The organism is Candidatus Zixiibacteriota bacterium (genome assembly GCA_036397555.1).
Taxonomy (GTDB): domain Bacteria; phylum Zixibacteria; class MSB-5A5; order WJJR01; family WJJR01; genus DATKYL01.
The window spans coordinates 1-115,343 of the sequence record DASWIS010000031.1 but is presented as its reverse complement, the minus strand read 5'-3'; the positions used below and the strand labels follow the sequence as shown (position 1 = coordinate 115,343).

Below are 115,343 nucleotides of genomic sequence, written 5' to 3'. Positions count from 1 at the left end.
TGAAGAGGGGCACATGATGCCGGTGGCGTACCAGGGTGTCACGCCGGGGAACTTCGATCAGGCCAAAGATGTCGTCTGTCGCGGCCGATTTGAGCACGGGACTTTTGTCGCCGAACAGCTCCTTGTCAAATGCCCGTCCAAATACCAGGGCTTAGAAGAGGCCGAGGAGGAGAATCCGCACGCCTCACCCGCCGTCTCAGACTCTGTGTAGCCGCCTTCCTGCTGTTGTACCGCTCCGTCTTAGCGCGTCCTGACGGCGCGTCCCGGTGTCGGGTCCCGACCGTAATCAGCCGATAAAGATCAGGGGTGTCCTCCGCGTGGGACACCGTTATCGGCATGCCACAACCGCTACAGCCAGTCGCCCCGGTCCCTTTCACGGGCACAGACATGCAATCGGCGCGCAGCCGTGTTCTGTTCGTCTGCGGCGACTCGCCGGCGGGCGTGCGGATGTCCGAGATACTGCAGGCCGACGGGCACACGCTCTTGCGATCCGGGAATCCGGCCGCCGCATTGCAAACCGTCCAACAAGCTGATTGTCCCATCGATGTCGTGCTGATCGATTCGGAGTCCGCCCGCTCCCGGCTGGAGGGATTGATTGAGAACCTGCGCAATCTCGACGCCTGGCTGCCGCTGATCGTCGTTTCATCGGCGGATGACACCGAGGCAGTCATGAATACGGTCGGGCTGCACATCTACGATTGTCTCCTCAAACCGATCAATGCAAACAATCTGCGCTCGGTAATCCGGCGCGCGACGCAGCAGCGACGTCTATATGCGACCCAGCTCGAACTGACGGTACAGTTGACGAGTGCCAACGACGGGCTCCGTCGCCGCGTCGCCGAGCTCAATGCCATCCACGAAGTATCACAGACCTTGTCGAGCACGGCCGAGCTTCCGGAACTGCTCGAGTCGATTCTCAGACGGGCAACGGCCGTTGTCGGGGCCGGGTACGGGTCGATTTTGTTGCTGGACCGCGAACGCGACGTGCTGACGGTCGAGGCGGCAACCGGCGCCTATGCAACGCGCTTCCCGCAGGTCGAGATACCGCTGGGATCGTCGGTGGCCGGGCTGGTGGCCGCCAGCGGCGAGCCGATCCTTGTCGAAGACGTCGAAACGGACGAACGATTCGGGCACAAGAACCGGCCGCAATTCGAGACCAAGTCGCTCATCGCGGCGCCGTTGAAGACGCCCAACTCAACGCTCGGCGTCATCTGTCTTTCCGATCGGCTGAATCGAACCGCATTCTGCCCCGATGATTTGCGATTGCTGGCAACGCTGGCGTCGCAAGTCGCTATCGCCATCGACGACGCCCGTCATTATCAGGAGTTGCGACAGCGACTCAACGAAGTCTCGGCGATCCACTTGCTCGCCGAACGGCTGTCGCGTGTCGAACGCACCGGACAGATGGTGATGGCCGTCTTCGCCGCATTCGATGACCTCTTGTTGTCGGATTGCCTGCAGTGGTGGCGTTGGGATCAGGCCGAGCAGATCCTGCGGCTGGATACCGACACGTTGCATCCGGCGGGAGAGTATGCGTCGGTCCCGATGTCCGAGGCGCTGGAGCCGAATACCGTAAACGATCACGAAACTTGCGAGGGCGCAGTGGCGCGGGCACTCGCACAGGCCGAATGGAAGCCGGAGGCCGGGGCATTGCTGACCGTCCCCGTGCGATCGGCCGACCAGCCGTTGGGCGTCTTTGCGATCATCCGCCATAATGACCGGCCCTTCACGGAAGAAGAACGTCGCCTGGCCGAGCTGGTCGGCGCACAGGCCGAGCGCATATTCGAGCGGCAGCGTGCGCTCCTGAACGCGTCGCGCCTGGTCACGATGGGCAACATGATCTCGGAGATCTCACACGATTTGCGCCGGCCGCTGACCAGCATCCGCGGCAGTCTGCAGGTGCTCATGCAGCAGTTTCCGACCAACCCGAAGGCGCGCGAAATACTCGCCGACACCGAGCGCGAGATCGTGCGGCTGGCGGGACTGGTCACGGAATTGGTCGACTTCTCCAATCCGCGTCGCTACCGCACGCATCGTCGTGATCCGCGCCCCATCATCCTGCGCGCGATCGATCTGGCGGAGTCGTCGGCACGGCGCAACCGGATCGAGATTCGACCTGACATCCCCTCCACGCTGCCCTCGATATTCTGCGACGACAATAAACTGACCGAAGCGCTCCTCAACGTGCTGATGAACGCGGTCGATGCGATGTCCGACGGCGGCACGCTCACGGTTCTCGCCTATACGGAACCGGGATACAACGGCGGCACCGACCAGGTCGTCATCGCCATCGCCGACACGGGGCCGGGACTCTCGCAACGCGAGCTCGATCGCATCTTCGAACGTTACTATTCCACCAAAGAGAGCGGGACCGGGCTGGGGCTGCCGATCGTGCAACGGATCGTCAATGCCTTCGACGGACAGATCAGTGTCGCCAGCACGCCGGGGCAGGGAACGACGTTTACGATTCGCTTCCCGGTTCGCTGACGATCCCCAGAATCGCGGGCGGCTGCGGCCGATTGCAGAATCTGGTACAGATCGTACACGCGGCAGCCGATAATCCAAATGATGCAGAAGAATTCAACCCTCCCAAGAGGACCTTCGGCCATGCCCGGCGGACCCGCCGAGGGTGCGGTGGACGAGAATCGCCGCAAGATTCTGGTCATCGACGATGACCCGAAGGTCCGTTGGATTCTCTCCGAGCAGTTGTCCGACCGTTACGAGATTCTCGAAGCGAACGACGGCTACGAGGGCATCCAGATGGCCTCGCAGCGGCATCCCGACCTGATCCTGCTGGATGTCCGGATGCCCGGTCTGTCGGGGCTGGATGTTCTCGAACGGCTGCGTTCGGCCAAGGAATCTCTGCCCGTCATCATGCTCTCCGGGCACGGGGAATCGGATACGGTCGCCGCGGCGATCCAGCTTGGGGCCATGGAGTTTATCAGCAAGCCGTTCGACTCGCAGGAAGTGGCCATCCATCTGGAGAAGGCATTCGAGCGCGTCGCAATCATCGATGAAAACGCGCGTCTGAAGCTACGGCTGCAAAACCGATTCGAGAATCTCGTCGGCGACTCACCGGTGATTCAAAGAGTCAAAGAAACGCTCGACGAGATCGCCGACAGCGATCTGACGGTGCTCATTCGCGGCGAGAGCGGCACCGGCAAGGAAGTCGTCGCCCGCATGATCCATACTGCGTCCGCGCGATCCGACCGCGAGTTCACCAAGGTCAACTGTGCAGCGATTCCTCGTGATTTGCTCGAAGCCGAGTTGTTCGGCTACGAGCGCGGCGCCTTCACCGGCGCGCACAAGACCAAACCGGGGCGCTTTGAGACCGCCGACAAAAGCACGATGTTTCTCGATGAGATCGGCGACATGCCGTTAGAATTGCAGCCGAAGCTTTTGCAGGTGCTTGAGCAGCAGGAATTCGTCCGCGTCGGCGGACTGACCACGATCAAAGTCGATGTTCGCATCGTCTGCGCCACCAACCGCGACCTGGAAGACGCCATCGCCGAGCGCGCCATGCGCGAGGATTTGTACTACCGCCTCAACGAGGTCACGGTTACGCTGCCGCCGCTGCGGGAGCGTGTCGAAGACATTCCGCTGCTGATGCAGTTCTTTCTCGATAAGTACAACGGTGTTTACAATCGGTCGCTGCCGGGTCTGTCGGCGACAACGATGCGCAAGCTGATGGAATACGCGTGGCCCGGAAACGTCCGCCAATTGGAAAACTTGATCAAACAGGTTGTCGTCCGCAGCGACGAGTCGATCATCGAAGAACTGCTGACCAGCGCGGCGCGCGGGCCGCGGACTCAGGCGGCGGCGCGAAACTTCAATCCCACCGGGCCGCAGGAGGACTTCGGGTACTCGTTGAAAAAGCGCGTCTCCGCCGCCGTGGAACGAGAGGAACGCGGGCTGATTGCCGAGGTGCTGAGGAAGGTGAACTGGAATCGCCGTAAAGCGGCGGAGATACTGGAAATCAGCTACCGTTCACTGCTGTACAAGATTAAAGACTACGATCTGTCCCACACCGAACTGTGATTCGTCTTCCGGCGTTTCCTGCCGAAGGGCATCAGCGAATGATCTGCCCGAAGCGGTTCCATCGCACTCTCTCGATGAAGTGAACGCTGTTGTACAGCAGCGCACCCGCCAGCGATGCCGGGTTGCTCCACGTCCACTCCGGCGCGTCCTCGTCCTGGGACCAGGACCAGTGGATGACCATCGCCTGTCCCTGAATCAGATCGCGCGGCACCGCCAGCCAGAAGCGTGAGTCAAATGAGTTGTCGCGGTTGTCCCCCATCATGAAGAAGCTGTTTTCGGGAACCGTATAGGGGCCGAAGTTGTCGCGCGGGCTGCGCCCCGCCGGTTCGATCTGTTCGCCGCTGGTGTACTTTCCCTCCGGGGGCAAGGGCACATAGTCGCCGTCGACATAGAGACGTTTGTTGCGAACTTCGACGGTTTGTCCCCCGGTCGCGATGCAGCGCTTGATATAGTTGACCGAGGGGTCGCGCGGAAACTTGAAGATCACAACGTCGCCGGGCTTCGGATCACGCAACGCCGGGAGTCGGATGTCCAGGAGGGGTATCCGGGATCCATACACGAATTTGTTGGCGAGCAGAAAGTCGCCGACCAGAAGCGTGTCTTCCATCGAACCGGACGGGATCTTGTACGCCTCCACGATCGATGTCTTGATCACAATCGCCAGAACCAGGGCGATACCCAACGATTTGGTGTACTCCCAGACCGTACGACCGAAGCCGTGGCGTTCGGGGGTTTTGGGGCGGGGCGGATTCTGACTCGTCGTCGATGTCATGGTCGGCAATCTCCGATTGTTCACTCAGCATCTGTGTACGGCGGAAGACCTTATAGGTTCCGGCCGGGGACTTCGTTTCCGCTACCCCGTGAGCAGCCGCAGAATATCGTGATACGTCACTGTGACAATCAGCAGTAGCAACAGCGCGAATCCGACCTGTTGCGCGATCGCCCGCTGCCGGATGGTCAGCGGTCGTCCGCGCAGCTTCTCCATCGCCAGAAACACCAAATGGCCACCGTCGAGGATCGGGATCGGCAGCACATTGAGTATCGCCAGATTGACCGAGAGAATCGCCATGAAATTCAGCAGCATGTCGAATCCCTCGCGCGCGGCGGTGCCGGCGAAGCGCACGATGCCCACGGGCCCCGACACCATCTTGATCGAGACATCGCCGGAAAACAGTCCGCCCAGAAATCCGAACATGGTCGCGGTGACCGTAATCGATTGTTTGGTCCCCTCGACAATCGACGCCAAGACACCGACCGGTTCGTAGGTGTACCCCAGCCCGACACCGATTCGTCCCACAATGACGCTGTCGGCACCGGCGGAATCGCGCAACGTATCGGTCTTGGGCGTGATCATGGCCGAATACAGTTCTCCGTCGCGTCGCCAGAGCAACTCAAGACTCTGCCCGGCTCTCGTTTGCACCCGAGACGCCATCTCTTCAAACGTCGCGACGGTCTCATGATCCACGGCGAGGATCACATCGCCGTTGCGCAAACCGATGCTGTCGGCCGGGCTGCCTTCCAGCACCGGGCCGATGAGAACGTGTTCGGTGTCCAGCGTGGGACGTCCCCAAAACATTAACACCAGCGAAAACGCCAGGATGGCAGCGATGAAGTTCATCAGCGGTCCGGCGACAATGACGGCCGCGCGCGCGCCGATGCTCTTGGACATGAACTCGCGCGGATCGCCGGTCGACTCGCCATCCTCCGGATTCTCACCGGCCATCTTGACGTACCCGCCCAATGGCAACCACGAGATGCAGTACTCGGTTTCGCCGATGGTAATCCCAACCATCTTCGGCGGAAATCCCAGCGAGAAGCGCTCGACCTTGATACCCGCCCACTTGGCCACAAGAAAGTGACCCAGTTCGTGGACGAAGACGAGGACTCCGAGCACAAAGATGGCGGCCAATGCCGTGGTCAAGTATGCGCTCCCATGCCAGTCATTAACGAAGTTCGGTGATCCGGGTTTCACGCGATGCGCGTGGCTTCGGCTGTTCAATTCGTGACGTCACATATTGCCGTGCCCAGCGATCGGCATTTTCCAAAGCATCAATGTCGATCGTGCCGGGGACTCGATGCGCATCCAAGGCATCCGAGACGAACTCCGTGATTTGTGGAAACCGAACCGTCCCATTCAGGAACGCCCCGACCGCGACCTCGTCGGCGGCATTGAGCACGGCGCCTCCGGTCCCCCCCATGGCGTGCGCCCGCCGTGCCAGTGCGAGAGCAGGAAAACGCTCCGCATCGGGTTGCTCAAAGTCCAGCCGCGCCGTCGTCAGCGGATCGAAAATCGGAGGCCGCGCCGTCGGCTCCGGTCGCTCCGGATAGAACAGTGCGTAGGCGATGGGAACGGTCATGTCGGGTGCGCCAAGCTGCGCCATGGTGGAGCCGTCATGAAACTCCACCAGAGAATGTACAATCGACTGCGGATGAATGACAACATCGATGCGATCCGGATCGATGCCGAAGAGCCAGGCCGCCTCGATGATCTCAAATCCCTTGTTCATCAGCGTCGCCGAATCGATGGTGATGCGCGGACCCATGCGCCATGTGGGATGCGCCAACGCCTCCTGTGGCGTGATTGTGTCGAAGGCGCCTGCGGGACGTTGTCGAAACGGCCCGCCGGACGCGGTCAGGATAATGCGTGCGACCTCGTCGGTTCTGCCCACCCGCAGGCACTGATGGATCGCGGAATGTTCTGAGTCGATGGGAATGATCGGCACCCGATGCTCTTGAGCCAGCGGCATCACGACCGGACCCGCTGCAACAACCGATTCCTTATTGGCGAGAGCAACGGTCTTACCGGCAGTAATCGCAGCGAGCGTCGGACGGACACCGGCGAAACCGACGACGCTGATGACAGTCGTTCGGGCAGAGACGTGGGCAGCGACCGAGCAGACTCCCTCATCTCCGCTGAGGACGACGATGTCCGTGTGCGCGAGTGCATCGCGCAGCCGCCGGCAGCCGGCCTCGTCGCGGATGGCCACGATCTCGGGTCGAAACGCCAGCGCCTGCTCGATGAGCTTCTCGACATTCGTTCCGGCTGTCAGACCGACGACCCGCAGGCGGCCACGGTATCGCCGGACAACCTCCAGCGTGCTTCGGCCGATGGATCCGGTCGACCCGACAATGCAGATGTTCAATGGATCACTCATCTGATCCGTACAACGGCGATCGCGAGACGCTCCCCAATGATAAGACACAACGGGCGGGCTGTTTTGGCAACCAGCCCGCCCGCATAAACCGTCGGTGCAGCAATACTCACTCTGATGGAGCCGCCGCTGCGACCACTTCCACTTTGGTCATGACGACCGGGGTCACCGGGCGCTCGTTGTTGACGGGGACCTTTTCGATCTTGTGCACCACGTCCAACCCCTCAACCACTTTGCCGAAGACCGTGTATTGGTTATCCAGCGACGTCAGCCGTCCCAGGCAAATGAAGAATTGCGAACCGGCGGAATTCGGATCGGGAGCGCGCGCCATCGAGAGGACCCCGTCCTCATGGAGATTGCTGTTGAACTCGGCGGGCACATTGTAGCCCGGACCGCCAGTGCCATTGCCGACCGGGTCGCCGCCCTGAATCACGTAATTCGGCACGATGCGGTGGAAGGTCAGCGAGTCGTAGAAGCCCTTGTTGGTCAGGTAGACGAAGCTCTGGCAATGCTTTGGGGCGACATCGGGCCACAATTCCAGCACGACCGTGCCCATTGAGGTCTCCATGCGGATGCGCGGCTTTTCGCCGCTGGCAAACTTGACATCGGCGTACGGCGCGCTGGGATCGGCGGCCTCGGTCATTGGCGTCTCCTCTGTCATGGTCGTGTCCGGAGACTCAGCGGCCCCCTGGTCAGTTGCGCCTTCCATCTCGGCTTCTTTGGCTTCCTGCACCGCCTCAGACACCGTCGTGTCCTGCGCCTCGTCTTGGGCGGAAGCCGCCGCCGTATCAGCCGTCTTCGGCGTCGTATCCGTTATCTTCGCCGCCGTGTCTGAGATTCTCCCGGCGGTGTCGCTCATCTGTGCTGACGTCGCGGCCGTTGTCGGTGCTTCGGACGGGGCCGACTTCATCGTGGTGTCCTTTGCGGTGTCGGATTGCGATGCGGCCGTCGTCGTAAACCCAACGATCAGACCCAACACCAAGAAGACTCTCAACCTACGCATCTTTTGCCTCCATTTAATCTGTCCAGAGTTCTGCGGAATAAACCCGGCGCCCTACCGGCAGGCAAGGTCTAAAGTCCCGGTCCGCCCCCCAAAAGGGGACCTACGACCGATCTGTGTGTGATACACCGACTAAGCCCGAACGTGCCACGCATTTGGCAGATGATTTGGACAGGTTTCAGCGTGCAAAAGGCCCAATTTGACAGCGCCGGACCAACGGAATCGTAGATTGTGTGGCGACTGCCCCGATGGGGTGCTAAATTGGCCCCCCGCTGGGCGGTCGGTGCCCGTTCCTCAAGCGGGAGTTTCAGACAGCCGAGCAAATAATCTTGGGGGGAGACAGAACCCGCATTTCACCCGGAAAGGGAGCGTTGTGCCATGTCAGTCGATGGGTCCGGAGTCTTGATGGAGCCCGGCGTCGCCAAGAGTATGCCGACAACGGGCGGAGCAGGCAAACCAACGCAGGGTCAGGCCGGTCGGAGGGATACCAGCGTGTCCAACTACGTCAACGAGCTGATGCAGCAGGTCAAAGCCAAGAATCCCGCCGAACCGGAATTCCATCAGGCCGTTCACGAAGTCGCCGAGTCGCTGGCGCTGGTTTTTGAGAAACACCCGGAATACCGCAGAAAAAAGGTCCTCGAGCGCATCATCGAGCCGGAACGGGTTTTGCTGTTCCGCGTGCCGTGGATGGATGACAAAGGTGAAGTGCATGTCAACCGCGGTTTTCGCATCGAGATGAACAGCGCCATCGGGCCGTATAAGGGCGGCTTGCGTTTCCATCCGACCGTCAATCTGGGAATCCTGAAGTTTCTCGCCTTCGAGCAGGTCTTCAAGAACAGTCTGACCACGCTGCCGATGGGCGGCGGCAAGGGCGGCTCGGACTTCGATCCCAAAGGGAAAAGCGACAACGAAGTCATGCGCTTCTGTCAGGCGTTCATGGCCGAGCTGTTCCGTCACATCGGGCCGAATACCGACGTGCCCGCGGGCGACATCGGCGTCGGCGGACGCGAGATCGGCTTTCTGTTCGGGCAGTACAAGAAGCTCCGCAACGAATTCACCGGCGTTTTGACCGGCAAGGGGCTGGCCTGGGGCGGTTCATTGATCCGTCCGGAGGCGACCGGGTACGGCTGCACTTACTTCGCGGCCAACATGCTGGCGACCCGCAACCAGACCCTCGACGGCAAGACCTGCCTCGTGTCGGGATCGGGAAATGTCGCGCAGTATGCGGTCGAGAAAATCGCGCAGTTGGGCGGTACAATCGTGACGATGTCGGATTCCAGCGGGCACATCTACGATCCTGAGGGGATCGATGCCGAAAAGCTGCGGTTTGTCGAGGAGCTCAAGAATGTCCGTCGCGGACGAATCCAGGAGTATACCCAGAAGTACCGTTCGGCGACCTACACGCCGGTCGATCCGAAGCTCGATCACAATCCGCTGTGGGCGCACAAGGCCGACTGCGCATTCCCGTGCGCGACGCAAAACGAAATCAACGGTGCCGATGCCGACCATCTGCTGAAGAACAAGGTCTTCGTCGTCTCCGAGGGCGCGAACATGCCGAGCACGCCGGAGGCGATCACCAAGTTCGTCGAGGCCGGCATCCTCTTCGGGCCGGGCAAGGCGGCCAACGCCGGCGGCGTGGCGGTCTCCGGGCTGGAGATGAGCCAGAACTCGCTGCGATACAACTGGACACGCGAGGAAGTCGACCAGCGGCTGTTGGGCATCATGAAGAGCATCCACGACGCCTGTGTCGCCGCCTCGAATCGGTATGGCACGACGGGGAACTATGTCAACGGCGCCAACATCGCCGGATTCCTCAAAGTCGCCGACGCGATGCTGGACCAGGGTATCGTCTAACCCGCCTTGGGCGGACAAGCCTGCAACAATATCTCGCCGTAACGAAGGGGGAGGCCGAAGGGCCTCCCCTTTTTTTGATGTGCAAAAACACCGATGAGTTCCTGCCTCTGATCGAGTATGATTCGGGGCAGGTCCATATCGGACATCGGGAGTCGAGAGGCACGGATATTCCGCCACAAATGTGGCGGGCACACAACAACTCGTACACGGGCAGCCGGCCGATGGGGCAGCGGAAAGAACTCAGAAGGAACTGGGGGAGACATTGGCAAGACCGTCTGAGGAGGTAGCTGAATGGTCGCGCGAAAGCCATCGTCTCTTGGAGGTGGCACTTGTAGCTTTCGAAATCGCGCTGATGCCGCTGAAAGAGCAGCCTCCCAAGCAATACACTTTCTGGTTCGGACATGTGTGCTTCGAGTCGGACTCAGACTTCGAACGAGTAGAGCGAGAGGTGTGCGACGCTTTCTTCCTTCGGTTGAAGGGTCTTGTGGAAGCGCAAGCAAAACGTATCCCGGGAGCGGAAAAGCCGAATTGGAAATCCGCGGACGATCTATTACATAGCGTCGGCGTACAGCCCCAGGTTCTCTCCGACGAGGACAGGGATGCATTGAGTAACTTCTGTGCACTGCGCAACTGCATTGCGCATAATGACGGTCGCGTCGACGACGATCTGGCCAAAAGGATACCGGATCTGTGCGTCGGAACTGATATCTGGATGAATCAGGAGATAGTGCGGGATTGGTTCAAGCTGGTCGGTCGAATGATTGAGGCTATCGGAGAAGCGCTGACGAATCGGTGATTTGCGTGAACGCATGACAAATGAGGCTGGTCCTAGCGTACATTATGTAAACCTCCTCGTCAAGTAGACAGTTCAACTGTAGTGATTTGGGCGGCTTCGGTTTCACGCGGCAGACCAAAGAAGACGGAGAGCCTGTAGTCATCTACCGACTATTAGTGGCAAGAGCGGTTGCTAAGTGGCTGCCATGAGTGGCATACTAATTAGAAAGTAGAACCCTCAGGAAGGACCCACCCCATGAAGTACAAATTACTCATCCCGCTGGTCATTAGCTGTTTGGCAAGTTTACCGATCCGGGCATCCGCCGATGAGAGCGTAAAGGAGCTTTTACGACGGGGCGATTCTCTTTCATGCGAGAATTGGTGTCTCATCGTCACCACGGATCTGCAAATGGTAGACATCATCCAATCAACGGTCTTATCGGGGTATCTCTACATTTGGTCAGAATACGGCCCTTCGTGGTTTTCTCAAGACTATAGAAAACTCACACCCGATTCGGTATTGAACGCGATCGGGGGTATACTTGATACAATCCCAATCCATATAGGAAAATTCAGAGATGGCAGAAGATGCTCTAAGACCGTCACAAGCGAACTAGAGGGGGCGTACCTCGATCAGAAGGAAATGTTCAATCTGATTCAACGACCAAGAGGTAATCTGATTACCTTCAGTCAGGAAGTATCGCGGCTGAGATCTTCCTATGATCGCCATGTCACAGCAGTAGAGATGTATAACAAGACTGATTGAGACGTAACAGTCACAAATCAAGATCGCTCGCACCGGTGCCCCACAGTTCTGCTCTGGGAGAGATTCAATTCGCGAGTCCGGCCATCCCGCAGTAAGCTGTGGACCACCGAGCGAATCGTTCTTGTGTGCCACTGATTTTAGTCATTGGTGTCTTTCAAGGCCACTGACCATACCCCTTCGGGGCACAGGGGTCAGTGGCACATGCGTTGCTGCACTTGCGGCAGAATGGTGGGCAGAGCCCACCCTACCGTTCGACTTCGGCGAGCGACGCATCCGCAACACGAACGCGGTTTTCGGCGCGGTGGAGTGCGCCGAGCGCGCGGTCCAAATCCCAGTCGCCGTTGCCGGTGCGGGCTTCGTGGACACGATTGCGCGCGCGCTCGAGCGATTGCAGGGCGCGTTCGCGGTCGATCTGAGTCGCTTGTTCGGCAGTGTCGGCAAGGATTGTGGCGCGGTTGTCGGCGACTTCGAGGAATCCGCCGGAAATTGCCAGCAGCAGCTCGACACCTGAATCGTGACCTTCGGCACGAGTTGAAAGAGTGATCGTGATCTTGCCCGGCTGCAATGTGGTGATGAGCGGGGCATGATGCGCCATGACGCCGAGGTATCCCTCGGCGGCAGGCACGATCAGCGAGACGACGTTCTGATCGAAGATCGTCTTTTCGGGTGTCACGATGGAGAGTTGGAACTCGGTCATGTGCTAAACTCGGCGGTTACCTGTCATTCTGAGTCCCGAGCAACGCGAGGGCCGAAGAATCTGCTTTGTGTCTCAGGAGTGGGTTCCATATCGCCGGCAATTCGAAGAGCAGATGCTTCGCCTGTATCCCGCCCGAGGCGAGATACGGCTCAGCATGACACACACTGGTAGGTGTGAAACCCGGACCAACTCTTGAGGTGAATAAGGTCCGGGCCACACACTGACTTCGTCACGCCTGCGCCCGTTTCCGCGCATCCTCGAGCACCTCTTCCATCGTGCCCTTCATGTAGAACGCCTGCTCGGGGATGTCGTCGTATTTGCCGCCGATGATTTCGCCGAATGCCTTCACCGTGTCCTCGAGTTTGACATAGCGTCCTTCCTTGCCGGTAAACGCCTCGGCGACGAAGAACGGTTGCGAGAGGAATCGCTGAATTTTGCGGGCACGCGAAACAGTCAGCTTGTCCTCTTCGGACAGCTCTTCGATTCCCAGAATGGCGATGATGTCCTGCAGGTCCTTGTAGCGTTGCAGGATCAGTTGCACGCCGCGCGCGACACGATAGTGCTCGGCGCCGACGATGTTCGGGTCGAGAATGCGCGATGTCGAGTCGAGCGGATCGACCGCCGGGTACAATCCGAGTTCGGCGATTTGACGGGACAGCACGGTCGTGGCATCAAGGTGCGAAAACGTGGTCGCCGGAGCGGGGTCGGTCAGGTCGTCGGCGGGAACATAGATCGCCTGCACCGAAGTGATCGAGCCGGCCTTGGTGGATGTGATCCGTTCCTGCAACGCGCCCATCTCGGTACCGAGCGTCGGCTGGTATCCGACCGCCGAGGGCATGCGCCCCAACAACGCCGAAACCTCCGAACCCGCCTGCACGAAACGGAAGATGTTGTCGATGAAGATCAGCACGTCCTGGTGCTCTTCATCACGGAAGTATTCGGCCATCGTCAATCCGGTGAGACCGACCCGCAGACGCGCGCCGGGGGGCTCGTTCATCTGGCCAAACACCATCACGGTTTTCTTGATGACACCCGACTCGGTCATTTCCAAATAGAGGTCGTTGCCCTCGCGAGTGCGTTCGCCGACACCGCAAAAGACCGAATACCCGCCGTGCTCGGTGGCGATGTTGCGGATCAATTCCTGAATGATGACGGTCTTGCCGACACCGGCGCCGCCGAATAGTCCGACTTTGCCGCCCTTGGGATATGGCTCGAGCAAGTCGATGACTTTGATTCCGGTTTCGAAGATCTCGGTCTCAGTCGCCTGATCGGCGAAGGTCGGCGAGGGACGATGGATCGGATGGCGCTGGACGCCATTGTCCATGTCGCCCTTGCCGTCAATCGGATGGCCCAGCAGATTGAAGACCCGTCCCAGGCAGATGGTCCCCACCGGAACGGTAATCGGGCCGCCGGTGTCGAGCGCGGGCATGCCGCGCACGAGACCATCGGTGGAAGCGAGCGCGATGCAACGGACGACATTGTCGCCGATGTGCGCGGCCACCTCGACAGTCAGCTTGGTCCCGGATTCTTTCTTTTCGATCGTGATCGCGTTGAGAATGTTCGGCAGACGGTCGGAGTCGAACTCACAGTCGACCGTCGGCCCGATCACCTGAACGACTTTGCCCCAGTTTTGGTCGGCCATTGCCTGTCCTTAGCGCGATGAGATAGTTTAACGGACGATTCGATTATCTGAGCGCCTCGGCGCCGCCGACGATGTCGAGCAGTTCCTTGGTAATGGCGGCCTGCCGGGCTTTGTTGTACTGCAACGTCAACGTATCGATCATATCCCCTGCCGCACTGGTCGCGGCGCCCATGGCCATCATGCGCGCCGCGTGTTCGGACGCGAATGATTCGGCCAGCGCTGATTGCAGGAGAGTCGTCGCATAACGCGGCATCAGGTCGGCAAAGATCGCCGCGGGCGCGGGCTCGAAGATGTAGTCGCTGCTTTTGTCTGCGCGGCCCTCGTGCGGCTTGATCGGAAGATACTGCGACTGTGTGACAGAGCTGCGCGCCGTCGTGATGAAACGTGTATAGATCAGATGGACTTCGTCGGTCTCGCCGGAGCGGAACCGTGCGGTCAGGTCAGCGGCGATGGCGCGTACGCGCGCGAACCCGATGGTGCCGCCGAAATCGAGATGTTTCGCGGCAATCGGCCATTGGCGCTTGCGAAACCAGTCATAGCCGCGTTTGCCGATGCAAATCAGTTCGACATTCGCAGGATTGTAATCCTTCAGAAACACGAGCGCGCGACGGATCAAATATGCGTTGAACGATCCGCAGAGGCCGCGGTCCGCGGTGACCAGGATCAGAGTCGACTTCTTCACCGGCGTGCGCGCCTGAAAGAACGGATGCGGCGGCGGCTGGTCGGGCCGCACGACGGCGGCGGAGATGTTCGAGAGTATCAATTCGAGTTTGCCGCGATAGGGACGCGCCTGCTCGGCGCGCATCTGCGCCTTGCGCAGTTTCGCCGCCGAGACCATCTCCATCGCCTTGGTGATCTGCTGGGTCGATTTGACCGAGCGAATACGGCGTTTGATGTCGCGTGAAGAGGGCATGTGTCCGTTTGGTCGTCGCGATTACTCGGGCTTGAACACACCCGCGAAGCGGTCGCACGCTTTCTTCATCTCGGAGTTGATGTCGTCGGTCATCTGGCCCTTGGTCTTGATGGCGTGGCAGGTGTCGGGGTAGTCGTTGTGCATGAACGCCAAGAATTCCGTCTCGTATTTGCGTACGGAGCCGACAGGGACTTTGTCGAGGTAGCCGTTGGTTCCGGCCCAGATCGCCATCACCTGATCCTCGACCGCCATCGGGACATACTGTCCCTGCTTGAGCAGCTCGACCATGCGCGTGCCGCGCGTCAATTGCTGCTGCGTGGCGGTGTCGAGATCGGAACCGAACTGTGCGAACGCGGCCAGTTCGCGATACTGCGCCAGATCGAGCCGCAGCGAACCGGCGATCTTTTTCATGGCCTTGGTCTGCGCGTTGCCGCCGACACGGGACACGGAAATTCCGACGTTGATCGCGGGGCGAATACCGGCGTAGAATAAGTCGCCCTCGAGGAAAATCTGCCCATCGGTGATCGAGATCACGTTGGTCGGGATATACGCGGTCACGTCACCGGCCTGCGTTTCGATGATCGGCAACGCGGTCAACGAACCGCCGCCGAGTTTGTCGGAGAGCTTGGCGGCGCGTTCCAACAGGCGCGAGTGCAGATAGAAGACATCGCCGGGAAACGCCTCGCGCCCCGGCGGACGCCGCAGCAGCAATGCGAGTTGGCGGTATGCGGTGGCGTGCTTGGATAAGTCATCGTATATGCAGACCACATGGCGTCCGGAGTGCAAGAACTCCTCACCCATCGTCACACCGGCATACGGCGCGATGAATTGCAGCGGCGCCGGATCGGTCGCGGAGGCGACGACCACGGTCGTGTATTCCATGGCGCCGTGTTTCTTGAGCACTTCGACCACCTGTGCGACAGTCGAGGCCTTCTGGCCGATCGCCACGTAGATGCAGTGCAAGTCGGTGCCTTTTTGATTGATGATCGTGTCGATGGCGATGGCGGTCTTGCCGGTCTGTCGGTCGCCGATGATCAGTTCGCGCTGGCCGCGTCCGATCGGAATCATCGAATCGATCGCCTTCAGCCCGGTCTGCACCGGCTCTTTGACCGGCTGGCGGTCGATCACCGAAGGGGCATTGCCCTCGAGCGGGCGGAACTTGTCGGTGACAACGGGCCCGGCACCGTCGAGCGGCTGTCCCAGCGGATTGACCACGCGGCCGATGAGTGCATCGCCGACCGGGACCTGTGCGACTTTGCCGGTGCGACGGACGGTGTCGCCCTCTTTGATCATGCGGTCGGTGCCGAAGATGGCGCAGCCGACGTTGTCTTCCTCGAGGTTGAGGATCATCCCCATGATGTCGCCGGGGAAGACAACCAGCTCGGACATCATCGCGTCTTCGAGTCCCCAGACGCGGGCGATGCCGTCGCCGACCTGCAGCACGGTGCCAACCGACTCCATGTCGAGCTTGCTTTCGTATTTGTCGATCTCCTGCGCGATGACCGAGGAGACTTCTTCAGGTTTCAGTGCCATGAGTGACTACTCTCCAATATGTCTTTTCGATACTCGGACATTCTATGCGGCATGATGCACTTTGACGGCCGACAGTGTTTCGCGCAATCGCTCCAAATCATGACGTACCGTATGATCGATCATCTCGCCGCCCATGAGAACAACCACGCCGCCCAACAACGCGGGGTCGACGAGCGTGTGGGATTGCACGGACTTGCCCGATAACTTCTCCAGCCGTGTGATGATCTGATCGCGTTCGGCATCCGGCAGCGGAACCGCCGTGGTGATCGTCGCGCGCACGATCCCTTCGATTTCGTCGAGGAGCTCGCGATAGATTTGGATCATACGCAACAACGCCGAAGTGCGGCCTTTGTCGATTAAGAAATTCAGGAAGTTCCTCACCAACGCGTGCGCCGATGCACCCAGGGCGCGGGCGAGCAACTCTTTCTTCTGCTCCGGCGACAACTGGGGCGAGGAGAGTACCGGCAGCAGCCGTCTCTCCTGTTCGATGGCCGCCGCCAGCGCAGAGAGGTCACCCCAAACGGGACGCAACTGTCCCTGACGATTTGCCAGATCAAAAAGCGCGGTGGCGTACTTTCGAGCGACGCGGGTATCATCCGTCATGATCCGTCAACTACCCCTGTCAGCGTGTCTGTGACTGCTCCAATTCATCGATGAAACCCGCAATCAGGCGCCGGTGTCCCTCCTGATCGAGCGTCTGACGGAGGATGCGCTCGGTCGCCGACAACGTCATGCCGACCATGCGCTCCTTGAGCGCGACCTGGGCCTTGGCGAGATCGCGATCGAGATCGGCGCGCGCCTTATCGATGATGCGTTTGGCCTCGCCGCGGGCTTCCTCGCGCAGTTCCGAGGCGACCTGGCGACCCTCGTTGACCGCCTCCTGAATCTTCTGACGGGCCTCGGCCTCGATGGCATCGAGCCGTTGTTGGTATTGTGCGGCGAGATTCTCTGACTGCCTGCGTTTGGCCTCGGCGGCATCGAAGTCGGCCCTGATCTTCGCGCGCCGTTCTTCGAGCAGATTCAGCAACGGTTTCCATGCGAACCGTCTGAGAATCCACAATGCGATCAGAAACCCGACAACATGTGTGGCGATTTGCTGCAACTGTGGGTTCATGCCAAGTCCGGTCCTCCATTACGATGAAACGCAATGCACGCCGCGGCCCCTCCCATTCGGCAGGGGATTGCGCTCCGAGTTCGCGGCGTCCGCGGTGTCGTTACTGGATGCGTCCCTGCAAGATGAAAAACGCCACCAGCGCGTAGATCGTCAGCGCCTCGATGAGCGCTGCGCCGATGATCATGCCGGTCTGGATTTTGCCGGCCGCTTCGGGCTGGCGTCCCATCGCCTCCATCGCCGCGGCTACGGCCTTGCCCAGGCCGATGCCGGAACCGATGGCCGCCAGCGCCAGTCCGAACGGCAGCGCCAGCGAGAGTGCGGTACGAAAGTCCATGACTCCTGCTCCTTTACGAAATGTTCCTTTGTCCCACTGCGTTTATGTCGCGATCAATGGCCCTCGTGTTCGGATAGCATCATCGAAAAATAAACGGTCGACAACAACGTGAAGACCAGCGCCTGGATCGTGCCGGTCAATAGCGCCAGGAAGATGAACGGCAAATGCAACGGCAGTCCAACCGGGACGTGCAGGAAGGCGGTCGCCGAGATCCCGAGCATGACGAATGCCGCCAGCAGCACGTCCTCGCCGGTGATGTTGCCGAACAGACGTAACGACAGCGACATGGGCTTGGCCAACTCGCCGATCAGGTGGATTGGCAGGTTCAGCGGCACCAGAACCCACTGGATGACGCTGCGCGGTGTTCCCATCATGTGGTCGATGTATCCCCAGACACCCATGTGGCGGATTCCGGCATACTGCACATAAAAGAACACGCACACCGCCAGCGCGATGGTGGTGTTGATTCCATTCTTTCCGCCGGTCGGCGACATCATGCCGGGGATCAACCCGAACAGGTTCATGCACCAGATGTAGAGAAATAATGTGCCGAGAAACGGGGTGAAACGTCGCCCGTGCGGGCCAAGAATCCCGCCGATGAAGTTGTCCAGCCCCTCCACCGCCATCTCCAGCAGGTTTTGCAGACGGCCCGGCATCATTGTCGCGCGACGGGTCGCAAAATACGACACCAGCGACAGTCCGATGGCCACGATAAACGCGTAGATCACGTTCTCCCAGTGGTGAAGAAACTCCGCCCACGTTTGACCTGGAAAGTACCCCGAAAGGATCGTGATGATGTTCGGGAGTTCCGGGGCGCCGGATGATGCCGCCGGCTCATGGCCATCGCCAGACGAAGCCACCGTTGCCAGAGGGACCCAGATGGAATGAAACAGTTGTGTCATTGAGTCCGCGAGCAAACGGAAGAGGATTCAGACGCTTGATCATCAAGATGAAGGAATGCACGCCCGAGAGCTTTGAGCAGCACCACAAGAAAAAGCGTTGCAAATCCCGAAAGCAGCGCCACGGGAGAGAACCATTCGGACCGGAGCAGAAGGTAGCCGCCCACATACAGAACTGGGAATTTGACCGCAGCGAATGCGGCGGTGAGGCGGGGTGCGACCTCCTGCGGTGTCAACACGGAACGAATCAGGCGTCCCAGCATCCAGAAATTGGCCACGCTCCACGTCGCACCGATCAAGTATCCGAGCGCAAACATCGTCTCGTGGTAGACGGCGACAAAGACGAAGACGATCGCGCTGAGAATCAGCGTCGTTCGTTGCACGCGTGAGAGGAAGTCAAGTCCCATGAGATGGGGCTGTCAGTTGCCGTTTGTATCGCGCGCGGCACTTTTGATCAACTTGTAAACCTCACGCCCGGAAGCTGTAAATCCCAACACGATGAAGATCACCATCAGCCACGGCTCAGTGCCGTATCGGCGGTCGAGCCAGTCGCCGAGGTAGTAGCCGATCAGCGGTCCGACCAGTAATACAAACGGGATCGCGGTCAACAGCCCGATCGGCCGCAGCCACCGACCCGTCTCCGAACTGTTCGGTCGGCCCATGAATCACACCGATCCGGTACGCCCCAAGCCATGCAACTCTTTGTCGCAGAACCTGCAAGCGGCTCGAAGCGGACCGCCAATATCAAAATCTCAGAAAGGTGAAGTCAAGCCGATTCTCCCCGTGCTGACAGGGACACACGATGCCCTACTCCCATTCGATGGTCGCCGGGGGTTTGGAGGAAATGTCGTAACAGACGCGATTGATGCCGGGAACCTCGTTGATGATCCGATTCGAGACACGCTTGAGCAGCTCGTACGGCAGCTCGGCCCAGTCAGCGGTCATACCATCGGCGGATGTGACCGCGCGCAGCGCCAGCGACTTCTCATAGGTGCGGTGGTCGCCCATGACACCCACGGAGTGCACCGGGAGCAGGACACAAAACGCCTGCCAGACCTTGTCGTACCATCCCGAGTTCCGCAGTTCGGCAATGAAGATGCGGTCGGCGGCGCGCAATAGCGCCAGATCGGGAGAGGTGATCGACCCAGGGATGCGGACCGCCAAACCGGGTCCGGGAAAGGGGTGCCGTCCGAGGACGGGCGCCGGAAGACCGAGGGTACGTCCGACAGCGCGGACCTCGTCCTTGAAGAGCCATTTGAGCGGTTCGACCAGTTTCAAGTGCATGCGATCCGGCAAGCCGCCGACGTTGTGGTGCGACTTGATGACCGCCGATGGCCCCGCAACTGAAACGCTCTCGATCCAATCGGGATAAAGCGTTCCCTGCGCCAGAAAGTCGATTGGGCCGATGCGTTTGGCTTCTTCTTCGAAGACTTCAATGAAGACGCGACCGATGGCCTTGCGCTTCAGCTCGGGATCGGTAACGCCCGCGAGAGCCGACAGGAAGCGTTGCCCGGCATCAACAGGTCGAATCTCGACGCCCGCCGAACGCAGCGCATCGGTGACCTCAGTCGCCTCGTCGTCGCGCAGCAGTCCGGTGTCGACGAAGACCGGATGGGAGCGCGTGCCGATGGCGCGCTTGAGCAGGACGGCCAGGACAGCGGAATCGACCCCGCCGGAGACACCAAGCAGTACGTGGCCGTCGCCGACCTGCTGTCGGACTTCGGTGATTGCCTGCTCGGTAAACACGCCGGCATCCCATCCGCCCTGGCAATGGCAGATATCGTAGACGAAGGCCCGGAGAATCTCGCGGCCATGCTCAGTGTGCTCGACTTCGGGATGGAATTGAATCCCCCAGAAGCGGCGCGACGCATCCGACATCGCCGCCAACGGCACCGCATCGGTCTGTCCGATGGCTTTCATGCCCGGAGGTAGTGTCGCGACCGAATCACCGTGGCTCATCCAAACGTTGAACTGTCGCGGCAGTCCATCCCAGAGGGCGTCGTCGCCCTGACGCGTCATGACCGCACGCCCGTACTCACGTCGCGTCGACTCGGCCAATCGGCCCCCATGGCTGATGGCATACAGTTGTAGTCCGTAGCAGATGCCGAGCTTGGGACAGTCTTTCCCGAATAACGACGGATCGCATGTCGGCGCTCCGGGATCGTTGGCCGATGCCGGGCCGCCGGAGAAGATCAACCCCCGGGCCTCGTTCCAATCGATGGCCTCGGGCCTGATGTCGGGCCCGACGACGCGCGAGAAGACCCCCAGCTCACGGATGCGCCGTGCGATCAACTGCGTGTACTGCGACCCGAAGTCGAGAATCCAGATGGCCTCTGATCGGCTTGCTGACATCAAATGCGCGGTCCCTTCAGGATCGTGTCGTGTCGCCAATTATCGTCATCGGTTTGCGGGAAGTCGAGCCGTTCGTGCAGCCCGCGCGATTCGCGCCGTTTCAGGGCGCTGGCGGCGATGAGCATGCTGACAAGCATGGCATTACGCAGTTCCAGCGCGTCGGCGTTGAACCCCTCTCGTCGAATCTGAGAGTCCAGTCGGCTCCGGAGTTGTCGCAATGTCGCAACCGCCGACGTGAGCCCTTGCCCGTCGCGCAGAATGCCGACCCGATCCCACATCAACAGACGCAGTGCCGTCCAGGCGCGGCTTGATCCAGACCGGTGACCGATGCGCATCCCTGATACATCCCGGGGTGCGCGGGGCAGAGTCTTTCTGAGTCGCTTGATTATTCCGATGGCCGACAGCGACGCCGCCTGTGCGAACACCATCGCTTCCAGGAGTGAATTGGAGGCCAAGCGATTGGCGCCGTGCAGTCCGGTGCATGCGACTTCGCCGGCGGCCCAGAGTCCGGCAATATCGGTCTGGCCCCGCAAGTCGGTGATGATGCCGCCGCACATGTAATGCGCCGCCGGCAGCACCGGAATCGGTTCCCTGGTCATGTCCAGTCCGAGCTGTTTGCAGCGGCGGTGGATATTGGGGAACCGCTCCCGGATGAAGCCCGCCTTCAAGTGGGTCATGTCCAGATAGGCGCACCGCGAACGGGTGCGTCGGCATTCGGCCATGATGGCGCGGGCGACAATGTCGCGCGGCGCCAGATCGCCCAACGGATGCACATGCTCCATGAATGCCTCGCCGCGACGGTTGCGCAGAATCCCCCCTGCCCCGCGCAGCGCTTCGGAGATGAGGAAACGTCCCGAGCCGGGAACGTGCAGCCGCGTGGGGTGGAATTGGACAAACTCCATATTGGCGACCCGGCAGCCGGCGCGGAAGGCCATCGCCACCCCATCGCCGGTCGCGATGCGCGGATTGGTCGTGAACCGATAGACCTGCCCGGCGCCACCGGTGGCCAGCACGGTCGCCGGCGATGAGGCGCGCATGAGTACACGGCGTTGACGGTCGAAGATCATCGCGCCGACACAACGACGCGCCGAACCGCGATTGTGAGTCAGCAGGTCGATCGCAATGTGATGCTCGAGAAGAATCACCGATTTCTGGCTCCGCAGCGCGCGCAAGAGCGCGGCTTCGATCTCGCGGCCGGTCAGATCGGAAGCGTGCACAACCCGCGCCGCCGAGTGTCCGCCCTCCAGCCCGACGTCGAGATTGTTCAGAGAGCGGCGGGCGCGTCGAAAGGAAAACTGCACGCCCACATCGATCAGCGCCCGAATCATGGCGGGTGCTTCGGTAACGACATGACGAACGACGCGCGGCTTGCACAACCCCGCCCCGGCGGTCAACGTGTCCTCGACGTGCTGTGCGATCGAATCCAGACTCGAGACCACCGCCGCGATGCCGCCCTGCGCGTAATTGGTATTCGATTCAACTTCGTCCTTCTTCGTGACGATCAGGACATTTCCGTGCGGCGCCAGGCACAGCGCGGTCCACAGTCCGGCAATCCCCGAGCCGATCACCAGGAAGTCGCAGTCGTGCTCTTCGATGTGTGACAGTCGAAAGCGACGCTGACTCATGACGGCAGTTGCCAGGCTTCGAAAAAGTCGTCCCCGGCAATGAACTCAAGTCGCGTAGCGAGGACATAGAGCGGCAGTCCCCGCAGCCGGGAGCCGGCGATCTTAACGGCATCCTTGTGCGTGGTCAACAGATAATCCGCGCCGATGTTTCCCGCCCGGTGAAACAATCTCTCGATGCCGCGTCCGGTGTAACGATGGTGATCGGGGAAGGAGACGGTGCCTGCGGGTATCACACCCCAGGCGCACACCTGCTCGAAGAAGCGTTGTGGGACGGCAATCCCGCAGAAGACCAGCGGCCTGCCGTGCGGCGGAACGGACTTCGCCCCGACTGTGGCCCCGTCAACGGCGACGATTCCGTCAGTGACACGCCGAAACCACGCGATCGGACCACGATACCCCCATGTGCCCAGCCGTTCCCGATGGATTTTTTGCACATTGTGCGAAATGTCGCCATCGGTGGTCACGATCACCGCTGTGGCGTGCCGGATCGAGTGCGGCGATACTCGCCAGCGGCCATCGGGAAGATACCGGACCGGATGTTCGCAGTCGGCGGCGGCAAGACAGACGATGCGGAATTCGTTCTGCCATTGCGTTGAGACGCCGTCGTCAAGGACGATCGCGCCAAACCGGCCGGACCGATCCAGCTCGTCAATGACTTGCGCCGGGTCCTTGCCGACGACGACGACGGCCCCGGTTTGCTGTCGCAACATTAACGCTTCATCACCGATCTGATCGGCAGTGGCGTCGTGCTCGTCATCGAGACTAAAAGTGCCGTGCGCGCGGCGTCCGTATCCCCTGGTGACAATCGCGGTGTCGATGCCCTGACTTCTCAGTTTTGAGACAATGTGAGCGGTCAGGGGCGTTTTGCCGGCGCCCCCAACTGTCGGGGAGGAAACGACGATCAAGCTTGCGTTGGCCAGCGGCGGGAGCACGCGCGCCCGTCGTCGCTGTTCCAACGAGTTCGCCGCTTGATATACCCACGCGGCGGGTTTGGCGAGTGCCCCATAACAAAACAGGCCGGGCGAACGCCGGCCAAGGGACCAATCCTGATACGCTTGTTTGAGCAACCGTATCAATGTTTGGCTGGCTCCGCATGCGGCACAGCCGCCTGAGGACCATCGGCGCGCGATTCCAGCGACAGCAGCATCGCACACAGATCGTCGGCAATCTCCTCCCGGATGCCGACGAGACGATCGCGCAACTCGGCCGACCGTGTCTGGCGCGTCGCCGCGTCGGGCGGATTGCGCAGTATCGTTGCGATGGCGGAACGCAACAGAGACGGATCGTCTACCCGTCGCGCCATGCCCATTTCCAGCAGGAGTTGGGCCTCTTCTGACTGCTTCTCCATGAACGGACCGAACACGACCGGGACTCCAGCGGCGGCGGCTTCCAGTGGATTGTGCCCGCCAAACGGACGCAAGCTCCCACCGACGAAGGCCACATCGGCATGTTGGTACAGCCCCGCAAGGGCACCTATCTGATCGATCAGGAGAACGTCGGAACTGACCGATGCCGACTCGCGCAACCGCGACCAGCGCGACGGCTCCCAGCCCCCCCGACGGATCTGCCGTTCGACTTTGTCGAATCGTTCGGGGTGACGCGGCGCCAGCCAGAGCCGCAACCCGGCATACTCCCGGCGCAATTGTCGGAAAGCCGACAGGATTATTTTCTCCTCGCCGGGACGAGTGCATCCGGCGATCCAGACAGGTCCAGTGGCCCGCACCGGCGTGCCCGATGGCATTTTCCGATCGACCTCGGGCGGCAGCTTCAGCGATCCGGCCGCGCGCACCCGCCACGGCTCGACACCGAGCGCCAACACTCGGTGCGCGTCGTCCTCGGCTCGCATAAAGAAGAATCGCACGCAACGCAACAGCGATCGCCAATACGCAGCGCCGATCCGATAGCGGGCGAATGCGCCGGAGGAGACGCGTCCGTTGACAACGAATACCGGGACATCATGGTCGGCCGCAGCGGTCAGAAAGTTCGGCCACCACTCGGTCTCGACCAGCACGACGGCGCGCGGATCGAAGTGCGAGAAGACTTTCTCCATCGCCTGCGGCAGATCGAAGGGAACGCGGAAGCAAACGGTGTCCTGGGGATAGACATCCGCGCACAAACGCAGCCCGGTCTCGGTCATCGCCGAGGCGATGACCGTGTGACCCCGCGCGCGCAGCGCCCCGGCGAAGTATCCGCCGATGCGGACCTCGCCGACGGAGGCGGCATGAATCCAAATCGGACGTCCGGGGGGAGGGGCAGGCAATTGTTCGCCGCGACGCTGGGCGATGCCCTCGTCATTCCAGCGATTGGCACGCTTCTGCCACCAACTTCCGGCGCGTGCCACGCCGGATGCGCCGACCGAGTACAAATCGGTGAGACGCCGTGCCCAAAAAGACGGGCGATGCCCGCGCCGATTACTGCGGCCATGATCTGACTCCGGCCCGTGCATGGTGTCCCGTTCGCTGGTCACATTCCGAATATATATCGGCTGACAGACGATCCCCAACGACGCTTCAGGATCGACAAACTCACCCGAGGGACCCTCGCAGTTCCCCAATCCATTCATCGACGATCCCGGCGGCACGCGCCACCGCTCCCTGTGACCCGAGCGCGTCGCGAACCTCGGATAGGGCGGCCAACTGCCGCGACCGCGCGGCTTTGTCGTTGAGCAGTTGACGGGCCGACGCCGCAATGCCTTCGGGGGTCGCATCGTTCTGGAGAAACTCGGGCACGACCGTGCGCTTCAGGAGAATATTCGGCATCGCCATCTGATCGATCCGGACCAGACGGCGGGCGATGGCGTAGTTGAGCGAACCGGTGCGATATACCGAGATCATCGGCGTATTCAACAGCGCGCATTCGACCGTGGCAGTGCCCGGTTTGGTGATGACCAGATCCGCCGCAGCGATCAAATCGTACACATCGGACGAGACGATTATCCCGTCTTCAAAGTCTCCGACCGTGTTCCGATCCGCAATGGTCGGCGCCAGTCCCAGCGCGATGCGGGCGCGTGGCACAGACGCGGCAATGAGCTGGGCCGCCGTTCGGAACAAATCCCAGTGTGATCGAAATTCGGCGTGCCGCGCCCCCGGTAGCAGTGTAACGAGTGGTTCGTCTGCGCCTACCCTCAGCCGTTGACGCACAATCTCACGCGGGGCCGAGGCCGCCACAACGTCGGTCAACGGATGTCCGACCCAATCGGCCGTAACATGGTGCGTCCGAAAGTATTCCTGCTCAAACCCGAATGCCACGATCGCGCGGTCGATGCAGTCCTGAAAGACCTTGATCCGATTCGGCCCCCAAGCCCACAATTGCGGCACGATGTAATAGAGTACCCGCGCCCCGTGCGCGTGGATGCGTTTGGCCAGGCGCAGATTGAATCCGGGATAGTCGATCAGGACAACGCCGGTCGGTTTGCGTTCGACGATGGCATCGGTCAATCGACTCAACCGTCGCAGAACGCGCGGGAGCGACAGGACGACATCGACGATCCCCGAGAGCCCCCAGTCGCGGGCGTCCTGCCACAGTTCACATCCGGCGGCCGCCATCTGCGCGGAGCCGACTCCCCAGATGCGCCAATCGGGATGACGCTGCTTGATTGTGGTGATCAGACGCGCGCCGTGCAGATCGCCGGATGGTTCTCCGGCCACGACACACAATGAGGTGTCAGGCATCAGCGGACAAGACCGCGCTCGGATTGCAGGATGAATGCCCGCATCTGTTGTGCTACGGCACTGTCGGGCATGGCGCGTTGCAGCTCGTCGGCGGCCTGTGAAAAATTAAGTTTGGAACGAAAGACAATACGAAACGCGCGCGACAGCTCGGCGATCTTGTCCGGAGCGAATCCGCGACGTTGGAGTCCGACACGGTTCAGCGACAGGGTTTTCAACGGGTATCCGCCGACAACGACATACGGCATGATATCCTGAGTTACGCGAAAACCGCCGCCGACCATGGCATGGGGGCCGATCAGCGTGAATTGATGGACGACCGTGCCGCCGCCGATCACCACCCAATCGCCGAGCGTGACATGCCCGCCCAACTGGACCGTGTTGGCGAGGATGACATGATGGCCGAGCGTGTTGTCGTGCGCGACATGGGCATACGCCATAATCATGCAGTCGGCGCCGACAATGGTCCGGCCGGTCTTGGCCGTGCCCCGGTGCACCGTGGCGCATTCGCGGATGATGGTGCGGTCGCCAATGTGTGTCGCGGTCGGCTCGCCGGCGTATTTCAAGTCCTGCGGCTCAGTTCCGACGACGGCGCCGTGCGAGATGCGGACATCGTGCCCGATGTGCGTTCCGGGGCCGATGCGGGAGTGCGAACCGATGACAGTCCCGGAGGCAATGCTCACATCCCCTTCGATGATCGCATAGGGCTCGACCGTTACGCCGATGTCGAGGCGCGCGCGCGGATCGACGATCGCAGTCGGGTGGACTACGGTCTGGGTCCGCCGAACGCCGGGATCGGTCATGGTCGTGGCCTGCGTGTTCACGTCGTCGGCCCCTTATCGTTCCATCAGCATCGCCATCATCGTCGCCTCGGTGACCAGCGCGTCATCGACATATGCCTTGCCGGCGATCTTGCACATGCCGCGTCGGAACGACAGCATTTCGACCTCGAAGCGCAATTGGTCACCGGGACGCACCGGTTTGCGGAAACGGGCATCGTCGATGGCCATGAAGTATACAACCTGCTTTTCCGGCTCCGGGATCATGTTCAGCAGCATCAATCCCCCCGCCTGTGCCATGGCCTCGACAATCAGCACGCCGGGCATGATCGGATGATCGGGAAAGTGGCCGCTGAAGAACGGTTCGTTTAAGGATACATTCTTGATCGCGGTGACATGCTTGCCGGGTTCCAGCGAGAGGATACGGTCGATCAGCAGCATCGGGTAACGGTGTGGGAGGATGCGCGCGATCGCCTCGGCATCGAGCTGGAGCGTGCCGCCCGTTGTCGGCGCTTTGTATTTCTCGCCTAACTTCTTCTTGTCGATTTCGGCCTTGATGCGTTTGGCCAGGGCGACGTTGGCAGCATGCCCCGAGCGTGCGGCCAGGATGTGTGCCTTCAGCGGACGGCCGATCAACGCCAAGTCGCCGATCAGATCGACCACTTTGTGACGCACCGGCTCGTTGGGAAAACGCAGATCGCCGTTGTTGAGGATGCCGTTGGTGCCGATCGGCAACGGTTTGTCGATTCCGACAATCCGTCCAAGACGTTCGGCATCGGCCTGCGTGTAGCCGTCATCGCAAATGACGATGGCGTTGTCAAGCGAGCCACCTTTGATCAGTCCTTGCTGGTGGAGCTGCTCGACTTCCGAAAGAAAACAGAAGGTCCGCGCCGGGGCGAATTCCTGGGCGTATTCCTCGTCCAGCGATGTCAACGTCGTGTATTGCGTGCCGAGCGCCGGATTGCGGTAATCGACCATGTAGGTGACGCGGAAATCGTCGGAGGGCAGACAGATCAGATCGACGCCGCGTCCCGGTTCGGAGTAGTTGATCGGCGCATCCGGCTCGAAGTAGACCTTCGGCTCGTCCTGTCCCTGAATTCCTGCCTTCAGCAGCACGTCGACATACGGCTTGCTGGAACCATCGCCGATCGGCGGCTCGACATTGTCGAGCGTGCAGACGCAGTTGTCGATTTCCAACCCGGCGAGCGCCGAGAGCACATGCTCGACCGTGTGCACCTTGGCTTCGCCCTGGGCAATGGTCGTACCGCGATGAACATCGATCACCGAACCGATGTCCGCCTTCAGATCGACGGTGCCGCCGTTGGACGGGACACGAAACACAATCCCGGTCCCGACCGGGGCCGGATGAAAGCTGATGGTCGACGGCTTGCCGGTGTGCAAGCCGATGCCGGCGAATTCGGCGGACTGCTTTATGGTGCGCTGATGTTTGTTCATGCTCAATGGTATAGGAACATCCGCAGAGGATTCGTCAGGTGGTCTCAGCCCACCGATGTCCCATTCTGCGAAACACCGCTCGCGTTTATCACTCCGATCCGACCTCGACAGTCAACTCGAGTTCTTCGGACCAATCGTACTCATAATACCCTTGGTCAACATACCGCCGAAAGCTGGAATATGACAACTCCGGGGGATTCGTCACAAGCCCATGTTTGACAGGGTTGTAATGAGCGTAATCCACGTGCTGACTCAGGTCCTCATCGTCACGGATCGCGTTTTCCCAGAATCTCTTTGCAAAACTGCACAGTAGCCACAGCTGACTCGAGATCTGGCTTGCATTCCTGAACGGTTCATAACGATTGAAAAGTCTTTGATGTGCTCGATGAGCCCAAGTTGGATGAGCGCCCAGATACGGGAAAGGTCGGAGTATTCGGAGGGCATCTTCCATATGCAATGGAGGTGTTCGGGAAGGATGCCGGGCGCAAGCATGTCGAATTCCGCCCGATCCCGTGCTTCTCGAAACTCCCAAGCAAGATTTCCGGAATTCTGTCGAGCGTCAGGATCGGCCCATGTTGATGGGTCGCCACAGTGAAGAAATCCGTCACACCTGCAATGCGGAGGCGTCGATCTGTTGACATGGCCGTCAAGGATTGGTGGGCTGAGCCCACCCTACGAATCCCTGAGCGGGCATTACACCCGCCCCAGCCACGCACGGACCGCGGTCTGCACGAGCAGGACATAGTCGCCGACGAGGTCGGGGACGACATGCGCGACGCGGGTCTTCAATGCGGCGAGTTTGTTGATCGGGGTGGTGAAGTCGCGTGTCTCGCCCATCTGGAACATCGCCATCAGCACCATCAATTGGTTGGTCAGTTCGTCGCGGGCATCGGGGTCGGAGGTTTCCGCCATCTCCAATTCGGCGAAGAACGACGCCATCTCGTCGGCGAAGTTTTGCTCGGCTTCCATTTGCATCGCCGAACGCTTGTCGACGGTGCCCGGCACGGAGACGTTGACACGATCCGAACGATCATCCGGCGGCGGTTGCTTCGACAGCGCGGGCTGATCGCCGCCAAAACCGACACTGACACGCGACGCCTGCTCGACGGCTCTGTCCGCGGACTTTTTCGGTTCATCGGCGGGCGGCTTCTGCTCCGGCGGCGGCGGCCCGGAGCCCGGCCCGAAGCCGACGCTGCCGGAGGCGATGCGCGGCCCGCGAGTCGGCGGCGCATCGGGACGGTCCCCGACGTCGCGCACATGGATGTGATAGGCCGTGGCGTTTCCATGCGCGTCGATCGTGGCGGCCTTGACCGTAACCTTTCCATCCTCGACCAACTCGCCGATGGCGTTGATGAGTTCGATTTCATTCACCTGCGGGAACTTGCGGATGATATAGTCGGAGTGCACCGTGCCGCCGCTTTCCTGATGACGGGCGGCCTGCTCAAGCACCTGCCAGACAGCGTCTTTGAGTTCGGGATTGCTCATCAGTTCATCCAGATGTTGCGGTCAAGATTGCGGTATTGGATCGCTTCGGCAATGTGCTGCGGGTGAATGTCCCCGGTCCCTTCGAGGTCGGCGATCGTACGCGAGACTTTGAGAATGCGATCATAGGCGCGCGCCGAGAGCCCCAGTTTGTTGATCGCGCGGCGCATCAAATCAAGCGATTCATTGGAAATCGGGCAATACTCGCGCAGGTGTTTGGACTCCATGTGCGCATTGCAATGGATGCCCGGTTCTTTGGTGAAGCGTTCGATTTGCCGCTTGCGGGCGGTGTTGACACGCTGGCGCACGACGGCCGAGGGCTCGCCCGCCTCCTCCGACGAGAGTTCCTTAAACTTCACGGCGGGCACTTCGATGTGGATGTCGATGCGGTCCATCAGCGGACCAGAAATCTTCGACATGTAGCGCGTGATCTGCTGCTGCGAGCAGGTGCAGTCGTGAAGGGACGAGCCGTAGTACCCGCAGGGGCACGGGTTCATCGCGCCGACCAGCATGAAGCGGGCCGGGAACGTCAAAGTCAGCGCCGCGCGGGCGATGGTGACATGCCCGTCTTCGATGGGCTGACGCAACACTTCAAGGACGTCCTTGTTAAACTCCGGCAGCTCATCGAGGAACAGCACGCCATTGTGCGCAAGTGAGACCTCGCCGGGACGCGGCGTCGTGCCGCCGCCAACCAGGCCCGCATTGGAAATCGTGTGATGCGGCGAGCGATAGGGACGATTTGCGATCAGAGCGCGTCCGGCCTGGAGCGTCCCGGATACGGAGTGAATCTTGGTCGTTTCGAGCGCTTCATCGAGCGTCATGTCGGGCAGGATGGTGGGGAAACGTCGCGCCAGCATCGTCTTGCCCGATCCCGGCGGCCCGACCATGATGACATTGTGCCCGCCCGCGGCCGCGACTTCGAGCGCGCGCTTGGCCAGTTGCTGTCCCTTGACGTCGGTGAAATCGACCGGGTAGACACGCGCCTCGGCAAAGACCTCGTCGATGTCGAGATCGTACGGGACCGCTGAGTCGCCGTTTTCCAGAAAAGTGACCGTGTCGCGCAACGAGCGCACCGGATAGACCTTCAGTCCCTTGGCGATGGCGGCTTCGCGCGCGTTTTCATCGGGGACCAGAAATCCCTTCTTACCATCGGCCAGCGCTTTGAGCGCCATGGGCAGGACACCGTGAATCGGCTTGAGCGATCCATCGAGAGAAAGCTCCCCGACGAGCACGTATTCGGAATAATCCTCGCGCAGAATCTGCCCGGTCGCCGCCATGATCCCGACCGCCATCGGCAGATCAAAGGCCGAGCCCTCCTTGCGGATGTCTGCCGGGGCGAGGTTGATCGTAATCTTTTTGTTGGGATACATGAACTCGGAGTTTTTAATCGCCGCCTGGACCCGTTCACGCGCCTCGCGCACCGCGCCCTCCGGGAGCCCGACCGTTACGAAAGCGGGCAGTGACGGCGAGATATCGGCCTCGACCTCGACCAAATAGGCGTCGATGCCCAGGACCGCCGATGAGGTGATTTTGGCGAGCATACGGGATACTCCGTTCGACGGCGCACGTCGCCGCCCGAAACGGCTCGACCCTCAATCCACGGCGACCCGGCAATCTACGCCGTGACCCGATGGGGTTCAATCACTTTTGGGGGGGGAAAGAAAGAGTACCGATTACGATGGCTCTGGTTTCCGACACTCAAAAAGCCTCTCGTTTATGAGAAGTCTGAATTGGTCAACTTCGTCGTCGCGGAACATCTCGGTGACCGGATGAGCTTTCACGGCAAAACCCGCCCGCCCAAGGCGCTGGGGATAGTCGGGGCCATAGATTCGCACATGGTCACGCTGTCCGAAGGCCGCCAGACGAGCTTCGGAATCCACAATCGTGAAATCCTCGTAGGTGGAATCGATCGCATAGGAGATCGGTACTTGCAGAATTGCCAGTCCTCCGGGTTTGAGAACCCGGAACAGTTCACGCATCGCCTGGGCATCGTCGGGGATGTGCTCCAACACATGATTACAGATGATCAGTTCAAAGCTGTTGTCGGCGAAGGTGATGTCGGTGATGTCCATCTGCATTTGCGCCAACGGCGAGTCCAGATCCACCGACACGTAGTCGATATTCGGATGAGACCTCAGCCATGTACAGAGTCTCTTCTCGGGCGCAACATGGAGCAGCCTAATTCCCCGGGCGAGCAAATCGCCCGCGCGCCGAGTGAGAAAAAGATATACAAGCCGTTCCCGGTCGTCGCAACGACAGCGGGGGCATTTGGCATTCTGACGGTACCCGGCGCCAACGACCTGCCTATCGGCCAGGACCGTGGCCCGTTGCCCAGTCGAACGAAAAGTCGAAAACCGCCCCTTGCAAAGTGGACATTCGTATCGTCCCCCCGCATAACGAAACGATCGCAGATACCGTAATCCATCCCGGATCGGGGCGTAGACGTTGTAAGGGACGATTCGTTTCCTGGACTTGGTGATCATCAGAACCGCTTAGGCGACCGTGCGGTGCTCGCTCGTCCGTACCAGCAGATCCAACTGTTGCACAATCGACTCCAATGTCTCCTGAATGGTCTCGATCTGGGCGCGCAGTTCGGCGGTTTCGCGCGAATGAGATGCTGATTGTAATGCCAGTTGGGTCAAGCGGGATTCAATCTCTTCGAAGCTGCCGGCAAGTTGATCCAGGCCGGTGTCAATGGTTGCGGCCAGATCAGGAGTGGGGTCGGGCGGCGGCTTCGTCAACGCTCAGCCCTCGGAGCGGGAGTTGGCTCTTCGATGTGTGGGCAATGCGAATGCCCAATTGATCGCGTTGCGCAGAGACCCAAAGCGGAATCCGTCGCTGGGCGCCCCGAGGACGACGGTGGTGACATCGTTGCCTTGCGGCGATGTCGCGCGCGCGGCGATGCACCACCCGGCCTCGAGGATATAGCCGGTCTTGGCGCAGGCGAAATGGTAATCAGCATACAGGAGCCGGTTGGTGTTGGCGAGACGGTGCGTACGGTGACGGCGATCGCGCCCCTGAATCGTGAACTCGCGCTGCTGGGTGATGTGGCGGATCAGGTGATTCTGCACGGCGGCGTTGACGAGCCGCGCGCAATCGAACGCGGTTGATACATTCAGTTCTGAGAGGCCGGTCGGCTCGACCACGAAGGTCGAGTCCAATCCCAGTTCGCGCACCTTCTCATTCATGCGTTCAACGAACTGCTCCTGCGTGATTCCCGCCGAGCGCGACAACACCCGCGCGGCACGGTTGTCGGATGTCATCAGTGCGGCATAGAGGAATTCGCGCAACGTGAGGATTTCGCCGTTTCGAAGGTATGAGCGGCTGGAATTGGCGGCGTCTTCGTCCGTGATCTGGGCGGTCGAGTCGAGATCGACACGCGACTCGAGGAAGACCATGGCGGTCAACAGCTTGGTCAGCGAGGCGATCGGACGGCGCGTGTGGGCATCGCGTTCGTAGAGGATTTCCCCGGCCACATTGTCGACAACCAGCGCCGAGGCACAGCGCACACGCGGCCCCTTGGCCAGACGCGGGTCGGGAAACTCGCTGCGGATCGTCCACGCGGCCTCCTGGACCGGCGGGATCAGATCCGGAGAAAAGTCCCCCTCGGAAATCAGAGGCAGAGGGAGCGCGAACACGAAAATGGCCGAGAAGACGAACCCGGCCAGCAGGCTGAATAGCGCGCGACGAATCATCACTGTGTATTGATCGGCAAAGCCCCCCCTACAGGAAACTTATACGTGATCTGACGGATCGGCAATTGCGAAGATTGCCGACGCAGATGGCGTGGGGACCGTCAGCGGCGCGGCCGAGTGGGCGGCGGGGTTAGCCCCTTCTTAACCTGTTGAAAGCGGGCACGTTTGCAGCGTGGGCACAACCACTTGCGTTGGCCATGGAAGACCCGTTTCTGCTCGACCATGGCAATCTTGCAGCGCGGGCAGGTCATTGTCGTCTCCCGATCGGCTACCCGAGCAAGCCGAGCCAGTCACCCAACAGGAATTCCAGTCGGCCGATGAGCAGGGTCATGCGCGACATCACGGTGTAGGCAAATGTCGCGCCGAAGAAGACCATCATGAAAACCCGGCCGATGCGCGATGTGAAGCCGGCAGCTCCGCTGTCGCGTCGCGTGAAGATGAAATACACCAAGGTCGTCGCCACGCCGATCAGGATGAGAATACCATCGACGGAACCCACGCCTTCAATGGTCGCGCCCAGTTGCTGCACGACCCGCGCCTTGAGCATCGCGGGGAGCGCCAGTCCGGCGCCGCAACCGATGATGATCGCCATCGGTATCTGCGACCAGCCACGCGCGCGCGGCACCAGACGAAGGAACATCATGGACCCCAGCAACAGGGGAAAGGCCGCCTGCCATTCTCCTGTTGCCAGCGGCGATATCACCTCGGGCATGATGATCGAGCTGACGGTAATGACCAGCGAGTATCCCAATGTCAGCCCGACAAGGAGATGCTCGGCAAAGCGATAGATCGGATTGTCTCCGGCCAGAAACGAGTAGATCGCCAGCGTTAACAGGGCTGTTATGGAGGTCTCCAGATTCATGCCGATCACGGGTTCTTTCGACGGCGTCGCGATCGCCACAGTTGGATATTGCCGGCGACGACCAACAGGGCGAGCAGCACATGCGCGCCGGAAATCGCATCCATGCCGCGCGATCCCGCGCCGGGCGAGTTCAACAACTGTTCGTATGCGGCGGCGCCGCGCAATCCCGGCAGAATCCCGGCCAATTGTCCGGCTTCGAGATATGGAGTAAATGATGTCACCATCACCGCCGACAGCGCGGCAACGATCTTTTGCCCGTACCGCGCCTGTGCGTACTCGACCCAGTATGTCGGCATCGAACCGTCGGCGACCGAAACGACCAAATCAATGTCATTGTAGTCCAGGACTCTTCTGCCCAGAGGCAGGGTTCCGATCTCGGTCCCCCGGTAATCAGCGGCGAACACATCGGGGATCGATTCACCCATTCCGAGGATGGCGGCAGTGTATTGGGGACGGAATCCGAGATATATCCAGTCGTCGCCATAGCGCGCTCCGGCACCGCCGGCGCGTTCGGTGAGCAGTTCATATCCGGCGGCGGTCCCCTCAGCGAAGAGCGCCAACCCGACGACGTTGATACGCTTTCTGAAGCAGTGGTCGGCGATCGCGGCGCCCAACGGTCCGACCTCGGGCAAACTGGAGGCCTCATGGTCAAACGAGATCATGACCACATCGCCGGAATCCAGCGATTCAATCAGTTCGAAGACCTCATGTGCGGAATCGGTGACACCGATGGGGAGCCCGGGACGCAACAGGAGCGCCGCCGACACAATGACGGCGAGTGCGAGGAAGATGAGCGACCGCTCGTTCATCCGGTCAACGTCCCCCCAGGTAAGTGCGTTCGATCCCGGCGATGACTCGTAATGACGTGGCCGCCATTCCCAATCCGATACCGATCAGGATCGCACGTTTGGCGGCGAGCGCCGGTGTGTTGAGGATCCAATCCGCTCCACCCGGCAGCACGGGAGTGAGCCACTCGCCGATGGGGACACGTCCGAGCAACACGATCAGCGCCGCAACGACGAGCACGCCCGACTCGATGGTGCGCGCCCGGAATCCGCGATACGCCGCCGTGGCGACATAAAACGCCAGCAGCGAGAACACAGTCGTCTGCATCGGCGCCTGCAGATGGACAAAGGCCCACTGAAAGGGCGACTCACGGCCGGTCCCCCCGACAAACCCGAGCAGCGATATCACCAGTGCGGCGCCGGCCATCACCACCGCATTGACGCGCTCTTCAGTCGTGCGTCCCGCGCGCGCGATTCGGTCCCGGATGACGGCGAGGACCCCGACGACGAGTGCGAAGGCGAAGATCGCCTGCATCCACGACAGCAGCAGCCGGTACGACGCTTGCAGCCAATCGGCGTTGACGAAGTATTGGACGACCAGCAACACGCCGCACGCGGAAGCCGCCATGACGGCCAGACGATCACGCATGGCGACCACACGGGCCGAAGGCGCTACAAGTGATCGTTGAGATTGAAACCGAAGCCGACAAGAATGCCCCCAATCAGCAGAAGCAGCAGAATCAGATACTTGATCATGTCCTGCGCCAGCACCGCCGCGGCAGCGTGTTCATCGCCCGATACCATCGCGGCAGCGGCAAACAACTCCTCACCGATGAGCGTGTAGTCGCAGGCGACCAGAAAGAACGACAGTTGAATTGTCGAGTCTGTGCCGGCAATCGTCACCGCACCGGCATCATGCGCGGCTTCGGCGAGGATCAGCGCCTCACCCTCGAACGTGCCGATCAGGAAAACCGATCCGGGGTGATGTCGTGCCACCAATCCGGCAAACGCCGAGGCATATCCGAACTGGCTCTGCGTGACAAATGTGACATCCGATGACGCAAACCAGTCGGGGCGTCCGGCGACGGTCGCCGATTGGCTGATCGTATCCTGTGCGACGCCGACGATGACCGGGTCGTGCGAGGGTACGAGCAATCGGCAGCCATTCCGCGCCGCGCGCGAGGCGACCGATCCGAGAATCTCCATCGACGCCATGATGGTCGGGCGCGACATGTCGCCGCCCCAGCCGGTCGTGTAGATGACCGCTGTCCCCTGCTCTGTGGCACGCCCGATGGCATCGTCAACTGCTGCGATCGGCGGCAGGGGCCGCAACTGTGGACGGCCCCGGCGTCGGACATGGATAACGCCGATCACCATGACCAATGACAGCAGGAGAACGGCAATGAACTCCGGAATCTTTCCCGTGCCCCAGAGACCGGCATCGGCAACCGGCGAGCCATTGTCGCCCAGGACAGCAACGCTTGAGCTGAGGAGAATCAGCAGGGCCAACGCGAACGGGCGCTGCCCACGACTCGCAAACGAGAACACACGCGTTATAAACCGGCGACCGCATCGGTCGTCAACGCCAAACTGATCCGGTGTGATGAGGAGAGCGTCTACGGACGGACGGTGATGCCGAAGCGGTGGGTCGTGCCGAGGTCGTCGGTATACGGTGCGTACGCATAATCGACCCCGAGGCGGCCATCGGGAAGCTTCGCGCCGAAACCGGCCGCCAGCCATTGCGTGTCGTAGCCGACCTTGACGCCGGCGCGAATGGCGATCCGTGGATCGACGGCGTACTCGCCGCCCAGATGCCATTTCACGTTGTCGTTGTCGGCGACCACCATCTCCGCGCGCGCCGTGGCATCGGCGAGCGTCACCACAGTGCCCGCCCGCATGAGATTCGGGAGTTTGAACTCGCGTTCGATGAATTTCGTCGGCGGACCGACATTGGTAAACGCGACTCCCAGCATGACGCGTTGCTGGAGTTTGTAGAGAATACCGGCCCCCAGAGCGACCGCTTCGGCGCTTTCGACATCGATGTGTTCGACCACCCAGGCGGCCGAGACGCCGACGGAAAGCCGTTCATCGATCGGTCCGGCGATCGCGCCCTGAAAGATCCCGTCGGATGCGCCGTACAGCCCCAGGGGCTGCTCCGACGGTCCATCGCGCAACGGTATGTCATCGGTCCCGACATATCCCACGCGCACACCGGCGGCCCATCGTCCCAGCGGCACGGCGGCGGCGAGGTACTCTCCTCGCGTATCCAGAAAGTATTTGTTGTGCGCAAACGATACCGTGAAGCGATCGACTTTTGTCAATCCGGCAGGATTGTACTCGATCACGAATGGGTCGTCGCCGTCCGCCGCCATCGTCTCCGCGAGCCCGATGGCGCGTGCGCCTCCGCCGATTGTCAGGACACTGAACCCGGTCGGTTTGTCGCTCTGTGCCTGCGCCGCGGTCGCAAGGATGACCGACGATAGCATCAGCCCCAGCGGGAGCGCGAGGTTGCCGCATCGATGATGATCTGCAGATCTGTGCATACTATTCACGCAGCTTCAGGCGATGAGACGACCCTTGGGCGGCCGCCCCTGCTCAGAAACGCGCGCCGACTGAGAAGATGTGCTCGGCGTCGATGGCATCGGGTTGGATCGCAAAGGCATAGTCGAAGATCAGTTCCCAGCGCTTGTTGATTTTGGGCCGCAGGCCGCCGCCGAAGGTCGGATCGCCGTTGTCGAGACCGGCGCGAATGGCCACCAGCGGGTGCGGTTGGCCCTCGGCGCCGACATGCCACTCGGCGCCCTGCTTTTCGTCGACCGAAAGATCGAATGCCACCAGCCCGCGTCCCTGCATAAACCGTGCCGCAGTGCCGCCGCGCACCAGGAAGGGAAAGCTTTCCTCGAAACTCGCGCCCCCCTCGCCGCGCGGCACCCAGTAGTCGCTGGTGGTCCACGGAAACTTCTGATTGATGCGCTGAACCGACAGGCCGAACATCACCTCCGGCGGATTGTCCCCCTCGACATCGACATATCGGCCCCGCAGGCGGTAACGGACATGCGTGCCGAGGTCAAACCCGACGGAGAACGCATCGATACCGGCGATGTTGTGTTGGACATAGCGCACATTCAGACCGAGCGAGAGCGCCAGCGGATTGTGCTCGTCGGTGAAACGGCGCGCGAAGGAAAAGGCGACTGCGTTGGCGTAATCGGAAATCTGATCGCCCCGTACACCATCAAGATTATATTCGAAGAGATCGCCGACCCCGGCATAAATCCACGACAACGCCAACGCCGCTTCTTCGCGGCTGAAAGGATATGCGAGGACACCGTACCCGGCCTGCCGGTCGAAGCTCATTGTGCGCATCGCCGCCTCGATGGTCGGCTGACGGACTTGCGACAGACCGCCGGGATTCCACCAGAACCCGGTGGGGCCATCGGCCACTGCGGAGTACGCGCCCCCCATCGCGACCGGACGCGCACCGACACCCCATTCCAGATAGGCGCTCGCCTGGCCGCCGGATTCATCGGCGCGAACCGATGAGGCCATCGCACAGATCACCCCCATGGTGAGCAGGAATCTACGGGATGATGGCAATCTTCCCCCAGTGCGTGGCGCCGTTGGCATACTCGATGATATAGAAGTAAGTGCCGGTTGCGACGAAATCACCGTCGCCGTTGCGGCCGTCCCAGATGTCGGTCTCATCGTACTGACGCCCGCCCTCACGATGCTCGTCATCCAGCAGTGTCCTGACGAGATTATTCGAGAAGTCGTAGATCTTGATCGTCACGTTGCCGTCAACCGGGGGCAGATAGTGCAGTCGCAGACCGCCGGTTGAGCGTGAGAAGGTCGGCGAGAAAGGAACCGGCGTGGCATAGGTGCCCCCCTCCGCACCGGGAGCGCCGGGCTCGACCGGTCGAAACGTGCGCCGGACGGCGAGAACGTTGCCCGACTTGTCGAGGATCGCCTGGCCGTTCTCCGTCCCCACCCAGACTTCATCGCCGATGACCTCGACGGCGAGCACTTCGACGGTCGAGTCGATGACCGACCCTGTTTGTGGATCGACTAAGACATTCATCGTATCCCAGGGTGTACCACCCGTTCCATCCCAGTGTAGCAATCCCTGTGTGGTGGCCGCCCAGACATGCGCGCCGTCGAAGGCGAAGTTCCAGACCTGATGTCCGCGAACGGGCGTGGTCCATGTCAGCCCGCCGTCGCGCGAGTAGGTAATGCCGTCGATTTCGCGGCTCCCGGTATTAAAGTCGCTGGTGGACCGCCCCTGTCTGGTTGCGCGCACACCCGCCCAGACGACGCTTTTGCCGCCGGTCGGCTGCAGGGCGAGCGTCGGGACGAAATTCCCCGGGAGCCAATTGAAGTTTTCCAGCGTGTCGACTCCGAGATAGACCGGATTGAGGAACTGATCGAACTCATACGGATCGGCATTCGCGAACACGACGCCCCAAGTCGCATTCAGATCATAGGAGCGTGCCAGACCCGAATCGGCCCCGACCCACAGCGCGACCAAGCTGTCATTACCGACATCGTCCAAACCGACTTCGAGTGCGATCGACTGCGCGCGACGACTGACACGTCCCGCCGTGATGACCGCTTCATAACTGGGCGTGAACAGCAGGCTGTCGTATCGTGTATAGTTCCCTTCGGCCAGCCCGCTGTCGGAGGCAAGAAAATACCGGCATCCCAGGAATGTGACGTCATTGGGCGCGATGCGACGCGACGCGACCGTCCATGCCACGCCGCCGTCGACGGAAATGGCATGGCCGTCACGTGGACCCGCCTCGTCATCGGAATCCCGTGTGAGCGCCCACAGCGCCGACTCCGCTGTGTCGGAGCAGGGAAGCTGTTGACTTGCGATTCGCACCACGCGCTGGCTGATGTTGTCGGCGGGAGTGCCGACTGCGAGGGTGTCGAGTATCGTTGGGTCGCCGTCGAGATCGAACGTGACGATGCCGATGTCGGTGCCGACGTAGAGATCGGCTGGCCCGCCATTCTGCTGGAGAAAGACCGCCAGCCCCTCGCGATCGGTCAGGTATCCTTCGCCGATGATCTCCGCGGGATCGGCGGTCGTGATGGCGCGCAGAATACCGACGTCGGAACACGCGTACCAGGCCTCACCCGTCGTGGCCGCAATCTGACGCGGGACACGGCCGGGCCCGACGACTGCTGCGGGCTGCTCATCGGGAACATTCCATGTCTCCCCATTATCGGGCGACCACGCCAGCCCCATTCCGATCGTGCCGTCTTCGTTGGAAAATCCCGCCCAGATCGTGTCGCCATTGACATCGACGGCGCTGACAAAATTGCTCGGCAGACCGTCGGTGTCGTAGTAAGTCACCCACGATCCGGCGCGATCTTCGGATACGGAGAGTCCGCTTTCGGAGGCGACGACCAGTCGGGAACCCGAGAGTGACAAATCCGTAATGTCGAATCCGGTCACCTTCAGTGACGGATCCAGAAAGGTGAACTTGTTGATGCCGTATGCCGTTCCGGCATAGATCGCAATCGAGTCGGACACCGAGGAGTCGACGACAACCGAGAAGTAGCGGTTGCCCAAGTCATTGAATCTGTGATTCTCCAGGTCCGACCGGGCGGCCGCATCGCGATAGATGTTCCACCATGTCATCCCCTCGTCGGGAGAGATCACCAGCCCGCCGGCAAAACACGCCCCGAGGATGGCGCCGCGAAACTCAGCCAGATCAAAGCACAACATAAAGGCATCCGAGGCCTGATCGATGCTGCCGTCGGGGAGTTCACTGTGCGGTGAGCGATCGATCCACATATCCGTCGCTTCGTTGAACAAATACAGGCCATCTCCCCACTGTACGAGCTGCCCCTCGCGTTCCTCACCATGCGCTGCCGCCGCCCAGACGCCGCTGCCGAAAACGCCGATGGCCGGGATCTCGAGATTCCCGAGTCCGTCCTCGTCGGTGTATGTGGTCCAATCGTTGCCGGGAGGAGTGAGCATGCTGACGCCGCCCGATGTCGCCATCCAGATAGCCGGCGGGGAATAGATGATATCAGAGATTGTGTTGGAGCCGAAGACGGTATCGCTGGTGCTTGATTGTCCAAGGGAATGGGCCAATCCATCGAACTCAAACGACCAGTGGCGCGGGACCTGCCTCCCGAGTTGCGCGGCCGTCACCGATGAAGCGCAGCCCGCCAGCACGGCCAGTATCAGGGTGCCGATCGCGCGTCGATTGAGGGATTTCATCTGGCGAGGAATTGGCGTGATCAGTCGCTCTGCATCGGGTGAAGGTGCGAATCTGCCGCCTGTTGCTGTCGGGGTCAAGTCCTTTGTACCGCGTCCAAGCGCAAGCCCGGCAGATGGATGCCTCTGCAGATCTGGTCGGCGGCTCCCCACCTGAGTCCGCGCACAGAGACGCGCACCCCTGGAGCGTTCAGGGCGTTTAACACCCCGGCCCATATGTGAGTTCCAGCGGTCAGCACCCGGGCACGCCTGGGATCGAATGGAATGAGTGCTGCAAGCTGCTGCCGGGTCATTAGCGAGAACTCGTCCGCCCGACGTGTGATCTCATCGAGAGTCAAAACACGGCCGTGGATTGCGTCGGCATCGAACGATTTCAGTCGCATGGAAATCGCTGCCAACGTCGTGATGGTGCCGCCCACGCCAACGACAGTCGTTGATTGTCCGGCACAATCGATGGGGATGCCTGCGATGTCCTGTTCACAACATTTCCGATGGTGGCGTGAGCGCTCGTGACGATTCCGCGGCAGTTTTCTTCCCCAGGTATCCGTGGCGCGAGCCGCACCAATTGGAATCCCGACAAACCGGTTTGTGGCGGTGTTGATGATCTCCGTGGAGCCGCCGCCGACGTCGATGACGGTCGAAGGACGGCTGCCGCGCGTCAATCCGGATAATGCCCCGATCGCGGTCAGCCGCGCCTCCGTCCGCGCGCTGAGAACAATGACGCGATGCCGGATCGAATGACGCAGCGCGGCCACTACGGCACGACGATTGGGGGCCGATCGGATCGCCGCCGTGCAGACGACGACTGACCGCGCGCAGGCGTGACCTCGACACAACGTGCTGAATGCGGCCACTGCTCGCATCGCCCGCGACTGCGCCGTGTGAGTAATCCAACAATCGGCAGCCATGCCGGCGAGCAAATCGATCGTGTGTCTGCTCTCCTCCAGCGGCACCAGCCCGTGCCGGCTGACCCGTGCCATGAGGAACAAACAGGAGAAAGTGCCGAGGTCGCAAACGCCGACGGTCGCGCCCACTGGAAGCGCCCGGCGCGCGGCCGTTGCAATGTGCCGCCTTGCCATCGGTCGTCTCGCCTGAGCGTTCGTCAGCCGCCCAGCTTTTCCCTGAACACCTGCGTGATGGCCGGAAGGTATTCGAAAACATCGCCGACGATGCCATAGCTGGCGACTTTGAAGATCGGTGCGTCGGGGTCTTTGTTGATCGCGACGATGACGCGCGACGATTGCATGCCGACTAAGTGCTGGATCGCACCGGAGATGCCGCAGGCGATGTAGAGCTTGGGATTGACAGTTTTGCCGGTCTGCCCGACCTGCCGTGCATACGGCACCCAGCCGGCATCGACGATCGCGCGTGAGGCGCCGGTCGCGGCGCCGAGCACGGCGGCCAAGTCCTCGACCAGCTTGTAGTTATCCGGCCCGCGCAGTCCGCGTCCCCCGGAAACAATGATGTCCGCCTCGGTCAGTGTCACTTTGCCGGAATCGGACGCTTCGGATGCGGTGACGGCAATCTGCGGCTGCGGCAGATCGTCGGCGGGACGCGACGTCGGCGTCGCGCCGGAGCCGCCATCTTTGCATTCTTCGTAAGACTTGGGGCGCAGGGTCACCAGCCATGGAGGATTGCCGGTGAACTCGTGGGCGGTGAACGCTTTGCCGCCGTAGGTCGCCTTGACCACGCTGAGATTCCCGTCGTTGAGCGACAACGAGCCGGCATCGGCCACCAGGCCGCACTTCAGGAGCGCCGCCAAACGTGGGAACAAGGCGCGTCCGTAGAAACTGGAGACACCCAACACGAGTTGCGGGCCGTCGGTGCGAATCCAGCGCGCCAGCAGTTCGGCGTAAAGATCGTCGACAAAGTGCTCCAGCGACGGATCGTCGGCGATCAAGGCAAGATCGGCGCCGCGCGCGGTCAGTTGTGCGGCGGCTTCGCTGATTGCGTGGCCGAAGCAGACAGCGGTCACTGTGCCGCCGCCCTGCGGCGCCAATTGGCGTGCGGCTTTCAACGCTTCATAGGCGTGTCCGGCGATGACACCGTTTTTCTGCTGCGCAAATACCCAGATCGATTGCAAACCCATCCTCTATCCTTCCGCGTGGTGGTTGGCGGCGGCACGACTCTCGGCAAACCGGCGCGAGACCTCTTCCATGATCGCGATCAAGGGCACGCCGCTGGCGGCAGCCGCCAGACGGCAGTCGTCGTATTCGGGGATTCCCCGTGGGCCAAGTGTTGTGTGCGCAACCTTGACACGGATCGGTCCCCATGGCGTGCCCACCGTCTCGACCGTGCGCGGGAGCTTGGAACGGACCACGCTGTGCCAGCGCACACCGAGTGTCCCCGTCTCCGACAACAGAATATCGGTAATGGCGGCGCGCGTCGACGAATCGCAGAGCGCTTCGACACGCACGCCGTGACGCCCCTTTTTCATGCCGACGTCGACGAGTGTGACATCTACAGCGCCGGCGTCGCGCATTTTCTGCTCGACCCATTCGAAAACCTCCGGGCGGGTGTTGTCGATATCGGAGGCGCACAACCACAAGGTGTCGGATTGGGTCCATGCGGGAACTGCGCCCAGTGTGGCGCGAAGCAGATTGGGACGATCCGGCAGCTCTCGTGTCCCGGCGCCATAACCGATGCGTTCGGGAACGATTAAGACGCTGTCAGTAAACTCGGCGATTTCGGCCAGGATGGCAGCTCCGGTCGGCGTTGTCGTCTCCCCCAGTCCGGACACCATGCGCGTCGGCTTATCCTTCAGCAGTTGCAGTGTGGCCGGCGCGGGATAGTGGATCGGCCCGTGTGCCGATGTGCCGACGCCACTGCCCAAGACAAGGGGCTCGCAATAAACCGAATTGACACCCAGCCATTCGATTCCGCACAGGACACCGACGATATCGATGACGGCGTCGTCGGCGCCGACCTCGTGAAAGTGCACGTTCTCCGGCGTGGAATTGTGGACGTGTGCCTCCGCCTCTGCCAGGCGCCGATAGACATTCTCGGCGCGCTGTCGCACATTGGCACTTAACGATCCCTTATCAAGCCCGGCAACAACCTGCGACAGGTGACGATGTTCGGTGTTGCCGGAAACCTCGACATGCACGCGCCTGGCATTGATGCCGCAGCGACTGACTGTCTCCACATGAATGTCGAAATGGTCGGAAACGATCGGCCGCAATGTCCCGATGATACGATTCGGATCGACCCCCAAATCGATCAGAGCGCCGAGCAGCATGTCCCCGGCCGCGCCCGCCTGCCCATCAATGTAAAGAGACTTCATCTGGCGGCCGCCCCGACACGGCGAACCGGCATCCAGCCGCGATCGAAAGGCAGATACTCGCTGAGCCAGTCATCGTCGTCCGTCCAGTCATCGCGGCGCCGGTTCATATAGTCGGCGAAGAGTGCGCGCACGGACTGAAATGATTCGGCGGTCATGAGCGCCGAGCGGAGCCGTCCACCGCCGGGCAGCCCCTTGATGTAAGCCGCCATCTGTCGGCGCATATGGAACACCGCGCCGCGCTCGTGTCCCGACTCGGCAATCTTCTCCCGCAGATTGTGTAATGCCACGCCCAGCCGGTCGTGTATCGACGGCTCCGGCAAATGCTCGCCGGTTTCGAGGTACTTGTTGATCTGGGCAAATATCCACGGCGCGCCGATCGCCGCGCGCGCTACCATGACGGCATCGCAACCGGTTTCGTCAAGCATGCGCGCGGCCGATTCCGGCGAATCGACGTCGCCGTTGCCGATGACGGGGACAGTTGTGACATTTCTCTTCAAGTCCGCAATCCATTCCCAGCATGCGCCGCGGTGATAGGTGGGTCCCCAGTTGCCGTCCGCGCGTGTGCGCGCGTGGAGCGTGACGGCCATTGCCCCCGCCGAAATGGCGCGTTCTGCCGCTTCCTGATAAACAAGTGAATCCGCATCCCATCCGGCTCTCATCTTGATGGTGACCGGCACGGGCACTGATTCGACGACCGCTCGCACGATCGCCTCCAGGCGGTTCAGGTCGCGCAGGACAGCCGCTCCAGCGTTTCCTTTGACCACTTTCTTGACCGGACAGCCGAAGTTCAGATCGATCAGGTCGGGGCCGTTTTCCATGATGACGGCAGCCGCCCGAGCAAACAGTTCGGTGTTGGCTCCAAACAATTGGTAGGCAACGGGATGCTCATCATCGGCCAGCAAGAGTTTGTGTGCCTGATTCGCCTGTCGTAAGACCAAGCCATCGCTTGACAGAAACTCAGTGTACACCAACGCCGCCCCAAACCGGCGACAAATGCGCCGAAACGGCGTATCGGTTACCCCAGCCATCGGCCCCAACAACACCCGTCCCTCCAGCGTCAAGTTTCCGATCCGCATGACGAAGAATATAGGTGTCCCCTGCGACCGCCGCAACGTGGCCGCAGGCGGGTGTTGGGGGTCGCATACCTACAATGTGGAATCGGGTCGGGAGGACGGAATGACCGAGATCATCGTCCGCTATGAGGACAAAGTCATCGAACGCGTGATCACCGAAAAGCGCCGCATCACCATCGGGCGCACGTCGGACAACGACATCGTGCTGGATAACCGTGGCGTCTCGCGCAAGCACGCGCTGATTGAAATCGGACCTCAGAATGCGGTCCTGATCGACAACGAATCGCTCAACGGTACGTTCGTCAACAATCGTCGCGTCGAAGAGGAAATCCTGCACGAAGGCGATGTGGTCACCATCGGCAAGTACACGCTGACATTACAGCCGCAATCGGCATCCGAGACGAAAGTCTCCGACCTCGACGGTACGATGGTACTGAACACCAAACGACAACGCGATCGCATCGAGCAGGACAAGCGCTATCGCGAGGTCGTGTCACGCTCCGGCGGCGTCGCAGTGCTCTTGGGCGAGGGCGACACCGATATCGAAGAAGTCCAACTCGGAACCTCGACCGTGACATTCGGCAAGGCGCCGTTCTGCAATGTCCGGGTGCGCGGCTGGTTTGTACCCGACATTCAGGCCAAGATCACGCCGCAGGACGGGCGTTATCGGCTGTCCAACGTCGGTCACCACAACAAGACCCGGGTCAACGGCGAGCCGGTGGATGAAGTCTTTTTGAAGAATGCGGATTTGGTCCAAATCGGCCGCTCTGTCTTCCGCTTCGTCTCCGGGGGAACCGCGTAGCCAGCGCGCCGCGTCGGCGACATGCCATGGAAAAGCGCAAGCGATCGGGACCGAAGCTGCGGATGCACGAGAGTCCCCTGGCACGCCGCTATGGGCCGTACCTGCTCTGCGGGCTGATCACCCTCCTGGTGACGGTCCTCTACCTCGACAATCATCGACTGTTTGCGACGGTGGAACTGGCCATCCAGGACGTAATGGTCGGCGCCAGCCGCAACGACGTCGCCACCAACGGCGTCGTGATCGTCAATATCGACGACGAGGCGGTCAACAAACTGGGACCCTGGCCATGGGATGCCGAACGGGTGGGATACATCGTCGGCATGTTGAACGAGTACCGGCCGAAAGCCATCGGTCTGGATCTGGAACTGCCGACCGAGTTTGCCTCCGACCCTGCCGGGAATCTGTTCCTGGCAGAGATGGTGCGCCAATCGGGGCGCGTTGTAGTGCCGATGAGTTTTACGCTGGCCCGCCGCGACACCGAAGACGACCGCTCCTGGACCGGCACTGTGCCGCCCGGGAATGTGGCCCGCTCCAGTCTGGTGGCGTTCGATGACGCACGCCGTCTGCTGGATATGCCGTATCTCGAGGGCGTGCGCGTTACATTCCCCTATTCGGAGCTTTGTGACGCCGCCTGGAGCATGGGGCATGTCAACTCGTGGCAGGATGTCGATGGAATCGTCCGGCGCGACCCGATTGTCGTGCGGTATGCCGGGGACTATTACCCGTCGATGCCATTGCAACTGGCTCGGGCCGCCATGAGCGTCGACCGCACGCAGGTGAAGATTGTGCCGGGTCAGGGGATCACTCTTTCCAGCAAGACGATACCGACCGACGACGCCGGGCTGTCGCTCATCGATTTTCGCGGACCGTCGGGCAATGTCCCGTCGATCTCAGCCGCGCGCGTACTGGAAGGCGAGGCCCCGGTCGACCTGATCGCCGAGAAGATCGTGATCGTGGGTGTCACGGCGACCGGTTACGGCACGGGGCTGGAGACCGGGATCGATGTTGGCATGGCGCGCACTGAGAAAATCGCCCAAGTAACGGCGAACATCGTCTCGGGACGCTTCGTCGACACGCTCTCGCTGTCGACGATTCTGGATATCCTGGTCATGATTCTCATCGGTGTCTTCTGCGCGGCCGTCTTGCCGCGCGTAACGCTCATGTATCGCGTCATCACCCTGGTGCTGATGGCGTTCGTCTTCCTGAACTTGAATTTCGTGCTGTACAGTTCTTTTAAGTTGCTGACGCAGACTGTGTTTCCGACGCTGGAGATCGTGTTGTTCCTGGCGTTTGCGGCCTTCATTCGGCCGGTGGCAACAGATGCCGTGCCGGTCGGCAAGGCCGCGCGCACGGCGGGACCGCAATTTTCGGTATCGTCAGACGATCTCCCGCACGCCATCGCCAAACCTGTGACGCACACTCCGAATTCAGCTCGGTCCAGTTCGGGCAGCGTGCCGGTCCGCAATCTCGACCGTGAGGTCTCACCGCAGATTATCAGCGGATTGGAGAAAACGTCAACGCAACTGCCGGCAACGCCGACACCGCCGCGCGCCGCGTCACAGTCGTCTCCGTCCATTCCGCCGGTTTCGGTACCGCCGAAAACCGGTGAAGACGTGCCGGAGATCGTTTCGCCGGTTGCGATGGACGACAGCGCCGTGTTTGGCACGCATCAGCCGCTGGCGGACATTCCCGATTCGTCCGATCCGCAACCGCGCGATCTGATGGAAGTGACGCCGCAGCCGATGGGCCTCTCCGACAGCGACCCGCGCACAGCCGAGATCCGCACGCGTCCCTCGCGCGAAGTTCTGATCAAACAACTGGGCCGATATGAGATTCTGGGAATCCTCGGCGAGGGCGCGATGGGCACGGTCTACAAAGGCAAAGACCCCGCGATCGACCGCCTCGTCGCGCTGAAGACCATTCGCGCCGGTATCGGCGCCGATCCGGAGCACGCCGCCGAGTTACGCGAGCGTCTGGTGCGCGAGGCCAAGGCCGCCGGCAAGCTGTCGCACCCGAATATCGTGACGATCTACGACGTCGGCGCCGAGGGTGAACTCAACTATATCGCGATGGAGTATCTGGAGGGGTATACGCTCGAACAGGTCGTGCGCAAGAAGGTCCAACTCAATTATCGTATCGCCGCGCGCATACTGGTCCAGGTCTGCGAGGCGCTCGAGTACGCGCACACGTCGGGGATCGTCCATCGCGACATCAAACCGGCCAACATCATGGTCCTGGACAACTTCAAGATCAAAGTGACCGACTTCGGGATCGCCCGGTTCGATTCACCGCACATGTCGATGACCCAGACCGGGATCGCGGTCGGTACGCCGCAATACATCGCCCCGGAGCTGCTGCGCGGCGAAGAGATCGACCGCCGCTGCGACATCTTCAGCCTGGGCGTTGTCGCCTATGAATTGCTGACACATCGTCGCCCGTTTATCGGCGAGAACATCTCGCAATTGATCTATGCCATCACGCAGACCAACCCCGATCCGCCCACCAAGGTCGATCCGAACATCCCCGGCCTCTTCGACGTGATCGTCAACAAGGCGCTCGCCAAGGACCGTCACACGCGATACCAGACCGCCAAGGAGTTCGGCAACGCCCTCCGTGCCTTCGTCGACGAGATCGCCGGCTCCAAGTCGTTCCGGATTTAGCTGGTTGCCGACATCAGGCACGAAGAGACGGCCCGCTGGCTCGGAGTGTCGGCGTCAATAGCCTCTGATTGGGATGGCTTAGTGCGTCAAACAGAATGACTGAGGCGCCACTCACGCGCTTGAAGGCAGGCTCGGCGGAAGCCTCGCCCTCCCAAGCCGTTTCAATTGATCGGGGAGGGCGAGGCTTCCGCCGAGCCTGCACACATCCGCGCGATTCGCGCCTCAGTTATTTTGTCAGAGGGTCTTAGGAGCCCTTCTCGTCTTTGAGAAGGCCCTCGGTGAGCGAGAGCGCCACGCCGGAGAGCATGACTTCGACTCCGAGCTTGGTGAAATCGCCGGAGATCAGGTCGCGGGTGACATTCGCGTAGAGTGAGCAGGCCGCTTCACGTTCGACCACCAGCCCGGAAAGCCGTCCTTCCGACTCGCCGACGAAGGTGACCTCGCCCAGTTCATCGGAGCAGACAAACCCGGTGCAGTTGTGAAGCTGGAGGTGGCCGCCGGAGGTGTAGACGACGATCATCGAGCCGACATTGCGTCCGAGCCGGACTTCGGGATACAACTCGACGACGAGCATGCGCCGGTCGTTCTGGTTGACCAGCCGCATGCGATGATGGTCGGTCAGGAAGGCGCGTTCGGCCGGCTGCAGGCAGTCGGCGATCTTGTCGATGTCGCTATCGGAAAACATGGCGCCAGAGCCGCGCACGCGGCACACTCATGCAGACGGAGTCGTCCCGTTTTTGTTTCGGTCGCTCGGAGGCGGTTTGGTCTCGTCTAAGGAGCGCTCCAGTTCGGTTTTGGTGTCGCTCATCGCTTTTTTGAACTCCCGGACTCCCTTGCCCAGCCCCTGGGCGATGTCGGGAATGCGCCGCGCGCCGAACAACAGCAACACGACCAGGAAGATCAGAAGCAATTCTTGTGCGCCGATGCCACCGAGCATGATCGTTACCGCCTGACGCGCTGTCTACAAGTACCACCAACGGAAGTAAATGAATAACAACAGGACGAACAAAACACTGACCAAATTGATCCGAAAGGTCAGCCCGAACAGAAACGAAACCGCATAGAGATTGATGCTCAGCGGTTCAACCGTGTCGAGTCCCACAGTGCGCCCGATCCCGATTTTGATGTGAGTTTGAAACAGCGTCTTCATGGTGCCGTCGGGCAGGAACGATCCCGCGACGTCGCCGATCAGCCCTCCGGCAATGGCGGCGAGAATCATGCCGACGATCAAAAACGTCAGTTCGCGAGATTTCACACCCGTGCCTGATCGAGCGATTGGCCGACAACAGCGGATTCCGATCGCCGGTCGGGTCCGTCGGCCGACATCAGCGATTCAAAGAGCGCCAAACCATCGGCACTGCCCAGGATTTTTTCGACCGCGCGCTCGGGGTGCGGCATCATGCCGAGCACGTTGCCGCCGGGATTGATGATGCCCGCGATGGACCGCGCCGAGCCATTGGGGTTGGATGCGTCGTCGACCGTGCCTCTCGGATCGACATAGCGGAACACGACACGGCCGGACGATTCCAAATCGTCTAAGAGCACGTCATCGGCGTAATAGTTTCCCTCGGCGTGCGCAACCGGGATGCGCAGAATCTGCTGCGGACGGCACCGTTGCGTGTAGGCCGTTCGGGTCGTTTCGACCCGGAGATGAATCCAGCGGCAGGAAAAGCGCAACGAAGCATTGCGCAGCATCGCGCCGGGCAGCAATCCGGCCTCCAGCAGCATCTGAAATCCATTGCAGATTCCCCAGACATACCCTTCGGATTCAGCGAATCGGATCACCGACTTCATCACCGGGGCGAATCGTGCGATGGCGCCTGCCCGCAGATAGTCGCCGTAGGAGAATCCCCCCGGGAGGATGACGCAATCGACATCGTGCAAATCGGTGTCGGCGTGCCACAGGAATTCGACAGGCGCGCCGATGACGTGCCGGAGAGCGGCGTACGCATCGTAGTCGCAATTGGAGCCGGGGAATGTGACGACACCGAATCTCATGCGTGCACCGTCACCTCGAACGCTTCAATCACCGGATTGGCCAGGAGCTTCTCCGACATGGCGCGCAGTCGCGCCTCGGCATCCCGGCGGTCTTTCGCGTTCAACCGGATGTCGAACGTTCGTCCGGTTCGCACATGCGACACCTCGGGGAATCCCACCTGCCCCAGGGAACGCAGGATGGTCCGCCCCTGAGGATCCAGGACTCCGTCTTTAAGTCTAACCGTGACGGTCGCGTCGATGACCATCTGACTCCTCATCATATCGTCCGGTACATGAATTCCCAACTGCTTTTCGGCGGCTGACGTCGTCACTCGAATGGGGTCTTCTCCTTTTTGCCACGTCCAATGAATACGTTGGAGAGTTCGCGGTCGGACCGACCCGTCCCGGCGAGGATGAGTTCATAAATCTCACGGGCGACGCCCGCCACGACATAGAGCAGGACCGCCGGGAAAAATGTGCGGTGCAGATCGATCATCGCCGCGATGGCCGCCACGAACAGAAACAGGAACTTCAGACGGTCTTTCGCTGTCCGCAGACTCGTCGGACGATCTTCGTACATGATGCTGGAGACCATCAGGCCCGATGTCACGATGATCATGATAATCTGAAATTTCACGAAGTGCAGGTCGCCCCAGATGTCGTAGCTGAACATGACATAGGAAACCAACAGACTGGCCGCGGCAGGGATCGGCAGGCCTTCAAATCCATTGCGACGGGCCTGCGAGCTGGCCCCCAGGTTGTAACGCGCCAGGCGAAACGCCCCGCACATCACGAAAACAAACCCGAGCACCCAGCCCCAGCGTCCCAACGCCTTCAATTGGAACGAGTAAACGAGAATCGCGGGCGCCAGTCCGAATGTGACGATATCGGCAAGCGAATCGAGTTCAACTCCGAAACGAGTCGCGCCGCGCGAGACCCGCGCCACAATGCCATCGAGGCCGTCAAGAAAGAAACCCAGGAGGATAAACCGGCAGGCGGGCAGCGCCTCACCGTCCATTGAAGCCAAAATCGACAAGAACCCGCAAAACAGATTGCCGACGGTGAACATGCCGGGGAAAATACCGCGTATGTTTCTCACGAGTTCACCTCCGCGGCACGCGGATGGCCCATGCATCGCGCGAGGATCGTTTCCCCGGCGCGCACCTTGTCGCCCAGACTCACGGTCGTCTCAAAACCCGGCGGTGTCAACACCTGTGCGCGGGATCCGAACTTGATGATCCCGATGCGTTGTCCGGCCACGACTCGTTCGTTCCTCCGCAGGCGACAAACGATCCTTCGGGCCAGCACCCCTGCGATTTGCGCCGAACGCACTGTGCCATACTCGCTTTCGATGGTCAAGTCATGCCGCTCGTTGTCGGCGCCGGCATCTTGATGGAACGCGGCACGAAAACGGCCCTGACGATGAATGCTTTGGGTCACGATGCCGCCGACCGGTGCGCGATTGACATGGACATCCATCACCGACAGGAACGTATCAATACGATACCCGCCATTGTCCGTTTGTTCGACCGTGACGATTCGCCCGTCGGCGGTCGCGAGGATCACATCGCGATCGGCGGGGATAGTTCTCTCCGGGTCGCGAAAGAAAAAACCGAATGAGACGGCGGCCAAAGTGCCCAGGGCGAAAACCGCCCATCCCCACGAGCCCCCGGCAAAGCCGATTGACATCCCGGCGAGGACGACGGCCGCAGACGGCCCGACAAACCACCAACCGTCACGTGCCATGGATTTCCATCCGGAATGCGCGTGCCGACCTGAGTATCACGGCGCCGCCAGCGCGCGCTTGAGGATTGCGCGGGCACGTCGCAGGTAGGGGCGAAAGTCGAACACGGTATCCAAATCATCACGGTTCAGGTATCGGCGGATCGGCGCATTCTTCCGGACTCGATCTTCGAATCCCTGCTCTGAGTCCCTCGCCAGCGCCAGTCTCTGGACCAGCGCATAGGCGCGATCGCGCGAGCCCATCTGTTCGGAGAGCTTCAGCAGCAGCCGCTGGGAAAACATCTCTCCGCCCAATCGGCGGATGTTGTCCCGTGCGCGCGATCGATCGATCCTCAATCCGGCCAATATCGTGTCCAGCAGCGAAAGCATGTAATCCAGCAGGATGGTCGCATCGGCGATGATGACGCGTTCGGCTGAGGAGTGGGTGATGTCGCGTTCGTGCCACAAGGCAACATTCTCCAGGGCGGTCTGCACATGTCCGCGCAGGACACGCGCCAGGCCGCAGATGCGTTCGCAGTGAATGGGGTTTTTCTTATGCGGCATCGACGATGATCCACGCTGTCCCGTCGCGAATCCCTCGCTGACTTCGCCGACTTCGGTCCGATGCAGGAGACGAATCTCCTGGGCGATTTTCTCACAGGTCGCACCGAGCACCGCGACGGCAAAGACGTATTCGGCGTGACGATCCCTTTGCAGAACCTGCGTTGAGATGGGCGCCGGCCGGAGCTTCAGCTTGCGGCAGACATGGGCCTCGACGCGCGGGTCCAAGTGCGCAAAGTTACCAACCGAGCCCGAAAGTTTGCCGACGGCCATCGAGTGGATGGCGGACTTGAGCCGTCGGCGGCCACGCTTCAAATCCGCATGCCACAGGGCGAACTTCAGTCCGAGCGACGTCGGCTCGGCAAAGACCCCGTGCGTGCGTCCCGCCACCGGCGCATCGATATTCTTGCGTGCCAGCGATGCGGTCCGACGAATGGGCGCCTGGAGAGAATCCAACAGGATCTCCCCTGCGCGGACCATTCGGACCGATTGTGCGGTGTCGACGACGTCGGACGACGTCAGACCGTAATGCAAAAATCGCTCGTCTGCGCCCAGATGCCGGCCGACGTCCTTGAGGAAAGCAATCACATCGTGGCGCGTGGTCTCTTCCAGCTTTTCGATATGGCGGACATTGAAGCGGGCGCGCTGGCGCATCCTCGCCGGTGCCCCCTTGGGGATGATTCCCATCTGGGCCATTTTCTCGGCCGCCAGCAATTCGATGTCAAGCCAGACGGAGAATTTGTTCGCCTCCGACCACAGGGCAGCCATGGCGGGGCGAGTGTATCGTGGGATCATCTGGGCAAACAGCTCATAACGCCGGCACGTTTGTTCGTTTAGGTCGCGCCGATGGCCAGCTTTTGCCCCGCCGCGGCCAGTTTCTGCCAGTCGCTGGTGAACTGCTCGATGCCGATATCGGTCAGCGGGTGTTTGACAATCTGACGGAGGACCTTGTGCGGCATGGTGCAGACATCGGCGCCGCGCAGCGCCGCCTGCACGACATGCAACGGATGTCGGATTGAAGCTGCCAGCACCTCGGTGTTGAGCGCGTAGTTGTCGAAGATCGTCACCAACTGGCCGATCAACTCCATGCCGTCCTGACCGATGTCATCCAGCCGGCCCAAAAACGGCGAGACATACGTCGCACCCGCCTTGGCCGCCAGCAGCCCTTGCGTAGCGTTGAAGATTAGCGTGCAATTGGTGGCGATTTCCTTCTCACTGAGTCGTCGCAGCGCTTTCAGTCCTTCGGGGAGCATTGGAATCTTCACCACGATGTGCGGATTCAGCGACGCCAGGTGCTCGCCCTGCCGGACCATCTCGTCGGCGTCTTCGGCCACCACTTCGGCGGAGACCGGCCCCTGAACGATTGCGACGATTTCGCTCAGCACCTGCTCGAAATCGCGCCCTTCGCGCGACACCAGAGTGGGATTCGTGGTGACGCCGTCGAGAATGCCCCAGTCGGCCGCCTCGCGTATCTCGTCTATGTTCGCGGTATCCAAAAAGATCTTCACGGTGTGGTCCTCTCTGCCCGATTCAACGGGTCGGTCGACTCAAGTAACGCTGGAGCGCCTTGAGTTTCAACCGGTTTCACCGGCACTGTCGGCGTCTCCGGGATAGGATACCGATACGAGTGTCAACCCGTGTGGCGGGGCGGCCGTGCCGCACAACCGGACATCGGCCGATGAGATGATCTCGGCGACTCGTTCGGCGTCAAAGCGTCCCCGGGCGGCATCGACCATCGTCCCGACAATAAGTCTGACCATCTCATGGAGGAAGCGATCGGCGCTGATGCGGTAGATCAGGCGGGTCCCATCCTGACTCCAATGCGACTCACAGACCGTGCAGTGATTGTCGGACCTTTGCGATTCGGCAAGGCAGAATCCCCGGAAGTCATGTCGTCCCATTACCGACTCGGCACACGCTTCAAGGACGGTGACGTCGATGGTCTCCGGCACAAACCACCAGCGGTCGCGCCCGAATGGGCTGGCCGTGAACTGCACTCGATACTCATACGTCCGACCGATGGCTCGGTATCGGGCGTGAAAGTCGCTATCGACCGGCCGGATCGCTTTGACAACAATGTCGTCGGGAAGAGCGGCGCGCAATCGATGGCAAACGGCCACGGCATCGATCGGCTGGTCGACATCGAAGTGCGCGACCATCAGCTCAGCGTGGACACCGGCATCGGTACGCCCCGCCCCCGTGACATCGATCCCTCCCGGCTGACCAAGAATTCGACCCAGCCACAGTTCCAGCACACTCTGCACGGTGCGCTGTCCGGGTTGACGCTGCCACCCGGAAAATGCGGCGCCGTGGTAGGCGCAATCGATTCGGTAGCGGGGCATTGATTGTTGGTGGGTCAGCGAAAACGAGGGATCAGCCAGACCGCCCAACCCGCAAGAACCAGCAATGTCGTCAGATAGTCGGTTGTGCGGAATCGAAGACGGCTGACAGCCGCGGGAAGATGGCGGACGTCAAATCCCCTCGCAGCCAACGCCCATGACAACCGGTCGGCGCGGCGCAGGCCGGCAGCGAAGACCGGCAGGACGATCGATCCGGATTCACGGATACGTCCCAAAAGCGATGACGGCTCGCCTCCGCAGCGCGATCGTTGGGCGAGACGAATTGTTTGGGTCTCCGACGCCAGCATGGGGGCCATCCGAAATGCAAAGTAGACAAGGTAGTAAACGCTTTCGACCGGGATCCTGAATGGTCGCAGCGGTTTCAACAGCCGCGCCATCCCGGCGGCGAGTTGTTCGGGGGATTGCAAGGCGATCAGGGTCGCGGCTGCCAGGATGAACGCAAGCAGGCGCAGGGCCATACGTCCAGCGAGCGTCAGACTGGACGTTGAGATGACAACCGGGCCCAAGCGGAACAGGACCGTCCCATCGTCTCCGGATGCGAGTTGGTAGAATGCCATCGAGATCAGCGCAATCACTGCACCTCCGAACAGGACACGGCGAAAAGACAGAATGCTCTGACTGATCCTGTTGCGCGCAGCGACAGCGCCGATGAGCGCCGCCGTAAACCAGAGGCAGGCGCCCCTCAGACTTTGCGCGGTTCCGATCCAGACTGAAATTGAGATGCCGGCCAGTATGAACACGCGCGGGTCGAAGTTCGCGTCAGCGCGTGAGCCCGCGTAAACGGTCATTCCACGGGTTTCATCGTGATGATGTTTCGCCTGCGGCATCGTGTGCGTATAATACGCGCCGCACGGGAGCCAAACACGTACCGTTCCATGAGTATCGCAGCCGCATGACCAAGCCGCCGGATCGCCAACCAGTTCCCTCGACTGTTGAGCCCCTGGGATGGCGGTGGTTCGCAATCCTGGCCGGGATTGCCCTGACCGTCCGCCTGATTGTCGTGTGGCAACTCGGACAGAACAATCCGGGCTTCCACTACCCTGCCGTCGACTCCGAATGGCATTACCAGTGGGCCAAGGACCTGGCCGACGGGAATTGGCTGGGCGAAGGAGTTTTCTTCCGCGCGCCGCTGTACCCCTATCTGCTGGGAATCTGGATCAAGCTGTTTGGCGACGGGCTCTGGGGTATACGAATCGCGCAGGCGGCCCTCGGCGCAATCACGACGGGGCTGATCGGCGCCTTGGGAAGCCATGTTTTCGGTCGCCGAGTCGGGATTACAGCGGGCTTGATCTGGGCTTGTTACGGGCCGGCCATTTATTTCGAATCCGAGTTGTTGATTTCGGTCGTCGCGATGCCGTTGACGCTTGGTGCATTGCTACTGGCAATCCGGGCATCGGGGCAGGATCACCGACGCTGGGTATGGCTCGCCGCAGGGCTGCTGCTCGGTCTCTCCGCGATAGCCCGACCAAATATCCTGCTGGCGGTTCCGCTCTTTTGGTGGTTGGCGGCCCGGCCGTTGTCTCATTTCGCAGCAACGGACTCACGTTGGAGCCGGGCGATCGCGGTCACCATCGGACTGCTGCTGCCGATCATCCCGGTCACCGTCCGCAATGCCGTGATCGGCGGCGACTTTGTCCTCATATCCTACCAAAGCGGGGTCAATTTATATGCGGCGAACACCGCAAACGCCGACGGTCTCACGCTGCAAATGCCGGAATTGCACCTGGATGAATCGGTCGGTTGGAATGAATTCGTCCGCGTGACCGATTCGCTGGCATCGTCGATTGCCAACCGGAGGTTGTCCCCATCGGAGATTTCTTCGTTCTGGACTGGGAAGGCGATCACGGCTATCGCCGACAACCCCGCCGCTGCGCTCGGACGACTGCTGACCAGGTGCTACTATTTGTTCAACGGATTTGAGGCGGGGGACCAAACCGATATTTACGAGTTCTCGAAGTACTCGTCCGTGTTATCGCTGCTGATTCGCAAAGGGGTCATCTATCTCCCGTTTGGCCTGATCCTGCCGTTGGCGGTCGTGGCCATACCGGTCGCTTGGCGTAATCGCTCACGCGGGCGGCCGCTGATTGCCTTTGCGGCGCTCTACCTGCTGACAGTCATCCCGTTTCTGGCGCTGGCGCGGTACCGCCTTCCCGTCGTGATGATCGCCGTCATCCTCGCCGCCGTCGGTCTGTGGATGTGTGTCCGGTTGGTGTACCGCCGTGACTGGTCAAAAGCGGCGCTGGCTGGGGGGGCGTTGATCGCTCTGATCGTCATTCTCAACAGGCCAACAGTCGAGCGTATCATGTGGAATCCGGCGTTCAACTACTATCAACAGGCATTGATTCACGATCGGCGCGGCGAGTGGTACGAGGCGATCGAACTGTACGAGAGAGCCATTGCCGAATCGCCGGGACAGATCGAGTCCCGCAAGCGGCTGGCGCGCGATCTGGTGCGAGTCGGCGAGGCCGATTCCGCGATTGCGACGGGTCTTGCTTATCTGGCGTTCCGGCCCGATGATGCCGACATCAAATCCGTTATCGGCTCGGCCTACCTGGCAATGGGAGACACGGTCAAGGCACGCGCGGCCTGGCGAGTCGCCGCCAGAGAATCAAGCGGCTCTGCCGAGGCGAGTTTCCATCTCGGCACGATGGCATTGGACAACGGCGACGTCGGCGAAGCGATTGACCGATTCCGTGAGGCCGTTGCCGCCGACTCCGGCTTTGCGGCGGCAAGCAACGCGCTGGCCCTGATCTACGGGCGCGGCGGCAACGCGGACGCAGCGGCCGACGTGCTGCGGGCCTCGATTCGTCATGCGCCGGCGTACTCCACTACATGGGCGAATCTGGGGGCGGTGCTGATCGAGGGGGGGCACGCCGCCGAGGCAATCGAGCCCTTGAACGAAGCGATTCGGCGCCTGCCCGAACGCACCGAGATTCGCTACAATCTTGCCGTGGCTTATCTGCGAACGGGAAACGCCGAGGACGGGCGCACGACGTTGGAGGACTTGATTCGCCGTTCGCCCGGCGATGCCAGAGCGGCCGATCTGTTGTACAAGCTCGATTCCGCGCAACAGGCCGCCGCCGGAGAAACGCCGTCGTCGGAGTGAATACCGCAACGGTTAATACTTCGAGCGGCGTTCGACCATGTAGTTGGATCCCGGCAGGGATTTGACATACCGCTTCAGGTCGGCGACCATGTGCGATATCTCGCCGACGTGCTTGAACATCTCGTTGCGGTTGATCACCACCGCGATCGACAAGTTCATCAGTGAATACGTCTGCGCCGTCCCCCGACGGTCCTTCGAGATGATATAGCCGTTGCGACGGTCACGCGGCTCATAGCACAACGGAATCTCCGCGTCGAAGCGCTTGAGCACCGCTTCGCAGATGCGCTTGATCCTGGGAGGTCGGATCAGGTACACGAAATCGTCGCCGCCGATGTGACCGACGAACCCGTCGGGCTGGAACTCGTGGACCGTCTCCCGGATGATCCGCGAACACATCTTGATCACGCGGTCGCCGTAGAAATATCCGTAGTAGTCGTTGTAGGCCTTGAAATCGTCGAGGTCGGCATAGCAGACCGCGAACTCCTCGCCGCCGGCGATCATCTCCGAAATGACCCGTTCGATCGTCGTCGGCCCAGGGAGCCGGCTGGACGGATTGACATCGAGATCGCGCCAACTGCGACGGACCGCCATACGCAAACGAGCGGCCGCTGCCGGATCGGTGGGTGCACCAATCAACAAGTCGTCGACCGGAGACTCCAGAAATCTCCGGATCGCCTCGCCATCGGGATTGGGATGCCAGACGACGACGGGCACAGCGGCCAGCGCCGGCAGCGTGCGGGCTCCATGGACGATCTTCAGGGCCCGCTCCTCGGAGCCAAGGACCGGGATTAGCACCAGATCAAGAAGTGTGCGCAGCGCCAAATCGGACAACTCGGCGCGTGTGCGGAAAGGCGTCAATTCGGGGTGGAAATCTTTCAGCGCGTCGCGGATGGCTTGTGGCCATACATCCGCCTCGGTGTGCAGATGCGCGCAGATCATCGGCTTGTCCCTTGACAGTGAGGACACATGGAGTATGTCTGGACCGTCCGACCGCACCTGACAGCCCGGCCCGCCCTATTCGGTATTGTCGGAGGTTGGGGATACGCTTCTTAGGGCGATTTTGTCGCGTCTCCGAGCGGATGGAAACGGCTGTGAACATCCCGCAGGTGCCGTCTGTCCAAATGCGTGTAGATCTGCGTGGTGGTGACCGAACTGTGCCCCAGGATCGACTGCACCGCGCGCAAGTCGGCCCCGGCTTCGAGCATGTGCGTGGCAAATGAGTGACGGAATGTGTGAGGGGTAAAGGCCCGATCGATTCCGGACAGCAGCGCCAGCCGACGAACCGTGCGCCAAATGCTCATGCGCGAGATGCCGTGTCCCTGTCGGCCAAGAAACACATGCGCGCAGCCGCGCGTGTCGGGCGTACTCGATCGCGAGCCCTCGATGTAACCGCGCAGCGCGGCGGCGGTCATGTCGCCGAAGGGCGTCAATCGCTCGCGTCCGCCCTTGCCACGCACGCGGATGAATCGGTCGGTGAAATCGATGTCGTCGAGCTTGAGTCCGGCCGCCTCCGAAACGCGCAATCCGGCGCCGTATAACACCGACACGAGGGCGCGGTCGCGCCGTCCCCTCACAGTGTTGTCGGCGCAGTGCCTGAGGAGGTCGCGGACCTGTCGAACAGAGAGAATGTCGGGCAAATGACGGGCCCGACGCGGCGTGCGCAAAGCGCGCGCCGGGTTGTGACGGCAGACATCTTCACGCACCAAGTACCGATGAAACTGACGAACCGCCGAGAGCTTGCGCGCGACGCTCGCAGCCGACAAGCCCCGATCAGACAGCGAGGCGACAAAATCGCCGACCAGTCGCGCATCGATCTCGTTGGGATGACCAAGGCCGCGCGTGTGACTGAATTCGGAGTACTGTTCGAGGTCGAGTCGATAGGCCGCGAGCGTGTTCGCGGAACGGCCCGCCGATAAAACCAGATAGTCGAGAAATCGCCCGATCCACGCATTCACGGGACTGCCACGCCGTGCGGGACGGACTGATATCTTCGTGGGAGCGGCAGTACCCAACCCCGGCCCTATCCTGTTTGGCCCAGGTTAATCGCCACGACCGACGCGCCGGTCCGGGCCGCGCCACCGGCGGAAAGTGCGCGGGCCGCTTCGTTGATGGTCGCTCCCGTCGTTGTCACGTCGTCAACGATCAATACGTCACGACCTGCGACGAGCGACGCATCGCGCACTCCCAGTGCCTCAGACAGATTCGCCTCTCGCTGCGCCGGCGTGAGCGCCGTTTGATCCGCCACTCGCCGTCGCCACGCCAGCGCGTCGGTCGCAACCTCCGCACCGGTCGCCTGTCCGATGGAGCGCGCGATTTCCTCGGCATGTGCGACACCGCGTTTCTCGACTTTGCCGCGCGCAGTCGGTATCGGGACGATCAGATCCGTGGACGCGTCCTGGTCAAGCCGTGACGCCAGCAGACTCCCGAGGGGACCGGCGAGATACAGCGCACCGGAGTACTTCAGTTCTCTGACGACGGCTCCGAGTGCGGCATCGTATGCGCCAAGGCAAGTGAAGCCGCGAATCCGAGATTCTTCGTGCGTGGCGTGGCAGCGGTCTTCCGGCACACCGCGCCACCGCCGGCAGGTGAAGCACAAGGCCTGGTCCCAAAGTCTCACATGAGTGTCGCAGGCGTGGCACCAGGCCCGACCGGGGGCCAGCACCGTCGAGCCACATACCGGACAGCGTTTGGGAAAGAAAACGGTTCCGCAAACCGCCTCGGTGGCGGTCGCGAACAGCCGGCTCTCATCATGGGCGGTTTGTGAGATGAAGGCGGACATCAGTACTCCTGCCAGTGACGACGCACGTTGGCGATCAGCCCCGTCAGGAACCACAGGGAGATCAGCGAGCTGCCGCCATAGGAGACAAACGGCAACGGCAGTCCTGTCACCGGCATCAGCCCGACGGTCATGCCGATGTTGACGATCATCTGGAACGCGACGATCGTCGCCGCGCCGATCGCAAGGAACCGCGCGAAGCGACTCCGCGCCACATGCGCCACTTCGATGGTTCGCCAAAGGAATACGCCGAAGAGGAAGAGTATCAGAAGCGTCCCCCACAGTCCGAATTGCTCACCGGCGACCGCGAAGATGAAATCGGTGTGCTTTTCCGGCAGAAAGTGCAATCCGGTCTGGCTCCCCTCGAGGAAACCGGTGCCCCACAGACCCCCGGAGCCGATGGCGACTTTCGACTGAATAATCTGATACCCCGCGCCGCGAGGATCACCGCCCGGATCGAGGAACGAGATCAGCCGCAGTTTCTGATACGGCAGCAGTTTGTTCCATGCCAGCGGCGTAATGATACCAAACAGAATGTTGAGCACGACCAGCCCCGCCGAAGTGAACAATCCCGTACGGGCAAAGTGAAGCGCGAAGAGAAGGACCACAAGAAAGACAACCCAACTGATCCAATTGAAAGCGAGAATCAGACTGATCAGGGGTGAGACCAAGAGGAACATGTGCAGCGGGGGCGCACCGGCCCAATAGAGCATGGTTAAGAGCAGTGCCCAGAATACCAGTGATGTGCCAAGATCGGGCTGTCGGAGCACCAGCAGCCAAACGGGCCCCACCAGCGCCGAGAGCGTCAGCAACGAGCGCCGACTGATCGGAGGGCGCTTCTGGTAGGCCAGATAGCGTGACAGAGCGAACAGCATGGCCAGCTTGGCCGGCTCCGATGGCTGCACGTGAAAAGCGCCCATCGAAATCCATCGTCCCTGAATACCGCCACCACCGAAGAGAAGGATTGCGAGAACGAGGGCAACGATTGCCAGATAGACATAGGCGAAGACTTCGTGCACCCGCAGCGGGACGAAAACAGCCAAAAAGAATGCCGCCAGTCCCAGGGTCAGCCAGATTACCTGTTTATCCCACAATGTGTTAGGGCTCATCTGTTCACTGCTGGCATCGGTGGTGTAGATCAGCAGGATGCCGATGATCGAAAGCAGCAGGGTGCTTCCCACCAGAAGCCAGTCGAGCGATGGAATGCGTTGTCGGAGAACTTCCACGTCAGACCCCTGTTGCAAGGTGACAGGGCGCTATGATCCTGTCAATGTCAGTTCGTGTGTGCCCTATAATCGTGCACGTGGCCGGATGCTCACTATTGCCGTCATGGAAGCCGTTTGGCCGATGGGAGTTGGGAGAACCAATTACAAGAGGCCTTGGTCTGTTTTTTGCTAATTTGTGTGTGGCGGATGCGCCGTAAGGGCGTATCAAATACGGTAGAATGAGACAGAGAAACCGGAGCGATGATCATGAAACGATTCCTGATAACTGCGGCCGCCCTGCTTCTGTGGACGGCCCCGAGTCAAGCGATGACGGTCGAGGATATCATGGACCTGTGTGCGGCGGGATTCGAGCCGCAGCGGATCGCACGGATCGTCGACGCCGCCGGGCTCGACCAGCCGTTGGAGGCATCCGACTGGGTGCGATTGAAAGAGGCGGGGTGTAACGAGGAGATCGTCGACGCGCTGCTGGAGGTGCTCGTTCCGGTCGGGGAAGCGGAAGCAGGCACCGAAACGGCGGTAGAATCGAGCGGCAGCTCCTACGACGACGGGGTCAGCATCAACCTCTACGGCTCCTATTGGTGGGGCGACCCGTACTGGAGTGTCGGGTACGGCTGGTACGGACCGTCCTGGGGACTGCACTACGGCGGTTATAATCCCTGGTGGAGTACGTCGTGGTGGTATTGGGATCCCTGGTGGTGCGGACCCAGACCGTATCGCTGGTATCAGCATGGGTACCAGTATGCTTATTGCGACCCGTACTTTTATCACGGCGGCCATTACACGGGTGGGTACTACCACAACGGCTATTACGCGCACCACACCTACACACCCAAAGTCTCGCGACGCGGCGGTGCGCACACCACTGTCTACGCAAAAACCAAAACGTCACGCCGCACGGAGACCGCGATAGTGGCGACTGCGACGAAGGCGTACCGTGCGACGCCTCGTGACGCCGTCGTGTCCTCGCGCCTGAAGGCGACGGCCGGAAAGTCCAGACCAACAAGCTACACGTCGCGATCCACCGGGACCGCCGATGTGAAGGGAATCACCCGCTCGACGACGCGCTCGACGACGAAATCGAAAAGCGGGTTGACGACACGCTCACAGACGACCCAGAGCCGGACGACTGTCAATCGCACGACAGGACGGGATCGGACAACCGCACGTCACGGATTGACGACGACCAAGCGCACGACGGATGTGTCTCGTCGGACAATCCAGTCCAAGACAACCACAAAGGCCGGTCGGTCGGCGGTCAAGTCGGCTCCCCCCGCGAAGTCCGGCAAGACTACAGTCGGAAAGCCCTCGGGCGGCTCCTCGGGCGGAAAGACCTACACGCCGCGTTCAACAGGCGGCTCGCGCGGATCAAGCGCCGCCGGCAAAGGAACATCGGCGCGCGGCACAGGGGCCCGACCGAAGTGATTCTGATACCGGCGGGGCCGGACCGTCGAATTCTTCGAGAGGCGCTTTCAGTTTGATTCCGACGAGAGCCGAGTGTTGAGCGCGATTCCATTCGCGTCGATCGCCAGATAGGCCTTCGCAATCTCCAGACAAATCGGTGCGGCAAACTCCGAGCCGTGGCCGACGTTCTCCACCAACGCGACCACCGCCACGCGCGGCGCTTCGGAGGGGGCATAGCCGACAAACCACGCGTGCTCAGTGCCGTGCGGATTCTGCGCGGTCCCGGTCTTCCCCGCCATGCGTACCTGGTGATCCCTGATACCAATCGCCGTGCCGTGGTCACCGTCCACCACCAGGCGGCAGGCCCGTTGCATCGCCTCGATCGTTACTTTCTTGTACGGCAGTTGAAACGCCGCCTCCGGTTTTGTCGTCACCCACGATCCGCCCTCGGCACGGTGTGCAGCGAGCAATTGCGGACGCATACCGACCCCGTCATTTGCAATGGCGGCAAAGTATTGAACAAGCTGAAGCGGCGTGACCAGCAACTCACCTTGTCCGATGGAAAAGTTTAAGAGTAATCCACGTGACCATTTCCCCTTCCCGTACTTTCGGTCGAGATAGGGCTCATCGGGCACATTGCCGTTGAGTTCTCCCGGCAGTTGGATGCCGGTCGGTCGGCCCAAGCCGGATGTCCGTGCGTGATGGGCCCAGACCGGCAGTCCAAACCGCTGGATTGCCTGATACCAGTAGACATCGCACGACTGTTCGATCGCCCCGAACATGTCCAGCGAGCCGTGACCGCCCTTCTTCCAGCACCCGAAGACACGGTTGCCGAACCGGTAGCCCCCTGTGCACGGGGAGAGCCGCTGCGACGTCGTCATGGCGCCGCTCTCCAGCGCAGCCGCCATCGTGACCAGTTTCGACGTCGAACCCGGCGGGTACAAGCCCATGGTTGCGCGCGTCATCAACGGATGCAGCGAGTCGCTTCGCAGTGAGTCCCACTCGTTGGCGGTCATGCCACCGACGAAATGGTTGGCGTCGAAGCCGGGGCGCGTCTCCAGGCAGACAACCGCTCCCGTCCTGACGTCAATCGCGACCACGGTCCCCGCGACGTAATCCCGCAGCAGCGAATCGGCGAGCGCCTGCAGTCGGACGTCGATCGTCAGGCGCAACTCGTCTCCGGGAATCGGCGGGATATCGGGATACTCCGCCATGGGGCCCAGCGCCTGGCCGTAGGCGTTGATCTGCCGGTAGCCGACACCGTCGACACCGCGCAACAGATCATCGTACCATCGCTCCAACCCGGCCGCGCCGATGTCGCCGCGCAATGGAGCGCCGGTCTTGTCTCTCTTGTTCAGGTCGCGTTCACCGACGGCCCGCGTGTAGCCCAGCAAGTGCCCGGCCCAGGCCGCAGTCGGATACTCGCGAACCGGATCGGTGGAGATCATGACTCCCGAGACATCTTCAATGCGTTCCTCGATGCGGCTGACGAGACGCAGATCGGCATCGCGATTGACGACCACCGGTTCCAGCGGCAATGAGGTCTGTTTGCGCAGGCGCTCGCCGAGCGCCTCAGTCGAGATTTGCAGCGCCTCCGCCAATCGCGCGCGCGGACGATCACCGCGAAAATCCGCGGGCACGACCGAGACGCTGAACGCGGGACGATTGACAACCAGCGGCACACCGTTACAGTCGAGGATTCGCCCGCGCGGCGCCGCCAACGAAATCATTCGGATGCGGTTTTCGTTGGCAATCGTGCGGTAATAGCCGACCTGCACCAACTGCATGTACGCGAGCCGTCCGGCGAGAGCCAAAAACACCAACGCCAGCACTCCCAGCGCAACAATACGTCGTGATAGCCCAATCATCGTGTTGATTCAAAACAACTGCAGCAATCGCACGTCAATCGACCGTACCGCCGACATCGCCGGAAGAACTCCGGCGCGCGCGTGATCCGCTCCGGAGATGTGAACGTTCCCAGAGAAGCGAGATGGCGGCGCCAACCGTGGCGGTCAGCCCGGCCGATGCCAGCGCCCCTGTCCAGATCGACGAGAACCACAGAGACCAGTCGCCCGATGCGGCCAGTGCCAAAAACAGGAGCCGTTCGACGAGCAGCGCCAGCCACAAGAGCAGCCACCGGGAGATCGCATTTTCGATGAACATCCGCTCGCCCCAGTAGCCGATGACCCATCCGAGCAGCGCACCGAACAGTGTTCCGAATCCGAGTGTCGCCGGATCGGTGGCAGAGGCGACGAACCCGATGACCCAGCCGCCGATCGCGCCAGCCCGCATCCCACGGTGCAGGCCGATCAACGCGATCACCAACAGATCGTAGTTGAGCGTCAACGCTGCCGGCATCGGCGACCCTGGAAACCAGACTCGATACACCGCAATGCTCAAGAGCACGGCAGCCCAACCGAGAATCGCGGTCATGGCTCGATCTCCGCATCCGGCTCGTCGCTGCCGATCGGTTCGATGACAAACACGGTTTCGATACGATCGGGCCTGACGGTGGGCTCGACATCGATCCCCAAGAAATCACCATGGGTCGCCGAGTCGATACGGGCAACGGTCCCGATCATCAGCCCCTTGGGAAAAATTCCTCCCCATCCGGATGAGAGAACAGTATCGCCGATCGCGATGTCCGCGCTGCGGCTGACATGATGGAGCCGCAGTTGTGTCCCTTGTTCCCAGGCAATGATCCCGCCGACACGGCTGCGCTGGTCATAGGCGGCGACGCGCAGCAGGCGGTCCCAGAGTGTCCGCACACGCGAACGGCCGACATCGGGGTCGATGATTCGCCCGAGCAACCCTTCCGAGGTGACGACCGGCCAGTTGCGCTGCGGGGATTTGTCACGGGCGGTCTGAATCCAGAGCGTACCGCTCTGCGGCGAGAATGGTCCGATCACCTCGGCCGGAATGACGCGCCCCTCCCACCCAGGCGCGAAACCCAGCAGTTCGCGCAACCGTTGATTCTCGATGCCGGCTTCACGCAAACGCTGATTCTCGATTTCCAATTGCGCGAGACGTTCTGTCAGACGCTCGTTGGTCCTTAAGACATCGGCGCCGGCGCTGATCCGATGGCGCAGTGCGAACAACGGGGCGTACACGAACTCGACGACCGCACCGGCGACAAACAGACGGATCCTGCTTCCGGAGAGCAACAGCAGAAGAGAAAACAAAATCGCCCACGGTAATCCCGCGGGCCGATGAGACGACCACCCCCAGAGCCGTCGCAGCACGTCTACTCCCCCGGCGCCTATGGCGCCGAATCAAGGATCAGCATGACCTCACCGGCTGTCTTGGCGCGCATCAGTCGTTCCCGGTTCTTTTCACTCTTCATAATGTAGGACAGGCGCGCCATCACATTGAGGTGCGCCCCGATGGCGTCCTCCGGCGCAGCGATCAGATAGAACAAATGGACCGGTTTTTTGTCCATGGAACCGAAATCGATGCCGACCTCGGAGCGTCCGAACGCGATCACGATCCCTTTGACCGCGCGCGTCTTCGCGTGAGGAAACGCCACGCCGTAACCCACACCTGTGGTGACCAGCTTTTCGCGTTCGATGACGGCGCGCAGCAGTTCATCGCGATCCCGCACCATTCCCGACCTGGAAGCCAACTCCACGAGTTCGGCAATGACGTCATCCTTGGCCTGACCCTGCAGGTCAAATGTCATCAAATCTTCTTCGCAGAACTTCGAAAGCTTCATCGGAGAATCTCCATCAGGTCAGATGACTGCGTGGCGCAAAACCGCTGTCCCCAATCGAATGAAATCGGCGAGCCCGACGGAATCCATCGGATTCCGCCCGCCCTCGAGCCGAGATCGGTGCATCGGGTCTTGTTGCGGGAGCGCGCTGGGCCGCTGGCCGTCGATCGATGGGACAGTCGGGAATGTGTCGTGAGATATCGTCGGTCGCTGAACTCAAAACGTCTTGTCCTCAGAATAGACCCCGATGACGCGATACTTGCCGCGTCGTCTCGACAGCAGATCGGCCTCCGACAGCGCCGTCAACTCGATGATCGCATCAAGGATGGCGGACCTCAACATCGAGGCCGCATTGTCGGGATCGCGGTGGGCGCCGCCCAGGGGTTCGGGGATGATGCGGTCGATCAACCCCATCTCGGAGAGATCGTCGGCCGTGAGTTTGAGCGCCTCCGCCGCACGGGGCGCATTCTCCGCTGCCTCCCCCGGCCAGAGTATCGAGGCACATCCCTCCGGGGAGATGACCGAGTACCAGGCGTTCTCCATCATCAGGATCGCATCACCGATCCCGATACCGAGGGCACCGCCGGACGCGCCTTCTCCGACCACGCAGACGACGACAGGAACAGTCAGGATCGCCATCTCACGGAGATTGCGGGCGATCGCTTCGGCCTGGCCGCGTTCCTCGGCTTCAACACCGGGATAGGCGCCGGGTGTGTCGACAAGGACGACGACCGGGCGACCAGAGTTTGACGCCAACTTCATCAGTCGTAATGCTTTACGGTATCCTTCCGGGTGACACATGCCGAAGTTGTTGGTCACCTTCTCCTTGGTCGTCCGGCCCTTGTTCTGGGCGATCATCATCACCGGCCGATCACCGAGCATCGCTGGGCCCGCCACCATGGCCCGATCGTCTCCGAAGCCACGATCACCGTGGAGGGAAACAAATTCTTTGGTCATTTTCTCGATGTAGTCGGGAGCGACGGGTCGGAGCGGATGCCTCGCGAGTTGGACCCTCTGCCATCGCGACAACGAGGAGAATGTCTCGCGTTTAAGCTTGTCGAGCTTGCGCTCCAGCAGGCCGATCTCACGCGAAAGCTCGACATTCTCGCCCGAGGCGAACTCCCGCATGTCGCGGATGCGCTTTTCCAGTTCGACGACCGGCTTCTCGAAATCGAGGAAAGACCCTGCGGCCATCACACCCCTGCCAGAAGACGGACCGTTGCTGCGGATGCGCCCGGCGATCAGGACTGGCGACCTGACGTTGACCGGCGAAAGATAATACCCAAGCCCCCCATGATCGACAATACAAAAATCCCGAGACAGGCGGCGACGGCGCGATGATTGACATAGTGCAACAAGACGCTGAAGATGCTGAATGCCAACGTGATGAGCGCATAGGCGGCGACGATGCGGGGCGTCTGCCAACCGGCCTGCAGAAGGCGGTGATGCAGATGCCCACGGTCGGCATTCAGGAGAGGACGACCTGTCGCCAACCGACGCACCAGAGTCAACAGGGACTCGGAGAGCGGCAGCGCCATCGCGATGAGCGGCACGAAGAACGCCACGACGGTAAACCGTTTGATCGGGGCCAGCATCGCGGCAACAGCCAGAAAGTAGCCCAACGAGAGGGAACCAGTGTCACCCATGAAAACCTTTGCGGGCGGACGATTAAAAAACCAGAACGCCGTCAATCCCCCGAACAGTCCGGCGGCCCCGAGTCCGATCAACGTGAGATCGTAAATCGAACTGATCCAGATGATGGCCAACGACGCGATGCCGGTCGTCGCCGTCGCCAAACCATCCAGCCCATCGATGACGTTGACCGCATTGATCAGAATGAGAAACCAGATCAACGAAACCGGCAACGATAGCCAGCCCAGCGCGATTCCTCCGACAAACGGTATCCAGAGCTGGGAGAAACCCACACCGGCGGCGTACAGACCACATCCGATCAGGAGCTGAAAAAGCAGTTTTGTCGCACCGGGGACGGGACGAAGATCGTCAATGAGCCCCAGAGCCAGGACGGCAAACGCACCAAGCAGTATCGCCAGGAGATGCCCGTGCGCATCCACCAAACGGTCCGGATCGAGAACTGCAACGAGAATGATAGGCAGCCAGATCGCTACAAAGAGAGGAACTCCGGTCAGTCTCGGTGTCGGCTGTTCATGGAGTTTGCGTGCGTCCGGACGGTCCAGCCATCCCCTGCGATGGCACACGCGCGCGATGAGCGGCACGGCGATTGCGGTGAGCAGCCCGCCTCCGATGGCCGAGAGAATCTTAATCGTGTGATCAGGCATCGTGTTTCTGGCGTCGAAAATACAGAGCGTCGGTCACTCGATCCCAAACGTCCCCGAGCCACAGCCCGAGAAAGACAATGCGGTTTGAGAGGCGCCGTTCCGGATAGTGCTTCCGAAAGTAGTGGCGCAATCCGGCGCGATGCAGCCGTTTCCGTGCCGTGGCGCGTTCGGACGGATGAATCCAGGCATGGGTCGCGACGGTACGTGGATCGATCCACACTTCCCAACCGGCGGCGTACCAGCGACGACACAGGTCAGTGTCTTCCACGTAGAGCAGAAACTCACCATCCATCCCTCCGACAGCGCGAAACGCATCGGCGCGAGTCATCATGAAAGTCGCCGCGGCCGACTCGACACGTGTAGGCGAGCTCGGATCTGCGATCGTGTAGCGGCGCGACAATAACGGGATGCGGGAAAGCGGCAACCCCCGTGAAAACCAAATGTTGCGATGATTGGGGAAATACCGCGTGCTGGGCTGCGGCGTCCCGTCGGGATACATCAGTCGGGGAACAACCGCGGCGGCCCGTGGGTGGTCACCCAGGAAATCCGCGAGCGACTCGACGGCCGTCCCGCTCCAGGACACATCGGGGTTGACCAGCAACAAGAAGGCGCCGTTGGCACAAGCAGCGCCCTGATTGACCGCACGGGCAAATCCGAGATTTTCCGCGTTGTGTATAACCCGCGCATTCGGAAATTCCGCTTCCACGATGGCGGGTGAGCCGTCATCGGAGGAGTTGTCGATCACGATCAATTCCCATGGAGCAGTGGGAGGATGTCGACGAAGCGCGTTGATGACCCCGGAAAGGTACGGTGCGGAGTTGCAGGTTACCAAAACAATCGAGACGACGCCGGTTTGTCGATTCGGGGACGGATCAGGCACGCGGTCGGCTCACTTACTTCAGTTGGCCGGTCGCGGACAACCAGCGCAGCTTGGGCACCATCCAGATCGCCTCGCGGACAATACGCTTGGACATCTTCGACTGGCCATGCTCGCGATCGAGAAACACGATGGGGACCTCATGGACGGTGAAGCCCTTGGCACGAGCGCGGACAGTCATCTCGATCTGGAATGCGTAGCCGTTGGAGTGGACACGATCGAGGTCGATGGCCTGGAGCACTTCCCGCCGGAAACATTTGAAGCCGCCCGTGAGATCACGAACACTCAGTCCTGTAATAACCCGCGCGTAGACATTGGCGCAGTACGACAGCAGCAGCCGTTTCATCGGCCAGTTGATGACGTTAACACCGGACACGTAGCGTGAGCCGAGGACCAGGTCGGCCTGATACGATGCCGCCAGCAATTCGCGCAGATACTTCGGCTGGTGCGAAAAGTCGGCATCCATCTCCAGCACACGGTCGTAGTCCCGGTCCAATGCCCAACGAAATCCGGCCAGATACGCGCGTCCCAGCCCTTCCTTCCCCGCGCGGTGCAGGACATGCACACGCCCGTCCTGCGCGGCGAGATCATCCGCGATCCGTCCGGTCCCGTCGGGGGAATCGTCGTCGACGATGAGTATGGAGATGGCGCCATCCTGTGCCAGGACATCGCGCACGATCGCCGCGATGTTGTCGCGTTCGTTATAGGTCGGTATGATCACCAGCGGCTTCATATCGAGTGCAGTGTGGCCTCCCAATATCGCCAATCCCAGAACGGCCGTCCATGCGTCGTCCGGGGTGCGGCGATTATATCAGTTCGCGGTACCATCCGACGAACCGCTCGGCGATGGCACCGGACGAATACCGTGCAAGCGCTGATTCGCGCCCGGCCGCAGCAAGGAGACGGCGACGGTCTCCGTTTGCGAGCGCCAAGCCCAGGACGCGCGCCAAATCGGACGCATCATCCGGCCGGGCCAGATACCCGGTCTTTCCATCATCGATTATGTCGGTGATCCCGCCGGAACGGACACCCACTGTCGCACAGCCGCAAAGCTGCGCTTCGACCAAAGCCATCCCAAACCCCTCATCGACGGAGCACAGGACCGTCACGTCGGCGCCGCGGTATTCGTCGGCGAGCCGACTCGCCGGCAATGCGCCCAACATCTCAATCGAATCACTCAAGCCCCTATCCACAACCTGCGCTTTGAACTGTTCTTCGAGCCCTCCCCCCTCACCGGCCACACGACAGTGAAGACGCTGCCCCCGGCCTCTGAGCAGGCACAGCGCTTCGAGCAACACTTCATTGCGCTTTTGGGGCGTGAACCGTGTGACCGCAAGAATCACCGGACTGTCTTGATCGTGTGCGGGAGCATCGCTCGGAGCGAAGGTCTCATCATCGGGGGGCATCGGCGCCACGCCGAGCTTTGACTGAGGGATGCCGACGTGCGAGCGCAAGACACCGCCGAGCCACGTCGACACAGTGGTCACGCGCGATGCACTTGCAAAGACCTTCCCTGCCAGGGGCCGAAGCCATCGACGGGATGCAAGGAGCCGCACATCGGTACCGTGGGTTGTCACCAGATACGGAATGCGACCGGCACACGTGCGAGCGACCCACCCACCGGGAATCCACCAATGCGCGTGCAGCAGACGGGGATCGGTCCGCGCGATGAGAGTCGACGCGGCGCGCCGGAAGGCACGAATGAACCGCGCGTGCGCCCACACCCCGCGTGGGCCGGTCAGCGACATGCCCCGGAAATCGCCGCGGTATGCGATCTGTTCGGATTCATCGGAACCGTAACGGAAACGCCAGACCGGGATTCCTTCACTAATCTCCTCTTCGGAAGCCCCGGCATGATGCGGGGCCAGAACGCCGACGCGCAAACCGCGTGCAGCGACAAGCTGCGCCAGCCGCGCAACAAATCGTCCGGCGAAGTCGCCGGAATGGCGTGGATAGTTGTGTGTCAGATAGAGGACGTCCAGGCGATCGCCGCTGCTGGCCACATCACCGCTCAACGGCGTCGACGGCCATACAGATTGCCGCCGGTTTGGATCGAATCGTCGGGTGCGAGCGCTGATTCGTCGTTGCGCGGCCGCGCCGAATCGACCGTGCGTGAAGCCGGGCCCTCGCGTTCTCGCGCATCTTCTCCCGCGCGCGCGCGTTCAGGACGATCCAACGAGGGAGACGGCGAAACCGCGCTTGACGCTGCCTGGGGCTCATCCGGCTTAACGACTGCCGGTGCGGCACGGTCGTTGGCGGCGCGCTGCTCCGACGGGGGTCGAGAGCGTTGTGGTGCTCGGCCGGTTTGTCGCGTGTCGTGCGGACGTCGGCGATCGGGGGCGCCCCGCGAATCTCGCGGTGGTCGATCGCTGCGTCCGGGGCGCCCGTCGGCCGTCGGGGGCTTGAAGACCTGATACTTCGGCGTGCTGCGCAGCGCCTCGACTTGTTGCCGAATTCCGGAGATTGCCTCCGCCAGAAAGCCCAGCGCAAACAGCATGATGCCGGCCAATCCCAGGGCCATAACCAACAACGCCAGCGCACGGTTGCCCGACTGCAGCACGAAGCGGTTGTAAAGCGCCACCAATCCCACCAGAAACGACAATGTCAGCATCATGCTGCCGGTCAGCCCGAAATACCACAGCGGACGTCGCATCGTGTGATACTGGAATTTGACGGCGAGCAAATCGAGTACGCCGGCGGGAATCCGCCAGAAACCGAACTTGGAGCGACCCGACGGACGGTCATACAACGTGACATCGACCTCCCCGATCCGGAACCCCAGTTCGGAGGCGATCGCCACCCAGAACCGATGCCAGTCGTGGCGATAATCGAATACGTCGATCAGCTCCCTCCGGAATGCCTTGACGGAGTTCAGATCGGACACCTGAATCGACGGAAACAGCCAGCGCGAGAGCCGATTGTAAAAGCTGGAAACGAATCGCTTGCTGTACTGACCGATCTTGCGGCCGGTGACGAGATCATACCCGGATCGCACTTTTTCCACCAAGCGCGGAATATCGGCGGGGTGAAACTGCCGATCGGCGGGATAGAATACGACAATCGTGCCGCGCGCCACCGAGAACCCGGCGCGCAACGCTTCCGTCAGGCCGCGTCGATAGGGGAGCGAGATGATGCGCACGAAGCGATACTTGCGCTGTGCATCGACCAGGCGCGGCATGGTCTGGTCGGTCGAGCCATCATCGACCATCACGACTTCCAGGCTGAATCTCGCCTTTTGCGATAGCTCACCGAATTGATCCAGCAGGATGCCGACATTACTCTCTTCGTTGTGCGCCGGCACAACAATGGACACATCCGGGCGCCAGTCGCGCTGTTGGGACTCATTCATCACTGTTGGGCCTGCTGCAACCATTGGTGAATCAGTGTATTGTTCGGACTGTGGTCCAGCGCCCGATGGAAAAGACGGACCGCCCTCTCGCGGTCGGGCGGGCCGCCATCGGTGCGGTATTTCAGCCACGATGTGTGTCCGTATTCTGCCAGCAACACATAATCGTCGGGAGCGAATTCGAGAGCGTGCTCGTACGCGTTCAATGCCGCATCGATGCTGTCGACCCGTGCGTACAGATCCGCCAGGTACGCCCAGCCGGTATAGTGTGACGCGGAGTCGGCGACAAACCGGCTCACGTGGAGGAACAATGAATCCTGCGGCACTGAAGGCAAGTTGTGTTTCATTCGCTCGAAGGGCGTCAATTGGTACGCATCTGCCTCAGGATTGCCCGTGAGTCCCGCGACGCGCAGCACGATAATGCGCAGATCACGAACGGAGTAGACGGCCACGACCTCGGAGTTGAAGGCCAGATCCGGGTACTCATCGGGAAAGGCGCTGTCGAGCTTATCCTCAATGACAACATGGGTGATCGGCATCCGCTCAAAAAACCCCTCGGGCTCCTGCAGCGCAAACATATGAACCAGGCAACGTATGGGCGCGTCTCCTTGTCGCAGTGTCGGCGCCCAGCCGCCCGTAATGGCCGCCCCCGGCCCGACAACTTTGGCAAGGTCCTCCCCGATCGCTTGAATGGCGTATGATGGTCGTTTCCACCATTGCGCAAAATATCGCGACTGGTCCACAGCCGAATACAACAGGATTGCAGCCGCGGCCGCCGCAAACCACGGTTTTACACGCGGCCAGTCCCGGGGTAATGACGCCGTTCGATTGGCCACGAGGATGACCAGTGCTCCAATCGCCAAGCCGGCAAAATACGACACCGTGAACGTGGAGTCCGAATAGAGCGATTCGCGCGACGCGAAAGTCCAGGGGGCCACAAACTGCTGGAACGCAGTCGAAAGCACGATGGTGAGCGGAACCAGCACCCACCACGAGACCCGATCGGTGATCGCTTCACGGGTGCGCGTGCGAGTCATCCTTTCGATCAACCACCCGGCGGCGGCGGCGAGCGGCAGCAGCAGAACGACCTGGTACCGAACGGGGCGGTAGTTGAACGGCGAGAATGCGGCATAGGCGCACAGAAACCACCCGACAACGAGCACGACGGCGGGCGAGACGCGCTGGCAGAGCGCCCTCCACGAGGCGACATGCGCCTCCGAAATCATCATGCCGGCCATCGCGACGAATCCGGCTACGCCGATGACGAGATTGTGCGTGAAGATGCCCGTGTCGTATCCAAAGCTGTACCACGTTCCGACGAACCCTGCCACCGACATGAATCCCAGCGGCAAGCCATACAGCGAGCTCGATTGCTCCCGGAGATACGCAAACACTTCGGCAGAGGCAACGCGATAGGCAAAGAGATACCAGAGTAATCCAACCAGTGCGAATGCACCGGCGAAGCTGATCGGGCCCGCCCAGCGTCTGGGGGCGCTTTCGCCGTGCGATTGCGCAGCGACAATCGACGCGGCCAGCAGGAACGGTGGAAACGCATGAAGCGCAGTGACCTTCCCAAAAAACGTCCCGGCGCCCGCGACGAATCCCGCAACCGCCAGCAGCCACCACCGCGACCGCGACCGCGATGAGATAATGGCCCAAAACGCAAACGCCAGCGTCGCGTTGGACGCGACCTCCAGAAACGGCTGTCGCCCATACCCGACGAAGACGAAGTCGCTGGCGAGCAAAGTCGCCGCCGCAAATCCCGCCCACCATCCGAAAGCACGCGCCGTTCCCCAGGCCAGAAACAGAATCGTCAGCAGACTGAGGATCGCGGCCGTGGCGTTCGCGGAAGCGATGCTCGGTCCCGCGACAAGGAAAGCCGCATAGCAGAGCAGTCCGGTAACGTTTTTCAGAAAGAACACTTGCTTGTCGTCTTTGAGCGGGTTCCAATCCCCGAATACGACGGCATCACGTGCGTAACAGGAGTACTGCGGCGGGTCGGTCAGAACATCCTGGCTCCACGACAGGTTCGGTGGAGGATCGGCGCCGATATGAACAAAGCGGATCCCAATCGCCAACAGTGCCACCATCAGCATCAGTGCGATGCGAACAGAGCGCCGCTCCGCCATGCGAATCCAGCCGGAGGCGGACCCGCGATTGTCGGTCCCTGCAACGGCGGTACTCTCGTCCTGAGCTGATTCTGTGTTCATCGATTGATTTCGTTCATCGTTTGGGCAGCGGAGGCGCGCGCTACAGCCGCGACATGGTCCTGCTGTGCGTTGGTCAGTTCCGGATAGATCGGGAGCGAGACAATGCGGGCGGCCAATCGCTCGGTCACCGGGAAGTTCAGTTGGTTCATCGCGGCAAACGCCGGCTGCTTGTGAACGGGTATCGGGTAGTGAATCAGGGTGTCGATGCCGGCCGCTTTCAGGTCGTGCTGAAAACGATCCCGCTCGTCGACCTGCACGACGAAGAGATGATAGACCGATTGTGCGTCGTTGTCTTCGGGCGGCAAGTCGAGATTGGCCCCTTGCAGCAACCGACGATACCGCGAGGCGCGCTCCCGGCGTGTAGAATTCCAATCGTCCAGATGCCGTAGCTTGACGCCCAGCACCGCGCCCTGGATTCCCTCGAGGCGATAATTGTACCCCAACAGATCATGATGGTACTTGCGGCTGGAGCCATGATCGCGCCAGAGTCGCAGCTTGTCCGCCCAGCCGGCATTGTTGGTCACGATCGCGCCGCCTTCGCCGTATGCGCCGAGATTCTTACCGGGATAGAACGAAAAGCACGCCGCGTCGCCGAATTGCCCGACACGGCGATTCTTGTACATTGCGCCGTGCGCCTGACAGGCGTCTTCAATCATGACAGCACCGGCCTCCTGGGCTATCGCGCGCAATTCCTCGATCGGCGCGGGACGACCGTAGAGATGCACGGGCATAATGACCTTGGTTCGCCGAGTCAATGCCGTCTTCACGAGTTCGGGATCGATGTTGTATGTTGCCGGGTCGACATCGACTAAGACCGGAGTTGCCCCGCAATACACGATGGGAGCGCAAGTCGCAATAAAGGTGTTGGCCGGCGCGATGACCTCATCGCCGGGTCCGACACCCGCCGCCAGCAGTGCCAGATGAATGGCCGATGTGCCGGAATTGACCGCGACACAGTGTTGAACGCCGCAATATTGCGCGAAGTCCGTTTCGAACTCGGCCACCGCCCGCCCGAGGATGAACGCGGAATCGTTGATGACAGATGAAATGGCCGCGTCGACCTCGTGCTTGATCGAGGCATACTGCGCCTTCAGATCGAGGAACGGCACGCGGGGGCTCGTCGCGGGCGCAGCCGATGCATTTGCTCGAGTTTTAAGGGTATCCATTGTGTCCATTCGCCGAATAGACCAGATGCCCGCCCACGACAGTCGCGACGGTTGTGCCGGTTATCTCCCAGCCAAAGAACGGCGAGTTTTTCGAGCGCGAAATCAGTGTATCGGGCGTCACTGTCCACTTGGCCCGCGGATCGAGTATGACCACATCGGCGGCACGCCCCTTTTGCAGCGTGCCGGCTTCGATGCCGAAGACCTCGGCGGGACGGCGCGTGAGTCGATCGATCAGACCGCTCCAATCCAGCAGCTTCGATTCCACCATGGCCCGAACAGAAACTCCGAGCGCAGTCTCCAGGCCGATCATGCCGAACGGCGCCAGATCGAATTCGCCGTCCTTTTCCTGCTCGGCGTGCGGGGCATGATCGGTGGCGATGCAATCCAAAGTGCCATCGGCCAATCCCGCGCGGCATGCTTCGACGTCGCGCGCGGTCCGCAGCGGCGGGTTGACTTTCAGCAGCGGATCGAATTGCCGGGCAATGAGATCATCGGTCAATGTCAGATGATGCGGGGTGACCTCGGCCGTTACGCGGACTCCCGACTGTTTGGCTTTGCGGATGATTTCAACCGACCCTTCGGTGGACACATGACAGACGTGCAAGTGCGCTCCGGTGACGCGTGCCAGCGCGATGTCACGGGCCACGCAGATTTCCTCGGAAATCGCCGGTATGCCGCGCAGACCCAGCTTCATCGACACGACGCCCTCGTGCATCACACCGTCGCCGGACAAATCGGGTGTTTCGCAATGTGACGCGATGGGCACGTCAAACATCCGTGAGTACTCCATCGCACGCCGCAACAGCCCGGCCGACGCCACCGGGGAACCGTCGTCGGAGAAGGCAATGGCGCCGGCATCGACCATCTCGGCGATCTCGGCCAGCGAGTGACCCTGTCGTTCACGGGTGATGGCGCCGATCGGATGGACCCGTCCGGGCGCTTCCTCCGCGCGATGCAGGACGAATCGGACAGTTTCCTGATCGGCGATCGCCGGTTCGGTATTCGGCATACAGCAGACGGTAGTGAACCCGCCCCGTACACCGGCGGCGGAGCCGCTGGCGACGGTCTCTTCATCTTCGCGCCCCGGTTCGCGCAGATGCACGTGCAAATCGACGAAGCCGGGCGCGACGATCATCCCGCTCGCATCGATGCGCTCGGCGTCGGGGATCGAGCTGTAGTTGTCGGACGATTTTGGATGGATCCCGGCGACTGTCCCGTCCGCTGCGATCAACACATCGGCGGCACCGTCATGCCCTGACGCGGGATCGATGACGCGCCCACCGAAGATGAGCCGCGTGCGCGGTGATTGCGATCTCCTCATGCGCTCGCTCCGGGATTATTCTCCGGCGCCTGGCCGCCACACAGCAGGTACAACACCGCCATGCGCACGGCCAGACCGTTGGTCACCTGGTCGAGGATTACCGAAATCGGACTGTCGGCGACTTCCGATGTAATCTCGACGCCACGGTTCATCGGCCCCGGGTGCATGATGAGGCCGCCGTCACGCAATCGTGACGCGCGTGCGGCATTGACGCCGAACAGACGCGAGTACTCTCGCAGTGTCGGAAGAAAGTCGCTCTTTTGGCGTTCACTTTGGATGCGGAGAACATTAATCGCGTCAAAGCCGTATTCGAGCGCGCGGTCGAGATTCGTGTAAACCGATACGCCCAGCTCGGCGAATTCCTTCGGAGTCAGGGTCGCCGGGCCACAGACCGCGACTTCGGCGCCCATTGTCATCAATCCCCAGATATTCGATCGCGCCACTCGCGAATGCAGGATGTCGCCGACAATCAGCACGCGCTTTCCGGCCAGACTCCCCCAACGCTCCCAGAGCGTGTAGATATCGAGCAGTCCCTGTGTGGGATGCTCATGGGCGCCGTCGCCGGCATTGAGCACGATGGCGTTGGTTGTGCGCGCCAGGAAGTGCGGTGTGCCGGGAGACGGATGCCGAATCACGACGACGTCGGTCTTCATCGCGAGGATGTTGTTGACCGTATCGCGGAGCGATTCGCCCTTGGCAACCGACGATGTCGAGGCGGCGAAGTTGACCACGTCGGCCGACAACCGTTTCTCGGCGAGCTCAAATGAGATGCGCGTTCGCGTCGACGGCTCGTAGAACAGGTTGACGACTGTCTGTCCGCGCAACGGGGGCACTTTCTTGACCGGACGATCCAGCACGCCCTTGAAGGACTCGGACGTGGTCAGGATCAGCTCCAAATCCTCGCGGCACACTCCCTCCAATCCGAGCAGGTGTTTGATTTGGAGCGTGCCGGCGCGGCGCGAGGAATCGACAGGCGGCGGGCTGTCGATCGTTTCGACCGGCTGGGCCACGTCGGCCCTGGCGCGGCGCTTCGGTCTGTTTGTCACGACCATCTGATTGTATTCCCAGGACTGCGTGTATTGGAAGTCCGCAACTATTCCGCGTCCGAATCGAACTCCAGGGTCGCTTGACTTTTCCCCCTGATACGCGGCGCGGTCAGTCGCCCGACCGTGACACCATCGGCGCCGTCTTTCTCCTGAAGCTGGACGACCACCTGCTCCTTGCGCGAAGTCGGAATGTTCTTGCCGACATAATCGGCGCGTATCGGCAACTCGCGGTGCCCGCGGTCGATCAGCACTGCCAGCCGGATTGCCAGGGGACGTCCCAAATCCATCAGGGCATCGAGGGCCGCGCGAATGGTGCGGCCGGTGAAGAGCACATCGTCGACCAGAACAACGACCCGCCCGTCGACATTAAAGAGGATTTCGGTCTTCTGCACGACGGGGGCCGCGAGGGTTCCACGGACATCGTCGCGATAAAACGAGATGTCGAGATACCCGACGGGCACCGATTCCTCCTCGACACGCTCGATGACCGCGCCGATGCGGTCGGCGAGATAGGCGCCGCGCGTGCGGATACCGATCAGAACGAGGTTGTTGACGCCGCCGTTGGTTTCCAGAATCTCGTGCGCAATGCGTTCGATGCCGCGTCGGATCGACGCCGCATCCATCACCGGGCGAACCGCGGTCAACTCGGCTGTCACGCGGTATTCCTGTTGAGCGAAAAGCCCACGTGACGGGACATCAACCAAGTCGGCTTGAGAGGACTCTGTCGTAGATGAATGACGATCAGCGGCATCCTTTCCGGTCTCACCGAACCGGATTAAAGGTACATCGCATTATACACTCTCGCGCCGTGTCAATTCCACCTGATTCAACGCAGCGCGCATCGGAGCCGAGTCAGCGAAACCCAATGGATTCAAGGACCTGCGGTGATCGATCCAATTCTGCCCAACTCCCATCGAAAAGGATGCGGCCGCGGTCGAGCACCCAAACCCGTCGTGTCAGGGCGCGAAGAAAAGCCAAATCGTGAGAGATCAGAATGAAGCTCTTTTCGTCGTTGAGCCAGCGACGGCATTGTCCCGACAGCGAGGCGTAGCCCTCGCCATCCAAGGATGCGTTCGGTTCATCGAGGATATACAGATCGGCCGGCAGAGCCGACAGGCACGCCAACGCGGCGCGGCGCTTCTGCCCTCCGGACAGCGAAAACGGAGAACGTTGCGCAAAAGTCGCCATCGGCAATCCGAAGTGCGACATGACGCGCAGTGTCGTGGATTGAATGTCCGCGCCCGAGTAACCGCGCCGTCTGAGACCGAACGCGATGTCCTCGTCGACCGTCGGGCAGAATAACTGGCGTTCCGGGAACTGAATCATGACAACCGGGAGGAAGTCGCGCCGTCCGGAAAACGAAAACCGCTCGATGCGGCCGGCAAACTTCGCTATCAACCCTGCCAAGTGGTATGCGAACGTGGTCTTCCCCGATCCGATGGGACCGCAGATCGCGATGGCTTCGCCTTGTCGGATCGATACGTGGATGTCAGCCAGCGCCGATGCCGGCAGCGGCCATCCGGGACTGTCCAACTGAGACAGGCCGACCGTCTGCAGGATTTCCCTTCCTGTCCTGAGGGGCATATCATCGGGCACATCGCCGTGGCCGTACTCAGACTCCAATCCCGACCAACCGTCCGGATGGCCGTCATAGAGGACGCGCCCCGCGCCCAGATGAATTACACGTTCGCACTGTCGAACCTCATTTTCGTATTGCGTGATCAGAACGCGCGCGACGCCACGGCTCGAGTCGGACGGCATGTGGATCAGCGCCTCAAGAATCGACCGCCGGGCAGGCGGGTCCAAGTGCGCCGTCGGCTCATCCAGAACCAGCAGGTCTCGTCCCGCTGTGAGCGCGCAGGCGAGGGCGATCACCTGACGCTCGCCTCCGGAAAGCCGTTCCATCGGGCGCGTGCCCAAGTGTGACAATCCGAATCGAGCAAGGCATTGCTTCACCGCGCTCTCGGTGACGTCACTTCCAAATCGGTGCTCGAGCGTGAGCGCGATTTCGTCTCCCGGTGTGGCCGCAATCAGGTTGTCATCGGGGGATTGGAAGACAACCGCCGCCGGTGACGATGAGCGGACGTGTCCACATGACGGTGAAATCAACCCCGCAAGGCAGAGACCGAGCGTGGACTTTCCCGAACCGTTGCCGCCGGTAATGGCAACGCGTTCTCCGGCCCTGACACTCAGGGACACCTCGTCAAGTGCGCGAACAACACCGTCGGGCGTCTCGTACCAAACCGACACCTTGTCCAGTGACCAACTCATGCGGTGACTGATCCGCCCGCGACATAGGGCCCGGCGAATTGAAGAGTCAACGAGAAGGGATACGGGGCTCCGCTGCATCGCGTCGCTATCCGACGTCGAGATCGCGCGCGGCCCGGGCTTCGTCGATGCGCAGGAACGGTGTCTCGTGGGGAGCGCTGTTGACCAATTCCGGATCGTGCTCGACCTCGTGGGCGATCTGCAGAAGGGCATCGGCATAGGCATCGAGACGTGCGAGACTTTCGGTCTCAGTCGGTTCGATCATCAATGCCTCCGGCACGATCAGCGGGAAATAGACCGTGGGGGCATGGACACCGAAGTCCAGCAGCCGCTTGGCGATCTGTCCGGCGCGCACCCCCTGGGCCTTCTGTCGAACGGCCGATGCGACAAACTCATGCATGCACGGGCCCGCGTGGGGGACATCGTACGCGTCCTTGATCCGCGCGCGCAGATAGTTCGCCGCCAGGATGGCATCGCGCGAGGCCTGCGCCAGTCCGGCAGCGCCCAGCGTGCGGATGTATACATATGCGCGCACGAGCAACCCGAAGTTGCCGAAGAACGGATGAACCGAGCCGATCGCATCGGGGCCGGGCGCCGATCGCACGTAGTGCTCTGCGCCGTCGTCACCGGAGACTCTGCGAATCGGTGAGCCGGGCAGAAAGGGCGCGAGTGCAGCGTTTGCGCCGACAGCCGCGGCGCCGGGACCGCCGCCGCCATGGGGGGTGGAGAATGTCTTGTGCAGGTTCAGGTGGAGCACGTCGAACCCCATGTCGCCGGCACGCGCAATGCCCAGCAGCGCATTGGTGTTGGCGCCATCGTTGTACAGAAGCGCGCCCTTGTCGTGGCACATTGCGGCGATGCGGACAATTTCCTTCTCGAACAGTCCCAGCGTATTCGGATTGGTCAGCATCAGGCAGGCGACGCTCTCATCGAGCGCGTGATCCAATGCCTCGGGGTCGACCAGACCCTGTTTGTTCGATTTGATTGCGACAGTCTCGAACCCCGCCAGCGTCACCGAGGCAGGATTGGTGCCGTGCGCGGAATCGGGAATCAGGACCTTCGTCCGGTCCCCACTGCGCTTGCGATGATAGGCCCGCGCCATCAGCAACCCCACCATTTCGCCCTGCGCCCCGGCGGACGGCTGTAGTCGCATTTCGTGCATTCCGGTGATGACCGCCAGATCGCGCGCCAACTCCCAGATCAACTGCAACGCGCCCTGGCAGTCGGCATCGGTCACTTCGGGATGCAGACGCGAAAATCCCGGCAACGCCGCCGCGCGGTCGTTGATCTTGGGGTTGTACTTCATCGTACAGGAACCCAACGGGTAGGTGTTCTTGTCGAGGTGGTGATTGTAAGTCGACAAGCGCGTATAGTGTCGCACGACATCGGGCTCGGCGACTTCGGGCCAGTCCGGCGGCTCACGGCGCTGTAGTGAGGTTCGAATGTGCCAACGCGGGTCGGACGGCACGGCGCCTTCGGCGACGGCAACACCGCGCGCCCCTGTCTGCGATAAGTCAAAGATCGTTGTGCCCTTCAGTCGTTCCATATGGATGTCTTTCTCACGGAACTGTCAGTCGGTCGACGACGACGATGGCGCTCCGTCGGGTGGCTTTAGCCGGGATAGCTGCTCTTTGACCCACTCGCCGTCCCCGGATTCGCCGTAAGAGTCCAGATAGGCGGCGTAATGGCGCAGGGCCGATGTCGTGTCGCCCGCCTGGACATACAGCCAGGGGATGTAGAGCTCGGCTTCCTGCTTGTATGCGGTCTTCGGGAACTCCTTGAGCAGGCGGCGAAACGCCTCGGCCGCTCTGTACCAGTTGCCGGTTTCACGTGCCAGCAACGCCGACAGGCGGAGCGCGTCTTCTGAGGCGGCAGTGGGATCGCGCGCTTCATGCTGGAGCACTCGCTGCAACAGGTCACGCGTTTCCTCAAAGAGCCCACGGTCCATTTTCTTTTGGGCGACCATCACGGCATACTTCTGCTCCCGCGAGTTCTTCTTCTGGAGATCTTCCAATGCCGCCAGCGTGCCGCGGCCGGCCAGCGCGTCATCGATCGATTGGACAAACTCCTCGGGCGATTCGTACCCGATCACACGATCCGTTTCCAGACCATCTTTGGTGAGGATCACGATCGTCGGGTAGCGGCGAACGGCAAACTTCGCGGCCGCCGCCGTATCGGATTCGGCATTGACGCGCGCGAACACGATTCGGGACTGCAACCCGAGAAGGCCGGGGTCGATCAGCGTCGTCGCTGAGAGAGAATCGCACCAACGGCACCAGTTCGTGTAGAAGACGACGGCGATATCGCGCCTGGACTTGCGTGCTTCCGCCTGCGCCTGGTCCAGTGAATGGTACCACGCGATCGCTGTGGGTACCGTCCGCGCAGTGTCATCTTGTGCCGGCGCCGGCGATGCGGTAAACGCAGCCGCCACGCAGACGCAGGACACCAGAGTGCAAAGTCGCGCAAACGTTAATCGGCAATGGTCAGACATTATGACTCGATTGGGCGCGTCCGACGCGTGCGCCGGGATGCGCCGACATCTGCGACAGTTCCGAGACGAAGCGATCCAGATCCGCCCTGGTATGTTTCTCGGAGACACAGACCAGAAAACGCCGTTCGAATCCCGGGAAGCGCCCGCCGAGTTCAATGCCGGCCTGAATTCCCCGTTTTCGCAATGACATCAGCACATCGCGCGCGGGACGATCGGATTCGACGACAAACTCATTGAAGAAGTCGGCCCCGAACGGAACCCGGAAACTTTCGATGGCGTCGATGTGCGACGCCAGATAGTGGGCGCGTTCGCTGCAGGTTGTGGCCAGCTTCGTGATACCGACTTTCCCCAACAGCGCCATCGTGATGGCCGCTCGCGTGGCCAACAGCGCCTGTGCCGTGCAGATATTCGATGTGGCCTTCTCCCGACGGATGTCCTGCTCCCGCGTGCGCAACGTCATGACATAGGCCGTCGCCCCGCGCGCATCGACCGTCCGCCCGACGAGCCGTCCCGGAATGCGCCGAATGAACTCGCGTCGCGTCGCAAACAGGCCCAACAGCGGCCCGCCGAACGACGGGGGATTGCCGAGCATCTGCCCTTCGCCGACCGCAATATCTGCGCCGCATTCTCCCGGCGGCTTCAATTGGCCCAACGAAATCGGATGGAATACCGCGATCATCAGCGCCCCGTGGCCGTGCGCGACTTCGGATGCCCGCGCCCAGTCGTCGATCATCCCAAAGTAATTCGGCGACTGCATGATGACGCAAGACGTGTCGGGGCCGACTGCGTCGTTGAGCAATCCGAAATCACAGCGACCGTCGTCGGCGATTGCCGATTTCATCTCGACGGACTGTGCGGTCAGATAGGTCTCGACCACGCTGCGGTAGCGCGGATTAAGCGCCCCGGCGAACACCACACCGCGCTGTCCCGTGTGCGCCATCGCCATCAAGGCCGCTTCGGCGACCGCGGAACCGCCGTCGTAAAGGGATGCCTGGGCGGTGTCCATTGCGGTGAGACGACGGATCATCGACTGGTATTCGTACGTGACCTGCAGCGTCCCCTGCGCGACCTCGGCTTGATACGGCGTGTAGGCGGTGTAATACTCGGAACGAGACGCGACATGATCGACGGCCGCCGGAACATGATGATCGTATATCCCCCCGCCGAGGAACGACAGCACCGCGGGGGTGACCGCATTGCGGGCCGCCAGCGTCTCCGCCATCCTCTCCACCTCCGACTCGGCCAGGGGATCGGCAATGTCGAGTGGCGCGCGCAGACGCACTGGTTCGGGAACGGCGGCGAGCAATTCCTCGAATGACGCCACACCAACAGTATGGAGCATCCGTCGGCGCGACTCGTCCGTGTGTGGGGTGTACGACATGCGATTCGTCGGTCGATACTCCGCTACGCCGTCAGTTGCTCATAGTCCTTCGGAGACAACAGCCCGTCGACTTCGGATGGATGCGACAGCTTGATTTTGACCATCCAACCCGCTCCATAGCAGTCGGAGTTGACGAGCGCCGCCTGGTTTGAGAGGGCTGTATTCACCTCAGTAATCGTACCCGTAACCGGGGCGTAGAGTTCGGCGACGGCTTTGACCGCCTCGATCGTGCCGAATGACTCGCCGAACGTGACCGGGGCGCCGACCTCGGGCAATTCAAGGTAGACGACATCACCCAGCTCCCCCTGCGCAAAGTCGGTGATCCCGACAGTCCCGACTTCACCCTCGATGAGAATCCATTCGTGTTCTTTGGTGTATCGCAAGTTGTCTTTGATCAGCGTCACGGTGCCTCCCGGGTGTAAGAACAGGCCGCAAAATAACCGAAATGCCCCGGCCGCGTGCAAGTGCTTGCAGTGAGAATGTGACGGAAATCTTCCGGGCGGATGACTACACGGGAAGCGGCTCAGAGACCGGCTGGGCTTGCTCTCGTGCCGCGGCAAAGTGCCGTTCCACGAAGGTTGTGTCGAATCGTCCGGAACGGAATTCCGCCGAATCGATCACCTTTCGGTGAAAGGGAATGGTCGTGGCGATTCCCTCGATGATAAACTCATCCAACGCGCGCAACATGCGCACGATCGCTTCGTCGCGATCTTTACCATGAACGAGCAACTTGGCCAGCAGGGAGTCATAATACGGCGGAATCGCGTAGGGCGCGTAGGCATGGGTGTCGACTCGCACTCCATGCCCGCCGGGCACATGGAAGGCCGAGATCGTCCCCGGCGAGGGCCGGAAACCGGCATCGGGGTCTTCCGCATTGATTCGGGCTTCGATCGTGTGTCCCGTGGCGCGGACATCCGACTGCGCGATGCCCAAATGCTCACCGGCCGCCACCAGGATCTGCAGTTTGACCAGGTCGATATCAGTCTGCTCCTCGGTGACCGGGTGCTCGACCTGGATGCGGGTGTTCATCTCCATGAAGTAATATTCGCCGTCGCTGTCCAGGAGGAACTCGACAGTACCGGCGGAGCGATATGCAGTGGCATCGGCGGCCAGAATCGCGGCCGCCCCCATCCGTGCACGCGTGGCCTCATTGAGAGCGGGCGACGGCGACTCTTCGATCAGCTTTTGGTGGCGCCTCTGGATCGTGCAGTCGCGTTCTCCCAGGTGGATGACATCTCCGAAAGAATCGCCGACGATCTGAAACTCGACGTGACGCGGTGATTCCAGATACTTTTCAATATAAACGGCGCCGTTGTTGAATGCCGCCTGGGCCTCCTGCGAGGCCGCGGCAATCAGGCGCTGGAGGCCTGCCGGGTCACGGCAGATGCGCATCCCGCGGCCGCCGCCACCGCCGGCCGCTTTGATGATCAATGGAAACCCGATGGCGGCTGCAATTCGTCCGGCCTCGGCCGGGTCTTCGACCGGTCCATCGGAACCGGGCAGGACCGGCACACCGGCCGCGAGCATCGTGCGGCGCGCAACCGCCTTGTCCCCCATCAGCCGAATCGAATTCGGCATCGGGCCGATGAACGTGATGCCGCACTCCTGGCAGATGTCGGCGAAATCGGCATTCTCCGCCAGGAATCCGTAGCCGGGATGAATTGCGTCGGCGCCGGTTACCTCGGCAGCCGCCACGATCCGTTTGGGGTCGAGGTACGACTGCGCCGCCTGGGGAGGACCGATGCAAATGTCCTCGTCGGCAAAACGCACGTGAAGGGACGAACGATCCGCTTCCGAATAGATGGCGACAGTCTGGATGCCCATCTCACGGCAGGCGCGGATAATGCGCAGGGCGATTTCGCCACGGTTGGCGATCAGGATTTTCTTGAACATGTATGTGTTGCCGCGTCCGGAACGCGAGCACCGATCGAGTTGGACTCGGCTTAGGTCATATCATCATCGTCATCAAACGGCTCATCGTCGTCGTCATCGCCTGACGCCGATAACTCCATCGCATGCTCTTCCGCACAGCTCTTTGAGCAGTACGTGTGGCCGCGGTGATGATACGGCGCGACGACGACTTCTTCGCCGCAATACTCGCAGATTTCCATCGCGTTGACCTCCTCCCGGACCGGCGCGCCGTGCCGGCCCGACCGTAGTTGGCGGGATTTATAATCACCGCCAGTGCCCGGATCAAACTAAAATGGCCGGGCGAACGGGCCAAGCGAACCCTCAAAGTCATGATCAGGACGCACCTTAAGGACAGGGCGCTTGGCCGACATCACGATGTCGAGATCGGAGCTGGGTCGGGTTATGCTGCGCGCTGGCGATTGTCAAAACTTAGAGATTCTGACGGCGGGGGCTTGACAAGGATTATTCTGGCCCGATCTTAGAGGCAGACGCCAAAAGGGCAGGGAGAGGAGGAAGCATGAGTCACGGGACACGGAAGTGGAGCGTTGGGACGCTCGGATTGCGCCCCCCCCCCCCCGCAGTAGCCATTGCACTCGTACTTTTGATTGCGCTGTTCAACCCGGAGCAATCCCGCGCGGATGGTCAGGAAGTTGAAACTGCCGCGAGCACCTGGGGGCTGGATACCACCACGGAGGCGTTCCCGGCCTGCGGACCCGCCCAGGTGGTCCGCTCGAATTATTCAAACCTGCGAGTTCACCCAAACAACAACTCCATGCAGTCGGAGCTCTCCCTCGCATTCAGCCCCGCGGACGCGGACAGGATGTTGATAGGGTCTAACGTCTTGACGATTTCGCCATACCAGTTGAAGCAGGGCTACTACTACTCGACGACCGCAGGAACTCAGTGGGATGGGTCTGATACGCTTGCCGGAATGCTCACGGGAGGGACGGACCCCGCGGTAGCTTTTGACGCGGAGGGGAACGCGTATTTCGTCTACATGAGCTACACCGGCTTCTACTGGAATTTATTCATGAGGAAGTCGACGACCGGCGGTGCCACATGGGTTACTGATACGGACACCCTGGAGACAAACTACTACAATCCCGATAAGCCGCACCTCGCGATTGATCAATCGTCTGGTTCGTATGAAGGCAACATCTACGTGGCGTGGACGAGCCTGAATGCGCATCCGAATTTCACGCACCGCAACATCGCGTTCAGCCGCACGACGATAGATCTCTGGCCGGAGCCAGCCGATACCGTGATAAGCATCAGCGAGGGAGTGGTCGACTCCGGAGGGATTAGCACAATTTGCCAGGGTGTGAATTTGGTCGTCGCACCAGATGGCACTCTGTATGCCGCCTGGGCTATCTACGACAATTGGTACACTGGCGTTCCGAGCGAAACGGCGATTGGATTCAATCGCTCACTGGATGGCGGGGCTACGTGGGGTGAGGCGACCCGCATCATCGGCGTTGACGGCATACGGGAATACCCCGACGACGACGCGCTGCCGCCGAAGGAATTCAGGGCCCACAGCTTTCCAGTGATGGCGGTTGATACGGCAGGCGGCGGAAAGGGAACAATCTACCTTGTGTGGGCCGACGACCGTTACGGAGCCGGACCGAACGGTTACAAAGATGCCGACATCCTTATGATTTCTTCGACAGACGGCGGCTTGACCTGGAGCGATACGACTAATCCGACCAGAGTCAATTCAGATTCTGAGGGAAACGGGCGCGACCAGTGGTTCCCGTGGATCGCCGTGGATCCCGCAGGCGGAGTCAATGTTGCGTTTTATGACTGCCGCAGCGATGCGGACAATTACATGACTGAGGTCTGGCTGGCACGTTCGGAGGACGGCGGAGAAAGCTTCACGAACCATCGACTGAGTGAAGTCTCTTTCGAGCCGTGTGTGATCCGTGAGTCAAGTCGCTACCTTGGGGATTACCTTGGAATTGCTGCTACTGCCGAACGGGTGTACACGGTCTGGTGGGACAATCGAATACGACCGCAGGGGTACGACTACGGGGTGTATCAAGCGTTCTTGGGCGATTATCCCCTGACCGGCATCAGCGGCACAACGACAGGCAATGCCGAGTGGGCTCTGACGACACTCCTGACCGGCGATGTGACCATCGATGCCGGTGATACAGTGACCATCAGACCGGGCGCCAAGGTGCTGGCGTCGGACGACGCCGATTCAATCAGATTGGTCGTAGAAGGACACCTTATCCTCGAAGGGGAAGATGACAAGAGGCCGACTTTCTTATCCGAATCGGAGACGCCCGGCGGCTGGTACGGTATCGTCGTGGCCGAGGGAGGGTCAGTCGACTGGGGGGAGGGCGCTCGAATCCTCGATGCCGTCGTCGGCGTGACATACGAAGAAGGAGCGGCAGCGGATACGATTCAAAGTGTCCACGTTGAGAATTCACTGAACGGTTTCCGGCTCTACTCCGAAGCAGTGCTGATTCATGACACGGTGACCGGTGCCTCGGCGGGAACCGGCATCCAGCTCGTCAACTGCGACGCCGACATTCGTCGCTGCCACATCGAGAACTGCGAGACCGGAATCGCAACATCCGGTTCGGCCGGCACAATCGACAGTTGCACAGTCCTCGGACCGGGCGGTTACGGGCTGTACCTCTCCAATCCCGACGACTTGGAGATCACGAGCACGGATGTGCAGGGGTTCTTCACGACCGCCCACCTGTACACGGTCGGCGGCGAGACGCATCTCACCGGCTGTGAGTTCATCAGCGAGGAGTACAACGAGAACTGGACGCCGTATGGAGTCTACGCCCTCGGCGGCAAGGTCGTACTGCGTGACTCGCGGTTGCAGGATTACGGCCAGACGGGATTCTATTCGAGCAACAGCACGTCCGATCTCGGAGTCTCGCCGACCGATCCCGGCGGCAATTCCATCACCTCGGAATCGGAAGTGTACTACGTCTATCACAGCAGCATGCAGTTTGGCCCTGGAGGCGGCGATTTGAAGGCGGAGGGGAACTGGTGGGGCGCCGACCCGCCGAGTTCATCGCTGTTTTACCAGACCGATTATACCCCGTGGCTGGAGGAGGACCCGCTGGGCAAGCGGGCGATTCAGTTTGTCGAGGAGTCGCTCGCGGCTCTGCCCGAGGAATTCAGTGTCGGTTCCAACTATCCCAATCCCTTCAACCCAGCCACCACGATCCGGTTTTCACTTCCGGTAGCGGGTCACGTGCGGGTCGAGGTGTTCAACATTCTCGGCCAGCGTGTGCGAGAGCTCGTCGACGGAGAGATAGCAGCCGGGCAGCATCAGGTAGTCTGGGATGGGACTGACGACCGCGAACGTGAGGTCACTTCCGGCGTATATCTATACCGTGTAGTCTCGGGAGGCCTCACACAATCAAAAAAAATGGTGCTGATGCGGTAAGTAGTGCGGGAGGGCTGCTCGGTTCCGTTGGTCTCAATCGAGCAGTCGACTCTGGTGCGAGGAGTAGAGGTCACGATGCGGCCGGCGAGCGCGACCGCCCGCCGGCTGCTCAAGTTCATTCGTGCTGCATTCATCTGAAGGTCGGTGGCGATGTATAGATTCTCGGTAGCATTGCAGAGCACGAACAAGCTGAGGATCATTACGGCGCTCTGTCTGACGTGCAGTATTGCGGTCTTGTTCCCCCTTCGTACGTCAAGTGACACAGCCGGTAAGTACCCTATCACAGTCCTAGAGGTTGAGGTATATCCGATTCCCGGGATTCTGTCAACTGACCCGCCCGCGGGCGACGCATGCCTGCCACTAATAGAATTCGCTGTGACCGATGAGCGCTACGCCGTTCACATCGATTACGATTCGCAGACGACGAGTATCTATATTGGAGCCTGGATTAATGAACAAGTCATAATTCACCAAATCGACTCTGCACTCACGTTGTCAAGTCGGCCGTTGGCCGTACCGTGGGGGCAAGTGTTGCTGGCCGAGGACCTGGACGGTGACGGTCAAATAGAACTGATCCTTCAAAGAGGTGACGGCTTTAACGGCTTCCTTGACATCCTCTCGGCGCCGGATTGGCAGCCAAGGGGACACTTTGTGTTCCCCGGAATGAACATCGAAATGTACCCGGTGGCAATTGATCTGGACTCGGACTCTGCACTTGAGCTGTACACCCTGGCCAGCGATTGGGGCTTTAACGCCCGAGCAGTTGTGATCGACTTCTCCGCCATTGCCGACACCTTTGAGATCATCTCGGACATAACGGCCCCTCAGGGAAGCGTCGGATCGGTAGCGGCGGCCGACTTCGACAACGACGGACGGGTCGAGTTCATCAACGGGAATGGGGAGGGATACGGTCTATTGGAGTGGCAGGATTCAACTCTGGCTGTCGTCGGCCAGATTCCCGGGCAGGTTGCCGGACACTGGGCGGCCGTATGCCGCCCATTCCCCGGTGGTGTGCCGTGCGCAATCTTGGGAAGCTTTCGGGGGGATCTCGGGTTCACGCACTCGCTGCTTCAAGCAACAGGTAATAATCAGTTTGCGGAGGTAAAACTCTTTCAGCAATCGACCGGGTGGGGGGGGCCCAGCCAGAATTACGCCGCGGACATCGACTGCGATGGCTTAGACGAGATGGTTCTGGAGTTTTTCCCCGAGTTTCAAGTCTGGGAATGGGATCCGGTCGCAGACAGCTTCGTGCAGTCGTGTGTCTGGGACTTCGACACTTACGGAAATCTCTATCGGCAGTGGGATTATTTGGACCTCGATCAGAATGGGGTGCTGGAATTCTCCAATGTCAAGACCGGACAAAAACAATTCAGAGCCTTTCCCGGCAACGGCTGTGTCAACTGTGATCCGTCGGGCAACTGCGTGCCCCCTCCCGTTCCGTGTGTCTGTGTTTGCCATGGCGATCCATCCTGCGATGGGGTCCGGGCGGACGTGTTCGATGTGGTCAAGTCGGTCGATGTAGCGTTCCGGTCGTCACCGGAGCAGAACGACCCCGGACCTCAGTGCAACCGAGCACAGACTGATGTGAATTGCGACGGCGTGACTAACGTGTTTGACGTCGTCAAGTTCGTCGACGTGGCATTTCGTTCGGCCAATCCGGCGGTCGCGTTTTGCGATCCGTGCGTGGAGTAGCGCGTGCGTGTGCTCGTGGGCTCAGCCGGAGACTTGCTCGTACTCCTGCCAGCCGCGGTCGGCCGCGCCGGTGATGCCGCGCAGACGCAACTCGAAATCGTCGGGATTCGAGGCGTTGGCGATCGCGTACTCGTAGGAAATGACATTCTGACGATACCAGCGCATGATCGACTGATCGAATGATTGCATTCCGTACTGCGAACTGCCGCTCTCGATCAGGTCGTGGATGAGCGACGTCTTATCCGGATCGAGGATGGCATCGCGGATCGCCGCGGTGCCGATCATGACCTCGACCGCCGGAATGCGTCCCGGCCCATCGCAACGCGGCAGCAGCCGCTGAGAGACGATCGCCGACAACGTGCCCGACAGCAGCAAACGTACCTGCTGGTGCTGGTGGGGCGGGAAAAACGAGATGATACGAGATATGGTCTCGATGGCGTTCATGGTGTGCAGCGTGGTCATCACCAGGTGCCCCGTGTCGGCGGCGGTCAACGCGATCGACATCGTCTCCAGATCGCGAATCTCACCGATGAAGATGACATCGGGGTCCTGACGAAACGCATGCCGGAGCGAGGCGGCAAATGTCTCGGTGTCGCTGCCGACCTCACGTTGCGAGACGATGCTCTGCTTGTCGCGGAACATGTACTCGATCGGGTCTTCGACGGTCAGGATATTTTCGGCGCGGGTGGAATTGATCTCCTCGACCATCGCGGCGAGCGACGTCGACTTGCCCGATCCGGTCGTGCCGGTCACGATGATCAGCCCGCGGCGCTGCTGGCAGAGCTTGCGGACCACTTCCGGCAGGTTCAACTCGTCGAACGTCGGAACATCGGTGTGCACCAGGCGGACAGCCATACCGGAGGTGCCTCGCTGACGGAAGATGTTGAGACGGAAGCGTCCCATCTTAGCCACGCTTAGCGCGAGGTCCATCTCATGTCGTGCGTTGAAACGGCGCAGTTGGTCCTCGGTCAGCACCTCGGCCACCATCCGCTCGACCGCTTCCTCGTTCAGCACGTCCGTTTCGATCGGTGTCAGATGCCCGTCGATGCGAAGGCAGGGGCGCACTCCCACACGAACATGCATGTCTGAGGCCTTGCGGGCCGACATTTCCTTGAGAAGGTCTTTGAACTCCACGGCCGTATCCTCCGATGGTCGCAGCTTAAAATTGCTCCGCCCGGAAACGGGCAGATATTCCGATGCCACAGGGTAGTTATCGGCGTGTCGTGCAGGTTGATAAAGGGGTCAATCTCACCCCCGAGGGACTCGTCGAGGGCCCGTTACGGCACGGGGGTCGGATCCAACAGGAACAGCGGCTGTCCGAACTCGACCGGCTGGGCGTTGTCCACCAAGACCTTGACGATTCGTCCTGAGTGCTCCGACTCGATCTCGTTCATCAGCTTCATCGCTTCGATGATACAAAGCGTATCGCCCGGCTTGATCGATTGCCCCGCCTCGACAAACGCCGGCGTGCCCGGGGAGGGCGCACGGTAGAACGTGCCGACCATCGGCGACGTAATCGGGATCAGGTGGCTTTGCGGTGCATCGGCGAGAGTATGGAGCCTGGTCGGCGCAGTTGGCTGTGGGTTCGTTGGCATGGGATCGATTTGCGAAGGGGCGCCTGGAGAGGATCCGTTGTGCGCGGCGGAGCGATTCTTCGTGATCCGGACTGCAGTTCGCAGAAAGGGACGGATCTCCAAGGAGTCAATGTTCGATTCCTCGACCAGTCGGATCAGACTGCGAATCTTCTCAACGTTCATGGCCTCCCCCTTCGCCGGGAAACCCGACGGGAACCCGCCTTACAATTCAATCAATTCGCGAGGAGACTGTGTGATCACCGTGCATCCCCGTGGACGGATGAGGACATCGTCCTCGATGCGGACCCCGCCCCAGCCAGGAAAATATACACCCGGCTCGATGGTAACAACCATCCCGGTTTTCAGCACCGCCTCATTGCGAGGATTGATACCCGGTCCCTCATGGATGATCAGTCCGATACCGTGGCCCAGACCATGATCAAAGCGATTTCCGAACCCGGCCCGAGCAATGAGGTTGCGCGCGGCACGATCCAGCGCCGAGCAGCGAATCCCGGCGCGGGCGCGCGTTATCGCGCGTTGATGCGCGCGGCGCACCAAGGCATGCACGCGCTTCTGGCGCGGTGTCGCACGGCCGACGACCACGGTGCGGGTGATGTCCGACACATACCCGTCGACCGTCGCACCGAAGTCCAACGTGACAAAATCACCCGAGGTGATCTTGCGGTCGGACGCCAGCCCATGCGGCAGGGCGGAGCGGGGACCGGAGGCGACGATGGTCTCAAACGCCACACGCTCCGACCCGGAGCGCGTCATCCGATACTCGAGTTCCGCCGCCACGTCGCGTTCACGCACCCCCGGACGAATCACCGTGAGGGCATGCTCGAAGGCCGTATCGGCAATAGCGGCCGCTTTTTTGATACATGAAATTTCCGACGCATCCTTAACCTGCATCAGCGGCTCAAGAATGTTGTCCATGGGCACAAACAGGGCTTTCTTTGCCGACTCGCGCATCCGCTGTGCGCTGCGTTCATTCAGCAGATGCGGCTCGTACCCGATCTTCGGCCGGCCACCGGAAAACCCGCGATAACGCGACAACTCGACGAGCAAATCGCCCCCGCGCACGACATTGACGCGCGCGCCACGGACTTGCCGACGGGCCTGCTCCCGGTAGCGACCATCTGTGTAAAACTCCGGAGTACCGTTGCCCAGGAGCAGCAGTCCATTGGAACCCGTGTACCCTACCAGGTAGCGCAGATGGGCCGCGTCCGTCGTGACGGCATAATCCAGGTCCTGCCTGGCCAATCGCCTTTTGAGGTTTGTTTGACGCCGTCTGTAGTCGGTCAGAGTGAATGCCATGTCCTACTGCCACGTCCTTTCCTCATGCTGTCCCTTGAGACTGTGCCGCTGCGACACTCGGGCTGTCAAGCGCTATTCAATCGGCATGCTGGGGTGCAATCCCCGGTTTGTATCGTCGCCGCTTGCGAATCTGTCCGGCGCGGATCGACCGGGAGCTTGAGTACCCTCGCTTCATCGGGAATCTAAGAACCACTCCCCCCCAGGATCGCACTTCGCCTGATCCGACGATTTGTCCGGATTTGTATTCTGCCCCTTTCACCAACACGTTGGGCCGCAATGCCTTAATGAGGTCGAGTGGGGTATTGGATGAAAATATGCACACGTAATCGACAGGGCGCAGGGATGCCAGAACCATCGCCCGGTCACGCTGACGGTTAATGGGACGACTTGACCCTTTCTGGCGGCGCACCGACGCATCTGAATTCAACCCGACAATCAGGATGTCCCCTGCCGACTTCGCCCTGTCCAGCAACTCAATGTGCCCGCGATGGAGAATGTCAAAGACTCCATTGGTGAAGACAACACGCTGCCGGGCCCGCAGCCAGCCACGGCGCAGGGTCAGCAACCGGAGCCGGGAGACAATGCGGTCACGCGGATGATCGCGCACGTCAGTTCAGCCCGTCAGGACGATACGTGGTGATTCTGCCGCTCGATGCGGGCGGCATCGATGTGCGGGAGATGTTCGCGGATGGCGTCGGTCGTCGTCGACGCGGTGCCGAGCACTTTGATGACTTCACCGGCAGCAACGTTGGCGATGCATGCCGCCTGCATCATACTCCCGCCGGCCGCAAGTCCCATCGCCACCGCTGCGATCACTGTGTCCCCGGCGCCGGTCACATCAAAGACGGTCCGCGCCACGGTCGGGATCAGCGTCAGTTCCCCGGACGGTTCAAACAGAGCCATGCCGTGTTCACCGCGTGTCACCAGCAACGACTCCGCCGACAGGGTTTTCAGTAATTCAAATCCGGCCCGACGAAGGGACTCCAAATCACGAATTCGCCGCCCCGCCATGAAGGCGGCCTCGTGGTGATTCGGCGTCAATGTGGTCACGCCCCGATAGACCGAGCAGTGCGCGTCCTTGGGATCGACCGCCACAAAGAGGTCCCGTTCCCGCGCACAGGCGACGATCGATTCGACGAGCGCTCGGGTGACCACGCCCTTGCCGTAGTCGGAAATGACGACGCCCCGGGCGGTCTGCATGGCGGTCCGGCAGACGTCTATCAGACGCTTGGTCACGTCATCGGAAACGTCGCTTGTGTCCTCGACGTCGGCCCGTACGACCTGCTGGTGGTGCGCGACGATGCGCGTCTTCTGGGTCGTCGGGCGCCCCGTGTCCACGATGAGAGTTTCATCGCTTAACGCGTGCTCACGCATCTGCTCACGGATCGTGCGCGCGGCCGAATCGGGCCCGATGACGCCGACGGCCACTGGCCGTCCACCCAACGCCCGTATGTTGCGGGCGACATTAGCGCCGCCGCCGAGCTTGAATTCGCGCCGTTCGACAGAGACCACCGGCACCGGCGCCTCCGGCGAGATGCGCTCGACGCGCCCCCACCAATACTCGTCGAGCATGATATCGCCGACGACGACAATCGGCAAACCGTCAAAGCGATCAAGCACGTCGTTGAGCTGATAACGGTCGGAGGCGATGGGCATGTCAGTCTGCACGGAACGCCCGGCGGGGCCGATTGACTTTCCTGAGGCGATGGTATACCGTGGACCGTGATTTAGACAAGGAGGAATTACCGTGCAGGTGCGTCAACAGCAGATCAACCTTGAGGTGGGCGAGTCCGAGGCAGAGGGGATTTACTCGAATATGGCGATGATCGTCCATTCACCGCAGGAATTTGTCATCGACTTCGCCCGTGTCACGCCCGGAGCGCGGCGGACGAAAGTGTACGCCCGCATTATTATGACCCCGGCCCACGCAAAAATGTTGCACAAGGCACTGGAAGATAACATCAAGAAGTTCGAGTCGTCGCACGGACAAATCAAACTGGCGGGCGCCGACGAGAAGAATATCGGGTTTCAGTCGTCGCCCGCGCGCGAGGGTACGCCGAATGCATGACATCACTCACCGTCGCCCGCCCGCGTGATGATGATTCCCCACATGGTTGGATCTTCCGGCGGATCGGAATTCCAATCGCCCAGATGATGTGATCCGTCGGTCACGTAGTAGACAGCGTACTCCCCCTTGTCCAGCAGGATCACCTGATCAACGAGGCGGTTCTTGTCCGCGCCCCCGGCATGGGATGTCTTGCGGTAGGTCATCTCCCAGACCACGTCGTCGGCGTCGAGGTCTTCGATCCAGCCATAATCGTACATTCCGTTGCGGTCGCCCTCGCCGACGGCGTGGATGCGCACGCGCGTGGGCGTGGTGAGCGTGAAGCGCCGGCTCAGTTCGCTGTCGTCTTGCGACGATACGATCGACACGATGGCATTGCGTTCTCGTACGTCGCGCTGGTCAACGCGCTGGAAAACCACGGGGTCGAAGTCGGTCTCTCCCGCGTAGACAGAGACACCGTACGCGCGCTGATCGAACGGCGGTGAGGAGTTCCAACCGTCGGCATACGAGTGGGAACCGTCGGTGACGTAGTAGAGCACATACTCGCCGGGTGAAAGATCAACAACGCCGTCGAACATTCTGTTCTTGTCCGCGCCGCCCGCCGGCAGCGTGTTGGATCCGCTCATCACCCAGATTTTCTGTCCGTCGTCCCCGCTTTTCAGCCATGCGTAGTCGGCCATACAATCGCTGAATCGGTCGTACTCGCCGAGCGCATACACGCGCAGACGGCTCTCCTTCTCAAGACGGAAGGCCTCGCTGAGCAATTCATTGTCACCGACCCCGGTCAGTCTGACGAGCGCCGTCGCATCGGGTCGATCCGCCACGCGTGTGATACTCGCACGATCCGACTGGCTCACCGGAAAGATGCGCAGGCCCCAGCCGTGGGGATCGTGCGGCGGAGGCGAGTTCCAGTCGTCCGCGGTATGCGAGTCATCGGTGATATAGTAAGCGACATACTCGCCTTGTGGCAACCGCACCTGCCCGCGAAAACGTCGGTTTTTTTCGGCGCCGCCCGCGCGGTCCGTGTTGTCGTCGGTCATCTCCCAAACGATTCGTCCGCTGGCGGCGTCGGCGATCCAGCCCTTGTCGACCAGTTCTCCCGACGAACCCCAATACTCGCCGATCGCGTAGATCTCGACGCTTATGTCGGTGCTGACGGCGAAGCGGACCCGTTCATAGCTGTCATTGTCCGGTTCAGACAAATCGATTGCGGGGACCCGTATTGTGCGGCCACCGCCTTCGCGTATGGCGTCGGCCGGACACTCGAGGGTCACTTCATATTCACGCGCCAATCGGCGCAGCTCCTTGTGATTCCCGTCCATGGCCCACTGGGTCCACTCCTGGATTCGCTCACCGAACTTCTCGAAGAACTCGGAGAGATCATGCCCGGAATCGAATTCGCCATCGAAGTAGTATGGCGAGCCCGCATAATAGTACATCTCGTAGTTTCCCTTGCGTAAATGCAACCGGTCGGAACATTCACGCAGCCAGTCGGAGCCCTTCACCGGCTCGGTGACTTCATCCTGCATCGTCCAGACCACATCACGCGTGTCGGCGTTGAGGAGCCACGGGTAAGAGAACAACCGGCCGCGCTGGGATGTCTCGGCGCCCACGGCCCTGATCCGGACATCCGTGTCCTTGAGTATCACAAAGGACGTCTCTCCAAAATCGTGTTCATTCAAACCACGAATCGAAATGACCGTCTGGGCCTGTGAGACGTTCATGCCGGACCATGCCGACATTACGACCAGTCCCAGCATGGCGATTCCGGTCCGAATTGCTGGTCTACCGAAGGAAAAGTGATAACACATCCGCATGGACGATTGCCTCTCTGGGGGCTTCGCAGGAACGTCGCCACCGGGTGTTGTGTACGCAAACGTGCTGTCGGAGTTGCACTTGTCCTGACGGGGGTGAATCATACCGATGCTCCCAACGGTCGCTTAAGTCATTGTGCGCCAGTACTATCAGTGGCGCGACCGGGGATCGGGAGTCTGTTGGGACATTCCGTCAATCTGGTGCCAGACTTCTTCAGTCGTGACTTTGTCGAGGCACTCTAACGGGTGATCCGTTCGCCAACAGTGCCCACGATAACACGGGGCGCAAAAGACCTCTTCCTTGACACTGAGCACGGTCCGGCCCCGTGGCTCGACCTCGTTGGGATCGCCTGGACCGGAGATCACCACAGTCGGCGCTCCAACCGCCGCCGCCAGGTGGGCCAGACCGGAATCGTTCCCCAGGTACACGCGCGCCTTCTCCAGTATCGCCGTGGTCTGGAGAATCGAGGCGCGCCCTGCCAGTGTGAATGCGCGCGAAGTATCCAATCCGCTCAGTGCGCGTGCGCACAGGTCTTGCTCAGAGTGCGAGCCGAGTGCGATGACAACACCGGCCCTGCTGTCCAGCCAGCGTAATGCAATGGCTCGATATCGTTCGGTAAACCAGATGCGGCTCGGCTGCGCCGATCCCGGCCCGATCGCGAGTATCGCGGGGCCCGTGGGCACGCCACACTGCCGTAAGAGAGAAACGGCATCACGCCGTGACTCGTCCCCGGGGTCGAACGTCACCTGACTGATTTGCGTCGGATTGCGCCAAACGCATTCCAACAATGCCAGATACCCCTCGACGCGATGCGCGCGCCTGCCGTTGGGCAGATACGGGCGCGATTCGGTCAGAAAGAGGCGACGATGGTCGGAGGCGTATCCGATCCGCCGTTTGACGCCGGCGCGCCAGAGCATAAATGCTGCGCCGAACGACGGCGGCAGGCAGAACCCCAAATGAAAGCGGTGTGCCCTGAGTCGCTTAGCGTTCCGCTGGAGCGACCTCCAGCCCCGCGCGCCGTGTGTTTCGTCCAATGGCAAAACGCCGTCGATTCCCACGGCACGGCTCAAGAGCGGGGCCAAGTCGGGACGGCACAGACAGGTTACGCGTGACTCCGGCGCAGTGGCTTTCAACGAGGCCAGAAACGGCAGAGCCAACACCGTATCGCCTAGCCAATTGGGCGCACGCACGAGAATCGACTGTGACATCGCTAATCGCGCCACCGGCGGTGCGTCCATAACCACTGCTCGGGCCAACGCCGAACGTACGACTCGATCCGCGCGGTAAATGCCTGCGTCAGTGCCGTGACATCGTGCGTTTCGTCTCCGGTGCGCGTCACGGGTATCGCTGGGTCGATCACGGCGAGATACGGTCTGTGCGGTCTTCGCACCAGAACCCCGGTGAGGATGGGACAACCAAAGCGCAGCGCCAGTGCGGCCGGTCCGCGTGGAGTGGAAACGGATCGGCCGAAGAATTCCACGGCGACCCCCTCGCGTCCGGCGTACTGGTCGGCCAGCAGCGCAACAAAGCGCTTGGCGCCCAGTGCGCGCGCGATACCCAGTGTGCCGACCTGCGTGCGGATCAAACCGATGTCGTGTGCGCTGCGCTGCGCATTGTACAATGCATCGGTCAATGGATTGCGCATCGGCTTGACGACAATGTCGAGCGCGTACCCGCGACTGCTTGCCCAGGCCCCGAGCAGCTCCCAGTTGCCGAGGTGCGCCGACATCAGGAGTGCACCCCGGCCGTTGTCGGCGGCCTGTTCCAGATGTTTGAGACCATCAACTTCGACTTCCACCGAATCGATGATTCGCTCGGTGCTGTTGCGACCGAAACGTAGGACCTCGAACACCGTCTGGCCGACATTGGCGAATGCCGCGCGCGCGATCCGGCTGGTTTCCTGACGTGACAGATCGGGGAATGCCCGCGACAGGTTGTGTTGGGCAATGTGACGGCGCGCGCGCCAGAGGATGCCCACCAAACGTCCGACGCCTCGTCCGGCGCAATCGGACAATCCGACCGGAAGAGCATTGGCCAGCCGCCACAGCAGCCAGACTGCCGCAAATTCCAATCTGTGTTTCAGATTAGCGCGCACTGTCGACGGGGAGGATGGGAGGGATTGTCGGGCGCACGCGTCGGGAGAGCGCGGTCCCAGCCGAGTATCAAGTCTGCCCATTCTTCCTGACGCTCCCACTCGGCGAGCCGTCGCCGGCTGCTGCGCCGCTTGAAGAGATAGAGGATGACGAACGCGGCGACCAGTACGATCCACAGGAGGGCTGTGTCCCCCAAAAACGCAGCCCAGTTGTAGCGTGAACGCAGGTAGTCGTCGAACTCGGCTTCGAATCCCGCGTAGTCGATCCCCGTCGCTGCCTGGAGCGCCTCGTCCCAGTTCTGATTGGCGGCAATGGCATCGGTGAACAGTTGCAATCCTTGCCACCCGTAGGCATGCAGGTAGAACCCCATCGCCAAATACGACTGGGCATAGGCCAACTGCGCCGACGCACTTCGAAAGGAATTGACGCCGTCGATGTCCCGCAACGGCAGGATCGACCCCGACAGTACGGCCCGCGCGACGGTCCAGTCATCGCCGAATCGCCAGTCGTGGCCAAACTGCTGAGCATAGCCCTCGTGCATCCAGCGCGGGACTGTCCATCCGCGCGTCATAGCGTCCAGGTGCAGGTGCGCCAACTCATGGCGCAGAATGGATCGCAGTTCGCGCCCGAGCGGATGCTCGGCCGGTGAGCGGACGGCGATCAGATTCTGCCGCGACACGGCGGCCGCGACTCCCCAATCCGGGAAGTGTCCGCCGACGACCGAGTCGAACGACTGCGCGGAAGAGACATAGACGACGGCGACCGTGTCTTGCAGCGCGACACCGCTGAGTCGCGCCATTTCTTCATGTGCCGCGTCCAGGATGTCGATGGTATTGCGCGCCAATGCGTGGTCCGCACCGACGACAACGAATTGAACGGTCGCGGCGTCGACGATCCGACCGCACAAAAGCGTGGCAACGGCAATCGCGAATGCCGTGCGCAGCACACGCACTTTCGAATCATGCGACGGTCGGTGTCCGCTCATGGCCGTTTGGGTTTGATGAATTGATCGAGGGCGCGCCGGAGGGTCGCCGATGCGCTGTCTTTGGCCGGCTGCAGCGCCTTTTCGACGATGTTTTGGCCCGCCTGAGCCACATCAACCCGTACGACCGGATGGGCGACGGTCCCACCGAGACCCAAGCGCATCCCGTCGAGAAGCTCCAATCCTTTGCTGGCGCCCCCTTTGGGTACGGAGACCGCGACGGAATAGTCCAGGGTACGGTCCCATCCAAACGATCCGATGCACTCATAGGCGACATCACCGGCGGCGAAACGCAACGGGTCGGTGATGATTCGCCCGCCGACAATGCGGAACGGGACGCGAACATCGCGCAACAGTTTCGCGCCGGACAGCAACGCGACATTGAGCTTCTCGCCAACAGCGTTCAGGATGGGCGATGCTTCCAATCGTCCCTCGCGCATTTCGGCACGTCCATCGGCGGCCAGAGACGGGAGAATCCGGGAGGCATAGCGCCCACGGCCGGCGAATGTCCCTTCCAACGACGCCTGGCCGAAGATCCCGCCGGCCCAGTCAAAATAACGCGACAACAAACTGTCGGCGGCAACTGAATCGGCGTGAATCGTCGTCACGAATGTCGGCTGCGCCCAGTTTTGTCCATTCCAACTCAGTGTGCCACGCATGCGCCCGCCGAGGACTCGCGCATAAATCGGATCGAGCGTCAGGATGTGATTTTGGTATTGGTAGTCGGCGCTGACGTTGCGCGCGGTCAGCCCCGAGTAGACCATGGTGTCGCAGTCGATCGACCCTCCAAGGGCAATCGCCGGGACGGGAGATGCGCTCGAATCGATCGCCGCCAACGAGTCGGATTCCGGCGGCGACGGTCCGAGCAGTTGATCGACATCGCAAAATCCACTCTGGAAATCAATCGCGCCGTGGAGCACATCAGGAGAATCGAAACGCGTGCGGACGGCCGCCAGCAGTCCACTGATCTCTCCCGAAGCGTTCCCGCGCGAGCGGCCCAGCAACCAGTCGCATCGACGCAGCGTCGCCTTGTCGCCGTCCGAATCGAGGGCGAGCGACACAACGACAGAATCAAAGCTCCACGCCGTGTCAACGATTGTCGCCGAATCAAGTGAGAGGTCGCCTGCCAGGCGCCAGTGGTCCGGCTGCATGAGCGCGCCAAACGCCGTGACATCGCAACGAAGCCGTCCGCGCGGCGCGATGGGGATCGTATCCGGGACGAAATCGGCGAGCCCGTCAAGCGGTGCGTCCATCCGCAGCCGCGCAGAGATCGTGCGCTCAACCGAGAAGAGCCGATCGATCGAACCGATCACGGAGAAGCTGCCGTTGTCGATTCGTCCATTCGGCGCCCGCCAGGAGAGGGTCCGTTCCTCGCCGTGCACTTCGATGCGCGGGATCGTGATGGCGGCCCCGCTGTGCGGTGGTTTCCAGACACATTCCGTCAACAATACGTCCGCCCCCCACTCCGGCACAGTGCCTTCGGGGATGGGCCACGTGACCGAGGCCGTCAGCGATCCTTCCACCTGACCGTCCAGGTTCAGCCATGGCCCTGAAGGCACCTGCGTCGCGAAACTCTCGGTCAATCGTGCCAACGATGTCGGGGTCAGATGGGCAGCGATGCGAAACTCGCGGACCTGCGGGTGGACACGCATCGACCCGCGCATCGCCAGTTTTGTGTCGAACCAAGCCAATGACGCGGTATCGACTCGGACCGATTGATCGGCCCAACTCCAGTTGCCGTCGGCGTTCAATCGGAATGCCCCCGATGGAAACCGCACCGACACCGGTTGAGCCGTGTCGGAATAGAGAACATAAACCGAGTCCAGAAGTGAGACCGATTTGAATTCGAGAACGCTCAGCGATGAATTCGGTTCGATTGACGCGTCGATCCCAAGACCAATCAGACTGAAATCGAGACCGGTCGAATCGTCGTGATACATCACGACACCGTCCTGGAGCACAATGCGGCGAAATGAAAACGCGGAGGCGATGCTTCGCTGTCCGGTCGACGGCAGTGTGTCGGACTTCGCCGAATCGGACAAGAGGTTGGCCCAGTTGACGTGGCCATCGGCGGATCGTTCCAACAAGAGACTGGGCGCCGTAACTTCCAGCCGGTCGATCTCAACCCGGCCCGCCAGCAGCGGCCAAAACCGCGCCTTCACGTCGAATCGGTGCAAAGCCAGCAGCGGCTCGTCGGAGAATCCGGGCGCATTGGCGACCGTCAGGTCACCCACCCAGATGCCGATGCCTCCCCATATGCCGACTCCGGCGCGAGAGATGTGAACCGGGCGGTTGAGCGCTGCTTCCAAACGCGGCGTCAGCATCGCAAGAATGCGCTCCTCCGTGAATGCGGTCTTCAGGATAATCCACGCGGTCAACGGCAGCACCACGAGCAGTACGAACAGCGCGGTCAATGTGGCCTTTTTCAGTCTGCTCATCGGTGGAATCCTCAGCCATTGACGCTTTCGTGCCTGTGTGCGCTGAAGGCGTCAGCCATCCTTTCGGGTTGCGGCCATGGTCAATAATCGAGCGACTCGCCGATTGCCAGAATCACCGGCTCGCATCCGTGCGATCGGGCGCCAACCGCGAAACGACCGGGGTCGGCTTTGATGAGATCAAAAGTGTCATAGTGCATGGGCACAACGCGTCGCGGCTTCAAGAATTCCACGGCCTTGATTGCATCGGTAACGCCCATCGTAAAGTTGTCACCGATCGGCAGCAGCGCGACATCGATGGGATGCATCTCCCCGATGAGTTTCATATCGTAAAACAGAGCCGTGTCGCCCGCGTGATAGACCGTTTTACCCTCGGCTGTGATCAGATAGCCGCACGGATTACCGGCATACTCCCAACCGTTCGGCCCTGGTCCAATTCCCGAACCATGATGGGCAATGGTCAACTTCACCCGTCCGAATGGAAAGTCCCAGCCGCCCCCGATGTGCATCGGATGGGCCTTGACACCCTGTCGCTGACTCCACACCGCCAACTCATTGGGAGCAATGATCGTCGATCGCGCGCGTTTGGCGATGGCGATGGCATCGCCGAGATGGTCGCCGTGGCCGTGCGTCAGGAGGATATAGTCCGGATTGATGTTGGCGGCATCGGCCGGCGCCTTGGGATTGCCCGAAAAAAACGGGTCGATCAACAGGGTCGTCTGTCCGATCGCGAATCGGAAACAGGAATGGGACAAGAATTGCAGTGTCGGCATCGTCTCCTCCCGGTCATGCCGCTGGCGCGTCGCCACAGCCAATATAGAGACGGCAATTGGTGAATCAATCCGGATTGAGGCGGGAAGTACGATCGCGCGCTACAGCGGGCGTTGCCGACAGCGCTGATCGTCGGGGAGATCGACCGGGATCGCGCCCAGCGTGACGGGTGCGGATAGCAACGTATCGCCGCGCCGCCACTCGACGGTCACAGTGCGCCCCGGGGCATACGATGCCACGAGACGCCGGAGTTCGCAGGATATGAGAACCGGATGGTCGTCAAAACTCGTGATGTGGTCGCCGGCCTGCAATCCGGCCGTGCGCGCCGCCGCTTGACCGAACAACTCGGCCACAGTCACGCCCGACTCATCGGGCGTGGCCGCCGTATCGTCGGACACGGTCGGCACGATGCCAAGCCACCCGCGCGGCGGGGCATCGGACGACATCAGCATCTCCGCCACTCGTCGACACGTCGCAGCGGGAACGATCAACGCAACATCGTCAGCATCCGCGATGACGCCTTCGACCAAACCCAATAGAGAGCCGTCGCGGTCGAACAGCGGCGTGCCCGGTATCCAATGACGGCGCGTCGATTCGACGGTCCAGAGTGCTTCGTTGGGAGCGTCGTAGACGCCGATCTGCGACTGGCCAAGCACCCCGAAGTCCGCCAGCAGACCCTTTGAGTAGTACGTGTTAAACAACCCGAAGCCGAGCCGTCCGACCGGCGACTCGGACACATCGCTGATCGCCACACCCCCGGCAGGTGTCGGCGTGCCCAACCGCACAAGCGACAGATTCGTGGTCGGATCAGTGCGCACAAAGCCAAACTCATCCTGGGTCAATTGCCGACCATCCTGGAAGAGAATCGTGACGCCGTGCGTGCAGTCGACGAGGCTTCCCAACGTGAGCAGATCGCCATCCTCGAGGATCACACCCATCCCCTCTCGTGTCTCACGCTCACCGTTGGCCCTCACGTAGGCCGCTCGGATGTGGACGATAGATGGCCCGGCGGTGGACAGCACATGCGCCATCGTCGTTTCCAGACTCATCGCGGAATCGCCGCCGCATCCGGCGAATGCGAAGCCAATAATCGGAACGCTCAACAGTCTGAGGAGTAACGCGGATGCTCGGTGGGCTCGCATGATATGGGGCGTGTTGAAAAAGCCCAATTTGATGTCACCCCGAGCGGAGCGAGGGGTCTCGATGCGCCAGTGTCCGCCGACAACGCGCTGGAGATTCCTCGCTTCGCTCGGAATGACCCGAATGATTGCTTCCATGAAACTCGATTATGTGGGTTCCAATGGGTTTTTCAACTCGCACGATATGATCAATGCTGAGGAACACGGCGATAGAACGTTGGACGACCGTCTTCGACAACCGGGACGACCGCCCCTGTATAGACGACGAGCGTGTTCGGGAATGCGTGAGTCGGCGTGCGAGAACGATCGGCCGACCACATGCCGCCGGCGATCATCAGTCCGATAATAAGCAGCGGGACAATCACGGCGGGCGCCTCGCCGACAACGGGCCAGCACATCAGCCGGCGCCAGCGTTGCCACAAGGACGGCTCGCGCGGAAGTTGTCCGGAGCGCGCCATGCGGCGCAGCCCCATGAGGTATTCCTCCCAGAAACCACCCGATGGCGTAAAGTGAAACGCGCGACGCATGCTCTCGCACAGCCGTCGCGCCGCCTGCAGTTTCTCATGGCAGTGCGGGCATTGCTCCGCGTGGGCAACAAGATCGCCGCACTCGACCTCGTCGGACAGATCGAGTCGATCGATCAGTTGTTGGTAAACCTCACACGCCATCGCCGATTCCCAGATTGTTCAGTTCCGGCCCGAATCGCCGCCGGAGATCGCTGCGCAGTTTCTTGCGCGCCCGATGCAGATACCAGCGAACCGTGGCCTGCGGCATGCCCATGATCTGCGCGATCTCCTCGATTTCCAGCCCTTCAAGGTCCTTGAGGACGAAGGCCATGTGTTGTTTTTCATTGAGGCGGCGCGCCGAGCGCAGGACAAAATCACGCATCTGCTTGAGTTGAAACTCGCGCTCCGGGGTGATCGGCTTGCCGCCCCGCTGCTCGGTGAGATCGTCGAGTTCCTCAAAGTGGTGTCTCTTGAACTTGCGGATGTAATCGATCGCCGCGTTGACGGCGATCCGATAGAGCCACGTAGAAAAACGTTTGGAACGGTCGAAGCGTTTGATGTTGGTGAACGTCTTGACAAAGACCATCTGTGAGATGTCTTTGGCGTCGTCGTAGTCACCGACCATTTTGTAGGCGATTCCCGCCACCTGCGAGCGATAACGGTCGACGACCTCCTGAAACAGTTGGTGTTCACCTTGCTGGACGCGACGAATCACCTCTTTGATTGCGGTTTCGTCTTTTTCTTTCGCATCGGCGGCGGATGGCACGTTGGGGACGCTGCGCGCCTCCGGAGGGCCATCCGATTGGGTGGACCGCTGCTCCGGTCGTCTGGTGCCCCCGGCAGCGGGCGAGTCGTGGGAATCGGCTCGGACACTTCGGACATGTTTTGTACGTTTGCTCATGGTCGGCGTTGGCACACCCCGACAGGCGCGATTCCGATACGACCTGTCGAGGGATATAAGTATACAACAAAGCGGACCGGGCGCCGTAGACACAATCCCGCCGGGAACTCACCGGCGACTCCGCTTTCATCTCCGAGGAGAGATTGTCTGTGGCCGCTTGTGGATGGAACACTGATCCGCGGGACGACGATCAGTCGCCGGCGGCGAGGGGAGCCGATTGCGGCGCCCGGTCGTAGATGTAGCGCATCGGATCAACGGGACGGCCATCGACGTGAACTTCGTAGTGCAAGTGCGGACCAGTCGAGTATCCGCTGTTGCCCATGTAGCCGATCAGTTGTCCGCGCTGCACCTGTTCGTTTGGCTTGATCGCGAATCCTTTGAGGTGCCCGTAGCGGGTTTCAACGCCGAAGCCGTGATCGAGGGTAATCATGTTTCCAAACTGCTGGTGATGCGCACGAATCTTGACGCGCCCGGCTGCGGGCGCGTAGACCAGCGTGCCGATATCTCCGGCCAGGTCGATACCATAGTGCATCCGATCGTTGCCGGTAAAGGGATCGGGTTTGATCCCAAACCCGCGCGAGAAGTAACCCGACGTCGGATACACCGACGGCGTATGGTCGAGTTGGTCTTTGCGACCCGACAATTCGGTGACAATCTGGCCGAAGTTGTCGCGCTCAAAGTCGCAGCGGCGAAGCAATCGGTCAATCTCCGCTTCCAACTCGCGGCTGTTGGTCAGCAGCGGCGATAGTCCATCGTCGTCAGCGGATTCCACGACCGGACCGCCAATTCCCAGGGCGCGTTCATCGGGATCCAGATCAGACAAACCAAAGACCTTGCGGACCATCATCTCCGATTCTTCCAACGAGGCCAACCGCTTACGGAGAACGGCGACTTCCTCATCCATTTTCGACAGTGAGGCGCGCAACGCCCGGTTCTCCAACACTTGCTCAGCATAATCGCCGGTGCGGAGCAGGCCGCTGACTCCCAGGACCGCAGACACGGCAACCAGACTGACGACGATTGTTCCGGCAAAAGCCACCGCCTTGCCGGCCCAACGTGGCAGCGAGTATTGGCGGACTCCCCCTGTCGAGGGGGGGACGATCATTATGTTGTAGCGGTTCTTCAACATGCAAGAAACAGTCGGCAACCCCGCCGGACAGCAGGCAGGTTGGGCCGATTTTATCGGGCACGTTAGAGGTTGTCAAGAGAAAGTAAGGACGGCAAAAGAATCACTGCCATCCAACGCCGGCCGTTGTCTGAACCCCGTCTCGCGCCCGCGAGTTTGTCTGACGACGCTATGCCTCCTGCTGGCGTCCATTCGCCGTCCTGACGAATGGTCCTGCTCACGTTTGACCGCTCGGTCACTTAATCAGATGATACTCCCGTTGCAGAATCTTGTTGACCACCTTGACCAGTTTTTCGGAGTTCAAGGTCTGAAGGCTGTAAAGGTGCCAGTAGACCTTCTCCGGAGCGTCCCTCAGTTCGTTCTTTCGCTTTCGGCTCATGCCCACACCTCATCCGGCTGATGTGTCCGGAGTTTGGCTGAGCCCTCATCCTCCGGACTACGCTATCGGCCCCAGAACGCCGACAGTTGACCCCTTTCCGCAGAATGTGGGATGCAACGAGCTTGCCGCACGTTGGCCAGGGACGCCACAGTTGTCATAAGGCGTTGTTAATTAGCGCCTTATGCTCACATCCAGCGAGCACGGACTCGTCAGGAAAAAGCCCGATGTGGTGTGCTGTTGCAGAAAGTATGGGGTTGAAACGACAGTCGCAGGGCAGTTTGGAACCTAAAGAGCCATCGGAGGCCGAGCATTCGCCGCAGGGTCCAATTCAACGCCTTCGACGACAGCAACGATTATCGACCGGACTGGTGCGATCAAGTCGCCGATGGCTTCTCTCGCCCAGCGCCCTTCCTGGCAGACTAACACTCTGTCCCCGACCCCGGCATCGATGAGGTCTAAAGCGATGATCGGGGGCCGGACTGTGGACATCTCTCCATCAAGATTTTCGGGGATAACCTTCAGGATCTTGTGCCCGACGTATGATGGCGCTTTGGCGGTTGCGACGATGTGCTCCAAAACCCGACAGACCAGCATGCGACCTTCCAACTCAATCGACGATCCCCACGATCGAGGCGTCGGTTGGGATGATGCGGTCCGTGAGGGCCAAGGTGGCCTCGCGAGCCGAAATCCAAATCACCGTGTCGCCCTCGCGCGAACCGACAGTATCAATCGCAACAATCGCTCTATCGGACCACCCTCCCCCGCCAATGGCCGGGTACATCAGGCGCAAACGGCAGCACGACAGCGCCGGGTCCTTGACGGTGGCGACGACTGTCCCGCAGACTTTGCCGAGTTTCATCTCGCGACCTCTTCAGCCGGAGTCTTGTGCTTTTGGAAGACAATCCTCCCATCGCGTTCGACCGTATCGATGATCCCGACAATGACGGCATCCACCGGAGAATCGGTGAGTCCGGCCACGGCACGCGCCGACGAACCCCGGACAAGCAACACTGTCTCACCGGCGCCGGCTCCGACCGTGTCCAAGGCGACCACCGGTTGCGCACTATCACTGCCGCTCTCATCGAGGACGAGGAGCAGTTTATAGCCCTCCAAAGTGGAGACTTTCTGGCTGGCGACGACCGTTCCAATGACTGTGACGATGTCCATGTTGCGATGAAAGCCCCGCTGCAACGAATGCAGCACCGTAAGCGGAGTCAAGGAATTGCGAGGGGGCCGGTTTGCTGTGGCCGCTTTCAGCCGTTGCGCCGTATCATGCGCCGAATCCTGCGGCGGCGGGCCGCAACATTCTGAGATTGTCCTCGTAAACCAAAGCGCGGGTTGCCCGTGGCCGATTCGGACGAACACCTAATCAAAGACGCCCTGGCCGGGAACCAACGTGCCTATGAGGAGTTGCTGTCGCGGCACCGCCAGTCGATCTATCACGTGATCTTCAAGATCGTCCGGCATCCCGAGGAGGCCAATGATCTGGTGCAGGAGACCTTTATGAAGGCCTTCAGCTCCCTGGCATCGTATCGCTTCGAATATCGGTTCTCGACCTGGCTCTACAAGATTGCGGCCAACAATGCCATCGACCACTTGCGGAAACGTCGGATCGAAGCGCTCTCGCTGGACAAACCATTGCAGACCCACGACGGTGAGGTCAGCATTGAAATCCCCGACTGGTCGAACAATCCCGAAGAAGACCTCTTCCGCAAGCGGCGCGCGGTCACGGTCAAGGAGGCGATCTCCACGCTCCCGCCGAAATACAAAGAGGTCATCGTCCTGCGGCATCAGCAGGACAAGTCCTACGAGGAGATCGCTGAGCAACTGCACGTTCCGGTCGGGACAGTCAAGGCCCGCATTTTTCGCGCACGGGAGCTGCTGAAAAAGAAACTGAAATCCGTGATATAGAAGCGGGAGGGATCACAATGAAACGAGTGATGTTCGTTCTGACTCTTGCCGGACTCGCAATCCTGGCGTCTGCAACGAATGTCTTCGCGCTGGAGAATCACAAGTTTACCGAGACCGCGACAATCGAGATCGGCGACGCTCCGGACGTGTCGATCGAAACGCTCTCCGGGGATATCAAGTACACGGGTGTGGAGGGCATGTCCGCGCGCGTGACGGCCCTGGTCGAAGTGCGCGCCGACAGCGAGGAAGAAGCGCAACGCATTCGCGAGGGACTTGAAGTCCGGATGGAGGGCGAGGCGGGGCTCCTCGATCTGTACCTGAAGCATGATAAGGACTACTACGAATGGATTCGCGACGAATTCGGCAGCGGCCGCTGGATTTCTGTCAGTTTCACGGTCGAGGGGCCGCGCGGCGCCGCCGGAGAGCTGACGTCGGTCTCGGGAGGCGTCATGTTGCGGAACACGACCGGCGGTATCCATGTCTCCACCGTCTCCGGCGATGTCGATGTCGCCAATGTCCGGGGTCGGATGCGAGTGGCAACAACATCGGGCCAGGTCACAGTCGACGGCACAGCCGACTTTACGGAGGCGAAGTCGGTCTCCGGTGACGTCAATGTTTACAACTGCGGCTCTTCTCTGTTTGCAAGCTCGGTGTCGGGCGGTGTCTATGTGGACGGCGCCGAGGGCGCGGTCGAAGTCGGCTCGGTGTCCGGCGATGTCCGACTACTTCGCGTCGACGGTTCGGTCACGGCGAAGACGACCTCCGGCTCCATCGAGGCGGAGAATGTCGACGGCGACATGGCGCTGGAAACGACATCCGGTGACATAGTCGCGGCAACGTCGGACCCTGCCGCACGGATTGATGCGCACTCGATGTCGGGCACTGTCGAGATCGGCATCCCGCGCAACGCGGGCGGGACAGTGCGTCTGTCGACATTCAGCGGCAGCATCGAATCCGACCGCGATATTCGTGTCCGCGAAAAGTCGAGTCGTACATTGTGGGGAACGATCGGAGAGGGCACCGGCGAGATCGAAGTTGAGACATTCTCCGGTGACATTGTGCTGTCGGTGCGATAAGTTGATGGATCAAAGCCGGGAGACGTGTTCGCGGTGAGCTCGAGACCACACATTCAGAAGATTGCGGCGGCGGCATTCGTGTTTGTGGCACTCATCCGGCCATCGGTGTCGTGTGCCGTCGATGAAGAACCCCGCCATCCCAGGCCCCCGGCTGCCGCGGTCGAAGGCGTACCGGAGATCCCCGATGCGCCGGAGGTACCCGGTCCCGACGATCTCGGACTTCCCGGATTTGTCGACCTGCCGGCCCTAACGGATGATTCGATCTATGCCAAAGAGATTACAATCGACCCCGCTGGCGGCATCAACATCATCGACCGCGAGGGACGCCGATACTACATCCCCCCCCTTGAGTCTGCAAGGCCGCCGATGCCGCATGTTCACCCGTCGATCACCAAAGATCCGTACCGCGGGAAGGACGAGTTGGTCAGTCTTGGTTCGGACATCTTCATCGGTCCCAATCAGCATGTCGCCGGCGACGTGATCTGCATTTTCTGCGATGTGCTGGTCGAGGGGACTGTCGGGCAGAGTGTCGTTGCGATTTTCGGCCATGTGACGGTCAACGGCACGGTGGCGCAGGATGTGGTCGCGCCGATGGGTGTGGTCACCGTAGGACCGAATGCGTACGTGCACCAAACAGTGGTCGCATCGCGGATCGATCGTGAACCGGGCGGACGCATCGGCGAGCCCAGTCCGGTGCAGTTCGAGTTCGCCGGATACTCGCTCGATCAGCTATGGACCAAGGAAACATTGTCGGCGCTGACCGCCCTGACAGTGTTGTTCATGCTGTTCCTCGTTCTCCTGGCACATGTTTTCGCATCGAAGAACATCGGTAAAGTACGTGTGAAGGTACAGGCGTCGTTCTTCAAGTCGCTGCTCATCGGTATCACGGCACAGATACTCTTTGTCCCTGTTGCACTGCTGCTTCTTGTCACGATTATCGGGATTCCGGTGGCGCTGTTTGTTCTGCCGCTGATGGTCATCGCGGCCTTCGTGCTGGCCTATGCGGCCATAGGGCTGTGGCTCGGCGAATTGATCGACTTCAATACCGGACTGCGATTGTCATCGCAAATGGGTCGCACAATGGCCGGCCAGCTTCTCCTGTGGTCGACCACGATACTCTCGGTCCTGCTGTGGCTCAGCGAACAGGGGAACGACGCCAGCGTAGTCAGCATCAGCGCGCTGGGGTTAGCGACGTTTTCGCTTCTGCTCGCCTATGTCGTGCTGACGGTCGGCAGCGGCGCTGTGTTGCTGACGCGCTATGGAACGCGCCCGCGTGATCCACAACCCGTCGTCGCAGAATCGCCCGCACCCGACCGCGACGCGACCGCGCCATCACTCTCGTCCCATCCAGTTCCCCTGCCTGACTCCCATCGTCAGGGTGGCCCGGACCTTGGGGCGTGTTGAAAAACCCATCGGAACCCACATAATCGAGTTTCATGGAAATAATCATTCGGGTCATTCCGAGCGAAGCGAGGAATCTCCAACGCGTTGTCGGCGGCCACTCGCGCATCGAGACCCCTCGCTCCGCTCGGGG

The 115,343-nt window shown here is 61.1% G+C and carries 107 protein-coding genes (1 of these 107 running past the window's edge); 15 read left to right on the top strand and 92 right to left on the bottom strand.

Annotated elements, in window-relative coordinates; all coding sequences use genetic code 11:
* The 3 genes from VGB22_09900 to VGB22_09890 form a co-directional block, all read left to right on the top strand.
* Positions 1–211, top strand: partial view of a cytochrome c maturation protein CcmE gene (locus VGB22_09900; GenBank protein HEX9751582.1) — the 3' portion only. Its footprint begins 206 nt before the window's first position; 211 of the gene's 417 nt are visible here — the last part of the coding sequence; its start codon lies beyond the left edge, outside the window; the stop codon is at positions 209–211.
* 125 nt (positions 212–336) lie between these two features.
* Positions 337–2,487, top strand: coding sequence for a GAF domain-containing protein (locus tag VGB22_09895; protein HEX9751581.1), 2,151 nt, complete (start codon positions 337–339; stop codon positions 2,485–2,487).
* Between the two features lie 120 nt (positions 2,488–2,607).
* Complete coding sequence (locus VGB22_09890; GenBank protein ID HEX9751580.1) at positions 2,608–4,038, top strand: sigma-54 dependent transcriptional regulator; 1,431 nt, start codon at positions 2,608–2,610, stop codon at positions 4,036–4,038.
* 31 nt (positions 4,039–4,069) lie between these two features.
* Here VGB22_09890 and lepB read toward each other — a convergent pair whose 3' ends face one another.
* The 4 genes from lepB to VGB22_09870 all read right to left on the bottom strand — a co-directional run bounded on the left by lepB (position 4,070) and on the right by VGB22_09870 (position 8,193).
* Positions 4,070–4,810 (bottom strand): signal peptidase I, encoded by a 741-nt coding sequence (gene lepB, locus VGB22_09885; GenBank protein HEX9751579.1) that lies wholly within the window; start codon positions 4,808–4,810, stop codon positions 4,070–4,072.
* 81 nt (positions 4,811–4,891) lie between these two features.
* Entirely contained in the window at positions 4,892–5,959 is a 1,068-nt protein-coding gene (rseP, locus tag VGB22_09880) for an RIP metalloprotease RseP (GenBank protein ID HEX9751578.1), read from the bottom strand.
* A gap of 22 nt (positions 5,960–5,981) precedes the next feature.
* Positions 5,982–7,193, bottom strand: a complete 1,212-nt coding sequence (locus VGB22_09875) for a 1-deoxy-D-xylulose-5-phosphate reductoisomerase (GenBank protein ID HEX9751577.1) — start codon at positions 7,191–7,193, stop codon at positions 5,982–5,984.
* A gap of 106 nt (positions 7,194–7,299) precedes the next feature.
* Positions 7,300–8,193: a peptidylprolyl isomerase gene (locus VGB22_09870; protein HEX9751576.1), complete on the bottom strand. Its 894-nt coding sequence runs from the start codon at positions 8,191–8,193 to the stop codon at positions 7,300–7,302.
* Positions 8,194–8,682: 489 nt separating this feature from the next.
* Between VGB22_09870 and gdhA the strand changes: the two genes are divergently transcribed.
* Positions 8,683–10,044: an NADP-specific glutamate dehydrogenase gene (gene gdhA / locus VGB22_09865; GenBank protein HEX9751575.1), complete on the top strand. Its 1,362-nt coding sequence runs from the start codon at positions 8,683–8,685 to the stop codon at positions 10,042–10,044.
* Positions 10,045–10,225: 181 nt separating this feature from the next.
* Positions 10,226–10,840 (top strand): hypothetical protein, encoded by a 615-nt coding sequence (locus VGB22_09860; GenBank protein ID HEX9751574.1) that lies wholly within the window; start codon positions 10,226–10,228, stop codon positions 10,838–10,840.
* Between the two features lie 988 nt (positions 10,841–11,828).
* On the opposite strand, the gene atpC is transcribed toward VGB22_09860, so the two are convergent.
* The 33 genes from atpC to dusB all read right to left on the bottom strand — a co-directional run bounded on the left by atpC (position 11,829) and on the right by dusB (position 46,001).
* Positions 11,829–12,281, bottom strand: coding sequence for an ATP synthase F1 subunit epsilon (gene atpC, locus VGB22_09855; GenBank protein ID HEX9751573.1), 453 nt, complete (start codon positions 12,279–12,281; stop codon positions 11,829–11,831).
* Between the two features lie 229 nt (positions 12,282–12,510).
* Positions 12,511–13,923, bottom strand: a complete 1,413-nt coding sequence (gene atpD, locus VGB22_09850; protein ID HEX9751572.1) for a F0F1 ATP synthase subunit beta — start codon at positions 13,921–13,923, stop codon at positions 12,511–12,513.
* A 43-nt stretch (positions 13,924–13,966) separates the two neighbouring features.
* Positions 13,967–14,836: an ATP synthase F1 subunit gamma gene (atpG, locus tag VGB22_09845; GenBank protein ID HEX9751571.1), complete on the bottom strand. Its 870-nt coding sequence runs from the start codon at positions 14,834–14,836 to the stop codon at positions 13,967–13,969.
* A gap of 21 nt (positions 14,837–14,857) precedes the next feature.
* The gene (gene atpA / locus VGB22_09840; GenBank protein ID HEX9751570.1) at positions 14,858–16,369 is read right to left on the bottom strand and encodes a F0F1 ATP synthase subunit alpha; all 1,512 of its coding nucleotides are present in this window, start codon (positions 16,367–16,369) and stop codon (positions 14,858–14,860) included.
* Between the two features lie 42 nt (positions 16,370–16,411).
* A complete protein-coding gene (atpH, locus tag VGB22_09835; protein ID HEX9751569.1) occupies positions 16,412–16,972 on the bottom strand; it encodes an ATP synthase F1 subunit delta in 561 nt (186 codons plus the stop codon).
* Positions 16,973–16,991: 19 nt separating this feature from the next.
* Positions 16,992–17,483, bottom strand: coding sequence for a F0F1 ATP synthase subunit B (gene atpF / locus VGB22_09830; protein ID HEX9751568.1), 492 nt, complete (start codon positions 17,481–17,483; stop codon positions 16,992–16,994).
* Positions 17,484–17,583: 100 nt separating this feature from the next.
* Positions 17,584–17,817 (bottom strand): ATP synthase F0 subunit C, encoded by a 234-nt coding sequence (gene atpE / locus VGB22_09825; GenBank protein ID HEX9751567.1) that lies wholly within the window; start codon positions 17,815–17,817, stop codon positions 17,584–17,586.
* Between the two features lie 53 nt (positions 17,818–17,870).
* On the bottom strand, positions 17,871–18,719 hold the full coding sequence (atpB, locus tag VGB22_09820) for a F0F1 ATP synthase subunit A (GenBank protein HEX9751566.1): 849 nt from the start codon (positions 18,717–18,719) through the stop codon (positions 17,871–17,873).
* Entirely contained in the window at positions 18,716–19,123 is a 408-nt protein-coding gene (locus tag VGB22_09815; GenBank protein ID HEX9751565.1) for an ATP synthase subunit I, read from the bottom strand. The genes atpB and VGB22_09815 overlap by 4 nt, the downstream gene beginning before the upstream one ends.
* Before the next feature lie 12 nt (positions 19,124–19,135).
* Entirely contained in the window at positions 19,136–19,378 is a 243-nt protein-coding gene (locus VGB22_09810; GenBank protein ID HEX9751564.1) for an AtpZ/AtpI family protein, read from the bottom strand.
* A gap of 145 nt (positions 19,379–19,523) precedes the next feature.
* Positions 19,524–21,068 carry a glutamine-hydrolyzing GMP synthase gene (guaA, locus tag VGB22_09805; GenBank protein HEX9751563.1) on the bottom strand — a complete coding sequence of 515 codons (1,545 nt, stop codon included), beginning with the start codon at positions 21,066–21,068 and terminating at the stop codon, positions 19,524–19,526.
* The gene (gene nadB / locus VGB22_09800; GenBank protein HEX9751562.1) at positions 21,068–22,693 is read right to left on the bottom strand and encodes an L-aspartate oxidase; all 1,626 of its coding nucleotides are present in this window, start codon (positions 22,691–22,693) and stop codon (positions 21,068–21,070) included. The genes guaA and nadB overlap by 1 nt, the downstream gene beginning before the upstream one ends.
* Entirely contained in the window at positions 22,690–23,847 is a 1,158-nt protein-coding gene (lpxK, locus tag VGB22_09795; GenBank protein ID HEX9751561.1) for a tetraacyldisaccharide 4'-kinase, read from the bottom strand. Before lpxK ends, nadB begins: the two co-directional genes overlap by 4 nt.
* Positions 23,766–25,256: a glycosyltransferase N-terminal domain-containing protein gene (locus VGB22_09790; protein ID HEX9751560.1), complete on the bottom strand. Its 1,491-nt coding sequence runs from the start codon at positions 25,254–25,256 to the stop codon at positions 23,766–23,768. Before VGB22_09790 ends, lpxK begins: the two co-directional genes overlap by 82 nt.
* A complete protein-coding gene (gene lpxB, locus VGB22_09785; GenBank protein ID HEX9751559.1) occupies positions 25,219–26,364 on the bottom strand; it encodes a lipid-A-disaccharide synthase in 1,146 nt (381 codons plus the stop codon). Before lpxB ends, VGB22_09790 begins: the two co-directional genes overlap by 38 nt.
* A complete protein-coding gene (lpxA, locus tag VGB22_09780) occupies positions 26,364–27,185 on the bottom strand; it encodes an acyl-ACP--UDP-N-acetylglucosamine O-acyltransferase (protein HEX9751558.1) in 822 nt (273 codons plus the stop codon). Before lpxA ends, lpxB begins: the two co-directional genes overlap by 1 nt.
* 12 nt (positions 27,186–27,197) lie before the next feature.
* The gene (locus VGB22_09775; protein ID HEX9751557.1) at positions 27,198–28,595 is read right to left on the bottom strand and encodes a bifunctional UDP-3-O-[3-hydroxymyristoyl] N-acetylglucosamine deacetylase/3-hydroxyacyl-ACP dehydratase; all 1,398 of its coding nucleotides are present in this window, start codon (positions 28,593–28,595) and stop codon (positions 27,198–27,200) included.
* A 693-nt stretch (positions 28,596–29,288) separates the two neighbouring features.
* Positions 29,289–30,080 (bottom strand): hypothetical protein, encoded by a 792-nt coding sequence (locus VGB22_09770; protein ID HEX9751556.1) that lies wholly within the window; start codon positions 30,078–30,080, stop codon positions 29,289–29,291.
* Positions 30,080–31,618 carry a YifB family Mg chelatase-like AAA ATPase gene (locus tag VGB22_09765; protein HEX9751555.1) on the bottom strand — a complete coding sequence of 513 codons (1,539 nt, stop codon included), beginning with the start codon at positions 31,616–31,618 and terminating at the stop codon, positions 30,080–30,082. The genes VGB22_09770 and VGB22_09765 overlap by 1 nt, the downstream gene beginning before the upstream one ends.
* Positions 31,619–31,750: 132 nt before the next feature.
* Positions 31,751–32,560, bottom strand: a complete 810-nt coding sequence (locus tag VGB22_09760) for a methyltransferase domain-containing protein (protein ID HEX9751554.1) — start codon at positions 32,558–32,560, stop codon at positions 31,751–31,753.
* A 9-nt stretch (positions 32,561–32,569) separates the two neighbouring features.
* Positions 32,570–32,818 (bottom strand): hypothetical protein, encoded by a 249-nt coding sequence (locus tag VGB22_09755; protein ID HEX9751553.1) that lies wholly within the window; start codon positions 32,816–32,818, stop codon positions 32,570–32,572.
* Positions 32,819–32,821: 3 nt separating this feature from the next.
* Entirely contained in the window at positions 32,822–33,772 is a 951-nt protein-coding gene (locus VGB22_09750) for a serine hydrolase (GenBank protein HEX9751552.1), read from the bottom strand.
* Positions 33,773–34,040: 268 nt separating this feature from the next.
* Positions 34,041–34,634, bottom strand: a complete 594-nt coding sequence (locus VGB22_09745) for a hypothetical protein (GenBank protein ID HEX9751551.1) — start codon at positions 34,632–34,634, stop codon at positions 34,041–34,043.
* A gap of 5 nt (positions 34,635–34,639) precedes the next feature.
* The gene (locus tag VGB22_09740) at positions 34,640–35,443 is read right to left on the bottom strand and encodes a hypothetical protein (GenBank protein ID HEX9751550.1); all 804 of its coding nucleotides are present in this window, start codon (positions 35,441–35,443) and stop codon (positions 34,640–34,642) included.
* Between the two features lie 4 nt (positions 35,444–35,447).
* The gene (locus VGB22_09735; GenBank protein HEX9751549.1) at positions 35,448–36,068 is read right to left on the bottom strand and encodes a hypothetical protein; all 621 of its coding nucleotides are present in this window, start codon (positions 36,066–36,068) and stop codon (positions 35,448–35,450) included.
* 23 nt (positions 36,069–36,091) lie between these two features.
* Positions 36,092–36,967, bottom strand: a complete 876-nt coding sequence (locus tag VGB22_09730; GenBank protein HEX9751548.1) for a DUF6754 domain-containing protein — start codon at positions 36,965–36,967, stop codon at positions 36,092–36,094.
* Between the two features lie 68 nt (positions 36,968–37,035).
* Positions 37,036–37,962: a PorV/PorQ family protein gene (locus VGB22_09725; GenBank protein HEX9751547.1), complete on the bottom strand. Its 927-nt coding sequence runs from the start codon at positions 37,960–37,962 to the stop codon at positions 37,036–37,038.
* A gap of 52 nt (positions 37,963–38,014) precedes the next feature.
* Positions 38,015–38,965: a hypothetical protein gene (locus VGB22_09720; GenBank protein HEX9751546.1), complete on the bottom strand. Its 951-nt coding sequence runs from the start codon at positions 38,963–38,965 to the stop codon at positions 38,015–38,017.
* A 31-nt stretch (positions 38,966–38,996) separates the two neighbouring features.
* The gene (locus VGB22_09715) at positions 38,997–41,645 is read right to left on the bottom strand and encodes a hypothetical protein (GenBank protein ID HEX9751545.1); all 2,649 of its coding nucleotides are present in this window, start codon (positions 41,643–41,645) and stop codon (positions 38,997–38,999) included.
* Positions 41,646–41,719: 74 nt separating this feature from the next.
* Positions 41,720–42,721 (bottom strand): hypothetical protein, encoded by a 1,002-nt coding sequence (locus VGB22_09710; GenBank protein ID HEX9751544.1) that lies wholly within the window; start codon positions 42,719–42,721, stop codon positions 41,720–41,722.
* Positions 42,722–42,744: 23 nt separating this feature from the next.
* A complete protein-coding gene (locus VGB22_09705) occupies positions 42,745–43,731 on the bottom strand; it encodes an electron transfer flavoprotein subunit alpha/FixB family protein (GenBank protein ID HEX9751543.1) in 987 nt (328 codons plus the stop codon).
* Between the two features lie 3 nt (positions 43,732–43,734).
* Positions 43,735–44,925 carry a nickel pincer cofactor biosynthesis protein LarC gene (gene larC, locus VGB22_09700; GenBank protein HEX9751542.1) on the bottom strand — a complete coding sequence of 397 codons (1,191 nt, stop codon included), beginning with the start codon at positions 44,923–44,925 and terminating at the stop codon, positions 43,735–43,737.
* Positions 44,922–46,001, bottom strand: coding sequence for a tRNA dihydrouridine synthase DusB (gene dusB, locus VGB22_09695; protein ID HEX9751541.1), 1,080 nt, complete (start codon positions 45,999–46,001; stop codon positions 44,922–44,924). The genes larC and dusB overlap by 4 nt, the downstream gene beginning before the upstream one ends.
* Before the next feature lie 100 nt (positions 46,002–46,101).
* Here dusB and VGB22_09690 point away from each other — a divergent pair, with 100 nt between their 5' ends.
* The gene (locus VGB22_09690) at positions 46,102–46,800 is read left to right on the top strand and encodes an FHA domain-containing protein (protein ID HEX9751540.1); all 699 of its coding nucleotides are present in this window, start codon (positions 46,102–46,104) and stop codon (positions 46,798–46,800) included.
* Positions 46,801–46,826: 26 nt separating this feature from the next.
* Positions 46,827–49,460, top strand: coding sequence for a serine/threonine-protein kinase (locus VGB22_09685; GenBank protein ID HEX9751539.1), 2,634 nt, complete (start codon positions 46,827–46,829; stop codon positions 49,458–49,460).
* Positions 49,461–49,704: 244 nt separating this feature from the next.
* On the opposite strand, the gene VGB22_09680 is transcribed toward VGB22_09685, so the two are convergent.
* The 11 genes from VGB22_09680 to VGB22_09630 all read right to left on the bottom strand — a co-directional run bounded on the left by VGB22_09680 (position 49,705) and on the right by VGB22_09630 (position 56,868).
* The gene (locus tag VGB22_09680) at positions 49,705–50,163 is read right to left on the bottom strand and encodes a hypothetical protein (GenBank protein ID HEX9751538.1); all 459 of its coding nucleotides are present in this window, start codon (positions 50,161–50,163) and stop codon (positions 49,705–49,707) included.
* Between the two features lie 9 nt (positions 50,164–50,172).
* Complete coding sequence (locus VGB22_09675) at positions 50,173–50,397, bottom strand: twin-arginine translocase TatA/TatE family subunit (GenBank protein HEX9751537.1); 225 nt, start codon at positions 50,395–50,397, stop codon at positions 50,173–50,175.
* A gap of 24 nt (positions 50,398–50,421) precedes the next feature.
* A complete protein-coding gene (locus tag VGB22_09670) occupies positions 50,422–50,715 on the bottom strand; it encodes a DUF4321 domain-containing protein (GenBank protein ID HEX9751536.1) in 294 nt (97 codons plus the stop codon).
* On the bottom strand, positions 50,712–51,458 hold the full coding sequence (gene purQ / locus VGB22_09665) for a phosphoribosylformylglycinamidine synthase subunit PurQ (protein HEX9751535.1): 747 nt from the start codon (positions 51,456–51,458) through the stop codon (positions 50,712–50,714). The genes VGB22_09670 and purQ overlap by 4 nt, the downstream gene beginning before the upstream one ends.
* Positions 51,455–51,715, bottom strand: coding sequence for a phosphoribosylformylglycinamidine synthase subunit PurS (purS, locus tag VGB22_09660; protein ID HEX9751534.1), 261 nt, complete (start codon positions 51,713–51,715; stop codon positions 51,455–51,457). Before purS ends, purQ begins: the two co-directional genes overlap by 4 nt.
* 50 nt (positions 51,716–51,765) lie before the next feature.
* Positions 51,766–52,536, bottom strand: a complete 771-nt coding sequence (gene pssA, locus VGB22_09655) for a CDP-diacylglycerol--serine O-phosphatidyltransferase (protein ID HEX9751533.1) — start codon at positions 52,534–52,536, stop codon at positions 51,766–51,768.
* Positions 52,533–53,183, bottom strand: coding sequence for a phosphatidylserine decarboxylase (locus VGB22_09650; protein ID HEX9751532.1), 651 nt, complete (start codon positions 53,181–53,183; stop codon positions 52,533–52,535). Before VGB22_09650 ends, pssA begins: the two co-directional genes overlap by 4 nt.
* Before the next feature lie 36 nt (positions 53,184–53,219).
* Complete coding sequence (gene purB / locus VGB22_09645; protein ID HEX9751531.1) at positions 53,220–54,515, bottom strand: adenylosuccinate lyase; 1,296 nt, start codon at positions 54,513–54,515, stop codon at positions 53,220–53,222.
* A 38-nt stretch (positions 54,516–54,553) separates the two neighbouring features.
* Positions 54,554–55,228, bottom strand: a complete 675-nt coding sequence (fsa, locus tag VGB22_09640; protein HEX9751530.1) for a fructose-6-phosphate aldolase — start codon at positions 55,226–55,228, stop codon at positions 54,554–54,556.
* A gap of 66 nt (positions 55,229–55,294) precedes the next feature.
* Positions 55,295–56,062 carry a tRNA pseudouridine(38-40) synthase TruA gene (gene truA, locus VGB22_09635; GenBank protein HEX9751529.1) on the bottom strand — a complete coding sequence of 256 codons (768 nt, stop codon included), beginning with the start codon at positions 56,060–56,062 and terminating at the stop codon, positions 55,295–55,297.
* A 14-nt stretch (positions 56,063–56,076) separates the two neighbouring features.
* Positions 56,077–56,868: an energy-coupling factor transporter transmembrane component T gene (locus VGB22_09630; protein ID HEX9751528.1), complete on the bottom strand. Its 792-nt coding sequence runs from the start codon at positions 56,866–56,868 to the stop codon at positions 56,077–56,079.
* Positions 56,869–56,972: 104 nt separating this feature from the next.
* Between VGB22_09630 and VGB22_09625 the strand changes: the two genes are divergently transcribed.
* Positions 56,973–59,186, top strand: coding sequence for a tetratricopeptide repeat protein (locus VGB22_09625; GenBank protein ID HEX9751527.1), 2,214 nt, complete (start codon positions 56,973–56,975; stop codon positions 59,184–59,186).
* Between the two features lie 12 nt (positions 59,187–59,198).
* Here VGB22_09625 and VGB22_09620 read toward each other — a convergent pair whose 3' ends face one another.
* The 4 genes from VGB22_09620 to rodA form a co-directional block, all read right to left on the bottom strand.
* Positions 59,199–60,125, bottom strand: a complete 927-nt coding sequence (locus VGB22_09620) for a diguanylate cyclase (protein HEX9751526.1) — start codon at positions 60,123–60,125, stop codon at positions 59,199–59,201.
* Positions 60,126–60,235: 110 nt separating this feature from the next.
* Positions 60,236–61,141 (bottom strand): tyrosine recombinase, encoded by a 906-nt coding sequence (locus tag VGB22_09615; GenBank protein HEX9751525.1) that lies wholly within the window; start codon positions 61,139–61,141, stop codon positions 60,236–60,238.
* A gap of 65 nt (positions 61,142–61,206) precedes the next feature.
* Entirely contained in the window at positions 61,207–61,965 is a 759-nt protein-coding gene (locus VGB22_09610; GenBank protein ID HEX9751524.1) for a phosphoribosyltransferase family protein, read from the bottom strand.
* Positions 61,965–63,188 carry a rod shape-determining protein RodA gene (gene rodA / locus VGB22_09605; protein ID HEX9751523.1) on the bottom strand — a complete coding sequence of 408 codons (1,224 nt, stop codon included), beginning with the start codon at positions 63,186–63,188 and terminating at the stop codon, positions 61,965–61,967. The genes VGB22_09610 and rodA overlap by 1 nt, the downstream gene beginning before the upstream one ends.
* Before the next feature lie 246 nt (positions 63,189–63,434).
* Here rodA and VGB22_09600 point away from each other — a divergent pair, with 246 nt between their 5' ends.
* Entirely contained in the window at positions 63,435–64,610 is a 1,176-nt protein-coding gene (locus VGB22_09600) for a hypothetical protein (protein HEX9751522.1), read from the top strand.
* A gap of 47 nt (positions 64,611–64,657) precedes the next feature.
* Here VGB22_09600 and mrdA read toward each other — a convergent pair whose 3' ends face one another.
* The 22 genes from mrdA to VGB22_09490 all read right to left on the bottom strand — a co-directional run bounded on the left by mrdA (position 64,658) and on the right by VGB22_09490 (position 88,812).
* A complete protein-coding gene (gene mrdA, locus VGB22_09595) occupies positions 64,658–66,457 on the bottom strand; it encodes a penicillin-binding protein 2 (GenBank protein ID HEX9751521.1) in 1,800 nt (599 codons plus the stop codon).
* Positions 66,458–66,491: 34 nt separating this feature from the next.
* Positions 66,492–67,022 carry a hypothetical protein gene (locus tag VGB22_09590; protein HEX9751520.1) on the bottom strand — a complete coding sequence of 177 codons (531 nt, stop codon included), beginning with the start codon at positions 67,020–67,022 and terminating at the stop codon, positions 66,492–66,494.
* The gene (mreC, locus tag VGB22_09585) at positions 67,019–67,831 is read right to left on the bottom strand and encodes a rod shape-determining protein MreC (GenBank protein ID HEX9751519.1); all 813 of its coding nucleotides are present in this window, start codon (positions 67,829–67,831) and stop codon (positions 67,019–67,021) included. Before mreC ends, VGB22_09590 begins: the two co-directional genes overlap by 4 nt.
* A gap of 17 nt (positions 67,832–67,848) precedes the next feature.
* Positions 67,849–68,301, bottom strand: coding sequence for a PTS sugar transporter subunit IIA (locus tag VGB22_09580; protein ID HEX9751518.1), 453 nt, complete (start codon positions 68,299–68,301; stop codon positions 67,849–67,851).
* A gap of 213 nt (positions 68,302–68,514) precedes the next feature.
* A complete protein-coding gene (locus VGB22_09575; GenBank protein HEX9751517.1) occupies positions 68,515–69,492 on the bottom strand; it encodes an acetyl-CoA carboxylase carboxyltransferase subunit alpha in 978 nt (325 codons plus the stop codon).
* A gap of 47 nt (positions 69,493–69,539) precedes the next feature.
* Positions 69,540–70,595, bottom strand: coding sequence for an MraY family glycosyltransferase (locus VGB22_09570; protein ID HEX9751516.1), 1,056 nt, complete (start codon positions 70,593–70,595; stop codon positions 69,540–69,542).
* Positions 70,588–71,475, bottom strand: a complete 888-nt coding sequence (locus tag VGB22_09565; protein HEX9751515.1) for a glycosyltransferase family 2 protein — start codon at positions 71,473–71,475, stop codon at positions 70,588–70,590. Before VGB22_09565 ends, VGB22_09570 begins: the two co-directional genes overlap by 8 nt.
* 13 nt (positions 71,476–71,488) lie before the next feature.
* Positions 71,489–72,205 (bottom strand): polyprenol monophosphomannose synthase, encoded by a 717-nt coding sequence (locus VGB22_09560; GenBank protein ID HEX9751514.1) that lies wholly within the window; start codon positions 72,203–72,205, stop codon positions 71,489–71,491.
* 73 nt (positions 72,206–72,278) lie between these two features.
* Entirely contained in the window at positions 72,279–73,475 is a 1,197-nt protein-coding gene (locus VGB22_09555; GenBank protein ID HEX9751513.1) for a glycosyltransferase family 4 protein, read from the bottom strand.
* Positions 73,476–73,483: 8 nt separating this feature from the next.
* Positions 73,484–74,821 carry a glycosyltransferase gene (locus VGB22_09550; GenBank protein ID HEX9751512.1) on the bottom strand — a complete coding sequence of 446 codons (1,338 nt, stop codon included), beginning with the start codon at positions 74,819–74,821 and terminating at the stop codon, positions 73,484–73,486.
* Positions 74,821–77,028 (bottom strand): hypothetical protein, encoded by a 2,208-nt coding sequence (locus tag VGB22_09545; protein ID HEX9751511.1) that lies wholly within the window; start codon positions 77,026–77,028, stop codon positions 74,821–74,823. The genes VGB22_09550 and VGB22_09545 overlap by 1 nt, the downstream gene beginning before the upstream one ends.
* The gene (locus tag VGB22_09540) at positions 77,025–78,194 is read right to left on the bottom strand and encodes a DegT/DnrJ/EryC1/StrS family aminotransferase (protein ID HEX9751510.1); all 1,170 of its coding nucleotides are present in this window, start codon (positions 78,192–78,194) and stop codon (positions 77,025–77,027) included. Before VGB22_09540 ends, VGB22_09545 begins: the two co-directional genes overlap by 4 nt.
* The gene (locus VGB22_09535) at positions 78,181–79,515 is read right to left on the bottom strand and encodes a dihydroorotase (protein HEX9751509.1); all 1,335 of its coding nucleotides are present in this window, start codon (positions 79,513–79,515) and stop codon (positions 78,181–78,183) included. Before VGB22_09535 ends, VGB22_09540 begins: the two co-directional genes overlap by 14 nt.
* Positions 79,512–80,567: an aspartate carbamoyltransferase catalytic subunit gene (locus tag VGB22_09530; GenBank protein ID HEX9751508.1), complete on the bottom strand. Its 1,056-nt coding sequence runs from the start codon at positions 80,565–80,567 to the stop codon at positions 79,512–79,514. Before VGB22_09530 ends, VGB22_09535 begins: the two co-directional genes overlap by 4 nt.
* A 41-nt stretch (positions 80,568–80,608) precedes the next feature.
* The gene (gene pyrR / locus VGB22_09525; GenBank protein HEX9751507.1) at positions 80,609–81,217 is read right to left on the bottom strand and encodes a bifunctional pyr operon transcriptional regulator/uracil phosphoribosyltransferase PyrR; all 609 of its coding nucleotides are present in this window, start codon (positions 81,215–81,217) and stop codon (positions 80,609–80,611) included.
* A 196-nt stretch (positions 81,218–81,413) separates the two neighbouring features.
* A complete protein-coding gene (locus VGB22_09520; GenBank protein HEX9751506.1) occupies positions 81,414–82,832 on the bottom strand; it encodes an ATP-binding cassette domain-containing protein in 1,419 nt (472 codons plus the stop codon).
* An 85-nt stretch (positions 82,833–82,917) separates the two neighbouring features.
* On the bottom strand, positions 82,918–84,375 hold the full coding sequence (gene gcvPB / locus VGB22_09515) for an aminomethyl-transferring glycine dehydrogenase subunit GcvPB (protein ID HEX9751505.1): 1,458 nt from the start codon (positions 84,373–84,375) through the stop codon (positions 82,918–82,920).
* Between the two features lie 24 nt (positions 84,376–84,399).
* Positions 84,400–85,320 (bottom strand): thioredoxin domain-containing protein, encoded by a 921-nt coding sequence (locus VGB22_09510; protein HEX9751504.1) that lies wholly within the window; start codon positions 85,318–85,320, stop codon positions 84,400–84,402.
* Positions 85,313–86,701, bottom strand: coding sequence for an aminomethyl-transferring glycine dehydrogenase subunit GcvPA (gene gcvPA, locus VGB22_09505; GenBank protein ID HEX9751503.1), 1,389 nt, complete (start codon positions 86,699–86,701; stop codon positions 85,313–85,315). Before gcvPA ends, VGB22_09510 begins: the two co-directional genes overlap by 8 nt.
* Before the next feature lie 23 nt (positions 86,702–86,724).
* The gene (gcvH, locus tag VGB22_09500; protein ID HEX9751502.1) at positions 86,725–87,105 is read right to left on the bottom strand and encodes a glycine cleavage system protein GcvH; all 381 of its coding nucleotides are present in this window, start codon (positions 87,103–87,105) and stop codon (positions 86,725–86,727) included.
* Positions 87,106–87,208: 103 nt separating this feature from the next.
* Positions 87,209–88,594, bottom strand: a complete 1,386-nt coding sequence (gene accC, locus VGB22_09495) for an acetyl-CoA carboxylase biotin carboxylase subunit (protein ID HEX9751501.1) — start codon at positions 88,592–88,594, stop codon at positions 87,209–87,211.
* Positions 88,595–88,644: 50 nt separating this feature from the next.
* Entirely contained in the window at positions 88,645–88,812 is a 168-nt protein-coding gene (locus tag VGB22_09490; protein HEX9751500.1) for a hypothetical protein, read from the bottom strand.
* Positions 88,813–89,432: 620 nt separating this feature from the next.
* Between VGB22_09490 and VGB22_09485 the strand changes: the two genes are divergently transcribed.
* On the top strand, positions 89,433–92,027 hold the full coding sequence (locus VGB22_09485; protein ID HEX9751499.1) for a right-handed parallel beta-helix repeat-containing protein: 2,595 nt from the start codon (positions 89,433–89,435) through the stop codon (positions 92,025–92,027).
* Positions 92,028–92,402: 375 nt separating this feature from the next.
* On the top strand, positions 92,403–93,719 hold the full coding sequence (locus tag VGB22_09480) for a hypothetical protein (protein HEX9751498.1): 1,317 nt from the start codon (positions 92,403–92,405) through the stop codon (positions 93,717–93,719).
* Positions 93,720–93,740: 21 nt separating this feature from the next.
* Here the strand turns inward: VGB22_09480 and VGB22_09475 are convergent, their stop codons facing one another.
* From VGB22_09475 to rfaE1, 5 genes are all read right to left on the bottom strand, one after another.
* Positions 93,741–94,922: a type IV pilus twitching motility protein PilT gene (locus tag VGB22_09475; GenBank protein HEX9751497.1), complete on the bottom strand. Its 1,182-nt coding sequence runs from the start codon at positions 94,920–94,922 to the stop codon at positions 93,741–93,743.
* 74 nt (positions 94,923–94,996) lie between these two features.
* On the bottom strand, positions 94,997–95,476 hold the full coding sequence (gene accB, locus VGB22_09470) for an acetyl-CoA carboxylase biotin carboxyl carrier protein (GenBank protein HEX9751496.1): 480 nt from the start codon (positions 95,474–95,476) through the stop codon (positions 94,997–94,999).
* Between the two features lie 39 nt (positions 95,477–95,515).
* Positions 95,516–96,610: an aminopeptidase P family protein gene (locus VGB22_09465; GenBank protein ID HEX9751495.1), complete on the bottom strand. Its 1,095-nt coding sequence runs from the start codon at positions 96,608–96,610 to the stop codon at positions 95,516–95,518.
* A 76-nt stretch (positions 96,611–96,686) separates the two neighbouring features.
* The gene (locus VGB22_09460) at positions 96,687–97,217 is read right to left on the bottom strand and encodes an adenylyltransferase/cytidyltransferase family protein (protein HEX9751494.1); all 531 of its coding nucleotides are present in this window, start codon (positions 97,215–97,217) and stop codon (positions 96,687–96,689) included.
* A 14-nt stretch (positions 97,218–97,231) separates the two neighbouring features.
* Positions 97,232–98,266 (bottom strand): D-glycero-beta-D-manno-heptose-7-phosphate kinase, encoded by a 1,035-nt coding sequence (gene rfaE1, locus VGB22_09455; GenBank protein HEX9751493.1) that lies wholly within the window; start codon positions 98,264–98,266, stop codon positions 97,232–97,234.
* Between the two features lie 91 nt (positions 98,267–98,357).
* On the opposite strand from rfaE1, the gene VGB22_09450 reads away from it, so the two are divergent.
* Positions 98,358–98,678, top strand: coding sequence for a DUF3467 domain-containing protein (locus tag VGB22_09450; protein ID HEX9751492.1), 321 nt, complete (start codon positions 98,358–98,360; stop codon positions 98,676–98,678).
* Positions 98,679–98,680: 2 nt separating this feature from the next.
* Here the strand turns inward: VGB22_09450 and VGB22_09445 are convergent, their stop codons facing one another.
* The 13 genes from VGB22_09445 to VGB22_09385 form a co-directional block, all read right to left on the bottom strand.
* Positions 98,681–100,435 carry a hypothetical protein gene (locus tag VGB22_09445; GenBank protein HEX9751491.1) on the bottom strand — a complete coding sequence of 585 codons (1,755 nt, stop codon included), beginning with the start codon at positions 100,433–100,435 and terminating at the stop codon, positions 98,681–98,683.
* Between the two features lie 204 nt (positions 100,436–100,639).
* Complete coding sequence (gene waaF / locus VGB22_09440; GenBank protein ID HEX9751490.1) at positions 100,640–101,728, bottom strand: lipopolysaccharide heptosyltransferase II; 1,089 nt, start codon at positions 101,726–101,728, stop codon at positions 100,640–100,642.
* Positions 101,701–102,561, bottom strand: coding sequence for a lysophospholipid acyltransferase family protein (locus VGB22_09435; GenBank protein HEX9751489.1), 861 nt, complete (start codon positions 102,559–102,561; stop codon positions 101,701–101,703). Before VGB22_09435 ends, waaF begins: the two co-directional genes overlap by 28 nt.
* A gap of 8 nt (positions 102,562–102,569) precedes the next feature.
* Positions 102,570–103,568, bottom strand: a complete 999-nt coding sequence (locus tag VGB22_09430) for a hypothetical protein (GenBank protein ID HEX9751488.1) — start codon at positions 103,566–103,568, stop codon at positions 102,570–102,572.
* Positions 103,565–106,003, bottom strand: coding sequence for an AsmA-like C-terminal region-containing protein (locus VGB22_09425; GenBank protein HEX9751487.1), 2,439 nt, complete (start codon positions 106,001–106,003; stop codon positions 103,565–103,567). The genes VGB22_09430 and VGB22_09425 overlap by 4 nt, the downstream gene beginning before the upstream one ends.
* A gap of 80 nt (positions 106,004–106,083) precedes the next feature.
* On the bottom strand, positions 106,084–106,773 hold the full coding sequence (locus tag VGB22_09420; GenBank protein HEX9751486.1) for a metal-dependent hydrolase: 690 nt from the start codon (positions 106,771–106,773) through the stop codon (positions 106,084–106,086).
* 99 nt (positions 106,774–106,872) lie between these two features.
* Positions 106,873–107,820, bottom strand: coding sequence for a S1C family serine protease (locus tag VGB22_09415; GenBank protein HEX9751485.1), 948 nt, complete (start codon positions 107,818–107,820; stop codon positions 106,873–106,875).
* Between the two features lie 278 nt (positions 107,821–108,098).
* Positions 108,099–108,578, bottom strand: a complete 480-nt coding sequence (locus VGB22_09410; protein HEX9751484.1) for a hypothetical protein — start codon at positions 108,576–108,578, stop codon at positions 108,099–108,101.
* On the bottom strand, positions 108,568–109,317 hold the full coding sequence (locus VGB22_09405) for a sigma-70 family RNA polymerase sigma factor (protein ID HEX9751483.1): 750 nt from the start codon (positions 109,315–109,317) through the stop codon (positions 108,568–108,570). Before VGB22_09405 ends, VGB22_09410 begins: the two co-directional genes overlap by 11 nt.
* A 190-nt stretch (positions 109,318–109,507) precedes the next feature.
* The gene (locus tag VGB22_09400) at positions 109,508–110,446 is read right to left on the bottom strand and encodes a peptidoglycan DD-metalloendopeptidase family protein (GenBank protein HEX9751482.1); all 939 of its coding nucleotides are present in this window, start codon (positions 110,444–110,446) and stop codon (positions 109,508–109,510) included.
* Between the two features lie 232 nt (positions 110,447–110,678).
* The gene (locus tag VGB22_09395; protein ID HEX9751481.1) at positions 110,679–110,822 is read right to left on the bottom strand and encodes a hypothetical protein; all 144 of its coding nucleotides are present in this window, start codon (positions 110,820–110,822) and stop codon (positions 110,679–110,681) included.
* Positions 110,823–111,429: 607 nt separating this feature from the next.
* Entirely contained in the window at positions 111,430–111,681 is a 252-nt protein-coding gene (locus VGB22_09390) for a EutN/CcmL family microcompartment protein (protein ID HEX9751480.1), read from the bottom strand.
* Positions 111,678–111,989 carry a EutN/CcmL family microcompartment protein gene (locus VGB22_09385; GenBank protein ID HEX9751479.1) on the bottom strand — a complete coding sequence of 104 codons (312 nt, stop codon included), beginning with the start codon at positions 111,987–111,989 and terminating at the stop codon, positions 111,678–111,680. Before VGB22_09385 ends, VGB22_09390 begins: the two co-directional genes overlap by 4 nt.
* 177 nt (positions 111,990–112,166) lie before the next feature.
* On the opposite strand from VGB22_09385, the gene VGB22_09380 reads away from it, so the two are divergent.
* From VGB22_09380 to VGB22_09370, 3 genes are read left to right on the top strand one after another with little or no spacing between them, the layout of a single operon-like run.
* Positions 112,167–112,733 (top strand): sigma-70 family RNA polymerase sigma factor, encoded by a 567-nt coding sequence (locus tag VGB22_09380; protein HEX9751478.1) that lies wholly within the window; start codon positions 112,167–112,169, stop codon positions 112,731–112,733.
* Between the two features lie 17 nt (positions 112,734–112,750).
* Positions 112,751–113,809 carry a DUF4097 family beta strand repeat-containing protein gene (locus tag VGB22_09375; protein HEX9751477.1) on the top strand — a complete coding sequence of 353 codons (1,059 nt, stop codon included), beginning with the start codon at positions 112,751–112,753 and terminating at the stop codon, positions 113,807–113,809.
* Positions 113,810–113,842: 33 nt separating this feature from the next.
* Entirely contained in the window at positions 113,843–115,213 is a 1,371-nt protein-coding gene (locus VGB22_09370; GenBank protein HEX9751476.1) for a hypothetical protein, read from the top strand.
* Positions 115,214–115,343: the final 130 nt, after the last annotated feature.

Excerpts from the sequence above, each read along its gene's own strand:
- VGB22_09895 (HEX9751581.1), top strand. The coding sequence starts at position 337 with ATGCCACAACCGCTACAGCCAGTCGCCCCGGTCCCTTTCACGGGCACA.
- VGB22_09890 (HEX9751580.1), top strand. The coding sequence starts at position 2,608 with ATGCCCGGCGGACCCGCCGAGGGTGCGGTGGACGAGAATCGCCGCAAG.
- lepB (HEX9751579.1), bottom strand. The coding sequence starts at position 4,810 with ATGACATCGACGACGAGTCAGAATCCGCCCCGCCCCAAAACCCCCGAA.
- VGB22_09875 (HEX9751577.1), bottom strand. The coding sequence starts at position 7,193 with ATGAGTGATCCATTGAACATCTGCATTGTCGGGTCGACCGGATCCATC.
- VGB22_09870 (HEX9751576.1), bottom strand. The coding sequence starts at position 8,193 with ATGCGTAGGTTGAGAGTCTTCTTGGTGTTGGGTCTGATCGTTGGGTTT.
- atpC (HEX9751573.1), bottom strand. The coding sequence starts at position 12,281 with ATGACCGAGTTCCAACTCTCCATCGTGACACCCGAAAAGACGATCTTC.
- atpD (HEX9751572.1), bottom strand. The coding sequence starts at position 13,923 with ATGGCCGACCAAAACTGGGGCAAAGTCGTTCAGGTGATCGGGCCGACG.
- atpG (HEX9751571.1), bottom strand. The coding sequence starts at position 14,836 with ATGCCCTCTTCACGCGACATCAAACGCCGTATTCGCTCGGTCAAATCG.
- atpA (HEX9751570.1), bottom strand. The coding sequence starts at position 16,369 with ATGGCACTGAAACCTGAAGAAGTCTCCTCGGTCATCGCGCAGGAGATC.
- atpH (HEX9751569.1), bottom strand. The coding sequence starts at position 16,972 with ATGACGGATGATACCCGCGTCGCTCGAAAGTACGCCACCGCGCTTTTT.
- atpF (HEX9751568.1), bottom strand. The coding sequence starts at position 17,483 with ATGAACCCACAGTTGCAGCAAATCGCCACACATGTTGTCGGGTTTCTG.
- atpE (HEX9751567.1), bottom strand. The coding sequence starts at position 17,817 with ATGGACTTTCGTACCGCACTCTCGCTGGCGCTGCCGTTCGGACTGGCG.
- atpB (HEX9751566.1), bottom strand. The coding sequence starts at position 18,719 with ATGACACAACTGTTTCATTCCATCTGGGTCCCTCTGGCAACGGTGGCT.
- VGB22_09815 (HEX9751565.1), bottom strand. The coding sequence starts at position 19,123 with ATGGGACTTGACTTCCTCTCACGCGTGCAACGAACGACGCTGATTCTC.
- VGB22_09810 (HEX9751564.1), bottom strand. The coding sequence starts at position 19,378 with ATGGGCCGACCGAACAGTTCGGAGACGGGTCGGTGGCTGCGGCCGATC.
- guaA (HEX9751563.1), bottom strand. The coding sequence starts at position 21,068 with ATGTCAGCAAGCCGATCAGAGGCCATCTGGATTCTCGACTTCGGGTCG.
- nadB (HEX9751562.1), bottom strand. The coding sequence starts at position 22,693 with ATGAGTCAGCGTCGCTTTCGACTGTCACACATCGAAGAGCACGACTGC.
- VGB22_09790 (HEX9751560.1), bottom strand. The coding sequence starts at position 25,256 with ATGAATGGATTGGGGAACTGCGAGGGTCCCTCGGGTGAGTTTGTCGAT.
- lpxB (HEX9751559.1), bottom strand. The coding sequence starts at position 26,364 with ATGCCTGACACCTCATTGTGTGTCGTGGCCGGAGAACCATCCGGCGAT.
- VGB22_09775 (HEX9751557.1), bottom strand. The coding sequence starts at position 28,595 with ATGAACAAACATCAGCGCACCATAAAGCAGTCCGCCGAATTCGCCGGC.
- VGB22_09770 (HEX9751556.1), bottom strand. The coding sequence starts at position 30,080 with ATGAGCAATCCCGAACTCAAAGACGCTGTCTGGCAGGTGCTTGAGCAG.
- VGB22_09765 (HEX9751555.1), bottom strand. The coding sequence starts at position 31,618 with ATGCTCGCCAAAATCACCTCATCGGCGGTCCTGGGCATCGACGCCTAT.
- VGB22_09760 (HEX9751554.1), bottom strand. The coding sequence starts at position 32,560 with ATGATCACCAAGTCCAGGAAACGAATCGTCCCTTACAACGTCTACGCC.
- VGB22_09750 (HEX9751552.1), bottom strand. The coding sequence starts at position 33,772 with ATGATTCGTCGCGCGCTATTCAGCCTGCTGGCCGGGTTCGTCTTCTCG.
- VGB22_09745 (HEX9751551.1), bottom strand. The coding sequence starts at position 34,634 with ATGAATCTGGAGACCTCCATAACAGCCCTGTTAACGCTGGCGATCTAC.
- VGB22_09740 (HEX9751550.1), bottom strand. The coding sequence starts at position 35,443 with ATGAACGAGCGGTCGCTCATCTTCCTCGCACTCGCCGTCATTGTGTCG.
- VGB22_09735 (HEX9751549.1), bottom strand. The coding sequence starts at position 36,068 with ATGCGTGATCGTCTGGCCGTCATGGCGGCTTCCGCGTGCGGCGTGTTG.
- VGB22_09725 (HEX9751547.1), bottom strand. The coding sequence starts at position 37,962 with ATGCACAGATCTGCAGATCATCATCGATGCGGCAACCTCGCGCTCCCG.
- VGB22_09720 (HEX9751546.1), bottom strand. The coding sequence starts at position 38,965 with ATGGCCTCATCGGTTCGCGCCGATGAATCCGGCGGCCAGGCGAGCGCC.
- VGB22_09715 (HEX9751545.1), bottom strand. The coding sequence starts at position 41,645 with ATGAAATCCCTCAATCGACGCGCGATCGGCACCCTGATACTGGCCGTG.
- VGB22_09710 (HEX9751544.1), bottom strand. The coding sequence starts at position 42,721 with ATGGCAAGGCGGCACATTGCAACGGCCGCGCGCCGGGCGCTTCCAGTG.
- VGB22_09705 (HEX9751543.1), bottom strand. The coding sequence starts at position 43,731 with ATGGGTTTGCAATCGATCTGGGTATTTGCGCAGCAGAAAAACGGTGTC.
- larC (HEX9751542.1), bottom strand. The coding sequence starts at position 44,925 with ATGAAGTCTCTTTACATTGATGGGCAGGCGGGCGCGGCCGGGGACATG.
- dusB (HEX9751541.1), bottom strand. The coding sequence starts at position 46,001 with ATGCGGATCGGAAACTTGACGCTGGAGGGACGGGTGTTGTTGGGGCCG.
- VGB22_09690 (HEX9751540.1), top strand. The coding sequence starts at position 46,102 with ATGACCGAGATCATCGTCCGCTATGAGGACAAAGTCATCGAACGCGTG.
- VGB22_09685 (HEX9751539.1), top strand. The coding sequence starts at position 46,827 with ATGGAAAAGCGCAAGCGATCGGGACCGAAGCTGCGGATGCACGAGAGT.
- VGB22_09675 (HEX9751537.1), bottom strand. The coding sequence starts at position 50,397 with ATGCTCGGTGGCATCGGCGCACAAGAATTGCTTCTGATCTTCCTGGTC.
- purQ (HEX9751535.1), bottom strand. The coding sequence starts at position 51,458 with ATGAGATTCGGTGTCGTCACATTCCCCGGCTCCAATTGCGACTACGAT.
- purS (HEX9751534.1), bottom strand. The coding sequence starts at position 51,715 with ATGAGGAGTCAGATGGTCATCGACGCGACCGTCACGGTTAGACTTAAA.
- VGB22_09650 (HEX9751532.1), bottom strand. The coding sequence starts at position 53,183 with ATGGCACGTGACGGTTGGTGGTTTGTCGGGCCGTCTGCGGCCGTCGTC.
- purB (HEX9751531.1), bottom strand. The coding sequence starts at position 54,515 with ATGATCCCACGATACACTCGCCCCGCCATGGCTGCCCTGTGGTCGGAG.
- truA (HEX9751529.1), bottom strand. The coding sequence starts at position 56,062 with ATGCCCCGCTACCGAATCGATTGCGCCTACCACGGCGCCGCATTTTCC.
- VGB22_09630 (HEX9751528.1), bottom strand. The coding sequence starts at position 56,868 with ATGACCGTTTACGCGGGCTCACGCGCTGACGCGAACTTCGACCCGCGC.
- VGB22_09625 (HEX9751527.1), top strand. The coding sequence starts at position 56,973 with ATGACCAAGCCGCCGGATCGCCAACCAGTTCCCTCGACTGTTGAGCCC.
- VGB22_09620 (HEX9751526.1), bottom strand. The coding sequence starts at position 60,125 with ATGATCTGCGCGCATCTGCACACCGAGGCGGATGTATGGCCACAAGCC.
- VGB22_09610 (HEX9751524.1), bottom strand. The coding sequence starts at position 61,965 with ATGTCCGCCTTCATCTCACAAACCGCCCATGATGAGAGCCGGCTGTTC.
- VGB22_09600 (HEX9751522.1), top strand. The coding sequence starts at position 63,435 with ATGAAACGATTCCTGATAACTGCGGCCGCCCTGCTTCTGTGGACGGCC.
- mrdA (HEX9751521.1), bottom strand. The coding sequence starts at position 66,457 with ATGATTGGGCTATCACGACGTATTGTTGCGCTGGGAGTGCTGGCGTTG.
- VGB22_09590 (HEX9751520.1), bottom strand. The coding sequence starts at position 67,022 with ATGACCGCGATTCTCGGTTGGGCTGCCGTGCTCTTGAGCATTGCGGTG.
- VGB22_09580 (HEX9751518.1), bottom strand. The coding sequence starts at position 68,301 with ATGAAGCTTTCGAAGTTCTGCGAAGAAGATTTGATGACATTTGACCTG.
- VGB22_09575 (HEX9751517.1), bottom strand. The coding sequence starts at position 69,492 with ATGGCCGCAGGGTCTTTCCTCGATTTCGAGAAGCCGGTCGTCGAACTG.
- VGB22_09570 (HEX9751516.1), bottom strand. The coding sequence starts at position 70,595 with ATGCCTGATCACACGATTAAGATTCTCTCGGCCATCGGAGGCGGGCTG.
- VGB22_09560 (HEX9751514.1), bottom strand. The coding sequence starts at position 72,205 with ATGAAGCCGCTGGTGATCATACCGACCTATAACGAACGCGACAACATC.
- VGB22_09550 (HEX9751512.1), bottom strand. The coding sequence starts at position 74,821 with ATGAATGAGTCCCAACAGCGCGACTGGCGCCCGGATGTGTCCATTGTT.
- VGB22_09545 (HEX9751511.1), bottom strand. The coding sequence starts at position 77,028 with ATGAACACAGAATCAGCTCAGGACGAGAGTACCGCCGTTGCAGGGACC.
- VGB22_09540 (HEX9751510.1), bottom strand. The coding sequence starts at position 78,194 with ATGGATACCCTTAAAACTCGAGCAAATGCATCGGCTGCGCCCGCGACG.
- VGB22_09535 (HEX9751509.1), bottom strand. The coding sequence starts at position 79,515 with ATGAGGAGATCGCAATCACCGCGCACGCGGCTCATCTTCGGTGGGCGC.
- VGB22_09530 (HEX9751508.1), bottom strand. The coding sequence starts at position 80,567 with ATGGTCGTGACAAACAGACCGAAGCGCCGCGCCAGGGCCGACGTGGCC.
- VGB22_09520 (HEX9751506.1), bottom strand. The coding sequence starts at position 82,832 with ATGAGTTGGTCACTGGACAAGGTGTCGGTTTGGTACGAGACGCCCGAC.
- gcvPB (HEX9751505.1), bottom strand. The coding sequence starts at position 84,375 with ATGGAACGACTGAAGGGCACAACGATCTTTGACTTATCGCAGACAGGG.
- VGB22_09510 (HEX9751504.1), bottom strand. The coding sequence starts at position 85,320 with ATGTCTGACCATTGCCGATTAACGTTTGCGCGACTTTGCACTCTGGTG.
- gcvPA (HEX9751503.1), bottom strand. The coding sequence starts at position 86,701 with ATGTCGTACACCCCACACACGGACGAGTCGCGCCGACGGATGCTCCAT.
- accC (HEX9751501.1), bottom strand. The coding sequence starts at position 88,594 with ATGTTCAAGAAAATCCTGATCGCCAACCGTGGCGAAATCGCCCTGCGC.
- VGB22_09490 (HEX9751500.1), bottom strand. The coding sequence starts at position 88,812 with ATGGAAATCTGCGAGTATTGCGGCGAAGAAGTCGTCGTCGCGCCGTAT.
- VGB22_09485 (HEX9751499.1), top strand. The coding sequence starts at position 89,433 with ATGTTGATAGGGTCTAACGTCTTGACGATTTCGCCATACCAGTTGAAG.
- accB (HEX9751496.1), bottom strand. The coding sequence starts at position 95,476 with ATGAACGTTGAGAAGATTCGCAGTCTGATCCGACTGGTCGAGGAATCG.
- VGB22_09465 (HEX9751495.1), bottom strand. The coding sequence starts at position 96,610 with ATGGCATTCACTCTGACCGACTACAGACGGCGTCAAACAAACCTCAAA.
- rfaE1 (HEX9751493.1), bottom strand. The coding sequence starts at position 98,266 with ATGCCCATCGCCTCCGACCGTTATCAGCTCAACGACGTGCTTGATCGC.
- VGB22_09445 (HEX9751491.1), bottom strand. The coding sequence starts at position 100,435 with ATGCTGGGACTGGTCGTAATGTCGGCATGGTCCGGCATGAACGTCTCA.
- waaF (HEX9751490.1), bottom strand. The coding sequence starts at position 101,728 with ATGGACGCACCGCCGGTGGCGCGATTAGCGATGTCACAGTCGATTCTC.
- VGB22_09430 (HEX9751488.1), bottom strand. The coding sequence starts at position 103,568 with ATGAGCGGACACCGACCGTCGCATGATTCGAAAGTGCGTGTGCTGCGC.
- VGB22_09425 (HEX9751487.1), bottom strand. The coding sequence starts at position 106,003 with ATGAGCAGACTGAAAAAGGCCACATTGACCGCGCTGTTCGTACTGCTC.
- VGB22_09420 (HEX9751486.1), bottom strand. The coding sequence starts at position 106,773 with ATGCCGACACTGCAATTCTTGTCCCATTCCTGTTTCCGATTCGCGATC.
- VGB22_09415 (HEX9751485.1), bottom strand. The coding sequence starts at position 107,820 with ATGAGTCTGGAAACGACGATGGCGCATGTGCTGTCCACCGCCGGGCCA.
- VGB22_09410 (HEX9751484.1), bottom strand. The coding sequence starts at position 108,578 with ATGGCGTGTGAGGTTTACCAACAACTGATCGATCGACTCGATCTGTCC.
- VGB22_09405 (HEX9751483.1), bottom strand. The coding sequence starts at position 109,317 with ATGAGCAAACGTACAAAACATGTCCGAAGTGTCCGAGCCGATTCCCAC.
- VGB22_09400 (HEX9751482.1), bottom strand. The coding sequence starts at position 110,446 with ATGTTGAAGAACCGCTACAACATAATGATCGTCCCCCCCTCGACAGGG.
- VGB22_09395 (HEX9751481.1), bottom strand. The coding sequence starts at position 110,822 with ATGAGCCGAAAGCGAAAGAACGAACTGAGGGACGCTCCGGAGAAGGTC.
- VGB22_09390 (HEX9751480.1), bottom strand. The coding sequence starts at position 111,681 with ATGAAACTCGGCAAAGTCTGCGGGACAGTCGTCGCCACCGTCAAGGAC.
- VGB22_09385 (HEX9751479.1), bottom strand. The coding sequence starts at position 111,989 with ATGGACATCGTCACAGTCATTGGAACGGTCGTCGCCAGCCAGAAAGTC.
- VGB22_09375 (HEX9751477.1), top strand. The coding sequence starts at position 112,751 with ATGAAACGAGTGATGTTCGTTCTGACTCTTGCCGGACTCGCAATCCTG.